The organism is Massilia sp. LXY-5 (assembly GCF_059801075.1).
Map to the genome: position 1 here is coordinate 115344 of NZ_JBNNEH010000001.1, position 113872 is coordinate 229215.

At 64.4% G+C, this 113872-nt stretch carries 106 protein-coding genes and 1 riboswitch (2 of these 107 only partly in view); of the genes, 56 read left to right on the top strand and 50 right to left on the bottom strand.

Annotated elements, in window-relative coordinates:
- Together recQ and ACI48I_RS00495 are read right to left on the bottom strand one after the other, a co-directional pair.
- A protein-coding gene (gene recQ / locus ACI48I_RS00490) for a DNA helicase RecQ (RefSeq protein WP_193688141.1) crosses the window boundary here: on the bottom strand, window positions 1-1288 show its 5' portion. 536 nt of this gene lie to the left of the window's left edge; the window shows 1288 of its 1824 coding nt (coding positions 1-1288); it begins with the start codon at window positions 1286-1288; its stop codon lies beyond the left edge, outside the window.
- Between the two features lie 15 nt (window positions 1289-1303).
- A complete protein-coding gene (locus ACI48I_RS00495; protein WP_193688142.1) occupies window positions 1304-2152 on the bottom strand; it encodes an undecaprenyl-diphosphate phosphatase in 849 nt (282 codons plus the stop codon).
- A gap of 304 nt (window positions 2153-2456) precedes the next feature.
- On the opposite strand from ACI48I_RS00495, the gene ACI48I_RS00500 reads away from it, so the two are divergent.
- Entirely contained in the window at window positions 2457-2864 is a 408-nt protein-coding gene (locus tag ACI48I_RS00500) for a hypothetical protein (protein ID WP_193688892.1), read from the top strand.
- Between the two features lie 9 nt (window positions 2865-2873).
- Here ACI48I_RS00500 and ACI48I_RS00505 read toward each other — a convergent pair whose 3' ends face one another.
- Window positions 2874-3131, bottom strand: coding sequence for a YkgJ family cysteine cluster protein (locus ACI48I_RS00505; protein ID WP_498573035.1), 258 nt, complete (start codon window positions 3129-3131; stop codon window positions 2874-2876).
- 133 nt (window positions 3132-3264) lie between these two features.
- Here ACI48I_RS00505 and ACI48I_RS00510 point away from each other — a divergent pair, with 133 nt between their 5' ends.
- The 4 genes from ACI48I_RS00510 (at window position 3265) to ACI48I_RS00525 (ending at window position 6466) form a co-directional block, all read left to right on the top strand.
- Window positions 3265-3927, top strand: a complete 663-nt coding sequence (locus tag ACI48I_RS00510; protein ID WP_498573036.1) for a TetR/AcrR family transcriptional regulator — start codon at window positions 3265-3267, stop codon at window positions 3925-3927.
- 179 nt (window positions 3928-4106) lie between these two features.
- Complete coding sequence (locus tag ACI48I_RS00515; RefSeq protein WP_498573037.1) at window positions 4107-4760, top strand: protein-L-isoaspartate O-methyltransferase family protein; 654 nt, start codon at window positions 4107-4109, stop codon at window positions 4758-4760.
- A gap of 10 nt (window positions 4761-4770) precedes the next feature.
- Window positions 4771-5094 carry a rhodanese-like domain-containing protein gene (locus ACI48I_RS00520; RefSeq protein WP_193688146.1) on the top strand — a complete coding sequence of 108 codons (324 nt, stop codon included), beginning with the start codon at window positions 4771-4773 and terminating at the stop codon, window positions 5092-5094.
- Window positions 5095-5134: 40 nt separating this feature from the next.
- Complete coding sequence (locus ACI48I_RS00525) at window positions 5135-6466, top strand: TolC family outer membrane protein (protein WP_498573038.1); 1332 nt, start codon at window positions 5135-5137, stop codon at window positions 6464-6466.
- Window positions 6467-6550: 84 nt separating this feature from the next.
- Here ACI48I_RS00525 and ribB read toward each other — a convergent pair whose 3' ends face one another.
- From ribB to ACI48I_RS00545, 4 genes are all read right to left on the bottom strand, one after another.
- Complete coding sequence (ribB, locus tag ACI48I_RS00530; RefSeq protein WP_498573039.1) at window positions 6551-7195, bottom strand: 3,4-dihydroxy-2-butanone-4-phosphate synthase; 645 nt, start codon at window positions 7193-7195, stop codon at window positions 6551-6553.
- A 110-nt stretch (window positions 7196-7305) separates the two neighbouring features.
- Window positions 7306-7456, bottom strand: a riboswitch (FMN riboswitch).
- Window positions 7457-7518: 62 nt separating this feature from the next.
- Window positions 7519-7932, bottom strand: a complete 414-nt coding sequence (gloA, locus tag ACI48I_RS00535) for a lactoylglutathione lyase (protein ID WP_193688149.1) — start codon at window positions 7930-7932, stop codon at window positions 7519-7521.
- A 135-nt stretch (window positions 7933-8067) separates the two neighbouring features.
- Window positions 8068-8499: an OsmC family protein gene (locus tag ACI48I_RS00540; RefSeq protein WP_193688150.1), complete on the bottom strand. Its 432-nt coding sequence runs from the start codon at window positions 8497-8499 to the stop codon at window positions 8068-8070.
- Window positions 8496-8825, bottom strand: a complete 330-nt coding sequence (locus ACI48I_RS00545; RefSeq protein WP_193688151.1) for a serine hydrolase family protein — start codon at window positions 8823-8825, stop codon at window positions 8496-8498. Before ACI48I_RS00545 ends, ACI48I_RS00540 begins: the two co-directional genes overlap by 4 nt.
- 131 nt (window positions 8826-8956) lie before the next feature.
- Here ACI48I_RS00545 and ACI48I_RS00550 point away from each other — a divergent pair, with 131 nt between their 5' ends.
- The 3 genes from ACI48I_RS00550 to recN all read left to right on the top strand — a co-directional run bounded on the left by ACI48I_RS00550 (window position 8957) and on the right by recN (window position 12662).
- Complete coding sequence (locus tag ACI48I_RS00550) at window positions 8957-9937, top strand: DUF3667 domain-containing protein (RefSeq protein WP_498573040.1); 981 nt, start codon at window positions 8957-8959, stop codon at window positions 9935-9937.
- A 129-nt stretch (window positions 9938-10066) separates the two neighbouring features.
- Window positions 10067-10969 carry an NAD kinase gene (locus tag ACI48I_RS00555; protein ID WP_193688153.1) on the top strand — a complete coding sequence of 301 codons (903 nt, stop codon included), beginning with the start codon at window positions 10067-10069 and terminating at the stop codon, window positions 10967-10969.
- Between the two features lie 28 nt (window positions 10970-10997).
- Window positions 10998-12662: a DNA repair protein RecN gene (gene recN / locus ACI48I_RS00560; protein ID WP_193688154.1), complete on the top strand. Its 1665-nt coding sequence runs from the start codon at window positions 10998-11000 to the stop codon at window positions 12660-12662.
- 37 nt (window positions 12663-12699) lie between these two features.
- Here recN and ACI48I_RS00565 read toward each other — a convergent pair whose 3' ends face one another.
- Window positions 12700-14196 carry a tyrosinase family protein gene (locus tag ACI48I_RS00565; RefSeq protein ID WP_227496658.1) on the bottom strand — a complete coding sequence of 499 codons (1497 nt, stop codon included), beginning with the start codon at window positions 14194-14196 and terminating at the stop codon, window positions 12700-12702.
- Between the two features lie 178 nt (window positions 14197-14374).
- Window positions 14375-16231, bottom strand: a complete 1857-nt coding sequence (locus ACI48I_RS00570; protein ID WP_193688155.1) for an ABC transporter ATP-binding protein/permease — start codon at window positions 16229-16231, stop codon at window positions 14375-14377.
- 183 nt (window positions 16232-16414) lie between these two features.
- On the opposite strand from ACI48I_RS00570, the gene ACI48I_RS00575 reads away from it, so the two are divergent.
- The 7 genes from ACI48I_RS00575 to ACI48I_RS00605 all read left to right on the top strand — a co-directional run bounded on the left by ACI48I_RS00575 (window position 16415) and on the right by ACI48I_RS00605 (window position 23585).
- Window positions 16415-16843, top strand: coding sequence for an organic hydroperoxide resistance protein (locus tag ACI48I_RS00575; protein WP_193688156.1), 429 nt, complete (start codon window positions 16415-16417; stop codon window positions 16841-16843).
- A 116-nt stretch (window positions 16844-16959) separates the two neighbouring features.
- Window positions 16960-18063 carry a ferrochelatase gene (hemH, locus tag ACI48I_RS00580; RefSeq protein WP_498573041.1) on the top strand — a complete coding sequence of 368 codons (1104 nt, stop codon included), beginning with the start codon at window positions 16960-16962 and terminating at the stop codon, window positions 18061-18063.
- 479 nt (window positions 18064-18542) lie between these two features.
- Entirely contained in the window at window positions 18543-19109 is a 567-nt protein-coding gene (grpE, locus tag ACI48I_RS00585; RefSeq protein ID WP_193688158.1) for a nucleotide exchange factor GrpE, read from the top strand.
- Window positions 19110-19208: 99 nt separating this feature from the next.
- Window positions 19209-21152 carry a molecular chaperone DnaK gene (dnaK, locus tag ACI48I_RS00590; RefSeq protein WP_193688159.1) on the top strand — a complete coding sequence of 648 codons (1944 nt, stop codon included), beginning with the start codon at window positions 19209-19211 and terminating at the stop codon, window positions 21150-21152.
- A 97-nt stretch (window positions 21153-21249) separates the two neighbouring features.
- Window positions 21250-22380 (top strand): molecular chaperone DnaJ, encoded by a 1131-nt coding sequence (dnaJ, locus tag ACI48I_RS00595; RefSeq protein ID WP_193688160.1) that lies wholly within the window; start codon window positions 21250-21252, stop codon window positions 22378-22380.
- A gap of 147 nt (window positions 22381-22527) precedes the next feature.
- Complete coding sequence (gene can, locus ACI48I_RS00600; RefSeq protein ID WP_193688161.1) at window positions 22528-23205, top strand: carbonate dehydratase; 678 nt, start codon at window positions 22528-22530, stop codon at window positions 23203-23205.
- Window positions 23202-23585 (top strand): nucleotide pyrophosphohydrolase, encoded by a 384-nt coding sequence (locus ACI48I_RS00605; protein ID WP_193688162.1) that lies wholly within the window; start codon window positions 23202-23204, stop codon window positions 23583-23585. Before can ends, ACI48I_RS00605 begins: the two co-directional genes overlap by 4 nt.
- 39 nt (window positions 23586-23624) lie before the next feature.
- Here the strand turns inward: ACI48I_RS00605 and ACI48I_RS00610 are convergent, their stop codons facing one another.
- The 6 genes from ACI48I_RS00610 to ACI48I_RS00635 all read right to left on the bottom strand — a co-directional run bounded on the left by ACI48I_RS00610 (window position 23625) and on the right by ACI48I_RS00635 (window position 30181).
- Complete coding sequence (locus ACI48I_RS00610; protein ID WP_498573042.1) at window positions 23625-25343, bottom strand: carboxylesterase/lipase family protein; 1719 nt, start codon at window positions 25341-25343, stop codon at window positions 23625-23627.
- A 168-nt stretch (window positions 25344-25511) separates the two neighbouring features.
- Window positions 25512-27131, bottom strand: a complete 1620-nt coding sequence (locus ACI48I_RS00615; protein ID WP_498573043.1) for a methyl-accepting chemotaxis protein — start codon at window positions 27129-27131, stop codon at window positions 25512-25514.
- A 249-nt stretch (window positions 27132-27380) separates the two neighbouring features.
- On the bottom strand, window positions 27381-27716 hold the full coding sequence (locus tag ACI48I_RS00620; protein ID WP_193688164.1) for a hypothetical protein: 336 nt from the start codon (window positions 27714-27716) through the stop codon (window positions 27381-27383).
- Window positions 27717-29171 carry an NADP-dependent succinate-semialdehyde dehydrogenase gene (gene gabD / locus ACI48I_RS00625; protein ID WP_193688165.1) on the bottom strand — a complete coding sequence of 485 codons (1455 nt, stop codon included), beginning with the start codon at window positions 29169-29171 and terminating at the stop codon, window positions 27717-27719.
- Between the two features lie 75 nt (window positions 29172-29246).
- Complete coding sequence (uraH, locus tag ACI48I_RS00630; protein WP_498573044.1) at window positions 29247-29660, bottom strand: hydroxyisourate hydrolase; 414 nt, start codon at window positions 29658-29660, stop codon at window positions 29247-29249.
- Window positions 29661-29686: 26 nt separating this feature from the next.
- Entirely contained in the window at window positions 29687-30181 is a 495-nt protein-coding gene (locus ACI48I_RS00635) for a GlcG/HbpS family heme-binding protein (protein WP_498573045.1), read from the bottom strand.
- 117 nt (window positions 30182-30298) lie between these two features.
- Between ACI48I_RS00635 and ACI48I_RS00640 the strand changes: the two genes are divergently transcribed.
- From ACI48I_RS00640 to ACI48I_RS00660, 5 genes are all read left to right on the top strand, one after another.
- Window positions 30299-30985, top strand: a complete 687-nt coding sequence (locus tag ACI48I_RS00640) for a heavy metal response regulator transcription factor (RefSeq protein WP_498573046.1) — start codon at window positions 30299-30301, stop codon at window positions 30983-30985.
- Complete coding sequence (locus tag ACI48I_RS00645; protein WP_498573047.1) at window positions 30982-32352, top strand: heavy metal sensor histidine kinase; 1371 nt, start codon at window positions 30982-30984, stop codon at window positions 32350-32352. The genes ACI48I_RS00640 and ACI48I_RS00645 overlap by 4 nt, the downstream gene beginning before the upstream one ends.
- Before the next feature lie 205 nt (window positions 32353-32557).
- Entirely contained in the window at window positions 32558-33316 is a 759-nt protein-coding gene (locus ACI48I_RS00650) for a gamma-glutamyl-gamma-aminobutyrate hydrolase family protein (RefSeq protein WP_193688170.1), read from the top strand.
- A 125-nt stretch (window positions 33317-33441) separates the two neighbouring features.
- A complete protein-coding gene (locus ACI48I_RS00655; RefSeq protein WP_193688895.1) occupies window positions 33442-34812 on the top strand; it encodes a glutamine synthetase family protein in 1371 nt (456 codons plus the stop codon).
- A gap of 35 nt (window positions 34813-34847) precedes the next feature.
- Complete coding sequence (locus ACI48I_RS00660; protein WP_193688171.1) at window positions 34848-36296, top strand: aspartate aminotransferase family protein; 1449 nt, start codon at window positions 34848-34850, stop codon at window positions 36294-36296.
- Window positions 36297-36374: 78 nt separating this feature from the next.
- Here the strand turns inward: ACI48I_RS00660 and ACI48I_RS00665 are convergent, their stop codons facing one another.
- Window positions 36375-37835 carry a high affinity choline transporter 1 gene (locus ACI48I_RS00665; RefSeq protein ID WP_498573048.1) on the bottom strand — a complete coding sequence of 487 codons (1461 nt, stop codon included), beginning with the start codon at window positions 37833-37835 and terminating at the stop codon, window positions 36375-36377.
- A 132-nt stretch (window positions 37836-37967) separates the two neighbouring features.
- On the opposite strand from ACI48I_RS00665, the gene ACI48I_RS00670 reads away from it, so the two are divergent.
- Together ACI48I_RS00670 and ACI48I_RS00675 are read left to right on the top strand one after the other, a co-directional pair.
- Window positions 37968-39455 (top strand): aldehyde dehydrogenase, encoded by a 1488-nt coding sequence (locus ACI48I_RS00670; protein WP_498573049.1) that lies wholly within the window; start codon window positions 37968-37970, stop codon window positions 39453-39455.
- A gap of 70 nt (window positions 39456-39525) precedes the next feature.
- Complete coding sequence (locus ACI48I_RS00675; RefSeq protein WP_498573050.1) at window positions 39526-40875, top strand: glutamine synthetase family protein; 1350 nt, start codon at window positions 39526-39528, stop codon at window positions 40873-40875.
- A gap of 113 nt (window positions 40876-40988) precedes the next feature.
- On the opposite strand, the gene thpR is transcribed toward ACI48I_RS00675, so the two are convergent.
- The 7 genes from thpR to hda form a co-directional block, all read right to left on the bottom strand.
- A complete protein-coding gene (gene thpR / locus ACI48I_RS00680; protein ID WP_193688174.1) occupies window positions 40989-41513 on the bottom strand; it encodes an RNA 2',3'-cyclic phosphodiesterase in 525 nt (174 codons plus the stop codon).
- 8 nt (window positions 41514-41521) lie between these two features.
- Complete coding sequence (gene panB / locus ACI48I_RS00685) at window positions 41522-42379, bottom strand: 3-methyl-2-oxobutanoate hydroxymethyltransferase (protein ID WP_498573051.1); 858 nt, start codon at window positions 42377-42379, stop codon at window positions 41522-41524.
- A 77-nt stretch (window positions 42380-42456) separates the two neighbouring features.
- Entirely contained in the window at window positions 42457-42804 is a 348-nt protein-coding gene (locus ACI48I_RS00690; protein WP_193688176.1) for a DMT family protein, read from the bottom strand.
- A gap of 1 nt (window position 42805) precedes the next feature.
- Complete coding sequence (gene folK, locus ACI48I_RS00695) at window positions 42806-43279, bottom strand: 2-amino-4-hydroxy-6-hydroxymethyldihydropteridine diphosphokinase (RefSeq protein ID WP_193688177.1); 474 nt, start codon at window positions 43277-43279, stop codon at window positions 42806-42808.
- A complete protein-coding gene (gene pcnB / locus ACI48I_RS00700) occupies window positions 43276-44688 on the bottom strand; it encodes a polynucleotide adenylyltransferase PcnB (protein ID WP_498573052.1) in 1413 nt (470 codons plus the stop codon). Before pcnB ends, folK begins: the two co-directional genes overlap by 4 nt.
- Window positions 44681-45355, bottom strand: a complete 675-nt coding sequence (locus tag ACI48I_RS00705; RefSeq protein ID WP_193688179.1) for a histidinol-phosphatase — start codon at window positions 45353-45355, stop codon at window positions 44681-44683. Before ACI48I_RS00705 ends, pcnB begins: the two co-directional genes overlap by 8 nt.
- Entirely contained in the window at window positions 45352-46062 is a 711-nt protein-coding gene (gene hda / locus ACI48I_RS00710; RefSeq protein ID WP_193688180.1) for a DnaA regulatory inactivator Hda, read from the bottom strand. The genes ACI48I_RS00705 and hda overlap by 4 nt, the downstream gene beginning before the upstream one ends.
- A gap of 305 nt (window positions 46063-46367) precedes the next feature.
- Between hda and purM the strand changes: the two genes are divergently transcribed.
- Window positions 46368-47411, top strand: a complete 1044-nt coding sequence (gene purM, locus ACI48I_RS00715; protein ID WP_193688181.1) for a phosphoribosylformylglycinamidine cyclo-ligase — start codon at window positions 46368-46370, stop codon at window positions 47409-47411.
- 60 nt (window positions 47412-47471) lie between these two features.
- Here purM and ACI48I_RS00720 read toward each other — a convergent pair whose 3' ends face one another.
- The 6 genes from ACI48I_RS00720 to ACI48I_RS00745 form a co-directional block, all read right to left on the bottom strand.
- Window positions 47472-48686 (bottom strand): 6-phosphofructokinase, encoded by a 1215-nt coding sequence (locus ACI48I_RS00720; protein ID WP_498573053.1) that lies wholly within the window; start codon window positions 48684-48686, stop codon window positions 47472-47474.
- 53 nt (window positions 48687-48739) lie between these two features.
- Window positions 48740-50770: an alpha/beta hydrolase family protein gene (locus ACI48I_RS00725; protein ID WP_498573054.1), complete on the bottom strand. Its 2031-nt coding sequence runs from the start codon at window positions 50768-50770 to the stop codon at window positions 48740-48742.
- Between the two features lie 95 nt (window positions 50771-50865).
- A complete protein-coding gene (locus ACI48I_RS00730) occupies window positions 50866-52914 on the bottom strand; it encodes a sodium:solute symporter family protein (RefSeq protein ID WP_498573055.1) in 2049 nt (682 codons plus the stop codon).
- The gene (locus ACI48I_RS00735) at window positions 52911-53249 is read right to left on the bottom strand and encodes a DUF4212 domain-containing protein (RefSeq protein ID WP_498573056.1); all 339 of its coding nucleotides are present in this window, start codon (window positions 53247-53249) and stop codon (window positions 52911-52913) included. Before ACI48I_RS00735 ends, ACI48I_RS00730 begins: the two co-directional genes overlap by 4 nt.
- Window positions 53239-54786, bottom strand: a complete 1548-nt coding sequence (locus ACI48I_RS00740) for a sensor histidine kinase (RefSeq protein WP_498573057.1) — start codon at window positions 54784-54786, stop codon at window positions 53239-53241. The genes ACI48I_RS00735 and ACI48I_RS00740 overlap by 11 nt, the downstream gene beginning before the upstream one ends.
- Window positions 54783-55493, bottom strand: coding sequence for a response regulator transcription factor (locus ACI48I_RS00745; RefSeq protein ID WP_193688186.1), 711 nt, complete (start codon window positions 55491-55493; stop codon window positions 54783-54785). Before ACI48I_RS00745 ends, ACI48I_RS00740 begins: the two co-directional genes overlap by 4 nt.
- Window positions 55494-55683: 190 nt before the next feature.
- Here ACI48I_RS00745 and recA point away from each other — a divergent pair, with 190 nt between their 5' ends.
- From recA to ACI48I_RS00785, 8 genes are all read left to right on the top strand, one after another.
- Window positions 55684-56766 carry a recombinase RecA gene (recA, locus tag ACI48I_RS00750; protein ID WP_193688187.1) on the top strand — a complete coding sequence of 361 codons (1083 nt, stop codon included), beginning with the start codon at window positions 55684-55686 and terminating at the stop codon, window positions 56764-56766.
- A 46-nt stretch (window positions 56767-56812) separates the two neighbouring features.
- On the top strand, window positions 56813-57271 hold the full coding sequence (gene recX / locus ACI48I_RS00755) for a recombination regulator RecX (RefSeq protein ID WP_193688188.1): 459 nt from the start codon (window positions 56813-56815) through the stop codon (window positions 57269-57271).
- A gap of 174 nt (window positions 57272-57445) precedes the next feature.
- On the top strand, window positions 57446-57805 hold the full coding sequence (locus tag ACI48I_RS00760) for a hypothetical protein (protein WP_498573058.1): 360 nt from the start codon (window positions 57446-57448) through the stop codon (window positions 57803-57805).
- A gap of 244 nt (window positions 57806-58049) precedes the next feature.
- Window positions 58050-58613: a DUF2889 domain-containing protein gene (locus ACI48I_RS00765; RefSeq protein ID WP_193688190.1), complete on the top strand. Its 564-nt coding sequence runs from the start codon at window positions 58050-58052 to the stop codon at window positions 58611-58613.
- Between the two features lie 61 nt (window positions 58614-58674).
- A complete protein-coding gene (gene sucC / locus ACI48I_RS00770) occupies window positions 58675-59844 on the top strand; it encodes an ADP-forming succinate--CoA ligase subunit beta (RefSeq protein ID WP_193688191.1) in 1170 nt (389 codons plus the stop codon).
- Between the two features lie 17 nt (window positions 59845-59861).
- Entirely contained in the window at window positions 59862-60743 is an 882-nt protein-coding gene (gene sucD / locus ACI48I_RS00775) for a succinate--CoA ligase subunit alpha (RefSeq protein WP_193688192.1), read from the top strand.
- Between the two features lie 260 nt (window positions 60744-61003).
- Window positions 61004-61438, top strand: a complete 435-nt coding sequence (locus tag ACI48I_RS00780) for a pilin (protein WP_498573059.1) — start codon at window positions 61004-61006, stop codon at window positions 61436-61438.
- 122 nt (window positions 61439-61560) lie between these two features.
- Window positions 61561-62016, top strand: a complete 456-nt coding sequence (locus tag ACI48I_RS00785; protein ID WP_498573060.1) for a pilin — start codon at window positions 61561-61563, stop codon at window positions 62014-62016.
- 55 nt (window positions 62017-62071) lie between these two features.
- Here the strand turns inward: ACI48I_RS00785 and ACI48I_RS00790 are convergent, their stop codons facing one another.
- Both ACI48I_RS00790 and ACI48I_RS00795 read right to left on the bottom strand, forming a co-directional pair.
- Entirely contained in the window at window positions 62072-62782 is a 711-nt protein-coding gene (locus ACI48I_RS00790; RefSeq protein ID WP_193688193.1) for a flagellar brake protein, read from the bottom strand.
- Between the two features lie 142 nt (window positions 62783-62924).
- Entirely contained in the window at window positions 62925-64976 is a 2052-nt protein-coding gene (locus ACI48I_RS00795; RefSeq protein WP_498573061.1) for a S9 family peptidase, read from the bottom strand.
- Between the two features lie 188 nt (window positions 64977-65164).
- Here ACI48I_RS00795 and ACI48I_RS00800 point away from each other — a divergent pair, with 188 nt between their 5' ends.
- A complete protein-coding gene (locus ACI48I_RS00800; protein WP_498573062.1) occupies window positions 65165-65497 on the top strand; it encodes a hypothetical protein in 333 nt (110 codons plus the stop codon).
- 29 nt (window positions 65498-65526) lie between these two features.
- Here the strand turns inward: ACI48I_RS00800 and moaC are convergent, their stop codons facing one another.
- Window positions 65527-66045 (bottom strand): cyclic pyranopterin monophosphate synthase MoaC, encoded by a 519-nt coding sequence (gene moaC, locus ACI48I_RS00805; protein ID WP_498573063.1) that lies wholly within the window; start codon window positions 66043-66045, stop codon window positions 65527-65529.
- Window positions 66046-66130: 85 nt separating this feature from the next.
- Here moaC and ACI48I_RS00810 point away from each other — a divergent pair, with 85 nt between their 5' ends.
- A complete protein-coding gene (locus ACI48I_RS00810; protein ID WP_498573064.1) occupies window positions 66131-67714 on the top strand; it encodes a M48 family metalloprotease in 1584 nt (527 codons plus the stop codon).
- An 8-nt stretch (window positions 67715-67722) separates the two neighbouring features.
- On the opposite strand, the gene ACI48I_RS00815 is transcribed toward ACI48I_RS00810, so the two are convergent.
- The 4 genes from ACI48I_RS00815 to ACI48I_RS00830 are packed head-to-tail and all read right to left on the bottom strand — an operon-like array spanning window position 67723 to window position 69765.
- Window positions 67723-67941, bottom strand: a complete 219-nt coding sequence (locus ACI48I_RS00815) for a DUF7661 family protein (RefSeq protein ID WP_193688197.1) — start codon at window positions 67939-67941, stop codon at window positions 67723-67725.
- On the bottom strand, window positions 67938-68537 hold the full coding sequence (locus tag ACI48I_RS00820) for a DUF2946 family protein (protein ID WP_498573065.1): 600 nt from the start codon (window positions 68535-68537) through the stop codon (window positions 67938-67940). Before ACI48I_RS00820 ends, ACI48I_RS00815 begins: the two co-directional genes overlap by 4 nt.
- Window positions 68530-69549, bottom strand: coding sequence for a YheT family hydrolase (locus ACI48I_RS00825; protein ID WP_498573066.1), 1020 nt, complete (start codon window positions 69547-69549; stop codon window positions 68530-68532). The genes ACI48I_RS00820 and ACI48I_RS00825 overlap by 8 nt, the downstream gene beginning before the upstream one ends.
- A gap of 21 nt (window positions 69550-69570) precedes the next feature.
- The gene (locus tag ACI48I_RS00830) at window positions 69571-69765 is read right to left on the bottom strand and encodes a zinc-finger domain-containing protein (RefSeq protein WP_193688200.1); all 195 of its coding nucleotides are present in this window, start codon (window positions 69763-69765) and stop codon (window positions 69571-69573) included.
- Between the two features lie 197 nt (window positions 69766-69962).
- Here ACI48I_RS00830 and ACI48I_RS00835 point away from each other — a divergent pair, with 197 nt between their 5' ends.
- The 11 genes from ACI48I_RS00835 (at window position 69963) to ACI48I_RS00885 (ending at window position 81069) form a co-directional block, all read left to right on the top strand.
- Entirely contained in the window at window positions 69963-70712 is a 750-nt protein-coding gene (locus ACI48I_RS00835) for an AzlC family ABC transporter permease (RefSeq protein WP_193688201.1), read from the top strand.
- Window positions 70705-71049, top strand: coding sequence for an AzlD domain-containing protein (locus ACI48I_RS00840; RefSeq protein WP_193688202.1), 345 nt, complete (start codon window positions 70705-70707; stop codon window positions 71047-71049). Before ACI48I_RS00835 ends, ACI48I_RS00840 begins: the two co-directional genes overlap by 8 nt.
- A 50-nt stretch (window positions 71050-71099) precedes the next feature.
- A complete protein-coding gene (locus ACI48I_RS00845) occupies window positions 71100-72305 on the top strand; it encodes a phosphoglycerate kinase (protein ID WP_498573067.1) in 1206 nt (401 codons plus the stop codon).
- A 46-nt stretch (window positions 72306-72351) separates the two neighbouring features.
- Window positions 72352-73806 (top strand): pyruvate kinase, encoded by a 1455-nt coding sequence (pyk, locus tag ACI48I_RS00850; RefSeq protein ID WP_193688203.1) that lies wholly within the window; start codon window positions 72352-72354, stop codon window positions 73804-73806.
- A gap of 57 nt (window positions 73807-73863) precedes the next feature.
- Window positions 73864-74928 (top strand): class II fructose-bisphosphate aldolase, encoded by a 1065-nt coding sequence (fba, locus tag ACI48I_RS00855; RefSeq protein ID WP_193688204.1) that lies wholly within the window; start codon window positions 73864-73866, stop codon window positions 74926-74928.
- A 97-nt stretch (window positions 74929-75025) separates the two neighbouring features.
- The gene (locus ACI48I_RS00860) at window positions 75026-75922 is read left to right on the top strand and encodes a phosphoribosylaminoimidazolesuccinocarboxamide synthase (protein ID WP_193688205.1); all 897 of its coding nucleotides are present in this window, start codon (window positions 75026-75028) and stop codon (window positions 75920-75922) included.
- Between the two features lies 1 nt (window position 75923).
- The gene (gene purE, locus ACI48I_RS00865; protein WP_193688206.1) at window positions 75924-76421 is read left to right on the top strand and encodes a 5-(carboxyamino)imidazole ribonucleotide mutase; all 498 of its coding nucleotides are present in this window, start codon (window positions 75924-75926) and stop codon (window positions 76419-76421) included.
- A 20-nt stretch (window positions 76422-76441) separates the two neighbouring features.
- Window positions 76442-77641: a 5-(carboxyamino)imidazole ribonucleotide synthase gene (locus tag ACI48I_RS00870; RefSeq protein ID WP_498573068.1), complete on the top strand. Its 1200-nt coding sequence runs from the start codon at window positions 76442-76444 to the stop codon at window positions 77639-77641.
- Window positions 77638-78669 carry an L-threonylcarbamoyladenylate synthase gene (locus tag ACI48I_RS00875; protein ID WP_193688208.1) on the top strand — a complete coding sequence of 344 codons (1032 nt, stop codon included), beginning with the start codon at window positions 77638-77640 and terminating at the stop codon, window positions 78667-78669. Before ACI48I_RS00870 ends, ACI48I_RS00875 begins: the two co-directional genes overlap by 4 nt.
- Before the next feature lie 285 nt (window positions 78670-78954).
- A complete protein-coding gene (locus tag ACI48I_RS00880; RefSeq protein ID WP_193688209.1) occupies window positions 78955-80310 on the top strand; it encodes an SGNH/GDSL hydrolase family protein in 1356 nt (451 codons plus the stop codon).
- Window positions 80311-80385: 75 nt separating this feature from the next.
- Window positions 80386-81069 (top strand): OmpW/AlkL family protein, encoded by a 684-nt coding sequence (locus tag ACI48I_RS00885; protein ID WP_307727398.1) that lies wholly within the window; start codon window positions 80386-80388, stop codon window positions 81067-81069.
- Window positions 81070-81154: 85 nt separating this feature from the next.
- Here ACI48I_RS00885 and ACI48I_RS00890 read toward each other — a convergent pair whose 3' ends face one another.
- The 3 genes from ACI48I_RS00890 to ACI48I_RS00900 form a co-directional block, all read right to left on the bottom strand.
- Window positions 81155-83266, bottom strand: coding sequence for a putative bifunctional diguanylate cyclase/phosphodiesterase (locus ACI48I_RS00890; RefSeq protein ID WP_227496663.1), 2112 nt, complete (start codon window positions 83264-83266; stop codon window positions 81155-81157).
- A 191-nt stretch (window positions 83267-83457) separates the two neighbouring features.
- Window positions 83458-84633: an acyl-CoA dehydrogenase gene (locus ACI48I_RS00895; protein ID WP_193685624.1), complete on the bottom strand. Its 1176-nt coding sequence runs from the start codon at window positions 84631-84633 to the stop codon at window positions 83458-83460.
- Window positions 84634-84775: 142 nt separating this feature from the next.
- Window positions 84776-85288 carry a flavin reductase family protein gene (locus ACI48I_RS00900; protein ID WP_498573069.1) on the bottom strand — a complete coding sequence of 171 codons (513 nt, stop codon included), beginning with the start codon at window positions 85286-85288 and terminating at the stop codon, window positions 84776-84778.
- A gap of 160 nt (window positions 85289-85448) precedes the next feature.
- Between ACI48I_RS00900 and msrA the strand changes: the two genes are divergently transcribed.
- A complete protein-coding gene (msrA, locus tag ACI48I_RS00905) occupies window positions 85449-85988 on the top strand; it encodes a peptide-methionine (S)-S-oxide reductase MsrA (RefSeq protein ID WP_193688211.1) in 540 nt (179 codons plus the stop codon).
- A 47-nt stretch (window positions 85989-86035) separates the two neighbouring features.
- Here the strand turns inward: msrA and ACI48I_RS00910 are convergent, their stop codons facing one another.
- Complete coding sequence (locus ACI48I_RS00910) at window positions 86036-87238, bottom strand: class I SAM-dependent methyltransferase (RefSeq protein ID WP_193688212.1); 1203 nt, start codon at window positions 87236-87238, stop codon at window positions 86036-86038.
- A gap of 89 nt (window positions 87239-87327) precedes the next feature.
- Complete coding sequence (gene pdxH, locus ACI48I_RS00915; RefSeq protein ID WP_193688213.1) at window positions 87328-88527, bottom strand: pyridoxamine 5'-phosphate oxidase; 1200 nt, start codon at window positions 88525-88527, stop codon at window positions 87328-87330.
- Window positions 88528-88615: 88 nt separating this feature from the next.
- Between pdxH and tcdA the strand changes: the two genes are divergently transcribed.
- The 3 genes from tcdA (at window position 88616) to cysK (ending at window position 91165) form a co-directional block, all read left to right on the top strand.
- Window positions 88616-89485 carry a tRNA cyclic N6-threonylcarbamoyladenosine(37) synthase TcdA gene (gene tcdA / locus ACI48I_RS00920; RefSeq protein WP_498573070.1) on the top strand — a complete coding sequence of 290 codons (870 nt, stop codon included), beginning with the start codon at window positions 88616-88618 and terminating at the stop codon, window positions 89483-89485.
- 75 nt (window positions 89486-89560) lie between these two features.
- Window positions 89561-90205 carry an FKBP-type peptidyl-prolyl cis-trans isomerase gene (locus tag ACI48I_RS00925; protein WP_307727399.1) on the top strand — a complete coding sequence of 215 codons (645 nt, stop codon included), beginning with the start codon at window positions 89561-89563 and terminating at the stop codon, window positions 90203-90205.
- A 30-nt stretch (window positions 90206-90235) separates the two neighbouring features.
- Window positions 90236-91165: a cysteine synthase A gene (gene cysK, locus ACI48I_RS00930; RefSeq protein WP_193688215.1), complete on the top strand. Its 930-nt coding sequence runs from the start codon at window positions 90236-90238 to the stop codon at window positions 91163-91165.
- A gap of 39 nt (window positions 91166-91204) precedes the next feature.
- Here cysK and ACI48I_RS00935 read toward each other — a convergent pair whose 3' ends face one another.
- Entirely contained in the window at window positions 91205-92131 is a 927-nt protein-coding gene (locus ACI48I_RS00935) for a cation diffusion facilitator family transporter (RefSeq protein ID WP_498573071.1), read from the bottom strand.
- Entirely contained in the window at window positions 92128-92445 is a 318-nt protein-coding gene (locus ACI48I_RS00940; protein WP_407943886.1) for an ArsR/SmtB family transcription factor, read from the bottom strand. The genes ACI48I_RS00935 and ACI48I_RS00940 overlap by 4 nt, the downstream gene beginning before the upstream one ends.
- A 374-nt stretch (window positions 92446-92819) precedes the next feature.
- Here ACI48I_RS00940 and glf point away from each other — a divergent pair, with 374 nt between their 5' ends.
- Window positions 92820-93974 carry a UDP-galactopyranose mutase gene (gene glf, locus ACI48I_RS00945; protein ID WP_193688218.1) on the top strand — a complete coding sequence of 385 codons (1155 nt, stop codon included), beginning with the start codon at window positions 92820-92822 and terminating at the stop codon, window positions 93972-93974.
- Between the two features lie 170 nt (window positions 93975-94144).
- Here glf and ACI48I_RS00950 read toward each other — a convergent pair whose 3' ends face one another.
- Genes ACI48I_RS00950 through ACI48I_RS00965 form a run of 4 tightly spaced genes read right to left on the bottom strand, consistent with a single transcriptional unit; the run spans window position 94145 to window position 99167 of the window.
- On the bottom strand, window positions 94145-94816 hold the full coding sequence (locus ACI48I_RS00950) for a class I SAM-dependent methyltransferase (RefSeq protein ID WP_498573072.1): 672 nt from the start codon (window positions 94814-94816) through the stop codon (window positions 94145-94147).
- Window positions 94817-94830: 14 nt separating this feature from the next.
- Complete coding sequence (locus ACI48I_RS00955; protein WP_227496664.1) at window positions 94831-97671, bottom strand: M16 family metallopeptidase; 2841 nt, start codon at window positions 97669-97671, stop codon at window positions 94831-94833.
- A 46-nt stretch (window positions 97672-97717) separates the two neighbouring features.
- Window positions 97718-98671 carry a metallophosphoesterase family protein gene (locus ACI48I_RS00960; protein ID WP_498573073.1) on the bottom strand — a complete coding sequence of 318 codons (954 nt, stop codon included), beginning with the start codon at window positions 98669-98671 and terminating at the stop codon, window positions 97718-97720.
- Window positions 98672-98684: 13 nt separating this feature from the next.
- Window positions 98685-99167 carry a CinA family protein gene (locus ACI48I_RS00965; protein ID WP_498573074.1) on the bottom strand — a complete coding sequence of 161 codons (483 nt, stop codon included), beginning with the start codon at window positions 99165-99167 and terminating at the stop codon, window positions 98685-98687.
- A gap of 332 nt (window positions 99168-99499) precedes the next feature.
- Between ACI48I_RS00965 and ACI48I_RS00970 the strand changes: the two genes are divergently transcribed.
- Genes ACI48I_RS00970 through ACI48I_RS00980 form a run of 3 tightly spaced genes read left to right on the top strand, consistent with a single transcriptional unit; the run spans window position 99500 to window position 104627 of the window.
- Window positions 99500-100045 (top strand): TOL_0243 family YfiR-like periplasmic protein, encoded by a 546-nt coding sequence (locus tag ACI48I_RS00970; RefSeq protein WP_498573075.1) that lies wholly within the window; start codon window positions 99500-99502, stop codon window positions 100043-100045.
- Window positions 100042-102066, top strand: coding sequence for a sensor histidine kinase, YfiR-like protein-associated (locus tag ACI48I_RS00975; protein ID WP_498573076.1), 2025 nt, complete (start codon window positions 100042-100044; stop codon window positions 102064-102066). Before ACI48I_RS00970 ends, ACI48I_RS00975 begins: the two co-directional genes overlap by 4 nt.
- Window positions 102063-104627, top strand: coding sequence for an EAL domain-containing protein (locus tag ACI48I_RS00980; RefSeq protein WP_498573077.1), 2565 nt, complete (start codon window positions 102063-102065; stop codon window positions 104625-104627). The genes ACI48I_RS00975 and ACI48I_RS00980 overlap by 4 nt, the downstream gene beginning before the upstream one ends.
- 38 nt (window positions 104628-104665) lie before the next feature.
- On the opposite strand, the gene thiL is transcribed toward ACI48I_RS00980, so the two are convergent.
- Window positions 104666-105634, bottom strand: a complete 969-nt coding sequence (gene thiL / locus ACI48I_RS00985) for a thiamine-phosphate kinase (protein ID WP_193688225.1) — start codon at window positions 105632-105634, stop codon at window positions 104666-104668.
- A gap of 316 nt (window positions 105635-105950) precedes the next feature.
- Between thiL and ACI48I_RS00990 the strand changes: the two genes are divergently transcribed.
- The 4 genes from ACI48I_RS00990 to ACI48I_RS01005 all read left to right on the top strand — a co-directional run bounded on the left by ACI48I_RS00990 (window position 105951) and on the right by ACI48I_RS01005 (window position 111803).
- On the top strand, window positions 105951-108263 hold the full coding sequence (locus tag ACI48I_RS00990; protein ID WP_193688226.1) for an NADP-dependent malic enzyme: 2313 nt from the start codon (window positions 105951-105953) through the stop codon (window positions 108261-108263).
- 285 nt (window positions 108264-108548) lie between these two features.
- Window positions 108549-109595, top strand: coding sequence for a GDP-mannose 4,6-dehydratase (gene gmd / locus ACI48I_RS00995; RefSeq protein WP_193688227.1), 1047 nt, complete (start codon window positions 108549-108551; stop codon window positions 109593-109595).
- 1 nt (window position 109596) lies between these two features.
- Window positions 109597-110547 (top strand): GDP-mannose 4,6-dehydratase, encoded by a 951-nt coding sequence (locus ACI48I_RS01000; protein ID WP_498573078.1) that lies wholly within the window; start codon window positions 109597-109599, stop codon window positions 110545-110547.
- An 83-nt stretch (window positions 110548-110630) separates the two neighbouring features.
- The gene (locus ACI48I_RS01005) at window positions 110631-111803 is read left to right on the top strand and encodes a glycosyltransferase family 4 protein (protein ID WP_498573079.1); all 1173 of its coding nucleotides are present in this window, start codon (window positions 110631-110633) and stop codon (window positions 111801-111803) included.
- Here ACI48I_RS01005 and ACI48I_RS01010 read toward each other — a convergent pair.
- Together ACI48I_RS01010 and ACI48I_RS01015 are read right to left on the bottom strand one after the other, a co-directional pair.
- Window positions 111800-112795 (bottom strand): response regulator, encoded by a 996-nt coding sequence (locus ACI48I_RS01010; protein ID WP_193688230.1) that lies wholly within the window; start codon window positions 112793-112795, stop codon window positions 111800-111802. The genes ACI48I_RS01005 and ACI48I_RS01010 overlap by 4 nt on opposite strands.
- A gap of 31 nt (window positions 112796-112826) precedes the next feature.
- Window positions 112827-113872, bottom strand: the final stretch of a protein-coding gene (locus ACI48I_RS01015) for an MHYT domain-containing protein (RefSeq protein WP_498573080.1). It continues 2317 nt past the right edge of the window; the window shows 1046 of its 3363 coding nt (coding positions 2318-3363); its start codon lies beyond the right edge, outside the window; it ends in the stop codon at window positions 112827-112829.

Below are 113872 nucleotides of genomic sequence, written 5' to 3' on the forward strand. Positions count from 1 at the left end.
CGGCGGCGAAGCGCTGGTCGACCCGGTAAATGGTCGAGAGCAGCTTTTGCACCGGCACGGTCGCATCGAAACTCACAGGCGGGATCAGGCAGGTGTCGCAATTGCCGCATGGCCCCGAGGCTTCGCCGAAATAGTCGAGCAGGCGCATGCGCCGGCAGGACAAGGTTTCGCACAGCCCCAGCATGGCGTCGAGCTTCACCCCCAGCACACGTTTGAACGTTTCGTCGGCTTCGGATTCGTCGATCATCCGGCGCTGCAGCACCACGTCCTGCAAACCGTAGGCCATCCAGGCGCTGGCCGGCATGCCGTCGCGGCCGGCGCGGCCCGTTTCCTGGTAATAGCCCTCGATACTTTTCGGCAGGTCCAGGTGGCAGACGAAACGCACGTCCGGCTTGTCGATGCCCATGCCGAAGGCGATCGTCGCCACCATCACGATGTTTTCTTCGCGCAGGAACCTGGCCTGGTTCTCGGCGCGTTTGGCGTACTCCATGCCGGCGTGATAGGCCATCGCGCGGATGCCGTTTTCATTGAGGAAGTCCGCCGTCTCCTCGACCTTTTTGCGCGACAGGCAATACACGATGCCCGAGTCGCCCGGATGCTCGGTGGTAATGAAATCGAGCAGCTGCTTGCGCCCGGTGGTCTTTTCGACGATCGAATAACGGATGTTGGGGCGGTCGAAGGACGAGACGAATTTACGGGCGTCGTCGAGCTGCAGGCGATGCGCGATCTCGTCGCGCGTCTGCTGGTCGGCCGTGGCCGTGAGCGCGATGCGCGGCACGTCCGGGAAACGCTCGTGCAGGATCGACAGGCGGATGTATTCCGGCCGGAAATCGTGGCCCCATTGCGAGACGCAGTGCGCCTCGTCGATCGCGAACAGGGAGATGCGCGAATCCTCGAACAGGTCGAGGCAACGCTGGGTCATCAGGCGCTCGGGCGCGACGTAGACGAGGTCGATCTCTCCGGTGCGCACCAGGCGTTCGATGCGCAGGGTTTCCTCGAAGGTTTGCGTCGAATTTAAAAAGGCGGCGCGGACGCCGACCTCTTCCAGCGCATCGACCTGGTCCTGCATCAGCGCAATCAGCGGCGAGATGACGACGCCGACCCCTTCGCGCAGCAGCGCGGGGATCTGGTAGCACAGCGACTTGCCGCCGCCGGTCGGCATCAGGACCAGGGCGTCGCCGCCGCTGGCGACGTGATTGACGATGTCGGCCTGCTGCCCGCGGAAGGCGGGATAACCGAAGACGGTTTGCAGCAGATGAAGCGCGCGCGCTTCCAGTTCGGTGGTCATGGGGTTGCCTTCAGCTTATTCCGCCCAGTTCACCAGCCCGTAATGCGCGGTGACGAGGACGATCACGCCGAACACAATACGGTACCAGGCGAAGATCGTGAAGTCGTGCGAGCTGATGTAGCGCAGAAGCCAGCGCACGCACAGGAAAGCCGACACGAATGCGGCCAGGCCGCCGATGCCGAACATCGGCAAATCCGCCATCGACAGCAGCGCGCGTTCCTTGTAGACCGAATACACGGTGGCCGCCAGCAGCGTGGGAATGGCAAGGAAGAACGAGAACTCGGTGGCCGCCTTGCGCGACAGGCCGAACAGCATGCCGCCGATGATGGTCGCGCCCGAACGGCTGGTGCCCGGGATCAGGGCAAAGGCCTGGGCGCAGCCGACTTTCAATGCATCCAGGACCGTCATCTCGTCGACCGTTTCGATGCGCGAAGCATGCGGCATGCCTTGCTGCTTCTGGCCTTTCGGACGGCGCTCGACCCACAGGATCACCAGGCCGCCGATGATGAAGGCGAGGGCCACCGGCACCGGCTTGAACAGCTCGGCCTTGATCGCCTTGGCAAACACGAGGCCGAGCACGGCGGCCGGCAGGAAGGCGACGACCAGGTTGATGACGAATTTCTGCTGGCGGCGCTCGGTAAACATTCCACTCAGCACGCGCGCGATGCGCTCGCGGTACTCCCAGATCACGGCCAGCATGGCACCGGCCTGGATCGCGATCTCGAATACCTTGACTTTCTCGCCGGTAAAATCGAGCAAGCTGCCCGCCAGGATCAGGTGGCCGGTGGAGGAAATCGGCAGGAATTCGGTAAAGCCCTCGACCAGGCCCATGATGATTGCCTTGATGGCGAGAAGGATGTCCATGTGTGCTTCAGTTAGTAGTGGAAGAGTAGGGGGATGGCGGAACTGCGAGCGTGTGAAAAAATCCTCCATGGCCGCGTTGCATCGTTTCGCCGTACTAGCGTACTGTCTTCAACGATGCGCCTTGCCCTGGAGGCACCCGCAAAGCGGGTGTCGATTTAATTTTTCGCGCGCTCTGCGCGGGGTCGAAGCTTACCACGACCGGGGGTGCTGCCGTTGAGCCGGCTTGCACGATATCGGCGCGAACTGCGTCACGGCGCCGGATCACGTGCTAGACTGGATTCATGATTCACTCTGCCGTACGACGATGAGTATTGTTGCAATCCTGGTCTTGCTGGCGGTTGCATGGTCCGCCCTTGCCATCGGACAGATCCCCAATCCTTTCCGTGCACGCACTTCCCAGGCCCGCTTGTGGCGCCGCGCCTTTCCTTCGGCCTCCAAGCGCCAGATCGGTGAATTCCTCTCCCTGTTTGCCGACGCCTTTTCCTTCCGCGCTATTGAAACCCAGAAGTTCCGTCCCGACGACCAGTTGCTGGGCGTGTATCGTGCCCTGAATCCTGCGAAATGGATTCCGGAATCGAAGGAAGTCGAGCGCCTGGCGAAGGAGTTGCGCAAGCGCTACGGCATCGCGCTGGCCGACATCTGGGACGATCGCATGACCCTGGGCGCGCTGTTTGCCCATGTGCAGCAAAAGAAGCGCAGCGTCGGTCACTGAGCCGCAGCCTTAGTCCGGTGCCGTGGCCCGCTCCAAGGCGTCGAGCCAGACCATCGCCTGCGCGCGGCTCTCTCCGCACATTTCCATCGAAGGCTGCAGGCCGCCGCAAAACGCAGGCCGCTCCGGCTTGCCAAATACGCGGCAACGATTCTCCTCGTCCAATTGCACGCAGCGTACGCCAGCCGGCTTGCCGTTGGGCATGCCAGGAATCGGACTGGTGATCGAAGGGGCGGTGCAGCAGGCACCGCAATGGTCGCGGCAATTCATGGGCGAGGCGAAGAGAATGAACCGCACAGTATATAACGCTGCGTCCCGGCATGGTAGAGAACGAACCCTGCTTGACTACCCCCGAGCCCGGGTCTATATTCGATGACTTAATACTAAGTTGTCGGACAGAAGCATGGAATGCCCCTTTGACACCAAGCCGCGCTGGGAGCGCCGCAAGGATGCTCGTCCGCAAGAGTTGCTGGCGGCTGCGATCGACCTGTTCGTCGAGCGCGGCTTCGCGTCGACCCGCCTGGAAGACGTCGCGCGCCGCGCCGGTGTCTCGAAAGGCACCTTGTACCTGTATTTCGAGAACAAGGAAGAGCTGTTCAAGGCAGTGGTGCGCACCAGCATCGTGCCCGTCATCGGCGAGGCCGAGTCCTCGGTCGCCGAGTTCGAGGGCCACAGCGCCGACCTGCTGCGCAAGGTGATGATGGACTGGTGGGAGCGGATCGGCGCGAATAAGGTGTCGGGGATCGTCAAGCTCGTCACCGCCGAGGCGGGTAATTTCCCGGAACTGGCCAAGTTCTACCAGGATGAAGTGATCAACCGCGGTACGCGCATGATTTCGAGCATGCTCGAGCGCGGCGTCAAGCGCGGCGAGTTCCGCCAGGTGAATATTACCCAGATGACCCAGGTGCTGATCGCGCCGATGCTGATGCTCGTCACCTGGAAGCATTCGATCGGTCCCTGCGAGCGCGGCGACCTCGAGCCCCAGGCCTTTCTGGCCACCTTCCTCGACATGGCCCTGCACGGGCTGTTGCCGGCCTGCGCCACGGCCGAGCCGACGGCTGCGTGACGGCCGAGATCGGCCGGCGCCGGATTCCCGGCGTTCACCCCCCTCAAACTGCAGACTGTCGCAATTTTGCGCGATCTGTTTTTCATACCGATAAGATGTGCGTCCAGAGAGCATTTCACACGCTTCGAGGCAGTTCAACGATAAAATATCGGATTATTTCTCATCCACAGAGTATCAAGATGAATATCGAACAAGCCCGCTTTAACATGATCGAACAGCAGATCCGCCCATGGAATGTGCTGGACCAGGACGTGCTCGACCTGCTGCATGTGGTCAAGCGCGAACAGTTCGTGCCCCAGGCCTACCAGAACCTGGCCTTTGCCGACGTGGAAATCCCGCTGCCGGGCGGAGAAGCGATGTTCAATCCGAAGATCGAAGCGCGCATCCTGCAGGAACTGAACCTCAAAAAGCACGAGAACGTGCTGGAAGTCGGCGCCGGCTCGGGCTACATGGCCGCCCTGATGGCCCATCAGGCGCGTCACGTCACCACCGTCGAGATCTCGCCGGAAATCAAGGCCCTGGCTGAGCAGAACATCGCGAAAGCCGGCATCCCGAACGTGAGCGTGGTCGAGGGCAACGGCGCCAACGGCTGGGAAAAGGATGCACCCTACGACGTGATCGTCATCTCGGGCGCCCTCGACAACCTGCCGGAAACCTTCCTGAAACAATTAAAAGTCGGTGGCCGCATCGCCGCCATCGTCGGCCAGGCGCCGGCCATGCAATGCGTGCTGGTGACGCGCGTCTCGGAAGCAGCCTACGACACGGTCACTCTGTTCGAGACCAACGTCAAGCCGCTGTCGGGCGCGCCGGCCGTGTCGCGCTTCACGTTCTGAGGACGGGACAATGCAACACATGACCGCGCCGGAGCTGGCGCAACGCCTGGCGGATGAGTCCAAGCCGCGTCCGCTCCTGCTCGACGTGCGCGAGAACTGGGAATTCGAGACCTGCCATATTGCAGGCTCGACCCAGATCCCGATGCACCTGGTCCCGATCCGCGCCGGCGAATTGCCGGACGATCAGGACATCATCTGCATCTGCCACCACGGTGCGCGCAGCATGCAGGTGGCTGCTTTCCTCGAACGCAACGGGTTCGAGAACGTAACGAATTTGACGGGCGGAATACACGCCTGGGCCGTGCAGGTCGATCCGGCGATGCCGACATATTGATCTGCTTTCCAAACCTTTGATGACTCCGACGGAGACCGCAATGCAGAAACCCCTCATCGCCGTGCTGCTGGCCAGCGCTTTCGTGTCGCTCAATGCGCACGCGATCGACCTGATCCAGGTGTACCAGCAGGCCCTGGCCAATGACGCCACCTTCGCCAGTGCGCGCGCTTCGCTCGCAGTCGGGCGCGAGCGCGTTCCCCAGGGGCGGGCGGGGCTGCTGCCGACGGTCGGTTTGTCGGGTTCCTACGGCAAGAACGACAGCGATGTCTCCCAGTTCAACCCGGCGCAGAACGCTTTTATTGCCGGCGGCTCGAACCTGCGCACCAACCAGTACACGCTGGCGCTGAGCCAGCCGCTGTTCCGCTGGGACCGCTGGCAGACCTATGAGCAGAGCAAGCTGGCGCAGGCGATTTCCGAAGCCCAGTTCGCGCAAGCCCAGCAAGACCTGATCACCCGCGTGGCGCAGGCCTATTTCGATGTGCTGTCGGCCCAGGACACGCTGGAATCGACGCGCGCCCAGAAAAGCGCCGTGACCGAACAGCTGGCCTCGGCCAAGCGCAACTTCGAGGTCGGCACGCAAACCATCACCGACACCCACGAAGCGCAGGCGGCGTATGACCTGGTGGTGGCGCAGGAGTTCGCCGCCGTGAACGACCTGGACAACAAGCGCAGCGCGCTGCAGGCGATCATCGGTACCGATCCGGGCACGCTGGCGCCGCTGCAGCCGGGCGTCACGCTGGCGCCGCCGCAGCCGGCCACGGCCGACCAGTGGATCTCCTCGGCCGAGACCCAGAACTACGGCGTGACCGCCGCCCAACTGGCGGTCGAGTCGGCCAGGCGCGATATCTCGAAGAGCCGCGCCGGCCACCTGCCGACGCTGGACCTGGTGGCCAGCTCGTCGCGCAGCGACGTCAGCGGCCGCAGCGCGGGCTCGGGCGACACCCGCAACAACGCCATCGGCGTGCAGTGGACGGTGCCGATCTTCAGCGGTTTTGCGGTAACCAGCCGCGTGCGCGAAACGATCGCGCTCGAAGACAAGGCGAGGAACGACCTCGAGACGACCCGCCGCAACGCCGCCCTGCAGGCGCGCCAGGCTTTCCTGGGCGTGAACAGCGGTCTGGCGCAAGTCAAGGCCTTGCAGGCAGCCGAAGTGTCGAGCCAGTCGGCGCTCGAATCGAACAAGCTGGGCTACCAGGTCGGCGTGCGCATCAACATCGACGTCCTGAACGCGCAACGCCAGCTGTACTCGACCCGCACCGACCTGGCGCGCGCCCGCTACAACACGATCCTGAACGGCCTGCGCCTGAAATCCGCCTCGGGCTCGCTGCGCGAAGCGGACCTGGTGCCGGTGAACAACCTGCTGCAAAAGTAAGTCGCATGGACTTGCATCCCGATCCTCGGATGCAAACAAATACGGCGCCTGTGTGGCGCCGTATTTCATTGTGGGATGCCCAACTCAGGCCTGTTGGTTGCGCCAGGCGATCAGTTCGGCAATCGTGAGGATCGGGAAGCCGCGTTCCTCGGCAAAGCGTTCGATGTCTGCGCCGCGCATCATCGTGCCGTCCGGGTTCATCAGCTCGCAGAGGACGGCGGCCGGCTGCAGGCCCGCCATGGTGGCGAGGTCGACGGAGCCCTCGGTGTGGCCTGCGCGCGCCAGCACGCCGCCCGGGGTGGCGCGCAGCGGGAACATGTGGCCGGGACTGACCAGGTGTTCCGGTCTGGCGTCCGGCGCAATCGCGGCGCGCACCGTGGTCACGCGGTCCTGGGCCGAGACGCCGGTCGTGACGCCGTCGCGCGCCTCGATCGAGATCGTAAACGGCGTGCCATAGCGGCTGCCGTTGTCGAGCGCCATGGGCGGCAGTGCCAATGAACGCACCTTGTCGGCCGACAGGCAGAGGCAGACGATGCCGCTGCATTCGCGGATCATCAGGGCCATTGTTTCGACCGTCAGTTTTTCGGCGGCGACGATCAGGTCCGCTTCGTTTTCGCGGTCGAAGTCGTCGAGCAGGATGACGGGGATCCCCGCCCGGGTCGCGGCCAGCGCTGCTTCGATGCGGCCGTCCAGGTCAGGACTGTAGAGAGTGTGAGTGTTGACTAACATGTGAAACGCTCCTCGCGGTCAGTTGGCGAAAAACGCATCAGGGCAAGCGAAGGCACGCATGGAACACGGCAGCCGGCCATCAGGCAGGCTTGTGCTCCAAGCGCAATAACGCACATCTTCTTTCATCCGGACTATGACCGTCGGCTCTGGCATCAGACCAGATCTGCTGACCCTGCACTCGGGAGAGAACAGGCGCTCGCGGGCTCGACCGTTGCCGGTCCTACCGCCGGTGGGGAATTGCACCCCGCCCCGAAGACGTATTTGTTGCCTGGGAATCAGGCGAGGTGATTGTAGCAGCATCAAGTCGATGCCGCGTGGGCAGCTTAGTTGTTCAGGCCGCCTGGAACCCCGTCATCCTTGCGCTGGATGAATTCGATCTTGTAACCATCCGGATCGGTGACGAAGGCGATCACGGTCGAGCCGCCCTTGACCGGGCCCGGTTCGCGCGTGATGTTGCCGCCGGCGGCGCGCACGGCATCGCAGGTGGCGTAGATGTCTTCGGCCGAGATCGCGATGTGGCCGTAGGCGGTGCCCATGTCGTAGCTGTCGGTACCGTAGTTGTAGGTCAGCTCGAGCTCGGCGTGCTCGGGGTTGCTGCCGTAGCCGAGGAAGGCGAGTTTATATTTGTATTCGGGGTTGTCGCTGGTGCGCAGCAATTTCATGCCGAGGACCTTGGTGTAGAAGTCGATCGAACGTTCGAGGTTGCCGACGCGGAGCATGGTGTGCAGGAAGCGCATGGTTGTTCTTTCTTGATGAAACGGAAAGGGGAATTTTATGCGGTCGTGGGGAATCTTGCTGAGGGCGCTGCGGACGTGGAGAGAACGCGTGGGCGGGAAGACCCGCCCACCCTACAACTGACGCTCCAGTAAAACTTAGTTTTCCAGGCGCGAACTCAAGGTGATCTCGGCATTGAGCAGCTTCGACACCGGGCAGTTTTCCTTGGCGGTCTGGGCTGCCTTGTCGAAGGCTTCCTGGCTGGCGCCCGGGATCTTCGCGACCAGGTCGAGGTGGACGGCCGTGATCGAAAAACCGCCTTCGACCTTTTCCATCGACACCGTCGCCGTGGTGCGCAGTTCCTGGGCCGTCATGCCGGCTTGTCCCAGCTGGCCGGACAGGGCCATGGTGAAACAGCCCGCGTGGGCGGCGCCGATCAGTTCTTCGGGATTGGTGCCGGGACCGTCCTCGAAGCGGGTATTGAAACCGTACTGCGCATCTTTTAACACTCCGCTACCGGTCGAGACGGCGCCCTTGCCGTCCTTTAAACCGCCGCTCCAGACGGCACTGCCGTTACGCTTGATGGTCATGATTTCTGTCCTTGTTCGTTGCTGGGACGCGGAACGGGCCGCGCCGTATCGTGATCGCGCATCGATTCATGGCGATCGGGTTGCGGATTGGCCTGGCCGGTGGCGCCGGCCTTGGGTTCGACCGCTTCGCTGATGCCCGGCGTATTGCGCAGGTCGGTATCGACGAGACCCTGCGCCAGGTCTTCGGCGGCCTGCTTCATGATGCCGCGCGGTTCCTGGTCCTGGCCGTCGGGCGATTCGTCGCGCTCGTGCGGCTGGCGTTTGACGCCGTCGTTTTCGATCTTCGCATCGGTATTGACGAAGCGATCTTTGGTTTCGATAACCATGGGGTTCTCCTCTGCTGACTCTTGCATGAATCCTAACGCGTCGTATCGTGCGCAGTCGCGCAATTGGATGATGCTTTTTTGCAATTAAATAGTTACCATTGCACTATTCGCAATCCTCGCCCGGAATCGCCGTGAAACACGACCTCCAGTTAGACCATGCCATCCACTGCCCGAATTGCGGCACCTCGATTGCCGGGGCTTTCTGTCAGGGATGCGGCCAGCCGGCGCATCTGCACGTGCCGAGTGCGCGAGAATTCCTGCACGAATTCATCGCGCACTATGTGGCGCTGGAAGGCAAACTGTGGAAATCGGTGGCGCTGCTGCTGTTCCGGCCGGGCCGTTTGACGCGCGATTACATCGAGGGCAAGCGGGTGCGCTATGTCGAGCCGCTGCGCCTGTACCTGACGTTCAGCATCATCTTCTTCGCGATTTTCAAACTCAGCGGCAACCACTTCGGCAATGGCGTGACGCAAGCGCCTGCCGAGCAGCGCGTCGGAGCGTCGGCCCCGGCCAGTCCCGGCGCGGCCAAGGGCAAGACGGCCGTGCTGGTGCCGAAGGACGACGACCTCGACGAGGCAGCGACCGCCGCGGGCAAGAAAGAAAAAAAGAAGCACGCCAGCCTGATCGAACTCGATGACGGCGACGATCGATGGGTGCAAAAGAAGGCGGCGGCGATCCACCCCGCGCTCGGCAAGAAGGTCGAGCATTTCAGCAGCCTGGCGCCCGAGCAGCGCAATGCCTCGATGCAGCGCTCCTTCTCCAGCTACGCGCCGTACGCGATCTTCGCGCTGATGCCGGTCTTTGCGGCGCTGCTGAAACTGCTGTACCTCGGCTCGGGAAGGCGCTATGGCGAGCACCTGCTGTTTGCCCTGCACACGAACGCGTTCGCCTTCCTCATGCTCAGCCTGCTGCTGGTGCTGCCGGATGCCATTCCCTTGCTCGGCACCGGATTGATGGTGTGGCTGGTGTTCTACCTGCCGACCGCCATGCGCAAGGTGTACGGGGGCGGGCGCGCCATGACCGCGCTGCGCTGGATCGTGCTGATGACCATGCATCTTTTCTGCATCGTGCTCGCGATGGTGGGTGCCGCCGCGCTGGCCGTGATCGCCTGATCTTGCGGTATTCGGCCTACCGCATCTATACTGTTCATCTGTACAGTATTTGATGCGCGGCCGGGTGGCAGCGGCCGGGATTATCGGTTAATCTCCAGCGTGTTCGCCCATCCATCGCCGAGAGACCCTATGCCCCTTACACCCGAATCGCAGTCGACTATCGCGCTGGTGGTGCGGCAGAACACGGCCGGCATCGAAGAACCTGTGGCGAGCGTGGTCGCCTTCCTGCAGAAAGCCGGGCACCGGGTCGTGTTCGAACTCGACACGGCCGCGCACCTGGGCATGCCGGGCATCGAATCGATGACGGTCCCCGAGATCGGCGAGCAGGCGCAGCTGGCCATCGTCATGGGCGGCGACGGCACCATGCTCGGCATCGCGCGCCAGCTCGCCAAATACGATCTCGCCCTGATCGGCATCAACCTCGGCCGCCTCGGTTTTATTACCGACATTCCGGTCGAGCGCATGCTGCCGGCGCTGGGCGAAATCCTGCAGGGCAAGGCGACGGCCGAGAAGCGCACGCTGCTGGAAGGGCGCGTGATGCGCGGCGGCGAGATGATCTTTTGCGGCGTGGCCGTCAACGACGTCGTCGTGGCGCGCGGCAGCGGCGCCGGCATGGCGGAATTGCGGGTCACGGTCGACGGCCATTTCATGTACAACCAGCGTTCGGACGGCTTGATCGTCTCGACGCCGACCGGCTCCACGGCCTACGCGCTGTCGGCCGGCGGCCCGCTGCTGCACCCGAGCCTGCAGGGCATCGTGCTGGTGCCGATCGCACCGCACGCGCTGTCGAACCGGCCGATCGCCATTCCCGACACCAGCGAGATCGTGGTCGAGATCGTCAGCGGGCGCGACATCTCGGTGAATTTCGACATGCAGACCTTCGCCAGCCTGCAGCACGGCGACGAAATTTTCATTTCGCGTTCCCCGAACACGATCACCTTCCTGCACCCGGAAGGCTGGAGCTACTACCACACGCTGCGCGAAAAGCTGCACTGGCACGAATACCCGTCGAATGACGGAAAACTCAAATAATCCAGAAACCCGGGAGACTCCTTTTTTCATGCTGCGCACACTGACCATCCGCGACTTCGTCATCGTCGACGCCATCGAACTCGAATTCGCCCGCGGTTTCTCGGTTTTCACGGGCGAGACCGGTGCCGGCAAATCGATCCTGATCGATGCCCTGCAGCTGGCCCTGGGCGGGCGCGGCGACGCCAGCATGGTGCGCGAAGGCGCGGCCAAGGCCGACATCAGCGCCGACTTTGCGCTGACCGAGGCGGCCACCAGCTGGCTCGACCAGAACGAGTTCGCCTGCGAGGAGGGCGGGGCGCTGCTGCGCCGCGTGATCGACAACGCCGGCCGCTCGAAAGCGTATATCAACGGCATCGCGGCCACCGCGAGCCAGCTGCGCGAACTGGGGGAAATGCTGGTCGACATTCACGGCCAGCATGCGCACCAGAGCCTGTTGAAAGCCGACGCCCAGCGCGCACTGCTCGACAACCAGATCGCCGTGCGCGACCCCGCAGCTGCGGCCGAGGCCCAGGAAGTCGCCGTCGCCTGGCGTGCCTGGCGCGCGTTGTCGCGCCAGCGCGAGGAATACGAAACAAACGCGAAGAACGTATTGATCGAGCGCGAGCGCCTCGAATGGCAGGTGAGCGAACTCGATAAACTGGCGCCGAAAGCCGGCGAGTGGCTCGAGATCACCAACGAGCACAGCCGCCTGTCGCACGCCGCCAGCCTGATCGAGGGCGCGCAGGAAGCGCTGGCCGCGATCTCCGAATCCGACCACCCGATCCTGTCGCAGCTGTCCTCCCTGAATACCAAGCTCGGTAAGCTGGTGGACGTCGATGCCGAGTTGCAGACCGTGCTCGACTGCATGGAGCCGGCCCGTATCCAGCTGCAGGAAGCGGTGTATGCGCTGAACAGTTATATCGACAAGGTTGAGCTCGACCCTGCGCGCCTGCGCGAAGTCGACGCCCGCATGGATGCCCTGCACAGCGCTGCGCGCAAATACCACGTCACGCCGGAAGAGCTGCACGAAGAACACGCCACCTTGTCCGCCAAGCTGCGCCAGCTGGCCGACGCCAGCGACATGGAAGGATTGAAACGCCAGGAAGCGAAAGCGGAAGCGGCCTACCGCAAGGTCGCCGAGCGCTTGTCTGCACGGCGCGTCAAAGCCGCCCGCGCCCTGAGCGAGCAGGTGACGAATGCGATGCAGGAACTGAGCATGGGCGGCGGGCGTTTCGAAGTCGGCCTGAACGCCGGCGAGCCAGGCGCGCATGGCCTCGAGGTCGTCGAATTCCTGGTCGCCGGCCACGCCGGCGTCGTGCCGCGTCCGCTGGCCAAGGTGGCGTCGGGCGGCGAACTGGCGCGGATCTCGCTGGCGATTTCCGTCATCACCTCGAACGCGACCACGACGCCGACCCTGATCTTCGACGAGGTCGACAGCGGCATCGGCGGCGGCGTCGCCGAAGTGGTCGGGCGCCTGTTGAAACGCCTGGGCCAGGAGCGGCAAGTGCTCTGCGTGACGCACCTGCCGCAGGTGGCGAGCCAGGCCAACCAGCACTTCCAGGTGGCGAAGGGCACGACCGGCGAAGGCCGTACCGTCTCGCGCATCGAAGTGCTGAACAACCGCGCGCGCGTGGAAGAAGTGGCGCGCATGCTGGGCGGGATCGAGATCACGGAGACGACGCGCAAGCATGCGCGCGAGTTGCTGGCGTCCTGAGCACAGGGCGGCAGGCTGTGCGGCGTCTGCCTTGACCTTATTTATATCCGCTCGTCATCCCCTGCAGGAGCGGCAGCTGGACGGGCTCGATTTCGTACGCCAAATCGACACGGGCTTCGGCCACGTTGATCGTCTGGCCTGCCGGCGGATTGTCGCCGTCGACGCGTATCCAGGAGATCGAGAGCGTCGAAAAGTCCTTGATCTCCTGCTGCAATAACAGACCGACCAGGTCGAATTCGAGCCGGCCCGGGCCATGGTGGGACACCGCCGCGATCTGGAAGGCCCCCAGGGTGCCAAGGAAGGATTTGTTATACGCAGTCTTCGAATCGACGACGTCCGGCATGTTCAGGTAGAGCGCATAGTAATAGCCGCCCAGGCGTCCCGGATCGCTCATCCGCGCGCTGTCGACCACGAATTTGACCGACCCCACCCGTCCCCCGCCCGCGCCCTCGTGTCCCATCCGCCGCGATGCAATGATGGCCGCAATTTCGGCCGCGTCTTTCTGATTGAAGCTCAGGCTGGCGGTATAGGACTGTTCGTCGAAGCTGACCTGGGCGGCGCCGCCCAGCGAGCGCCGGCTCGTCGAGATCTGGCGCGGCGGCGCCGGCGTAAACCGCTTGGAGGGCGGCCGTTGATTGGACGGCACTTGCGGCGCCGCCAGTTTCATGGCCTGGGCAGTTTGGGCCGCCCCAGGACGCGGCGGCAGCGCGGTCGGCAGCGTGTTGTCGGCGTAATCATAGCCGAGCCAGCCGGGATGATAGGTTTTCCAGCGTTCGACGCTCAGGCCGGACGCGTACACGTTGGTTCCAGCCCAGTAGGGGCTGCTGTTGGTGGACGAATAGGGCCACGCGGTTGGTGGAATGCCTTTGCCGTCGGGGAGGGCCCAGGCGTGCGTCAAGCGGTCGATATTCGCGTGATGCAGATAAAAGATCGGATCGAAGGGCGATTGCATGGTGGCCATGACGCCGCCAATGAGGTTGTGCACGGGATTATGGGGCGCGTTCTCCATCCGCACCTCGAACGCATCCGTCGTCCCGCGCTGGAAATTGAAAACCTCCGGCCCAAACGGCCATAAGGTCAGCGCATTGTAGACATTGACGCCGGCGCGCTGGACATACAGCGGATTGCTGGGCGCCGGATCGGTGAATTCGGCCGGCAAGGTCGGGTAGGAATAGTAATCCCAATAGGGCAGGTCCAGCGTCGGATCGCCCGAGGACAGTCGAAGCTGCTGCTCGAAACAATACAGATATCCGCGGTGCCAGGAAATGAAATACGGCACATCGTGCGGGCAATATGTCTGGTGGACGTTGACCCAATAATGCAGCGAGCCGGGATCGGCAGGATTGGTATTCCGACGCATGGCGGAAATCGCATTCAGGAAGGACTGGTACTGGCTGGTTTGCTTGAACTGCTGCCACTCGAGGCGGACGCGCGCGCCGGCCCAGGCAAAGGCGAGATCGGGAATGCCCTGGATGGCAACGGCTCCTAAAATTCCCTTCATCAACTGCCTACGGTGCTGATCCGCGCGTTTCATATGGTTTCCTTTGAGTTAGCAACTTATGAAAGATGGTTAGCTCAAGTGTAGGAGAACGCGCGCGTGCCGCTAGCGGGCACGACCATGAAGCTTAATCAGGCTCAATGCCCAGTCTGTTTATTATTGCTCCTTATTACTTGTTTTCCGGCCATTAACGGAATGCGCACGGGTATGCCCGCTACCCCGCGACTGCCACCTTGGGGGCTGGCCGCAGCGGCTGCAGGTCGCTACCGTTGCCGGGCACGGCGGTAACCGGCTCATCGAATTGATAACCGTCCGCCGCATGCAGCTCCCATGCGCCTTCACCCGTCAGGTGCAGCACGTGGGTGTGGTGGCGCAGCACGGCGGCGCGGTGGGCGATGCTGATCAGGGTGGTTCCACTGTCGCGCAGGCGTCCGTAGAGCGAGGCTTCGTTGGCACTGTCGAGCGCGCTGGTCGCTTCGTCGAGGATGACGATGCCCGGCTGGTGCACCAGCACGCGCGCAAATGCCAGGCGCTGCTGCTCGCCGACCGACAGCAGCTTTTCCCAGTCCTGCACGGCGTCCAGACCGCCCACGCGTTCGGCCAGGCGCGGCAGGTGAACCTGCTCCAGGATCGCCAGCAACTGCTCGTCGCTCAGGGATGAATGCGCGCTCGGGTAGATGAGCTGGCTGCGCAGGGTGCCCGACTGCAGATAGGGCTGCTGGGGCAGGAAGAAGAAATCTTCCAGCGGCGGATGGTGAATGGTGCCGCTGCCCGTATGCCACAAGCCTGCAATCGCCCGCAGCAGCGAGCTCTTGCCGCAGCCGCTGTCGCCGGTGATGAGCAGGGCGTCGCCCGGCTGCAAGGCCAGGCTCAGCTCCTTGATGAGCACCCGTTCGGATTGCGGCGGGTGCAGCGTCACGGCTTCCAGCGCAAGGTGCGGCCCCGGACGCCGACCGATGCGTGGATGCGTGTCGACGGTACCGGCCTGCGGCTCCGCATTCGGCAATACCAGCTTCGACAGGGCCTGCAGGCGATCGATGCCCGCCACGAAGCGGCTCAGGCTCTCGAAGTTATCGACAATCACGCCCACGGCACCGAGCACGGCCGTAAACGCGCCGGCCGCCTGGATCGCGCGGCCTACTTCGAGTTCGCCCGACAGCACGCCGTTGGCCAGGATCACGCTCGGCAGCACCAGGGTCAATTGGCTGAAACTGCGCTGAAACAGGTTGAGGGAACGCTGCCGTTTAATTAACCTGGCAAAATTGTTGATCACTTTGTCGAGCTTGCTGTCGATATGGACACGCTCCTGGGCTTCGCCGCGGTAGAAGGCGATCGATTCGGCATTTTCGCGCAGGCGCATCAGGCTGAAGCGGAAATCCGCCTCGCGCCGCAGCTGCCAGAAATTCAGGTGGATCAGCGGGGTGCCGAATACCCAGAGGGCGATGACAGTGCCCGCCAGCGCGTACACCGCGAGCACGCCGACCAGCAAATGCGAAATCGACCACAGCACGGTGCTGAAGGCGACCAGCTGCATGAGCGAGCCCAGGAAGATCAGCAGGAAGTTGATCGAGCGCCCAGTAAACGTGTTGACGTCTTCGCTGATACGCTGGTCCGGGTTGTCGATGGCGTTGTCGGCACCGAGCTCGTAGTATTTGCGCCCGCTCAGGTAGCCGTCCAGGAAACGGCCGGTGAGCCAGCGCCGCCACTGGTTGGCGAACAGGTCGCGCATGTAATAGTAAAAGGCATACACCGGTACCGCAATGGCCAGCACGAACAGGCAGGCGCGCACCGAAGTCCAGAAGCGGTCGCCGTTCTTGGCGGCCAGCGCCGAGGTCATTTCGCCGGCCTGGTTGTTCAACATGACGGCCAGCTTGGTCTCGACGAGCATCAACACGATCAGGAGGATCAGCAGGCTCCAGGCCTTCTTTTTTTGATCCTCCAGCCAATACGGCTTGGCGACGTTGACGAATTGTTTCCATGCAGCGAGAGATAGGGGCGCGGCGCGCTGGCGCTTGGGCGGGGCCGCCGGCTCATCGGTGGCGGGTTTGGTGCTGGAGGTGGGCGTGTTCATGGTCGTGTAAATGCGGTAATCGGCAAGTCATGTCTGCCCGAGTGACATCGCAGCATACGGCGGGGAATGAAACCGTTCCGTGCGAAAACGGACATAGCGCGGACATGGCCGCTCGTTCAGGCGGGCGCGCTGCAAGGAAGCCATCTGCCACAATCTGTTTCCAACCCAACCACGGAGGAACGCATGAGCATCGACAAAGTCCTGTACCGCGCCAAGGCCACCTCGCAGGGCGGCCGCGAAGGCACGTCCCGCAGCGATAACGGCGTGCTGGACGTTAAACTGACGACGCCGAAAGAGCTGGGCGGCAATGGCGCCACCGGCACCAATCCCGAGCAATTGTTTGCCGCCGGCTATTCGGCCTGCTTCCTGGGCGCGCTGAAATTCGTCGCCGGCCAGCAGAAGGTGAAATTGCCGGAAGACTTGACGGTCACCGGCGAAGTCGGCATCGGCCAGATCCCGACCGGCTTCGGCATCGAAGTCGATCTCACCGTCCACGGTCCCGGCATGGAGCAGGGCCAGCTGCAGGATCTGGTCGACAAGGCCCACATCGTCTGCCCGTATTCGAATGCCACGCGCAACAACATCGACGTGCGCCTGAAGGTGACGACCTGAAGCTGAGCGTCCACGACATTGCCGAACGGCTGGCTTAGCTCGCCGTTCGTAAATATCCGCTCGAGGCTGCAATCGGCCCCCATATAATGGAGGCCCCTGCCGCCTCCCGTTTGCTCATGCCCTTCAGAAAAGAACCAGCCCACACCCACGGCACCGTTTCCCGCAGCGCGATTGTCCTCGTCAACCTCGGCACGCCCGATGCGCCGACCCGGCCGGCCGTGAAACGCTATTTGCGGCAATTCCTGTCCGATCCGCGGGTGGTGGAAATTCCACGCCTGGTGTGGTGGTGCATCCTGAACCTGATCATCCTGCCCTTCCGTTCCGGCGCGTCGGCCAGGAAATACCAGACGATCTGGACCCGCGACGGTTCGCCCCTGAAGGTACACACGCAAAAGCAGGCGGCTGCCCTGGCCGCGGCCCTGGAAGACCGTGGCCACGAGGGCGTGCAGGTGCGCATGGCGATGCGCTACGGTTCGCCTGCGCTGCCCGAGGTGCTGGACGAACTCAAGGCGGACGGTTGCGACCGCATCGTGATCCTGCCGGCCTACCCACAGTATTCCGGCACGACCACCGCTTCGATCTGGGATGCCGTTTTTGCCCATTACAAGGATGTGCGCAACGTGCCCGAACTGCGCCTGGTGAAGCACTACCACGACCACGACGGCTATATCGACGCCCTGCACGACACGGTACTCGCGCACTGGGACACGCATGGCCGCGGCCAGAAACTGGTGATGAGTTTTCACGGCGTGCCCAGGCGCACCCTGATGCTGGGCGATCCGTATTACTGCGAATGCCAGAAGACGGCGAGATTGCTGGCCGCGCGCCTGCGCCTGGCGCCCGACGATTACGTCGTCACCTTCCAGTCGCGTTTCGGCAAGGCCGAGTGGCTGCAGCCCTACACGGCGCCGACCGTGGCCGAGCTCGCGCGCCAGGGCGTGCAGCGGGTGGACGTGATCTGTCCGGGTTTTACCAGCGATTGCCTGGAAACCCTGGAAGAGATCGCGATGGAAGTGAAGCACGAGTTCGAGGCGGCCGGCGGCAAGGACTTTCACTACATCCCTTGCCTGAACGAGTCGCCGACCTGGATTGTCGGCATGGCCGAAATCGCCGAACAGCACCTGATCGGCTGGCCCACGATGATGAGCCCGTCCCAGCGCGACGCCGAGCGGCGCGATGCCGAACGCGGGCGCGAAAACGCATTGCGGCTGGGGGCATAAAAGCGCTTGCGTGGGTGCCTGCACCCCTGCGTCAGTTCTGAATTTACCGATCCCCACCGGGCGGACAACAGTCCCCCGGACTATTGTCCCCCGCCCAGCCTCCCGGTCAGCTTCATTGACCTGCTAAAATGGCATGTTTTGACGGCGTGCCCTACACCCCGGCGTAGCAAATGCACGCTACCGCAAGCGCGGTGTAGACCACGACGGCGCTGCTGATCAACTGCAATCTCATGATGGCTCCCTTGGCCCTGGTTCTTGTTCTCGTCGCGCTGGAACGCGCGTTACGAGCATGGTAGAACTGTCGGCCCCGGAAAGAATCAGCTCATCGGTAAATGTTGTAACAAATGTTGTCAGACTTTCTGGTGGCGTCTGTTCAATACCCCTTGAATTTGTAGGAGATCACCCCATATGCGGCGCTGTACGTGGAGCAGTATCCGTCCAATTGTTCAGCCAAGTATTTGATTTCAGGAGTGTTTTCGATGCAAGATCAAGAAAATCCAGAGGTGATTCCCCAGCCGGAGGGCGAAGGCGCTCCCGCTGCCCCGGCAGCTGCCCCCCAGGCAGCCGCCGCCCCAGCCAACGGCGAACCCGGCCTCGAAGAACAGCTGAGCGCCACCGAAGCCAAGCTGGCTGAAATGCACGACGCGTTCATGCGTGCCAAGGCCGACGCCGAGAACATCCGCCGCCGCGCCCAGGAAGACGTGAGCAAGGCCCACAAATTCGCCATCGAAAGTTTTGCAGAGGCCATGGTGCCGGTGCGCGACAGCCTCGAAATGGCCTTGAAGGTCGAAGCGCCGACGGTCGAATCGATCAAGGAAGGCGTCGAGATGACGCTCAAGCAGCTCACCAGCGCCTTCGAGAAGAACCGCCTGGTCGAAGTCATGCCGCAACAAGGCGACAAGCTCGATCCGAACAAGCACCAGGCCGTGGCCGTGGTGCCGGCCGACCAGGAAGCCAACACCGTGGTCAGCGTTTTGCAGAAGGGTTACATGATCGCCGACCGCCTGTTGCGACCGGCCATCGTGACCGCAGCGGCACCGAAATAAGAAAAATTTAAGTGTGCTGATCGGCAAAACCCTTGAAAGCACGCAGTTTTTCCCAATATTCCAAAACATCCGAAACTTAGCATCTAAAGGAAAATAATCATGGGCAGAATCATCGGTATCGACCTGGGCACCACCAACTCGTGCGTTGCGATCATGGAAAACGGCCAGCCTAAGGTCATCGAAAACGCCGAAGGCGCACGTACCACGCCGTCGATCATCGCTTACCAGGAAGATGGCGAGATCCTCGTCGGCGCACCTGCGAAACGCCAGGCGGTCACCAATCCAAAGAACACCCTGTTCGCCGTCAAGCGCCTGATCGGCCGCAAGTACGACGAAAAGGAAGTCCAGAAAGACATCGGCCTGATGCCGTACCAGATCGTCAAGGCCGACAACGGCGACGCCTGGATCAGCGTGCGCGACAAGAAGCTGGCGGCACAGCAGGTGTCGGCTGAAATCCTGCGCAAGATGAAGAAGACCGCCGAAGACTACCTCGGCGAAGAAGTCACCGAAGCGGTCATCACCGTGCCGGCCTACTTCAACGACTCGCAGCGCCAGGCAACCAAGGATGCCGGCCGTATCGCGGGCCTGGACGTCAAGCGCATCATCAACGAGCCGACCGCGGCGGCGCTGGCTTTCGGCCTGGACAAGACCGAAAAGGGCGACCGCAAGATCGCCGTGTATGACCTCGGCGGCGGCACCTTCGACGTCTCGATCATCGAGATCGCGGACGTGGAAGGCGAGAAGCAGTTCGAAGTGCTGTCGACCAACGGCGACACCTTCCTCGGCGGCGAAGACTTCGACCAGCGCATCATCGATTACATCATCGACGAATTCAAGAAGATCAACGGGCTCGACCTGTCGAAAGACGCGATCGCCCTGCAGCGCATCAAGGCCTCGGCCGAGCGCGCGAAGATCGAACTGTCGTCGTCGCAGCAGACCGAAATCAACGAGCCGTACATCGCCATGGCGAACGGCGCGCCGGTCCACCTGAACCTGAAAATGACCCGCGCCAAGCTGGAGTCCCTGGTCGAGGAACTGATCGCGAAAACCATCGAGCCATGCCGCATCGCCATCAAGGATGCCGGCGTCAAGGTCACCGATATCGACGACATCATCCTGGTCGGCGGCATGACCCGCATGCCGAAGGTGCAGGAAAAAGTGAAGGAATTCTTCGGCAAGGATCCACGCAAGGACGTGAACCCGGACGAAGCCGTCGCCGTCGGCGCCGCGATCCAGGGTTCGGTCCTGTCGGGCGAGCGCAAGGACTTGCTGCTGCTGGACGTGACCCCGCTGTCGCTGGGTATCGAAACCCTGGGCGGCGTGATGACCAAGATGATCCACAAGAACACCACGATTCCGACCAAGTTCTCGCAGGTGTTCTCGACCGCCGACGACAACCAGCCAGCGGTCACCATCAAGGTGTATCAGGGCGAGCGTGAAATCGCGGCCGGCAACAAGGGCCTGGGCGAATTCAATCTCGAGGGCATCCCGCCGGCAGCACGCGGCACCCCACAGATCGAAGTGACCTTCGACATCGACGCCAACGGCATCCTGCACGTCGGCGCGAAAGACAAGGCCACCGGCAAGGAAAACAAGATCACCATCAAGGCGAACTCGGGCCTGACCGAGGACGAAATCCAGAAGATGGTGAAGGACGCCGAGCTGAACGCCGAAGAAGACAAGAAGGTCAAGGAACTGGCCGAGTCGCGCAACCAGGCCGATGCGCTGGTGCACTCGACCCGCAAGTCGCTGACCGAATACGGCGACAAGCTGGAAGCGGGCGAGAAGGAAAAGATCGAGGCAGCCATTACCGACCTCGAAGGCTCGATCAAGTCCGGCGACAAGGCCGACATCGACAACAAGACCGCGGCCCTCACGACCGCTGCGCAGAAGCTGGGCGAGAAGATGTACGCCGACATGCAGGCGCAGCAGGCAGGCGGCGCGGGCGCCGAAGGTGGCGCACAGCAGGGCGGCGCGGAATCGTCGGCCCAGGCTGACGATGTCGTCGACGCCGATTTTAAAGAAGTGAAAGACGCGAAGTAATTTTCAGCGCGTAATACGGCCGAGCCGACGACCTATGGTTGGAGGCTCGGTTTTTTTGCTCAGACAGTTCGTTCAGTAGACAACAGCAAGGTGCCAAATGGCAAAGCGTGATTTTTACGAGATCCTTGGGGTCGCAAAAGGTGCTTCGGAAGAAGAGATCAAGAAGTCGTATCGCAAGCTGGCGATGAAATATCATCCGGACCGCAACCCTGACAACAAGGAAGCGGAGGAAAAGTTCAAGGAGGTCAAAGAGGCCTACGAGATGCTGACCAATCCGGAAAAACGCGAGGCCTATGACCGTTACGGTCACGCCGGCGTCGACCCGAACATGGGTGGCGGCGGAGGCGGCTTTGGCGCAGGCGGTTTCGGCGATGCCTTTGGCGATATCTTCGGCGACATCTTCGGCGGCGGCGGCCGCGGCCGCAGTGCGGGTGGTCCCCAGGTGTATCGGGGTGCCGACCTGCGTTACAACCTCGAAATCACGCTGGAACAGGCGGCCAACGGCTTCGACACGACCATCCGCGTGCCGAGCTGGGACAAGTGCGACACCTGCCACGGCAGCGGCGCCAAGCCGGGCACGCAGCCGGTCACCTGCACCACCTGCGCCGGCCACGGCCAGGTGCGCATGCAGCAGGGCTTCTTCAGCATCCAGCAGACCTGCCCGAAGTGCCACGGCAGCGGCAAGATGATCCCGGAACCCTGCCCATCGTGCAGCGGCGCCGGACGCATCAAGCGCAACAAGACGCTGGAAGTCAAGATTCCGGCCGGTATCGACAACGGCATGCGCATCCGCTCGACCGGCAACGGCGAACCGGGCACGAATGGCGGTCCGTCGGGCGACCTGTACGTCGAGATCCACATCAAGCCGCACGCCGTGTTCCAGCGCGAAGGCGACGACCTGCATTGCGAAATGCCGATCTCGTTCACCAAGGCAGCCATCGGCGGCGAAATCGAAGTGCCGACGCTCACCGGTAAAGTCTCGTTCACGGTGCCGGAAGGCACGCAGACGGGTAAAACCTTCCGTTTGAAGGGCAAGGGCATCAAGGGCGTGCGTTCCGGCTATGCGGGCGACCTGTTCTGCCACATGGTGGTCGAGACCCCTGTGAAACTCACCGACAAGCAGAAGGACCTGCTGCGCGAGTTCGACCGCCTGACCAACGAGGGCGGTGCCAAGCACAGCCCGCAAAGCAAGGGCTGGATGGACAAGGTCAAAGATTTCTTCGAGTAAGACCTTTCATGAAACCGCTGAGTGGCGCGAGCCCTCAGCGGTTTTTTTTGCGCCTGACCGTTTTTCGTGTTGCGTTTACAATACGCAAAGCTCACCAAATATCACAGAAGGGCGCGTCCTGCGCCTTTTCTTCAGCAGGAGAATTCAATGGCGAAAACACCGACCGGCCTGACGGCCGCCGACCTGTTCGAACGCAACCGCGACTGGGCCGCTTCACGGGTCGAAGAGGATCCTAATTTCTTTAAAGACCTCGCTTCCCAGCAAGCCCCGGAATACCTGTGGATCGGCTGTTCGGACAGCCGCGTCCCCGCCAACGAACTGGTCGGTATGGCGCCGGGCGAGCTGTTTGTCCACCGCAATATCGCCAACGTGGTCGTGCATTCGGACCTGAACTGCCTCTCCGTGCTGCAGTTCGCGGTCGACGTCCTGAAGGTCAAGCACATCATCATCTGCGGCCATTATGGCTGCGGGGGCGTGCATGCGGCGCTCACCAATACCCGCGTCGGACTGGCCGACAACTGGCTCGGCCACGTGCGCGACGTGCGCGAAAAGCACGGCAAATACCTGGGCAACGTGGCCGGCGTCTCGGCGACGAACCGCCTGGTCGAGCTGAATGTGGCCGAACAGGTGATGAACGTGGCGCAGACGACGATCGTGCGCGATGCCTGGGAACGCGGCCAGCCGCTGACCATCCACAGCTGGGTGTATGGCGTGCATGACGGCCTGCTGCGCGACCTCGGCATCACGGTCAGCAGCTTCGAGGAGATCGCCCCGAAACTTGCCGTCGTGCTGGACGGCTACCTCGATCGCGGCGAGGACCTGTGAGTGCCGGGGAGGGGCAGGGCAAGGTTGGCGACCTGGCCCGCCTGCGCGAACTGGTGCGCGTGTTCGTCAACGAGCGCGACTGGGACCAGTTCCACACGCCGAAGAATTTGGCGTCGGCGCTGTCGGTCGAGGCGGCCGAGCTGCTCGAGCATTTTCAATGGCTGCAGCATGGCCGGCTCGAGGAACTCGGAGAAGGCAAGCTGGCCGAGGTGCGCCACGAGATGGCCGACGTACTGGTCTACCTCGTGCGTCTGGCGGATAAACTCGATGTCGACCTGATGGCGGCCGTCGAGGAAAAGATGGTCCTCAACCGCGCCAAATACCCGGCCGATAAAGTGCGCGGCGACGCGCGCAAGTACCACGAGTACAAGGACGCATAGGGGTGGGCGAGGCCAATGGCCTCGCCCACACTACGGCGATCAGAAGGTGACGATCCTCCCCCACGCAGTCGTACACTGGTGATCCGCATCGAAGGTGCTCAAGGCCTTCACACCGCCGCCGGATGCCACATCCAGCCCCAGTACCTTGTCCGGCCCCGTGAACGCCGGCCACTCCGCCGGTACCGTCCCGCCGCCGTTCGGATTCCCCGTCTTCGCAAAATTGGTCCAGTAACGCGTCATCGCGGTTTGCAGTTCGCGGCGCTCGGCATTGCCCAAGTCTCCCAGGTTGTACAGGTACTGCAAATCATAGGAGTGCGCGGCGCCCTGCGGGAAGCTCAGGTAATACTGGCCGTTGGCGACGCCGACCGTGGGCAGCGCGGTCTGGTCGCGGAACTCGTACATCCAGACCGGCGAACCCTGCGCGGCGATGCGCTGCGAGGTGCGCAGTGCCGGGCAGGAGAAGCCGAGGTCGGTCGCCAGGCTCGAGGCCGCCAGGCTCGGCTGGGTTGCCGGATTGCTGCCGTAATTGGCCAGCGGATAAAAATTGGCGATGATGTCGTTCACGTTGATGCCGGTTCCCGCGGTCAGGCCGGCGATCGTCGGGGCATAGCCTGCGGCCGGCAGCGAGAAACTGGTGTTGGCCGGATCGAAGTTCGAGGCCGCCGCCCGGCGCCCGGCTTCGTTGATGGCGATGTACAGCGCGTATTCGTTTTCATTGGTGCCGTTGACAAGCGGCACCTTGATGTTCTCTCCGGCGGCGAAGGTCGCTTTCACCGACTTCGTCAGCACCTTGCCGTCCACCGAGGGCACCATGATCGGTAAGGCCGTGCTGATCGCGTTGGCGAGATAGGTACGAATGACCGGATCCGGCAAACTGCGCAAACAGGCTGCCGTCACCGCGCCTGCCTCGCAGTTGATGCCGCCGACACCCGCCGTCTTCGCCGCAGTGATCGCCGTGTCGGCGATGGCTGCGCTGGCCGCGCCCATCTGCGCCGCGCTCAGCTGGCGGTCGTTGCCGTAGTTGCCGCTCTGGATCATAGCCTTGTTGAACAGGCCCTTCGAGCCAGGCGAGGCGAGGTGGGTCATCACGCTGAAGCCGCCGGCCGATTCGCCGAAGACGGTGACGTTGTTCTTGTCGCCTGCGAACTGGACGATATTGTCCTGCACCCACCTCAAGGCCGCCTGCTGGTCCATGATGCCGTAGTTGCCGGCGGCGCCGTCCTGTACCAGGGCCGGATGCGCGAGGAACCCCATGGCGCCGAGGCGGTAGGCGACGTTCACGACGATGACGCCCTTGGTCACGAGGGGAGAAGGGTCGGCATACACCGAGGTGCCGCCGGTATTGAAGGCGCCGCCGTGCAGGTTGACCATCACCGGGAACGGGCCGGTGCCGGTCGGCGCGTGCACGTCCAGGTAGAGGCAGTCTTCGCTGTCGCCGGCGAGCCGGAACGGGCTGGCGCTGGTCTGCAGGCAGGGCGCCGCCGATCTGGTGGCGGCCAGCGCCGTGCTCCATTTCGCCGGGGCCGCGGGCGGCATCCAGCGCAAATTGCCGACTGGCGGTGCGGCGAAGGGGATCGCGAAATAGCTGCGCATGCCGAGGCGGTCCACCGCCCGGACCTGGCCGCCGGCCGTTTCCACGACATCCGTGGCGCTGGTCGGGGGCGAATAGTTATCGCTACAGGCGCCAAGCAACAGGACGACGCCCGATGCAAGCAAGAACTTCATACGCTGGGGGTAGGGCGATGCATTCTTTTCCACTGCGTGTCTCCTTTTGTCGTTGGCTTCTTCTGGGCGACATGATCGGATGGGGAGTGGGCAAGTGGATCGGTGTCCCGATTTGATCATGTGCAATTGATCATAGCGGGTAATTGAACAGTGCGGCGGGAATGCGCGCACCTACCACTGGTACATGCGCGTGCGAAAGTGTCAGGCCAGGGCGGCGCGCGCCACAGGTGCTGAAGCCTGCTGGTGGGCGCCACGCTGGCTCCTGGCCCCCTGGCCGGCGTCGGTGAGCGTAAAGGTGCCGACCAGCTCGCCGAGCTCGGTCGCCTGGCTGCGCAGGGTCTGGCTGGCGGCCGCTGCTTCCTCGACCAACGCGGCGTTCTGTTGCGTGACCGTGTCCATCTGGCCGATCGCCTGGTTGATCTGGGCAATACCCGACTCCTGCTCATCGGTGGCGAGCGCGATGTCGCGCATGATGGCATTGACCCGGTTCACGCTCGCGACGATGTCTTCCATCGTATTGCCAGCTTTACCGACCAGTGTGGTACCGGCGGCGACATCGCGTGCCGAGGTTTCGATCAGGTCCTTGATCTCGTGCGCCGCGCTGGCCGAGCGTTGCGCCAGGTTGCGCACTTCGCTGGCCACGACGGCAAAGCCGCGTCCCTGTTCGCCGGCGCGCGCCGCTTCGACGGCCGCGTTCAGGGCCAGGATGTTGGTCTGGAACGCAATCCCGTTGATGACGCCGATGATGTCGGTAATTTTCCCGGCCGATGCGCTGATCGAGTCCATCGTTTCCACCACCTGCGCCACCACCGCGCCGCCTTGCGCCGCCACGCTCGATGCCGTGCTGGCCAGCTGGTCGGCCTGGCGGGCGTTGTCGGCATTGTGCTTGACGGTCGCGGTGAGTTCTTCCATCGACGAGGCGGTTTCCTCGAGCGAGCCCGCCTGCTGCTCGGTGCGCGCGGACAGGTCCTCGTTGCCCTTGGCGATCTCGTCGGAACCGATGACGATCGCACTGCTGCTGTCGCGCACTGCGCTGACGATGCGGAAGAGGTCGCCGTTCATCTTGTAGAGCGCGGCCAGCAGTTGCCCGGTCTCGTCGCGCGAGCATGGTTCCGAGTAGTTGCTCAGGCGCCCCGCCGACACATCGGCCGCCACCGCCGTGGCGCGCTGCAGCGGCCGGGTGATCGAACGGGTGACGAGCACGGTGCAGGCCAGCGCCAGCGCGAGCGCGGCGCTGCACATGCCGGCCAACAGGATTTGTCCGTTCTTGCTGTCCTGCGCGAGCTCCGCGCCGAGCGCGGCCGCCTTCTCGCGCTGGTGCTTGCCCAGCAGCTCGATGCTCGCGCCATAGGCGTCGCGTGCCGCATTCAGGTCCGCCATGCCGGCCTTGACCGCCGCGTTGTCGCCGGCGGCCTTTGCCTTCAGCAGCGACTTGCGCACGTCGCTGTAGCGCTGGCGCTTCTCTTGCGTGCCGGCCAGGATCGCCTTGCCTGAATCGCTGACCACCAGGCGCTGGAGTTGCTCCTGGATGAGGGATACGCGCTCGCTCGTCGCGCGTATTTTCTCCTCGGTGTCTTTCTGCAGTGCCGGGTTGTCGCTGAACAGTACCAGGGCGGTACGGGCGGCATTGAGTTCGGTGGCGTCGTGCCATTCCGTCACCAGGCGCTCCTTGACGAGGGCGTCGTTCATGATGAGGTCGGTGGAAGCGCTGAATTCGCGCAGCAGCCAGGAGCCCACGGCGGTGAGCAGGATCATCAGGAGCAGCAGGAGGCCGAAGCCCGCCCCGAGACGGGTACCGATTTTCGAATCAGACAATTTCATTTTAGACGTTGTAGTAGTTTAACTAGACGGACGCGCGTGCTGACGCCAACGCCGCTTGTGGCGGCGCCGTCCTTGACTTCACCAGCGAGGGGCTTGGCTTGCGAGAGTGGCCCGGTCAAGGTCCAGGTAAGGACGCTGTAACCGATAGGCACATTGTAGTAGGACTACACCTACATGCGTAGACAAATTGTATTGACATGTGGAAATACTGCAACGCAGTATCAAACGCCAGCGTAGCCAGTGCTGGCGCTAGCCTCGCTCCCACCCCGGCAAGGTGTCCGTGCGGATGCCGAGTATGCCCATCAGTACCTCCAGCTCCCTGGCGAGCTGCTCCCGCGCGCCTGTTTCGGCCACCCGCCCCAGCGTCTTGCGCGACTGCTGGATGACCCAGAACCTGGTGGGATGTGCCTCCAGCCCGGCCAGCAGCGCGTCCACGAGTTCATCGAGCACGGCCGACAGCTGCGCTGCGACGACGGGATCGTCACCGAACTTCGCCCGCGCCCGGTACGCGCGCAAGGCATCGAGCACCCGCGGCACGATGAACAGGGGCGCGTCGATGGCATCGGCCGAGGGGGCGCGTATCACTCAGACGCCGCCCATGCAGATATATTTCATCACCAGGTAGTCGTCCATGCCATGGACCGAACCCTCGCGTCCCAGGCCCGACTGCTTGACGCCGCCGAAGGGCGCGACTTCGGTCGAGATCAAGCCGGTATTGACGCCGACCATGCCGGTCTCGATCTGCTCGGCCACGCGCCAGACGCGGCCGATGTCGCGCGAATAGAAATACGAAGCGAGGCCGAACTCGGTGTCGTTCGCCATCGCGATCACTTCGTCTTCAGTGCTGAAACGGAACAGGGGCGCCAGCGGCCCGAAGGTTTCTTCGCGCGCTAGCGCCATGTTCGAGGTGACGTCGGCCAGCACGGTCGGCTGGAAGAAGCTGTGACCGAGTTCGTGGCGCTTGCCGCCCAGTAGCAGGCGCGCGCCTTTCGACAGGGCGTCGGCGATGTGCTGCTCGACTTTCACGACGGCTTTTTCTTCGATCAGCGGCCCCTGGTTGACGCCGGCCTCGACGCCGTTGCCCACCTTCAGCTTGCCGACGGCCGCGACCAGTTTCTGCGCGAATTCCTCGTAGACGCCGTCCTGCACATAAATCCGGTTGGCGCAGACGCAGGTCTGGCCGGCATTCCGGTATTTGGAGGCGATCGCCCCTTCGACGGCGGCGTCGATGTCGGCGTCGTCGAACACGATGAAGGAGGCATTGCCGCCCAGTTCCAGCGAAATCTTCTTGATCGTCGGCGCGCATTGTTCCATCAGCAGGCGGCCGACGGCGGTCGAACCCGTGAAGCTGAGCTTGCGGACCAGTGGATTGCTCGTCATTTCGCCGCCGATCGCTTTCGAGTCGCCGATCACGACGCTGAACACGCCTTTCGGGACCCCGGCGCGCTCGGCCAATACGGCAAGCGCGAGCGCGGAATACGGCGTTAATTCCGCAGGTTTTAGGACGATTGGGCAGCCGGCGGCCAGTGCCGGGCCAACCTTGCGGGTGATCATCGCGGCCGGGAAATTCCATGGGGTAATCGCTGCGCAGACGCCGATCGGCTCTTTCGTCACCACGATGCGGCGGTCGGGCCAGGGCGATTGCAGGGTTTCACCGGCGACACGTTTCGCTTCTTCGCCGAACCATTCGAAGAAGGAGGCGGCATACGCGACTTCTCCCTTTGCCTCGGCCAGCGGTTTGCCCTGCTCGGCCGTCATCAGGAGCGCCAGGTCGTCGGCATTCTCCAGCATCAAATCACTCCACCTGCGCAGCACCAGGCTGCGCTCGCGCGCGGTCTTCTTGCGCCAGGCCGGCCAGGCGGCCGCGGCGGCGTCGATCGCGCGCCGGGTTTCCTGCGCGCCCATGTGCGGCACCGTGCCCAGTTTTTCTCCGGTCGCCGGATTGATCACGTCGACCGTGGCGGCTTCATTGGCGTCGCACCATTGTCCGTCGATATAGGCTTGCTGGCGCAAGAGCGCCGGGTCTTTCAGAGTCAGCATGGGATCCTCTTAAGTTTCAGACAAGTTCTCACATGGTAGACCTTTTCGAGCGCACCCGCCGCGCCATGCAGGCGCTCAATTCCCCCGGTAGGTCGAGTAGCCGTAAGGGCTCAGCAGCAGGGGGATGTGATAGTGCTGGGTCGTATCTGCCACCTTGAATTCGATCGGGATCTGCTCGAAAAAGGTCGGCTGGCGCAGGCGTGCATAGTGTTCGCCGGTCTTGAATACGATACGGTAGGCGCCGCTTGCCAGCGCCCTGCCGGCCGGGTAGAGCGCGCGCACGCGGCCTTGCGCGTCGGTGACGGCGCTGCCGAGGGCGCGCCACTCGCCCTTGTTCTGCTGCTCGAGCGTGACTGCCACGCCCGGGGTCGGCTGGCCGCTTTGCAGGTCGAGGATGTGGACGCTGAGCGGGTTGTCGGCGGCAAGGGCGTGCAGGCAGGAGCTCAGCAGCGCGGCGGCGAGGAACGAACGGCGAATGGTGGTGTGCATGGGTAATTCCTTTGTGCTTGGGTTGTTCAGGGAGCGCGCGGGCGCTCGAATGCGGGCGCGGCGGCCAGGGCCGCGACGGCGCAGGCATGGTCGTTGACGGCGCCGCCGCCGCCGGCCACGCCGATGGCGCCGACGACGGCGCCATCGCTGCGCAGCGGAACGCCGCCGCCGAGCAGCAGCAGCTCGGGGAGGTTCGCCAGGTTGCGCGCGTCGGGATCAAGGGCGGCATTGCGGGCCAGGTCGAGCGTGGCGTTCCTGGTCGACAGCGCGGTATAGGCCTTGCGCCTGCTGGCCTCCGTATTGTGCGGGCCGACACCGTCGCCGCGCTGCACGGCGACCAGGTTGCCGCCGCGGTCGACGACGGACACAACGACGGTCCGGCCCTGCGCGCGGCAGGCGGCAATCGCCGCGGCGGCGACACGGTTGGCCGCATCGAGCGACAAGTCGGGCAGTTGCGGCAGGCCGGCCGCGGCCGTATTGGCCAGCAAGGCGGCGCCCAGCGCCAGGGCAGGCTTGATCATGGGTACTCCTCGATAAATGAAGCCGCTACTCTACGCAGGGCCGGGCGACGCCAGCCTGACGCCCAGATGACAATCCCGTCATGTTGGAAGCGGCCTGCGCGGCTTAGAATGGCCGCCATGCACATCCTCATCATCGAAGACGAGCCCAAGACCGGCGACTACCTGCAGCGCGGCCTGCGCGAGTCGGGTTTCACGGCCAGCCTTGCGCGCAACGGGCGCGACGGCCTGCATCTGGCCAATGAGGAAGAGGTCGATCTCGTCGTGCTCGACGTCATGCTGCCGCGCATGGACGGGTGGGAAGTGCTGGCGGCCTTGCGTGCGCATGAGGCAACGGCGCGGCTGCCGGTCTTGTTCCTGACGGCGCGCGACGAGGTGCGGGACCGTGTCAAAGGGCTGGAACTGGGCGCCGACGACTATCTGGTGAAACCCTTCGCTTTCGTCGAGCTGGTGGCGCGCATCCGCACCCTGCTGCGGCGTGCGCCGCTGCGCGAGGACGATCTGCTGTGTATCGGCGACATGGAGATCGACGTTGTCGCACGCAAGGTCCGGCGCCAGGGTCAACCAGTGCTGCTGACCGCCCAGGAATTCAACTTGCTCCATTTGCTGGCGCGGCGCCAGGGCCAGGTGCTGTCGCGTTCCCTGATCGCCTCGGCCGTGTGGGACATCAACTTCGACAGCGACACCAACGTCATCGACGCCGCCGTGCGGCGCCTGCGCCGCAAGCTCGACGATCCCTTCGATCTGAAACTGATCCATACCCGGCGCGGCATGGGCTATGTCTGCGAAGCGGAGCCGCAAACATGAAGGGTTCGCTGACCCTGCGCGTCACGCTTGCCTTTGTCCTGATCGTGGCAGCCAGCGCGGCGGGGCTGGGCCTCTACCTGTACCACGCCTTCGTTGGCGAAATCGCGCGCCGCGACGACATCGCCCTGCTCGGCAAGCTGCGCCAGGTCCAGCAGCTGCTCGGCAGCCCGGGCGCCCAGTCCTTGCTGCGCGAGCGTCCGCAATATTTTCGGGACACGATGAGCGGGCAGGAAAATTCGCTGGTGCGCATCCTCGATGCCGACGGACAGGTGCTGCTCGACATCAATTCGCCGGGCGAACGCTATCCGCAGCCGCCCGCCGCTGATGGGGCGGGATACCCGCCGATCCTGGCCTGGACCAGCCGCGCCGGCGCGCCGGGCCAGGTCGTCTCCGGCACGGCGCGCCTGGGCGGACAGCAGCCGGTACGGATTACGGTGGCGCGGGTGTATGCCGACCGCACTGCCATGTTCGCGCGCTACCGCCGCCAGATCGTGCTGGCCTGCGCCCTCGCGGCGCTGCTGGCGGGCGGGCTGGCGGCCTTGCTGCTGGTACGCGGTTTGCGGCCCCTGCGTGCGATCGCCGCCCATGCAGCCCTGGTGCGGCCGGGCCGGCTCGACAGCCAGCTCGAGAGCGCGAACGCGCCGCGTGAACTGCGGCCCCTGATCGACGCCCTGAACGCCATGCTGGTCCGTCTGCACGACGGCTACACCCGCCTGTCAGGTTTTTCCGCCGACCTGGCGCACGAGTTCCGCACCCCGGTCAACAACCTGCTGGGGCAGACCCAGGTGGCGCTGGCGCAGCGGCGCAGCCCGGACCACTACGAGGACCTGCTGGCCTCGAACGTGGAAGAGCTGGAACGCCTGTCGCGCATGGTCGACAGCATGCTGTTCCTGGCGCGCGCCCAACAGGAAGACGTGGTGCCGGTGCGCGAGAACCTGGCAGTCGAGGACGAGTACGCCCGGATGGTCGAATTCTTCGAAGGCATGGCCGAGGAGCGCGGCATCGTGCTGGACTGCGCCGGCAGCGGGACCGTGCGGGCCGATCCGCAGTTGCTGCGCCGCGCGCTGGCCAACCTGCTGTCGAATGCGATCCGCCACGCCTGCCCCGGCAGCACCGTCACGCTGGCGGCCGCGACTGTCGCCGGCGCAACCGAACTGTCGGTCACGAACCGGGGCGATCCGATCGCCGCGCACGACCTGCCGCACCTGTTCGAGCGCTTTTACAGGGCCGACGCGTCGCGCAGCGCAGGCGCCGGTTCCACCGGGCTCGGATTGTCGATCGTCAGCGCCATCATGACCCTCCATGGTGGCCGGGCGGAAGTGCGTCCCGGGCCCGGCCTGACGCGCTTTGTCCTGCTGTTTCCCTGACCCGGGCGCCACCGACGAGGCAGCCGTGTTGGCATCCTTCTCCAGTTAACGTTATCCTTTTATTATGAAACCGCAGATTTATTAGCAGATCGGCACGATACGTGCGCGTTATATACGCTGTGTTTGATCTGGATTAATGGCTACTCGCGCTCGGACCAGATTGCTCGTATGATGGTCTCAGTGCGCTCACGACAAGGTAGAAACCATGCGCCCCATCGTAATCGTTCCAGCATGCACGCGTGACTTCGGCGAACACCCGTACCACGCGGCCCAGCACAAGTATGTCGACGCCATCGTCCTCGGCGCCGACTGCGCGCCCATGATCCTTCCCTCCCTCGGCAAGGACCTGGACCTGGAGACAATGCTGCAACTGTGCGATGGCATCATGCTCACCGGTTCGGCCTCGAACGTCCACCCCAGCTATTACTCGGAAGAAGTGCTCGACCCGTCGCTGCCGCAAGATCCGGCGCGCGACGAAACGACCTTGCCCCTGATCCGGGCGGCTGTCGGACGGGGCATTCCGATCATCGCGATCTGCCGCGGTTTCCAGGAGATGAACGTGGCCCTCGGGGGCTCGCTGCACCAGGCGGTGCAGCTGGTGGAAGGTAAATTCGACCACCGCGAAAACCCCGAACTCGGCATGGATGAACAATACGGCGACGCCCACAAGATTCAGTTGACCCCGGGCGGCATGCTGCACGCGATCGTCGGCGCCGACGAAATTCCCGTCAATTCGCTGCACGGGCAGGGCGTCAACGAACTGGCGCCGGGACTGGTGATCGAGGCCAGGGCCGAAGACGGTCTGGTGGAGGCGTTCTCGGTCGGCGCCGCGCCCGGTTTTACGCTGGCGGTGCAATGGCACCCCGAGTGGCGCATCACGCACAATCCGTATTCCATGAAGATGTTCGGCGCCTTCGGCCAGGCTTGCCGCGACTACCGCGCCAGGAAACAGGGGCGCCCATGACCGCCGCCACGCACTCGGAAATGCGGTGGGTGGCGCGCGCCGTCCCCTAGTTTGCCTCGTTCTCTCCCGCACGTGCAGGGCGCCCTGTTGCGCCCCTGCGACCACTGAACAACAGAGAGGCAATGATGGCAATCCGCGAGAATTTTTCCTATACCGACATGGACGAGTGGCTCAATGCCAAGCGCGTCACCGAAATCGAATGCCTGGTCCCCGACCTGACCGGCGTTGCCCGCGGCAAGATCCTGCCCCGGATTAAATTTACCGAAGAGCGAGGCATGCGCCTGCCGGAAGCCGTGCTCGGCATGACCGTGACCGGCAATTCCCCGATCGGCGACGACGCCTACGACCGCGCCATTTCCAGCACCGACCGCGACATGATCCTGAAGGCGGACCCGACCACCATCACGATGGTGCCCTGGGCCGTCGATCCGACCGCGCAGGTGATCCACGACTGTTATTTTGCCGACGGCAGCCTGGTCGACTTCGCTCCGCGCTCGGTGCTGCGCCGGGTGTTGAAACTGTATGCGGAGAAGGGCTGGACGCCGCTGGTCGCGCCCGAGCTCGAGTTTTATTTGACGGCGAAGAACATCGACCCGGACTTGCCGCTGGCCGCGCCGATCGGCCGCAGCGGCCGCGCCGAGACCAGCCGCCAGGTCTACAGCATCGACGCCGTCAACGAATTCGATCCGCTGTTCGAGGACATCTACGATTACTGCGACCTGATGAACCTCGACGTCGACACCCTGATCCACGAGATCGGCGCCGGCCAGATGGAAATCAATTTCCAGCACGGCGATCCGCTCGGCCTGGCCGACAAGGTGTTTTACTTTAAGCGCACGCTGAGGGAAGCGGCATTGAAACACGACATGTACGCCACCTTCATGGCCAAGCCGATGGCCGGGGAACCGGGTTCGGCGATGCACGTGCACCAGAGCGTGGTCGACGCCAAAACCGGGCGCAACATCTTCAGCGACGCCGACGGCAATGCATCGAAACTGTTCTACCAGTACATCGGCGGCCTGCAGCGCTATATGCCTTCGGCCATGGCGATCGTCGCGCCTTACGTCAACTCGTATCGCCGCATCGTGCGCCACACGGCCGCGCCGATCAACCTGCAATGGGGCATCGACAACCGCACGGTCGGCTTCCGCGTGCCGGTCTCGGGCGCACAGGACCGCCGCATCGAAAACCGCATCATCGGCGCCGACGCCAATCCGTATCTGGCGCTGGCGGTGACGCTGGCCTGCGGCTACCTCGGCATGGTCGACGCGCTCGAGCCGACCCCGATCGTCGAGGGCAGCGCCTACAAAATGCCAGTCGAACTGCCGCAGGGCTTGCCGGAAGCGCTGCAGCATGTGCGCGGCGAGGCGCGCCTGCGCGAAGTGCTGGGCGACCGTTTTATCGACGTGTACTCCGCGATCAAGGAACTCGAGCACCAGGAGTTCATGACCGTGATCAGCCCGTGGGAGCGCGAACACCTGTTATTGCACGTATGACCAACTAGGGATCTACAACCAAAAGAGGTGCCATCATGGCAACCGACGAAACGGCGGTGCTTGCCGCCAGCATCACTTCCTTGAACGCTTCCACCGCGGAAGCGTTCGACACGCGCGCCATCCAGGAACTCGATGCCGCGCACTTCCTGCACCCCTTCACCGACCACGCGGCGCTACGCGACAAGGGCGTGCGCGTGATGGTGCGCGGGCAGGGCGTCCACTTGTGGGATTCCGAAGGGCAGCAGCTGATCGACGGCATGTCGGGCCTGTGGTGCGTCAACGTCGGCTATGGCCGCACCTCGATCTCGCAGGCGGTCTACCGGCAGATGGAAACGCTGCCCTTCTATAACAGCTTTTTTAATACGACCAATGTGCCGGCGGTGCAACTGGCGGCGGAACTGGTGGCGCTGGCGCCGCCGCAGTTCAGCCACGTGTTCTTCACCGGCTCCGGCTCGGAAGCGAACGACACGATCGTGCGCATGGTGCGGCGCTACTGGGACATCCTCGGCCAGAGCGAGCGCCAGGTCGTCATCAGCCGCCAGAATGCCTATCACGGCAGCACGATGGCCGGCGCCTCGCTGGGCGGCATGGCGGGCATGCATGCCCAGGGCGGCCTGCCGATTCCCGGCATCCGCCACATCGGCCAGCCGAACTATGCCGAACACGGGCATGGGCTGAGCGAAAACGCGTTTGGTCTCGTGGCGGCAGGCTGGCTGGAAGACGAAATCCTGGCCGTCGGAGCGGACAAGGTCGCCGCCTTCATCGGCGAGCCGGTGCAGGGCGCGGGCGGGGTCATCATCCCGCCGCCGACCTACTGGCCGGAAGTGCAGCGCATCTGCGACAAGTACGGCATCCTGCTCGTCGCCGACGAGGTCATCTGCGGCTTCGGGCGGCTCGGCGCCTGGTTCGGTTCCGAACTGATGGGAATGCGGCCCGACCTGATCAGCTTTGCCAAGGGCGTGACTTCGGGCTATGTGCCGCTCGGGGGCGTATTGGTCGGTAAACGCGTGGCGCACGCGCTGGTCGAGAAGGGCGGCGATTTCAACCACGGTTTTACGTATTCCGGCCATCCCGTGGCCTGCGCCGCGGCGCTGGAAAACCTGCGCATCCTGCGCGAAGAGCGTTTGATTGAAAAGGTGGCGCTGGAAACCGGGCCGCATTTAAAAGCGGCGTTCACCGAGCTGGCGACGCATCCGCTGGTCGGTCACGCCGAGAGTTGCGGCATGGTGGCGGGGTTGAACCTGGTGCGCGCGAAAGGTACATCGGTGCACGACTGCGTCCGCTTCGATCCTGCGCTGCATGTGGGGATGGTATGCCGCGGGCACATGTTTGACAACGGCGTCATCATGCGCGCGGTGGGCGACCGGATGATCGTGGCGCCGCCGCTGGTGATGACGAAAACGGAGATCGACGAGATGGCGGCGCGGATCCGGGATTGCCTGGATTTGACGCTGGCCGATGTGCGCAGCCGTGGCTGGATGTGATCGCGCATGGTGGGCACGGGGTGCCCACCCTACGTCCTAACGATGATCACAGGTCCGCATGGGCACGGCGTGCCCAGCCTACACGCTCACGCCGATCGTCTTCGATTTTTCCGTCCGGTTCTTGAGCACCTGCGGCGCCAGCGAACCGGCGAACATGCCCGCAAACGCCGCCAACAAGCCGGCCAGCTGTCCCGGGAAATGCTCGCCCAGCGAGGAAATCTGCGGGAAGAACAGAATCCACACGAACAGCCCGGCACCGATCGAGAAGATCGCGCCCTGGGTCGTCGCCCGCTTCCAGTACAGGCCCATGACCAGCGGCACAAAGGCGGCGACCAGGGTGACCTGGTAGGCCGACGACACCAGTTCATAGATCGACGTACCCTCCATCGCGATCGCGTAGGCCAGCACCAGCGCCGCGAAGACGACGATGGTCATGCGCATGGCGAACAGTTGCTGCTTGTCGTTCATGCCCGGACGCAGGTTTTTCAGGATGTTTTCCGTAAAACTGGTCGACGGCGCCAGCAGGGTGGCCGACGAGGTGCTCTTGATGGCCGACAGCAGGGCGCCGAAGAACAGGATCTGCATGATCAGCGGCATCTTGGTCATCACGAAGGTCGGCAGCAGGCGCTGGTAGTCGTTCTTGGCGATGTCCATGGCGTTGTCGCCCATCACGACCACGGCGGCGGCGACGATGAACATCGGCACGAAGCCGAACAGGATGTAGCTGGCGCCGCCGATCACGGCGCCGGTGCGCGCGGTGGGCGCATCCTTGGCCGACATGACGCGCTGGAACACGTCCTGCTGCGGGATGCTGCCGAACATCATCGTGATGGCCGCGCCGAAGAAGAAAATGATGTCGGTAAAAGTCGGCTCCGGCCACAGGCGCCACAAATCCGCATGCTGGGCCATGTCGAACACGCGGCCGGCGCCGCCGGCCAGGTCCGCCGCGAAGAAGGCGATGATCGACATGCCGATCACCAGCACGATCATCTGGATGAAATCGGTCAATGCCACGGCCAGGAAACCGCCGACCACGACATAGATCAGCACCGCCAGGGTGCCGATCACCATGCCGGCGGCAGGCGCCATCGCGCCGTTGGTCAGCACCGAGAATACCAGGCCGAGTGCCGTGATCTGGGCCGCGACCCAGCCGAGGTAACTGAGGATGATGGCGACCGAGCAAAAGATTTCGATGCCCTTGCCGTAGCGCTCGCGGTAGTAGTCGCCGATCGTCAGCAAATTGAGTTTATACAGCTTGGTCGCGAAAAAGAGACCCACCAGGATCAGGCAGGTGCCGGCGCCGAACGGGTCCTCGATGACTGCATTCAGGCCGCCCTGCACGAATTTCGCCGGCACACCCATCACGGTTTCGGCGCCGAACCAGGTGGCGAAGGTCGTCGTAATCACCATGATCAAAGGCAGGCTGCGCCCGGCAACCGCGAAGTCACTGGTATTCTTGATGCGCGTACCCGCCCACACTCCCAGCGCCAGCGTGCCCAGCAGGTAGAGCACGACACAGGTAATCAAGGTGTAGTTCATGGCAGTCACAGCTCCGGGGGAGTGAAAAATGTTCGGGCGGAAAATCGGCGATTATAGCGGCAGAACTTCGCCGCAGGATGGAGTCTGGTCCCTTTTTCGACGTGTTTTACTCACTTTGGAAGGAACGCTGGCATGTCCACAACACCTTGGCACGACCGCGCCGCCGCCCTGCGGATCGACGCCCGCGCATTCATCGATGGCGAACGCGTCGACGCCCGCTCTGGTGCGCGTTTCGATTGTCTCTCTCCGGTCGACGGCCGCAAGCTGGCCGAAGCCGCGCGCTGCGGCGGCGAAGATGTCGACGCGGCGGTAGCCAGCGCCCGTGCCGCCTTCGAGGACCGGCGCTGGGCGGGCAAGGCGCCAGCCGAGCGCAAGAAAATCCTGGTCCGCTTCGCCGACCTGATGTTGACCAATCGCGACGAGCTGGCGCTGCTCGAAACCCTGGATATGGGCAAGCCGATCCGCTACAGCCGCAGCGTCGACGTCCAGGCCGCGCAGAATTGCATCCGCTGGTATGGCGAAGCGATCGACAAACTCTACGACCAGGTCGCGCCCACCGCCGACAGCAGCCTGGCCCTGATCACGCGCGAACCGGTCGGCGTCGTCGCCGCCATCATCCCCTGGAATTATCCGATGCTGATGGCGGCCTGGAAGATCGGCCCGGCGCTGGCCGCCGGCAACAGCCTGATATTAAAACCCTCGGAAAAGGCGCCCTTGAGTGCGCTGCGCCTGGCCGAGCTGGCGCTCGAGGCCGGCGTGCCGGCGGGCGTCTTCAATGTCCTGCCCGGATTCGGCGACGAAGCAGGCCGCGCCCTCGGCCTGCACATGGACGTCGACTGCATCGCCTTTACCGGGTCCACCCGCACCGGCAAGCAGATCGTGCAAATGGCAGGCCAGTCGAACCTGAAACGCGCCTGGACCGAACTGGGCGGCAAGTCGGCGAACATCGTCTGCGCCGATTGCCCGGACCTGGATGCGGCCGTGTCCGCCGCCATCGGTTCCATCTATTTTAATCAGGGAGAAAGCTGCAACGCACCTTCCCGCCTGTTCGTCGACGCCTCGATCAAGGATGCCTTCCTCGATAAAGCATTAACAATGATCCCGGACTTCGCGCCCGGCGACCCGCTCGACGAAGCCACCGTGATGGGCGCGATCGTCGACCCGATCCAGATGAAAACCGTGCTCGGCTATATCGAGGCCGGCAAAGCGGAGGGGGCGCGCCTGCTGGCCGGCGGCAAGGCGGCGCGCGTGGAGAGCGGCGGCCTGTACGTCGAGCCGACCCTGTTCGACGGCGTCGACGCAAGCATGCGCATCGCGCGCGAGGAAATCTTCGGGCCGGTACTGTCGGTGCTGTCGTTTACGAGCCTCGACGACGCGGTGCGGCAGGCGAATGCCACGCCCTATGGCCTGGCGGCGGCGGTCTGGACGACGGACATCAGTAAAGCGATCCGCACGGCACGGGCACTGCGGGCCGGTACCGTGCACGTGAACCAGTACGACAGCGACGACATCACGGTCCCCTTCGGTGGCTATAAACAATCCGGCAACGGCCGCGACAAGTCGCTGCACGCCTTCGATAAATATACGGAGCTGAAGACGACCTGGATCCAGGTCGGGTAGGACGGCAGGGGCGGCGCTCCCTCCTGCGCCGCCGTGCTACATTGGCCGGCCTGGAATGCCGGGAGCCGAGATGAGCGCTGCAGTGCCCGATGCCATGCGCGATTTCCTGCGCGAGCACAACATCCACGAAGTCGAGTGCGTCATCGCCGACATGACCGGGATTGCACGCGGCAAGATCCTGCCGAAGGATTTGTTCCTGGACGGCGAACACATGCGCCTGCCGAAGAGCGTCCTGCTCAATACCGTCAATGGCGAGCAGCCGAACAATTTACCGTATGTCGGCGCCACCGATCCCGACATGGTCTGCGTGCCCGATGCGGCGACGATGCGGGTCGTGCCCTGGGCCTCGGAATCGGTGGCGCTGGTGATCCACGACTGCATGAATTTCGATGGCTCTCCCGTCGAACTCGCGCCCCGTTCGGTGCTGCGCCGCGTGCTCGGCCTGTATGCAGAGCGCGGCTGGAAGCCGGTGGTGGCGCCGGAAATGGAGTTTTATCTCGTTGCCAGGAATGTCGACCCGCACGTGCCGCTGATGCCGCCGATGGGGAGAAGCGGCATGACCGAACTCGGCCGCCAATCCTATTCGATCGACGCCGTCAACGATTTCGACCCCTTCTTCCTGGAACTCTCGAGCTTCTGTAAAACCCATGCGCTGGGCGTGGAGACCCTGATCCACGAGGCGGGGGCTGGGCAGATGGAAATCAATTTTGCCCATGGGGATGCGCTCGAGCTGGCCGACCGCGTCTTCCTGTTCAAGCGCGCCGTGCGGGAGACGGCGCTGCGCCATGGCATCTTCGCCACCTTCATGGCGAAACCGATGGAGACCGAGCCCGGCAGCGCGATGCACGTGCACCAGAGCGTGGTCGATGCACGCAGCGGAGAGAATATTTTTACGGCAGCCGATGGCGGACCGAGTCCGCTGTTCTTCCATTTTATCGGGGGCCTGGAGCGCTATGTGCCGTCGGCGCTGCTGATGTTCGCGCCGCACGTGAACTCCTACCGGCGCCTGTCGCGCTTCCAGTCGGCGCCGACCAACGTGCGCTGGGGCTACGACAACCGTACCTGCGGCATCCGCGTGCCCAATTCCACGCCGGAAAACCGGCGCGTCGAAAACCGGGTGCCGGGCGTCGACGTGAACCCCTATCTGGCGATGGCGGCCACCCTCAGCTGCGGCTACCTCGGCATGGTGGACGGCGTCGCGCCATCCGAACCGACCGACGACAGTGCCGAGCACATCCACGACGACCTGCCGCGCAACCTGGAGGATGCAATCCTGCGCATGCGCCAGTGCCCGCCGCTGTCGAACATGCTGGGAGACTTGTTCGTGCAGGCGTTTTGCGAAGTGAAAGAGCTGGAATTCGCGACGTTTAGCCGCGTGATCAGCTCGTGGGAGCGCGAGCATCTGATGCTGCTGGTGTGAAGCGTGGGCCGTAGGATGGCACTCGTGCCCACGCGGTGATACCTGACGGCGAGATCATTGAGCACGAAATCGGAGCCTGTCAGTATCACCGCGTGGGCGGAGCCCACCCTACGTTACGCAGCGGTTCCGTATTGCTGAATCACCGTATAGCCGCCGCCATTGCCGGGCTTCGATTCGACCAATGCATAGCCGTCGATCTTCCAGACCAGCGGCTCGGTCTCCGGCGGCACGACCACATTGTTGGCACGCCGCGCCAGCGTCACGTGCGGGCGATAGGTGCGCGCTTCCGGCTGCAAGCCGAGCGCGACCAGGGCAGACGATAAATTCGCATGCAGTTCGAGCAGCTCGGGCGGCTCCTCGTGCGGTTCCAGCACGGCCACGCCATGTGCCCACAGTTTCGGCACGCCGATCGACAGCGTGAACGGGGTAAATGGCACCGCAAACCCGCGCTGCAGCTCCGGCACCCGCTCGCTCGGCAATTCGCCCAGGAAGTGCAGTGTCATGTGCAGTTTGTCCGTATGCACCGGGCTGGCGCCGCGCGGCCAGTCCCAGGCGTCACGCCGTTCACGCAGCGCGTGACGGATCGCGGGATCTGGCCACAGCGCCAGGAACAGGCGGGTGCTCGGGACGCCGTCCATGTTTTACATTAAAAGCAGTGTTCCGGCGCCGGGAAGCTGCCGTCCTTCACGCCGGACACGTAGGCGCGCACGGCGCCTTCGATGCTGGTCTGGCCTTCCATGAAGTTCTTCACGAAACGCGCCTTGTGGCCTGGAAACACACCCAGCATGTCGTGCATGACCAGCACCTGGCCCGAGCAGTCGGGGCCGGCGCCGATGCCGATCGTCGGCACCTGCAGCAATTCCGTCGTCGCCTTGCCCAGCGCTGCCGGCACGGCCTCCAACAGCACGATCGCCGCGCCCGCCGCCTGCAGGGCCAGCGCATCGTTTTTCAGGCGCTCGGCGCCTTCATCGGTCTTGCCCTGCACCTTGAAACCGCCCAGCTGATGGACGAATTGCGGGGTCAGGCCGATGTGGGCGCACACGGGGATGCCGCGCTCGGCCAGGAAACGGACCGTGTCGGCCAGCCAGGCGCCGCCTTCGATCTTGACCATCTGGGCGCCGGCGCGCATCAGCGCGGCCGAGCTTTCCAGGGCCGCTTCCGGGGTGGCGTAGCTGGCGAAGGGGAGGTCGGCCAGGATCAGCGCGTTCTTGTTGCCGCGCGCGACCGAGGCCGTGTGGTAGACCATGTCGGCAAGGGTCACCGGCAGCGTCGAGGAATGGCCGGCGCAGACCATGCCGAGCGAGTCGCCGATCAGGAGGATGTCGACGCCGCAGCGGTCCATCAGCGAGGCAAAGCTGGCGTCGTAGCAGGTCAGCATGGCGATCTTGGTGCCGGCCGCGCGCATTGCCTGCAGCGCCGGGATGGTGACGGCCTTGGCGACGGGTTTAGCCGGGGCCGGCGCGTCGCCGCCCGTCATTTCCTTGCCCTGCAAATAAGCGCTCATGGTGATCCTTTTGAAAACAATTAATTCGACGGCGTAGTGTAATCCGCCGGAAAAAAACCTGCCGGAGCAGCTGCTTTTTAGCTACGGAAGATGAAATAGACGGCGCCGACCAGGCAGAGTGCGGCCCAGATGTAGTCGAGCTTGAACGGCTGGTCCATATAAAACATGGCGAAGGGGACGAACACGCTCAGCGTGATCGCTTCCTGCATGATCTTCAATTGGGCCAGGCTGTACTGGGTGGCGCCGATGCGATTCGCCGGCACCTGCAGCAGGTATTCGAACAGGGCGATGCCCCAGCTGATCAGGGCGGCGATATACCAGGCGCGGTTGTTCAGGCTTTTCAGGTGCCCGTACCAGGCGAAGGTCATGAAGACGTTCGACAGCGCGAGCAGGCCCGCGGTTTGGAAGAAGACAGGAATTTGCATGTTAGTCGAGGCGGACGATGGCCTGGTCGGCCACGCCCGGCAGATAATCGGCTGCGCGTCCGCGGCCGGGGATGAGGGTGTCGGGCGCAATTTCCAGCAGCGGCGCCAGCACGAAGGCGCGCTCGTGCAGGCGCGGGTGCGGTACTGTCAGGGCCGGGGTGGCGATGACCTGGTCGCCATATAACAGCAGATCGAGGTCGAGGGTGCGTGGCGCATTGCGATACGGCCGTTCGCGGCCGTGGTCGGTTTCGATGGCGTGCAGCGTCGCCAGCAGCGCGTGGGCGTCGAGGCTTGTTTCGATGACGGCCACGGCGTTGATGTAATCGTCGCCCGAGGAATCGATCGGCGCCGTGCGCCACAGGCTGGAAGAGGCCACCAGCCGGCAGCCGGATTGGCGCTCCAGGCGCGCCAGGGCGTCCACGACATTGCCGCGCGCATCGCCCAGGTTGGCGCCGATGCCGATGAAAGCGATCATTCCCGGATGTTGCTCACGGTCGGTGCGGAGTCGCTGGAGCCCGCGTTCGATCCCCCACCTGCATCGGCACCTTCACTGCTGCGGTTGCGCGGCCCACGGCGCGGCGCGCGCTTCTTCTTTTCGCCGGCGACGGGCGCCGGACGGTTGGCCTGGGTGACCAGGCGCTCGCGTTCGCCCGCTTCGGCCTCGTAGAAGGCGGTCCACCACTCGCCGATTTCCATCTCCAGCTCGCCCGACTCGCAGCGCAGCAGCAGGAAGTCGTAACCGGCGCGGAAGCGCGGATTCTCGAGCAATTTGTACGGCGCCTTGCCGGTGCGGCGTTCGAAGCGCGGCTGCATGGCCCAGATGTCGCGCATGTCGGTGGCGATGCGGCGCTGCAGGGCGAGATTGTCCGTTTGCGTTTCCAGCACGTCGTCGGCGGCCAGGTGCAGGGCCGGGATCGGCGCCTCACCGGCAGCCCGATACGCCGTCCATTTTTCGAGCACCTGGTGCCACAACAGCGAGGCGAACAGGAAGCCCGGCGACACGCCCTTGCCGGCTTTGACACGCGAATCCGTGGATTCGAGCGCAAGCGTCACGAACTTCATGCCGATCGGCTGCTCCAGCACCACGTCGAGCAGGGGCAGCAGGCCGTGGTGCAGGCCGGCCGAACGCAGTTCCTTCAGGCAGGCCAGCGCGTGGCCCGACAGCAGCAACTTCAGCATTTCGTCGAACACGCGCGCGGCGGGCACGTTGTCGATCAGGGGCGCCATCACCGGGATTGGCGCGCGCGTGGTCGGCTCGATCGTAAAACCGAGCTTGGCCGCGAAGCGCACCACGCGCAGCATGCGCACCGGGTCTTCGCGGTAGCGCGCTTCCGGCATGCCGATGATGCGCAGGGTTTTTTCGCGGATGTCGGCAATGCCGCCGTGGTAGTCCAGCACGCTTTGCGTGGCCGGATCGTAGTACATCGCGTTGATGGTGAAATCGCGGCGCGCGGCGTCCTCGTGCTGCGGTCCGAAATTGTTGTCGCGCAGGACGCGACCGTGCTCGTCCTTCGGCGCGTTGTTGCTGCCGTTGCCGCGGAAGGTCGTCACTTCCAGCAGCTCCTGGCCGAACATCACGTGCACGATCTGGAAGCGGCGGCCGATGATGAAGGCGCGGCGGAACAATTTTTTCACCTGTTCCGGCGTGGCGTCGGTGGCGATATCGAAATCTTTCGGTTTCACGCCCAGCAGCAGGTCGCGCACGGCGCCGCCGACGACAAAGGCTTTGAAACCGGCTTCCTGCAGGGTCTGCGTGAGCCGGATCGCGTTCGGCGACACGAGTTTTAAATCGATACCGTGTTCTTCCGGCCCGAGGACGACTGGTTCGGTGGGGTCGCGCTCGTCTTTCACGCCAAGGATTTTACGAATGAATTTTTTAATCATTGAAGAGATGGAGTAAAGGCCAGCCTTGGGCGTGTGCGTGGCTGGCGAGCGCGGCGCTCGGGTTGGTCGCGACCGGGTGGGAGACGATCGACAGCAGCGGAATGTCGTTGTGCGAATCGCTGTAGAAATGGCTGCTCTCGAAGCTGTCGAACGGACGGCCGAGACGCTCCAGCCAGGCGTGCATGTGGGTGATCTTGCCCGGCCCCGAGGTCGGCGTGCCGGCCAGTTTCCCGGTCAGCCGGCCGTCGGCATCGCGTTCCGGCATCGCCGCGATGTGGTGCTCGACGCCGAACAGCTTTGCGATCGGCGCCGTGATGGTGTGGTTGGTGGCGGTGATGATCGCCACCAGGTCGCCGGCCTCCTGGTGGCGCCTGACCAGCGCCAGCGCCTGCGGCTGGATCGCCGGTTCGATCACCTCGCGCATGTACCGCGCGTGCATGGCCGCCAGTTCGTCGGGCGCGAAACCGGCCAGGGTGCCGAGGGCGAATTCGAGGTATTCGACCGGGTCGAGCACGCCGGCCTGGTATTGCGCGAAAAATTCATCGTTGCGGCGCGCATAGGCGGCCGCGTCGACGGCCCCGATGCGCACCAAAAACTGGCCCCACTCGTAGTCCGAGTCGATCGGCAGCAAGGTGTGGTCGAGGTCAAACAGGGCAAGCTTGTTCATTGTTTAGTATCCGACTGCGTGGAGTCCGGCTGCGCAGCATCGGCCGGCGGATGTGAGAGCAGCAGGTCGCGCAGCAGGGGCAGCGTGACCGGGCGCTGGGTCTCGAGCGAGTACTGGTCGAGGGCGTCCAGCATCGTCGCCAGCGAGCGCATGTCGCGCTTGAAGTGAGACAGCAAATAGGGTAACACGCTGGCCGACAGGGTCAGGCCGCGCGCCTCGGCCGCCTGCGTCAGGGCGGCGATCTTCTGGTCGTCGGACAAACCGTGGATCAGGTAGATCAGTCCCCAGCCCATGCGCGTTCTCAGATCTTCGCGTACCGGCAGCACGGCCGGCGGCACCGGGCCGGTCGAGACCATGTAGGCGCCGTGTTCGCGGATCTGGTTGAACAGGGCGAACGCGTCGATCTGGGCGGCCGGGCCGAGGCGGTCGCAATCGTCCAGCAGGTACAGGGAAATGTCGGGCGAGTAGACAAAGTCGGCGGCCGGGGCGCTCGCTGCGATGTAGCGCGAGTTCGGGGTGCTCGCCAGCGCCTGCAGCAGGTGGGTCTTGCCGGCGCCTGTATCACCCCACAGGTAGGCGAAATGCTCGCGCGATGCACGCTGCGCGAACTGGTGCATCAAGTGCGCCAGTTCGGCATTTTCCCCGACCTGGAAGGTATCGAGGCTGTGCGCCGGCTCGGCGCCTAAATCGAGCACCAGCTGCTTCATGGCGATCGTCTCATCCTGGTTGTGTCATACGCATGCGGCATTATAGAAGCTGCCGGGCTGACAATGGAAACGCCGGCGTGGCGTGCTGCGCAGGGGCGGGCCTGGACGCTTCGTGCGGCTGCCTTCGGGAGCGCCGGCGCAAGGCGTGGCGGACTGTGCTCCAGATGGCGGGAAGAGGGCATGTTTTTCTTGTTATCTCGGTTTGGCGGGTAGGCCGGGCTGTTTTGTTAAAATAGCGAATTGACCGGAATCAGTGGTTGATCCCGTCCTCGCCTTCTATTTTACCGCCTCCGCTGCCAAATACCATGAGCCAACCATCTAATGTTTCTCTCTCCTACCGCGACGCAGGTGTCGATATCGATGCCGGCGACGCTCTGGTCGAAGCGATCAAGCCGTTTGCCAAGCGCACCATGCGGGAAGGCGTGCTCGGCGGCATCGGCGGTTTCGGCGGGCTGTTCGAGATCAGCAAGAAGTTCAAGGAGCCGGTCCTGGTCTCGGGTACCGACGGCGTCGGCACCAAGCTGAAACTCGCATTCGAGCTGAACCGCCACGACACGGTCGGCATCGACCTGGTCGCCATGAGCGTCAACGACATCCTGGTGCAGGGCGCGGAACCGCTGTTCTTCCTCGACTATTTCGCCTGCGGCAAGCTGGACGTGGCGACCGCGACCGCGGTAGTCAAGGGCATCGCCGAAGGCTGCGAACAGTCCGGCTGCGCGCTGCTCGGCGGCGAGACCGCCGAAATGCCGGGCATGTACCCGGACGGCGAATACGACCTGGCCGGCTTCGCGGTCGGCGCGGTGGAAAAATCGCAGATCATTGACGGCAGCAAGATCACCCCGGGCGACGTGGTGCTGGGCCTGGCCTCGTCGGGCATCCACTCCAACGGCTATTCGCTGGTGCGCAAGATCATCGCGGTGGCCAAGCCGGACCTGGAAGCCGATTTCCATGGGCGCAAGCTGTCGGACGTGCTGATGGCGCCGACCCGCCTCTACGTCAAACCGCTGCTGGCGCTGATGGCGTCGATGGAAGTGAAGGGCCTGGTCCACATCACCGGCGGCGGCCTGGTCGAAAACATCCCGCGCGTGCTGCAGGACAATCTGACGGCCGTGCTCGATGGCAAATCGTGGACCATGCCGCCGCTGTTCCAGTGGCTGCAGCAGCACGGCGGCGTGGCGGATGCCGAAATGCACCGCGTGTTCAATTGCGGCATCGGCATGACGGTCATCGTCTCGAAAGAGAATGCGGACGCGGCCATGGCCCAGCTGCAGGCAGCCGGCGAGACCGTCTATCGGATCGGCGAGATCCGTGCCCGCGAAGAGGGGCAGGCGCAGACCGTGGTGCTGTAAGCGTTTGTATGCTCCAAGGAAAAGGCGCCCGCAGGCGCCTTTTTTGTTGCTGCACCATATTTAACGTGCCAGGATCTTGTCGACCCTTGCCCCGCGCAAGCGGAACGCGTCCGGCATGCCGGAGCCGAGCAGGGGCCGCAAATAAAGCCGGAAGGCATCGGTCACATCGGTACCGCTCTCACTGATGAATTCGTCTTCCATGGTGCGCGTCTTGCCGGCAACCTGGTCCAGCGGCAATAACTCGTAGTCGACCGAATAAAAGCCCGTGCGGCGGATGACGACCGAGCCATCGGCGTTTCCCCACATCGCGAACTGCACCGCCTTTTCGCCGACCTCTCTCGCCTCGCGCTGGTCGACGTCGGACACACAGCCGATGAAGGAGCGCTGCAGGTAGCCAAAGGTATCGCCGCGTACGCGCTTGATGCCGAGCCTGCTCTTGATTTCCTCGCACAGCAGGTCGGCCAGCGCGCCGGTGCCGGACAGCTGCACGTTGCCGTGGGCATCCTTTTCGATTTCCTTGGCCAGCAAGGTGACGATCGGCTCGCCGGCGGCGTCATGTACCCCCTCGGAGACGGCGATCACGCAGCGCCCGTAGCGCTCGTAGGCCGCCTTGACGTCGGCCAGGAAGCGCTCCAGCTCGAACACGCGTTCGGGCAGGTAAATCAGGTGCGGGCCGTCGTCGGGAAATTTTTTACCCAGGGCAGAGGCGGCGGTGAGAAAACCCGCATGGCGGCCCATCACGACGCCGACGTAGACGCCGGGTAATGCCGCATTGTCGAGATTGGCGCCGGCAAAGGCCTGGGCGACGAAGCGTGCCGCCGAGGGAAATCCGGGCGTGTGGTCGTTGCCGACCAGGTCGTTGTCGATGGTTTTCGGGATGTGGATCGAGCGCAACGGGTAGCCGGCGGCACGCGCCTGCTCGCTGACGATGCGCACCGTGTCGGCCGAGTCATTGCCGCCGATGTAGAAAAAATGTTCAATCTCGTGCGCGCGCAGGACGTCGAAGATGCGCGTGCAATAGGCGGTGTCGGGCTTGTCGCGGGTCGAGCCGAGCGCGGAGGAGGGCGTGGCCGCCACCAGTTCCAGGTTGTGGCTGGTTTCCTGGGTGAGGTCGAGGAAGTCCTCATTGACGATGCCGCGCACGCCGTGCAGGGCACCGTAGATGCGCGTCACGTTGCGAAAGCGGCGCGCCTCCAGGGTCACGCCGACCATCGACTGGTTGATGACGGCGGTCGGACCGCCTCCTTGTGCAACGAGGATCTTGCCTGACGACATATACACCTCCTTGATCAAAGCGACGGATGACCTCCCGCCAGATTACTACTGAATCACTGTTGCGTCGCCCCCGAGCCGATGTTCTTGTCCAGGAATTTCTCGACCCGGCTCCAGAAATCGATGCTGTTTTTCGGCAGATAAAAGCCGTGGCCCTCGGCCGGGTATTCGATCCACTCGACGTTCGGGTTGTTGCGTTTGACGGCCGCGTAGAACTTGGTGCCATGGTCGATCGGTACGCGCAGGTCAGCGCCGCCATAGGCCAGCAGCAGCGGCGCCTTGATGCGCGCCGCCTGTTCGATCGGCGAGGTCGCCTTCAGCTGCGCCGCGTCCTTGACCTGGTCGCCGATCAGTTCCGGCATGCCATAGCGCTTCCATTCGTCGGACATGTCGCTGCGGTGGTTGGCGCTGCTGTACATCAGGTTGATGTCGGTGACGCCGACCCAGTCGACGCCGCATTTATAGAGGTCGGGGTCGTTCACCAGGCCCATCAGGGTGGCATAGCCCCCGTAGCTGGCGCCGGCGATGCAGATGCGCTTCGGATCGGCAACCCCTTTTTCGATGGCCCAGCGCACGCCGTCGGCGAGGTCGTTCTGCATGGCCAGTCCCCATTGCTTGAAGCCGGCCTGGTAGTGGGCGGCGCCGAAGCCGGTGGTGCCGCGGAAGGAGGGCTCGAGCACGGCATAGCCGCGCGAGGCGAGGAACTGCGATTCCGGATTCCAGCCCCAGGTGCTGCCGCGCACCCAGGGGCCGCCATGCACCAGTACCACCAGCGGCAGCTTGGCCTGCGTGCTGCCTGGCGGCATGGTCAGCAGCGCCGGAATGTCGAGACCGTCGCGCGCCTTGTAGCTCAGCGCCTGCTGGCGGCCCATCTGTTTCGGGTCGATGCCGGGATGGGTGTCGCCGACCTTGTTGAGCAGCTTGGTATCGCGGTTGAACAGATAATAGGTCGACGGAATGGCATCGGAATAAGCACGTACCAGCAGCCACGGCGTCTGCGCATGCTGGGGCGGCGCGCCGAGCAGGTTGATCGTGGCCGGCAGCAGCTTGTCCACGGTTTCCTGCGCTGCCTTCATGGCCGGGTCGAACCATTCGGTCGAAGTGGCGTCGGTGGTGAACTGCATGCCCAGCACCTTGTCGCGGCTGGTGATGATCCTGCCGGAGAAATCATAGCCTTTGGTGCTCACCAGCGGTTCCGCGCTGAGCTGGCCGGTGGCGAGATCGAGCGTGTACACGGCGCTGGTGTCGCGGCCGCGGCGCGTGCTGACATACAGTTTGCCGTCCGGACCGAAGGCGAGGGGCGTGATGCTGTTCTCGGCGTCGCCGTACGCTTTATAACTGGTCAGCTTGCGCCATTCTTTCGTTGCCGGGTCGAGATAATGGATGGACACCATGTCCTCCTTGATGCCGACCGCAATCCGCGGCTCGCCCTTGTGGTCGAGCATCCAGCTGGTGACGTCTTCCTTCGGACGGCTCACTTCCTGCACTTGGCCGGTGACCGTGTTCAGGCGCAGCAGGCCGGTGCGCGCCGTGCGGTAGTCGGTTTTGAACGCCAGGTCGCGCACATAGACATAGTCGGAATCCTGGGAGCCGCGCCCGGACAGCATGAAGGTATGCCAGGGCAGCAGGCGAGGACCGGTGCGTTGTCCCGTGCGCTGGCCGGTCCGCACGTCGCCGGTCTCGGCCAGCTGTACCAGGTTGCTGCCGTCGCGGTTGACGGCAAACAGGCCCGGCGCATAGTCGTCGTCGCCCTCGGCAACCTTCTTGTCGCCCACGTTGAAGAGCAGGCGCTCGTTGTTCACCCATTGGAAGCTGCCGATGTCGGCATCGTTGTACGAGGCCACGATCTTGCCGGTATTGGTCTGCAGGTCGACCACGACCAGATAGTCGCGCTGCCCCGGTGCACTGCCGCGCGCGGCAATCGCGCGACCATCCGGCGACAGCAGCCCGCCATTGAAGGCGGGACTGTTGAAGAAACGTTCGATCGGCGGCAGGGCGGGTGCGGCCTGGGCCTCGATAACGGGAGCGGCCCACAGCGACAGCGCGAGCAGGCCGGCGTGGAAAAGGGGGGTGCGAACGAATGACATGCTGGGATTTCCTGGTCGAGAGAAAGGGAGCAGTTATTTCTCAAGAATAACATTTATGCATGTCAAAAAGCTATGCCCTGTGGATATTTATTCCCCTATTCCGGTGCCCGAATGTGGTCGACCAGTGCATCGCTCGAGCGTGCCGGTGCCGGGCTCAGGAGACTGGCGATCACGACCGCGGCCAGGCCGGCCGGGACGCCAAAGATACCGGCCGACATCGGCGCGATGTCGAACCAGGCCGCGTCCAGCCGGCCGCCCAGGATCGGGTGCACCCGCAGCATGTAATACAGGCAGACCATGAAGCCCACCACCATCCCGGCGATGGCGCCCACATGGTTGGCGCGCTTCCAGAACACGCCCAGCACCAGCGCCGGGAACAGGGCCGAGGCCGCCAGCGAAAAGGCGGCGCCGACCAACGACAGGATGTCGGCCGGCTTTTGCGAGGCGGCATAGGCTGCAATGAAAGCCACCGCCAGCAGCAGCAGTTTCGAGATCGTCACCCGCTTCTGGGTCGAGGCGCCGGGATCGACGATCTTGTAATAGATGTCGTGCGAGAGCGCGTTCGAGATGGCCAGCAGCAGGCCGTCTGCCGTGGACAGGGCAGCGGCCAGCCCGCCGGCCGCCACCAGGCCCGAGATCACATACGGCAGGCCGCCGATCTCGGGCGTGGCCAGGACCAGCACGTCGCCGTCGATCGCGATTTCCGCCAGCTGCACCAGGCCGTCGCCGTTGATGTCAGTTACTTGAATCAGGGGATTGACCTTGTCGATATTTCCCCAGTACGAAATCCAGGTGGGCAGCGAACTGAAATCGCTGCCCACCAGGCTCGTATAGATGTCGTATTTCGCCAGGACCGCCAGCGCCGGGATGCTCAGGTAAATCAGGAGAATGAAGAACAGGGTCCAGAACACCGAAATCCTGGTTTCGTCCACCGAGGGCGTGGTGTACGAGCGCATCAGGATGTGGGGCAGGGCGGCGGTGCCGAACATCAGGCAGAACACGAGCGCCAGGAAATTGTTGCGGTGCGCATTCGATTCCGCTTCGGTGGCGCCGGGGAAGGGCATGGCATGCGGCTGGGGCGGCTGGGCCCGCGCCAGCAGGCGCGTGCGCTGTTCGCGCCACAGGGGCTCGGCGTCTTCCGCCGTCTTCGGGTAGGCGGCGAGGGCGCGCTCGGCGCTGCGCACGTCGGCCAGAGATACATTGCGCAGGCGCGCCGCGTCGAGCCTGCGCTGCGCCTCCACCTTGCCCTGTTCCCAGGAACCGGGTAATGCCGCCAGGCGTGCGGCGTAGGCGTCGGCCTGCTGCTGGAAGTGCGCCCTAACTTCGCGCTCGCGTGGGTCGGCCGCAAGCTGGGCTTCGCGCTGGGCCAGCTTCGGCAGCACCGAGCCGTAGGCCACTTGCGGCAAGGGATTGTCGGCGTGCTTCGCTGACAGCCACATGGTCGGGATCAGGAAGGCGACCAGGATGATGATGTACTGGGCCACCTGCGTCCAGGTAATGCCGCGCATGCCGCCGAGAAAAGAGCAGACCAGGATGCTGGCCAGGCCGAGGAAAATCCCGACCGAGAAATCGACGCCGGTGAAGCGCGAGGCGATCAGGCCGACGGCATAGATCTGCGCGACCACGTACACGAAGGAGACGATGATGGTGGCACCGACGGCGAGCGCGCGCACCGGCCCGCCGCGCCCGCCCGCGCCGCCGCCGTAGCGCACGGCGAGAAAGTCGGGGATCGTGTACTGGGCGAACTTGCGCAGATAGGGCGCGATCAGCAGCGCGACCAGGCAATAGCCGCCGGTCCAGCCCATGATGTAGGCGAGGGCGTCGAAGCCGGACAGATACAGGCCGCCCGCCAGGCTGATGAAGCTTGCCGCCGAGATCCAGTCGGCCGCGGTGGCCATGCCGTTGAACAGGGCCGGCACGCGGCGTCCGGCAACATAGTATTCGGTCACGTTCGAGGTGCGGCTGATGACGCCGATGGTGGCGTACAGCACGATCGTGGCGAACATGAACAGGTGGCCGATCCAGAGCCGCGGCATGCCCTCGTTTTCCAGCACCGTCAGGGCCAGCAGGAAGCCGGCGAAGCAGACGCAGAACCAGGCGTAGTAGCCGGACAGGCGCCGGAAGTAGCGCTTCTGGCCGCTCATCCGCCGACCCCGGCGCCGCCCTGCATGGCGCGCGCAAGATCGCGGTCGAAGCGGCGCATGCGCCAGGCGTAGACGCCGATGATCGCCAGGCACACCAGCGATGCCCCTTGCGCCGCCATGTAGAAGGAGAGCGGCCAGCCGAACAGGGTGACGCGTGCCAGTTCGCGGGCAAAATAAACGGTACAAAAACCGGTCGCCAGCCATAGCGCCATCAGGACGAAGGTCAAGCGGCGCGTGCGGCGCCAGTGGGCGGCGCGCGCGGCCAATAAACGGCGCTGGCGCTGCAGCTCAGGCTCGGACGAAGGCCCAGTCGAGGGCAAGGGTTCAGGCGGCATCGAAGTCGTCGTGGACAGGTGGCGGGAAGGTCAGCCGGAACAGGCTGCCCGGAAATTTGGCGGAGTGGCTGCGCGGATTATTGAAAATGTCGACCTCGGCGCCGTGCTGGCCGGCGATCTCGCGCACGATGGCCAGCCCCAGGCCGCTGCCGCTCGCGCTCGAGCCGAGGATGCGATAAAAACGCTCGAACACGTGGGCGCGCTCGTGCGGGGCGATGCCCGGGCCGGTGTCTTCGACTTCGAGCAGCGCCCGTTCGCCGTCGCGCCGCACCTGCACCGTGACGCTGCCGCCGGCAGGGGTGTAGCGCAGGGCGTTGTCGATCAGGTTCGACAGCAGTTCGCGCAGCATCAGGGCGTTGCCGGCGATGACCACGTCCTCGTCCTGCGCTTCGTAGCCGAGGTCGATGCGGTGCGCGAACGAGGCTTGCACCCAATCCTGCACCACGCCGCGCGCGAGGCCCGCCAGATTGATTTCATCGAAGGCGAGGCCGGCATGCGGCTGGTTTTCGGCGCGCGCCAGGGCGAGTAGCTGGTTCACCAGGCGCGTCGCCGACTCCGAACTTTTCGCCAGCTGTTCCAGCGAACGGTGGATCTCGTCCGGATCGAGCTGGCGCAAGGCGAGCTCGGACTGCATGCGCATGCCGGCCAGCGGCGTCTTCATCTGGTGCGCGGCGTCGGCAATGAAACGTTTCTGCATGTCGATGGTCTGCGACAGCCGCCCCAGCATGTCGTTGAGCGAGCCGACGAGGGGAGAAATTTCCTCGGGCACCTGGCGCGAATCGATGGGAGACAAATCGTCGGACGGACGCGCGCGGATGCGCTCCTGGAGCGCCGCCAGCGGAGACAGGCCGCGCGAGAGGGCGAACCAGACCAGGGCCAGGATGATCGGCAGGATGATGAACTGGGGCAGGATCACGCCCTTGATGATCTCGTTGGCGAGCAGGGCGCGCTTGTCCAGCGTTTCCGCCACCTGCACCAAGGCTTTACGGGGGAAAACGGGCGAGCTGCTGTCGGGCGGGGCGAGCGGGTCGAGGTTGATGTACAGGTAAGCCACGCGCAGCGGCGTGCCGTGCAGCGTGGCGCTCCGGAAGTGCACCGCGCCATCCTTGTCGCCATCGCCGTCGTTATCGTGACTGCGCGGGCGCGGCAGTTCGGCGTCGCCGTCGACGTGGCGTCCGGCGGCGTCGCTCACCTGGAAATACACGCTGTCGATGTCGTCGGCGCGCAGGATGTCGCGTGCGCTGCCCGGCAAACGGGTATTGATGACGCCGTTTTCTTCGCGCACCTGCTGGGCCAGCACCGTCACCCGGTCTTCGAGCGCATGATCGAAGGGTTGGTTCGCGATCGATTTCGCGACCAGGTAAGTGATCACTATGCTCATCGGCCACAGCAGCAGCAGGGGCGCCAGCATCCAGTCGAGGATCTCGCCGAACAGCGAATGCTGGATGTTTTCTTCGGGTTCGGGATTCGGCGGGACGTACAAAGGCTCGGGCAGCCCCGCATCGGGCTCGATCAGGCCGGCATCACGTTCGTTCACTTCGAATCGAGGGCGTGCTCGGCACCGGCACGGGCTGCGTCCGAATATTTTTCGAGGCAATAGCCCAGGCCGCGCACGGTGGCGATGCGCACGCCGCCGACCTCGATCTTCTTGCGCAGCCGGTGCACATAGACCTCGATCGCATTGTTCGACACCTCTTCGCCCCATTCGCACAGGTGGTCGACCAGCTGCTCCTTCGAGACCAGGCGCCCGGTGCGCGCCAGCAGGATTTCGAGCAGGCCCAGTTCGCGCGCGGAGAGGTCGAGCATCTGCTCGTTGATATACGCGCTGCGCCCGACCTGGTCGTAGACCAGCGGGCCGTGGCGGATCACGGTCGGGCCGCCGCCGGCGCCGCGCCGGGTGAGCGCGCGGACCCGCGCCTCCAGCTCCGACAAGGCGAAGGGCTTGGCCATGTAGTCGTCGGCGCCCAGATCGAGCCCCTCGACGCGCTGCTCGACCGAGTCGGCGGCCGTCAGGATCAGCACCGGCAGCAGGGAAGAGCGCGCGCGCAGCCGGCGCAGCACCTCCAGGCCCGACATTTTCGGGAGCCCGAGGTCGAGGATCAGCAGGTCGAATTCCTGGGTCGAGAGGGCGGTGTCGGCATCCTGGCCGTTGCGCACGTCGTCGATCGCATAACCGGACTGGCGCAGCGAGCGCGTCAGCCCGTCCGCAAGTACGCTATCATCTTCGGCAAGCAAAATTCGCATAAGATCACCCTGTTATCAATTAGACCTTCCGGCTGCTCCCATTGTGTTTGATTTGGCGCAACAATGCGAGTTTTCTTCCATTGTTGAGCGAAATCCTGCTTGCCAAAACCACTGGATTTTTATACAGTAGTGGCTATTGAAAAGCGTGAGGGTACCCACACCTTGGTACCTCCAAGACTGAGAGAAAATTATGGACGACAAAAAAGTAGTACACAACGCCTCCGAAAAAGGCAAGGCGCTGGCCGCCGCCCTCGCGCAAATCGAAAAGCAGTTCGGCAAGGGTTCGGTCATGCGCATGGACGCGAACACGCCGGTCGAAGAAGTGCAGACCGTCTCCACCGGCTCGCTGGGCCTGGACATCGCCCTGGGCGTCGGCGGCTTGCCGCGCGGCCGTATCGTGGAAATCTACGGTCCGGAATCGTCGGGTAAAACCACGCTGACCCTGCAGACCATCGCGCAGATGCAAAAGCTGGGTGGTACCTGCGCCTTCATCGACGCCGAGCACGCGCTCGACGTGGGTTATGCGCAGAAGCTGGGCATCAAGCTCGACGAGCTGCTGATCTCGCAGCCGGACACCGGCGAACAGGCCCTCGAAATCACCGACGCACTCGTGCGCTCGGGTTCGGTCGACCTGGTCGTCATCGACTCGGTGGCGGCACTGACCCCGCGCGCCGAGATCGAAGGCGACATGGGCGATTCGCTGCCGGGCCTGCAAGCCCGTCTGATGTCGCAGGCACTGCGCAAGCTGACCGCGTCGATCAACCGTACGAACACCCTGGTCATCTTCATTAACCAGATCCGTATGAAGATCGGCGTGATGTTCGGCAGCCCGGAAACCACGACCGGCGGTAACGCGCTGAAGTTCTACGCCTCCGTGCGCCTGGACATCCGCCGTACCGGTTCGATCAAGTCGGGTGACGAGGTGATCGGTAACGAAACCAAGGTCAAGGTCGTCAAGAACAAGATCGCGCCACCGTTCCGCGAAGCGCACTTCGACATCCTGTATGGAGAAGGCACTTCCCGCGAAGGCGAAATCCTCGATCTGGGCGCCGACAACAAGATCGTGGAGAAGTCCGGTTCCTGGTACAGCTATAACGGCGAACGTATCGGCCAGGGCAAGGACAACGCCCGTCAGTTCTTGAAAGACCGCCCGGCACTGGCGCGCGAAATCGAGAACAAGGTGCGTGCGGCCCTGGGTGTGCGCGAACTGCCGCCGCCTGTCGGTGGCGACGCCGAAGACAAGGCGCCGAAGTTGAAGGCCGTGTCGGAGTAATCGGTCGGGGCCGCAGCTGTGGCCCCATCCGGTCTGCTGTATCGCCATGCGCCAACCAGTACTGAGTCTGAAAGCCCGAGCCCTGCGCTTCCTCTCCATGAGGGAGCACAGCCGGCTCGAGCTCAAGCGCAAACTGGCGCGCCATGCGGAGGAGGGCGACGACATCGACGCCCTCCTCGATTTTCTGGAAAAGAACAACTGGCTGTCGCAGGAGCGTTTTGCTGAATCCTTGATTCATCGAAAAGCTTCCCGCTTCGGCAACAGCCGTGTGATGGCCGAGCTGCAAAGCCATGGCGTCAACGGAGAAGCGCTGGCCGAACTGAAGTCCGGCCTGGCCGAGAGCGAGACCGCGCGTGCGGTCGAGGTCTGGCAACGCAAGTTCGGCACCGTCGCGCAAGACGCGGCCGAGCGCAGCAAGCAGATGCGGTTTTTAATGGCGCGCGGTTTTTCGAGCGGCGCCGTGCGCACCGCCCTGAAAGGGGCACCCGAGGACGACGAGTTTTAAGTAGCGCCGGCATCGCCTCGTTGCGACTGTCCCGCAGTCTTGTCTGCACCCCAAATCGGCTCGATCCATTCCCAGGCGCCAGCGTGGAGCGCCATCCGGCGATATGCGCCCGCATATTCCTCAACCCCGGATGACGCTGCACGCTGGTTTTTGCTTGCCCTAAAAGTTGTCATCATGAAAACGCTACTCGTTCTCGCCCCACTGTTCGTATTGGCATCGTGCAGCCGTCAGCCCGTCGAGCCGACCGGGATCTATCGGCTCAGTACGCAGGAAAAAATGGTTGTGCTCGAGGTGCGCGCCAGTGGCGACTATATTCTCCAGATCGACCGCTCCGGCAGCATGACCGATGAAATCCGCGGGCGCTGGCAAGACGAGCGCGGCGCGGAGGTTGACGTCACCTTCCACGGCATAGTCTGGCACGGGAACACACCCGAGGCCGCCGCCGGTTTCTGGGCGGTCGCCTTCGAGCGGGATGGCGGCATTTGCCTCGACGGCAAAGAACTGCTGTGCTTCACGAAGGATGCCGCGGCCTGAGCTGGCAAATCCATTGTCGGGTAGCCAACGCCAAACATTGGCAAGCTTGCCACCTTTCCCAGCTGCCTACCCTTGACGGGTCGTCAAGGCGTCATGTTGCAGTGCAACCCGCTCCCATCCTGTGCTAAACTTTCACGGTTTAAGCAGCGCCGCATGAGCGGTTGTTGCCGCAGAAGCTGCGGTAACGTGCATCAGCACACCGGCTGCCCCACTGATTGCCGATCAACCGGCACGTTTGTTTTCTATGCCTCTGTCACCTCCCGCCCCGCGCTCCCTGCGGCATACACGCGCCATCACGGTCGAAGCGTACGCGCGCGACGATGGCTTGTGGGATCTTGACGCGCGTATCCGCGACATCAAGGCGCAAGACATCGTCCTCGCTTCCGGCAAGCGCCCGGCCGGCACGGCCGTGCACGACCTGAGCCTGCGCATCACCATCAACCGCGACCTCGAGATCGTCGATGCCGAAGCCGCATCCGACTCGGTGCCGTATCCCGGTTACTGCGACGTCATCGGCCCCGCTTACAAGAAGCTGGTCGGGCTGTCGCTCGTTAAACATTTCCGGTTGCACCTGAAAGACCGCCTCTCGGGCGTGCTCGGCTGCACCCACCTGACCGAACTGGCGCAGGTTTTGCCCACCGCGGCAATCCAGGCCTTCGCCGATGACGAGTTCGAGACACGCAACGCCGCCAAGGATGGCGAGGCTGCGCGTCCGTACGAAATCGACCGCTGCCACGCGCTGCGCGCCGACGGCCCCGCTGTGGCAAAGTATTACCCGCGCTGGGTAATCAAGGCCGTACAGGGTTGAGACCGATGTCGAAGTACTTCAATAAACCATCTAAATCAGTAACAGAAGAAGGGAAGCCAGCATGAAAATCCATGAGTATCAGGGCAAAGAAATCCTCCGAAAGTTCGGAGTGACGGTTCCGCGCGGCATTCCGTGCATGTCGGTCGAAGAGGCCGTCAAGGCAGCTGAAGAGCTGGGCGGCCCGGTCTGGGTCGTCAAGGCCCAGATCCATGCTGGCGGCCGTGGTAAAGGCGGCGGCGTGAAGGTTGCCAAGTCGCTCGAGCAGGTCAAGGAATACGCAGAACAGATCATGGGCATGCAGCTCGTGACCCACCAGACCGGCCCTGAAGGCCAGAAGGTGCGCCGCCTGCTGATCGAAGAAGGCGCCGACATCAAGAAGGAACTGTACGTGTCGATGGTCACCGACCGCGTGACCCAGAAGGTCGTGCTGATGGCCTCGTCGGAAGGCGGCATGGACATCGAAGAAGTCGCGCACAGCAATCCTGAAAAAATCCACTCGATCGCGATCGACCCGGCCGTCGGCCTGACCGACGCCGAAGCCGACGAGATCTCGACCAAGATCGGCATTCCTGCCGAATCGCTGGCCGAAGCACGCCAGAACCTGAAGGGCCTGTACCAGGCTTACTGGGACACCGATTCGTCGCTGGCCGAAATCAACCCGCTGATCCTGACCGGCGACGGTAAAGTCATCGCCCTGGACGCGAAGTTCAACTTCGACGCCAACGCCCTGTTCCGCCAGCCGGAAATCATGGCTTACCGCGATCTGGACGAAGAAGATCCAGCCGAAGTCGAAGCATCGAAGTTCGACCTCGCCTACATCTCGCTCGACGGCAACATCGGCTGCCTGGTGAACGGCGCCGGCCTGGCCATGGCCACCATGGACACCATCAAGCTGTTCGGCGGCGAGCCGGCCAACTTCCTGGACGTGGGCGGCGGTGCGACGGCTGAGAAAGTCACCGAAGCATTCAAGATCATGCTGAAGAACCCAGGCCTGAAAGCCATCCTGGTCAACATCTTCGGCGGCATCATGCGTTGCGACGTCATCGCCGAAGGCGTGATCACCGCATCGAAGGCCGTCTCGCTGAAAGTGCCGCTCGTCGTGCGCATGAAGGGCACCAACGAAGACCTGGGCAAGAAGATGCTGGCCGACTCCGGTCTGCCGATCATCGCCGCCGATACGATGGAAGACGCAGCCAAGGCCGTCGTCGCCGCTGCAGCTGGTAACGCCTAATTCGAAGGAATAAACAAATGTCGATCCTGATCAACAAAGATACAAAAGTCATCACCCAGGGTATCACCGGCAAGACCGGTCAGTTCCATACCCGCATGTGCCGCGACTACGCGAACGGCAAAGCTGCCTTCGTCGCAGGCGTGAACCCGAAGAAAGCCGGCGAAGACTTCGAAGGCATCCCGATTTTCGCCAACGTCTCGGAAGCAAAAGCTGCCACCGGCGCCACCGTGTCGGTCATCTACGTGCCGCCGGCAGGCGCAGCCGCAGCAATCTGGGAAGCCGTTGAAGCCGACCTGGACCTGGCCATCTGCATCACCGAAGGCATCCCTGTCCGCGACATGATGGCTTTGAAAGACCGCATGGCCAAGGCCGGTTCGAAGACCCTGCTGCTGGGTCCTAACTGCCCAGGCCTGATCACCCCGGACGAAATCAAGATCGGCATCATGCCTGGTCACATCCACCGCAAGGGCCGCATCGGCGTCGTCTCGCGCTCGGGCACCCTGACCTATGAAGCAGTCGGCCAGCTGACCGCACTGGGTCTCGGTCAATCGTCGGCAGTCGGCATCGGCGGCGACCCGATCAACGGCCTGAAGCACATCGACATCATGAAGATGTTCAATGACGATCCTGATACCGACGCGGTCATCATGATCGGCGAAATCGGCGGTCCGGACGAAGCCAACGCCGCTCACTGGGTCAAGGACAACATGAAGAAGCCAGTGGTCGGCTTCATCGCCGGTGTCACCGCTCCTCCGGGCAAGCGCATGGGCCACGCCGGCGCGCTGATCTCGGGCGGCGCCGATACCGCGCAAGCCAAGCTGGACATCATGGAAGAGTGCGGCATCAAAGCCACCAAGAACCCGTCGGAAATGGCACGCCTGCTGAAGGCCATGCTGTAATCCCGGACAATTCTTGGTCTTGAAAGGAGCCTGCGGGCTCCTTTTTTTGTTTCCATATGGACAGAAAATGCACGGTGGGTGACAAAATTTGTCAGCCCAGGGTGGGTAGGTGACAAGTTTCGTCGCTTTAATTGCCGTGAAATTAAGGATTCCGGGGTGAAATGGGCTGGCACGGCACTTGCAATAGGTAATGCGTGGCACGAAGCAATACCGAATACCGAAGCACCCAACCCAATACAACTTACCCTTGGAGAACCACCATGAAATCGATGAAAATTGTTAAGAAAGCAGAAGCCGGCTTCACCCTGATCGAACTGATGATCGTTGTTGCCATCATCGGCATCCTGGCCGCTGTCGCCATCCCGAACTACCAGAACTACACCGCGAAATCGAAGTTCGCTGCTGCGCTGTCGGAAGTGTCGGCAGGTAAAGTGGGCTTTGATGCCAAGCTGAACGACGGTGAAGAAATCAAGACGGTGACCGATGTTGGCCTGTCGGATAAGGCAACTTCGAACTGCACTTTCGGCGTCTCGGCAACGACCCTGACCTGCGACATCATCGCCGGCCCAAGCTCGGTGGCTACGAAGAAAATCACCCTGACCCGCGACGCCACCAGCGGCGCATGGACCTGCGAAGCGAATGTCGAAGATAAACTGATCGGCAAAGGCACTTGCACCAGCAAAGTCGCACCGTAATACGTGAATTGACTAACGAAAACCCCGCTTCGGCGGGGTTTTTGTTTTGGCTGAGTTGCCTCAATCGTGCAGCGTGGAGCACGGTTATCGTTCCGGACTGCTCAACTGACCGGAGGATCACCGTGACATGCATAAAAGTTGTTAGGAAGACCGAAGCCGGCTTCACCCTCGTCGAACTGATGATCGTCGTTGCGATCATCGGCATCCTGGCGACGCTTGCCATCCCGGCCTACCAGGACTATGTGGCAAGGTCGAAATTCGGCGTTGCGCTGGCTGAAGTGTCCGCAGGTAAAGTCGGCATCGACACCAGGCTGAACGACGGCGAGACCGTCAGCAAGCCGGAAGAAGTCGGCCTGGCCGCAGCCGACAAGCCCACCGCCAATTGCAAGTTCGGGGCAGCGGCCGACCCCGACGCCGCCAGCCTGACCTGCCAGATCGTCGCCGGCCCGGTCGGCGTCAAGGACCAGACCATCACCCTCACGCGCGACAAGGACACCGGCGCCTGGAGCTGCAGCGCCGCCACCGTCCCCCAGAAGCTGATCGGCCGCGAAGCCGTCTGCAAGGGCAAGGCCGCCTGATTCCCTAAAAAAGAAACCCCGCCGGAGCGGGGTTTCTTGCATGCTGTGAACGGCCTCAGACGATCTTCTGCCTGTCCGCCAGCAGTGCTTCGTAGGTCATGTTCTGCAACAGTGTGTAATGCGTCGGATCGAGATCGATGAACTGCATCCCATACGTAAACAGGTCCGAGTCGTCGGCCGCCTTGGTGACGTTGACGTTACGAATCGCCGCGCGTGCGGAAATCCGCACTTCCTGGTCGTCGGGCGGCGCCTTCAGGGAAAACTGCAGCGCGATCTGCTCTTCGTCGGCCGGCAGGCGGCTAGGGGAGACGACCAGCGCGCCGCTGACCGACAGGTTCAGGATCGTGCAGGCCAGCAGCCCGCCATGGGTGCCGCTGCCGCTGATCGCGGCGGGCAGGTCGACCTTGACCCGCATCGCCGTGCGCAGGCTCGTTCCCTGCACCGTGGTCGGGAAGGACACATGGACATAGAACAGGGGCCGTGCAAACACGCGCTCGACCGTGCAGGCGAAGGAGCATACCTTGACGCCCGAGAACACCCGGATCGTCAGGCGCTCGCCTTCGGCCAGCGCGATCGGTGCACCATTTTCCATCGGAATCTTGAGGATGATGTACTCATCCTTGATATAGCCGATCAGGCTCGAGAAATGCTGGACCGGCTTGACGCGGCGATGCGTGATGAGCTGCAGGCGTGTGCCGACCTGGAGATTCATGGTCTCGAAATCGACATCCTGGGGTTTGAGCTCGTTCGCCTGTCCGGCCTGCATGCTGTTCGTTCTGAAATGGCGGGCCGGCGGCCCTGCAAGGGCAGCATGATACCACTTCAATTAATGACCAAAAGCAAGTACTTTAGCGATTGTCGTAAAAAAACCCGCGATCAGGCGGGTTTTGTGGGTCAAATCCTGGACATCACGGTTTCAAGTGCTGGTCCAGCCAGCCGATGACCGTGTGGTGCCAGAGCAGCGAATTCGCCGGTTTCAGCACCCAATGGTTTTCGTCCGGGAAGACCAGCAGCTTGCTGTCGATGCCACGGCGCTGCAAGGCGGTGAAGGTGGACAGGCCCTGGGCGGTCGGAATGCGGAAGTCGAGGTCGCCCTGGATCACGAGCATCGGCGTCTTCCACTTGTTTACGTGGAGCACCGGGTTGAAACGCTCGTGCTGCTGCGGTACGGCGAAATAGGCGCCGCCGTTTTCCCAGTCGGTGAACCATTGCTCTTCGGTCGAATAGGCCATGCCGCGCGTGTCGAATACGCCGTCGTGGTTGACGATGCATTTAAAACCATCGAACCAGTTACCTTCGATCCAGTTCATCATGTAGCCGCCGTAGGAAGCGCCCAGTGCGCAACTGCGCCCGCGGTCCAGCCACGGGAATTTCTTGACGGCCGCCTCGAGGCCCTTTTGCAGGTCGACCAGGGGTGCGCCGCCCCAGTCTCCGCTGATCGCATCGGTGAACTTCTGGCCGTAGCCGGTCGAGCCATGGAAATCGATGAAGACCGTGGCATACCCCGCGCCGGCATAGACCTGCGGGTTCCAGCGGTAGCTCCAGGCGTTGCCGAAACTGCCTTGTGGACCGCCGTGCACCAGGAAGGCGATCGGATATTTTGCGCCCGGTACCGCATTCCACGGTTTCATGACGTGGCCGTAAACGGTATCGCCGTTCGCGCCCTTGAACGAGAACTGTTCGAAGTCGCCGAAGCGCACGTCGGCCAGCTTGTCGGCATTGTTGCTGGTCAGCTGACGCGGTGTGCCGCCCGCCAGGGCCGTCGCGTACAGCTGGGCCGGCGAAGCCAGCGTGGCCTGGGTATAGGCAATCGTGTCGCGGCGCATGTCGAAGCCGCCGATCGAGCCCTTGTCGGTCAAGGCGGACACCTTGCCGCTGGCGACATCGATCGCGAACAGGCGATGCTGGCCGACGTCTTCTGCATCGACGACAAGCGACTTGCCGTCCGCGCTCCACTGCAGGGTGCCGGGGGAGCGATCCCATTTGTCCGCGAGCTTGCGCTTCTGGCCGCTGGCGACGTCCATCAGCATGATCTGGAAGCGGTCGGCCTCGAAGCCGGGACGCGCCATGGCGAGCCAGGCGAGGGTGCGGCCGTCCGGCGAGAACACGCCTTTGGTATCCCAGGCGGGATTGGCGGCCGTCAGGTTGCGCGGCTTGTCTCCGCCGGCGGCCGGCACGCTGTAGAGGTCGAAGTTGGTCGACCAGGCTTCGGTCTTGCCGGCAATGCGGGCCGAGAAGACGATCGTCTTGCCGTCCGGGCTGAAGTGGTACTCCTCGCGGTCGCCAAACGGTTTCGAGGGGACGTCGCCATCGAGCGAGCCCGACAGGCTGACCGGCGCCGCGCTCACGCGCCCGCTGGCATCGATCGGCGCCGAGAACAGCACGGCGTTGCGGCCATCGGCCCAGGTGTCCCAGTGGCGCACGAACAGCCGGTCGTAGACGCGGCCGCTTGCCTTGTTCTTCGCCTGGGCATCCATCCGGTCCCTGGTGCAGGCAAGGTCGGCGCAATCGCGGAACACGGCCATGCTCAAGGCAATGCGCTCGCCCGTAGGAGAAACGCGGAAATTGTCGACATCGAGCGGCAGGTTCGTCACCTGGGTCGGCTCGCCGCCGTTTGCAGGCTGGCGCCAGACCTGGGAGCTGCCCGAGCGGCTCGACAGGAAATAGACGGCATCGCCCGCCGGCGACCATTCGGGATCGAGACTGCTGCTGTCGTGATTGGTCAGCGCCTTGGGAGCGGCGCCGCCGCGCAGGTCGGCGATCCACAGGCTCGTCTGGCCCCGGTTCTTGCCGAGATCGGTGCGGCGGACGGTGTAGACGACGCGGCTGGCGTCCGGCGACACCGCCGGGCTGCCGACGCGTTCCAGGTTGACCAGGTCTTCCACCGTAAAGCCGCGCGGCGCAGCAAGGGCATTGGCGGCAGCCAATGCCGTCGCCAATACGAGTAAACGTAATTTCATTGCATCCTCTTCAATCGTGTCTCGGATTTTTTACGCGCGCGGTTGTGCCGCGGCAATTCAGCAATTTAACACGGCATGGGTAGTCAGAAGCCTGATGACAATTTGTTCAGCCAAGGAGTACACTCGATGGTGCGCTGCACAATCCGGCGCACCATCCGATTCCGGTCATTCACCAGGAGAACAGCATCATGATCACGATGAGCGCATTTCCGAACGCGGCATTCCCCACCATGCCGACCCCGTTTTTAGGACTCTGGTCGAATGTCGCCGGTTTGTACCGCGACACCATGCGAACCAATATGCAACAGATGATGTCGAGTTCAGCGGGCATTATCCAGGAGCATACCTTGCGTGCATTCATCACTGCATCGCAAGCCTGTGCCGACGCGCTGGCGAAGAACGCCATGTCGGTACAGCAGCAGTCGATGGAGCGCCTTGCCGATGCGAACGGCAAGGCAGTCGGCATGCTGGGCCACGCATTCACGCAGGCGTGGATGGGAAATGTGCAGCTGGCGAAATGAAGCCGTAATCGGGGCGGCGGGGCAGCTTGTTACAGCTCTGCCGTCCAGTCCCCGCTCTTGCCGCCATGCTTTTCCAGCACCCGCACGTTGGTCATGACCATCCCCCGGTCGACCGCCTTGCACATGTCGTAGATCGTCAATAGACCCACCTGCACGGCGGTCAGTGCTTCCATCTCGACCCCGGTCTTGCCGTGCAGTTCGACCTGGGCCCGGCAATGGACGCTGTTGTTGGCCGCATCGATCTCGAAATCGACGGCGACGCGGGTGATCGCCAGCGGATGGCACAGGGGAATCAGGTCGCTGGTGCGCTTGGCGCCCATGATGGCGGCGATGCGGGCGATGCCGAGCACGTCGCCCTTTTTTGCGGTGCCGGACTGGATCAGCTGCAAGGTTTCCGGCTGCATGCGGATGGTGCCGGCGGCAACAGCGACGCGATGGGTCTCGTTCTTGGCGCCGACGTCGACCATGTGGGCCTGGCCGGCGGCGTCGAAGTGCGTCAACTCGTGGGGCAGCTGGCCTGCGCCTGGCCTTGGATCGGATACGGTCATGGTGTGTCGGTATGCTTGGGTAAGAAAGTGTTTCAGGGCGCGGCAAGGCGCCTGCGGATGGGGTTATCATAGCATCGTGAAATCGATGACTCCTCCTGCGCTGCCGTCCCTGCGTCCCCGCTGGCGCCGGTCGGTGGCCGCCTTGTTCATGGCGGCCGCGGCCGGGTTCGTGCCTGCGGTGGCGCCGGCTCAGTCGTTCAGCACGTCCCAGAGCGCCGCGCGCCTGCCGACCCTCGGCGACGCCGCACGCGAAGATTTATCGCCCATCGTCGAGCGCAAGCTGGGCGAAGCCATCATGCGCGAGATCCGGCGCGACCGCGATTACCTCGACGACGATGCCATCGCCGAATACCTGAACAATTTCGGCGGCGCCCTGGTCGACGCCGCGCCCGGTGCGCGCGGCGAAACGAATGCAGATTTTTATTTCTTCCCGCTGCGCGACGGCTCGATCAATGCCTTTGCCCTGCCGGGCGGTTTTATTGGCATCCACTCGGGCCTGCTGCTCGCGGCCCAGACCGAGTCGGAACTGGCCTCCGTCGTATCGCACGAGATCGGCCACGTGTCGCAGCGCCACATCGCGCGCATGCTCGGCCAGCAGCGCCAGGATGCACTGCTGCCGATCGCGGCGCTGATCCTGGCGGCGCTGGCGGCCAAGGCCAGTCCCGATGCCGCCATGGGCGTGATGATGGGCGGCCAGGGCCTGGCGGTGCAGCGGCAGCTGAACTTCAGCCGCGACGCCGAGCGCGAGGCCGACCGTGTCGGCTTCCAGATCATGAGCGCCGGCGGCTACGACACCTCGGGCATGGTGGCCTTCTTCAAACGCCTTCAGAGCGTGAGCAAGGTGTATGGAGAAATTCCTGCCTTCCTCAGCAGCCACCCGCTGACGAGCGAGCGGATCGTCGACATCCAGGCGCGCATCAAGGAAACGCCGTACCGGCAGCGCCCCGACCCGATCGAGTTTTATATCGCCAAGGCCCGTGCCCGGGTGCTGCAGGATATGAGTACCACCGGGCGCCGCGACACGCGCACCGCTTTCCAGACGCAACTGGCCCAGCAGCACCGCCAGCAGCAGGCGGCGGCGCAATACGGCTTGTCCTTCCTGGCGCTGAAGGAGAGCGACCTGGCCGGCGCGCGCAGCTGGTACGACAAGGCGCGTGCGACCCTCAAGCCGAAGGAGGGGACCTTCTCGGCGGCGCCCGCCAGCGACGGCGGCGCCTTGTTTGCCGTGCTCGATCTGGAAATCAAGCTCGCGCCCGGACAGCCGAAAGAGGTTGCCCAGCAAGCCCTGAAGGATGCCGAAGAGGCGACGAACCGCTTCCCCCTGTCGCGCGCCCTGGCGCGCCAGTACGCCGATGCGATGATCAATGCCGGCAAGTTTGAGGATGCGACGCGCTACCTGCGCGAGCAGGTGCGGCAGTACCGCGAGGACGCCAAGCTGTACGACCTGCTGGCGAAAGCGTATTCGAAGCAGGGCAAGATCGCGCTGCAGCACATGGCGCTGGCCGAATCCTATGTGCTGGCCGGTGCGCTGCCCGCAGCGGTCGACCAGCTCAATAATGCGCGCAAGGCAAGCGATGTGTCCTTCTATGACCAGTCCGTGATCGACGCCCGCGAGCGCGAGATCAAGAAGCGCCAGAAAGAGGAAAAGGAAGACGAGAAGGAGCGGTAAATCGTCGTTCAGGCCAGCCGTTCGACCGTGCCGTGTTTCGGCGTCGCGTTCTCGTGGAACAAGTCGGCCAGGTATTCTCCAAGTTCGTGTTCAGCGACGTCGGCCGGCACGATGAAATCGGCCGCGCGGCGCTTGCCGTCGGTGCCAGGATAGAACGCCTGCCATTCGCCGGCAGTGCGCGCGACGACGATCAGCGTGCCGAACACATTGAAGTGGTGAGCGTTCATTCCTGGGCCGGTGGCGCCGGCGTGCGCACGAATCCAAAACGTTCGGGCAGGGTGTCGCGCTCGATGCGTTCGACCGGCACCGCCTGCCCGCGCCAGCGCAGGATCAATGCGCCCGCGCCGTCGTCGAGCCAGCGCAGCAGCGCTTCGTCGCCGGGCGCCTGGCCGTTCAGTTCCAGCGCTTCGAACAATTGCGCCACGTCGCGGTCGTCGACCTGGGCGACGATTGCCCCCGCCTGCACGATCGCCACGCCGACTTCCGTCAGGTACAGGCGCTCGATGCTTGCAAGCGGCGCGCCGGTCTGCAGCACCAATCCTTGCGCCGGATCGGTGCGCGCAACATACGGCGTCGCTTCCAGGTTCACGTAGACGCGCTGCGGGCCGTTCTGGAAATACCAGCGCCCGGCGTCGTCATGCGCGTAGTTGCGGTTGATGAAGCCGACCAGCGTGGCGTTGTTCAGCTTGTCGCCGGCTGAATCGGCCTGTTGCGCGGCCTCGTCGCGCATGCGCCAGTTGCCGCGCGCATCGAGCGCGAGCCAGCCGTAGCAGTGCGGCACGTTCGGCCACTTGGCCATTGCCTGTTTTACGATGTCATCCATGCACGCCAGCTTCGCACAGTTCGGCGCCGGTCGGCGCGCCGCAGGTTCCCCCGGTCGCGTCGAAGAAGGACAGAATGCGCTGCGGCAGCCAGTCGATCCGGCCCGGGAAGGGGCCGGTGGGGAAGCCGACATGGCCGCCTTCCTTCGGATACTCGAGCGTCACCGCGCGCGCGGCGCTAGTCGGCAAATGTTCGCCGGGCAGGAAGGGATCGTTGCGGGCGTTGAGCACCAGGGTCGGCACGGTGATGTCGTGCAGCACGTGGCGCGCGCTGGCGCGGTGCCAGTAATCGTCGGTATCGCGGTAACCGTGCAGCGGGGCGGTGACGACGTTGTCAAAAGCGTAGAGGTCGCGCGCGGCCAGCAGGGCCTGGCGGTCGAACAGGCCTGGAAATTGTTCGAGCTTGGCGAGGCACTTGGGTTTCAGGGTCTGCAGGAACATGCGCGTATACAGCATATTGAAACCGGAAGACAGGGCTTCGCCGCCGCGCGCCAGGTCGAGCGGGGCGGAAATGGCGGCGGCGGCCGTGACGAACCCCGCCTTGCTGCCCGATTCGCCGAGCCAGCGCAGCAGCGCATTGCCGCCGAGCGAGACGCCGGCGGCGTACAAAGCTCCGCTGGTGCGCGCCCGCAGACGGGCCATGATCCAGTCGATTTCGAGCGAGTCGCCCGAGTGATAGAAACGCGCCGTGCGGTTCGGTTCGCCCGAGCAGCCGCGGAAATGGGGTACTGCGCCCGACCAGCCGCGCGCTTGCAGTGCCGCCATCAGGCCGCGCGCGTAATGGCTGTCCGAGGAGCCTTCCAGCCCGTGGAACAGCACGACCAGCGGCTTGTCCGGTTCGCCGTCCACGAAATCGACGTCGACGAAATCCTCGCCCAGGGTCGGATGGTGGACTTCCCAGCGCTCGCGCCGATAGGCGAGCCCATGGGCGAGCGGTGGTTTACCGACGAGCGTGGCGGGGTAGATGGTTTGCAGGTGGCCGCCGGGCAGCCACCGTGGAGCGCGGTAAGTCATGGCGGTGCGCCGCCGACCGGATCAGTGGTGTTTGAAAGCCACGCCCGGGGCCAGGCGGTAGCGGGTGCCGCAGTAGGGGCACTTGGCTTCGCCGTCATGGTCGAAGTCGAGGAAGACGCGCGGGTGCGACGACCACAGCGGCATGGCCGGGTTCGGGCAGTGGGCCGGGAGATCCTTGGCCTCGAGTTCCACCACAGGCATCGTCTTGTCAGTCATTACTATTCTCCGTCACGCAAAGTTGGGCAAAGACAGGATTTTAACGGATTCAGGCGACGGTTCGGAATGATCGGTAGAATGGCGGATTGATCACGGATGGGCACAGCCCACCCGACAACATCTCGCCCTCGTTTCATGCCGCTCAGTCCTCGCTCTGCTCACGTATTCCACTTATCGAATTGTTGCAGGAAGGCGACATGAACGCGCCCGATCCTGTCTCGCACAGCGCTGCCGTCGTCGAGCGCCATGATCCCGCACTCTGGCGCGAAGGGCTGCGCACGGGTGTGCCGAGCCTGTTCGGCATCGGCGCCTGGGGCCTGGTGGTCGGCATTGCGATGGTCAAGACGGGACTGACCGCGCTGCAAGCCACCGGTATGACACTGCTCGTGTTCGCCGGTTCCGCCCAACTCGCCTCATTGCCCCTGATCCTGGCGCATGCGCCGATCTGGGTGATTTTCGCTACCGCCCTGGTCGTGAACCTGCGCTTCGTGATCTTTTCCGCCTTGCTGGCCCCCCATTTCACGCATTTGCCCTGGCGCCAGCGCCTGCTGTACGGGTATATCGCCGGCGACTTGACGGTCGCCATGTTCCTGCAGCGCTTCCCGACGGCGGCGCCGGTGCCGGGCAAGCTGTCCTATTTAAAAGGGCTGGTGTTCCCGAACTGGGCGGCCTGGCAGATCGGTTCGCTGACCGGCATCTTCCTCGGCAGTGCCATCCCGACCGAGTGGGGCCTGGGCTTTGCCGGCACCCTGGCGATCCTGTGCATCACGGTGCCCCTGGTCGTCAACCGGCCGGCCCTGTGCGGGGTGCTGGTGGCCGGCCCGGTAGCCGTGCTGGCGAATGGGTTTCCCTATAAATTGGGCCTGCTGGCCGCCGTGTTCGCCGGCATGCTGGCTGCGATGACGGCGGAAAGCATCCTGGAGAAACGAAAGGCGCGTCATGGCTGAGTGGGAAATCTGGGCGGTCATCGTCGTGCTGGCGCTGTCGACGGCCATTACCCGCAGCGGCTTCTGGCTGATCGGGCACCGGGTGACGCTGCCGCCGCGGGTGCAGGACATGCTGCGCTATGCGCCAGCCTGCGCGCTGGCGGCCATCATCGCGCCCGACCTCGTGCTCGGCAGCGGCGGTCAGGTCCATCTCGGACTGAGCAATCCAAAACTGCTGGCTGGTATTGCCGCGCTCGGCTTTTATGTGTGGCGGAAGAACATGTTGCAGACCATCGTGTTCGGCATGTTGGTGTTCACACTGTTGCGAATCCTGCACGTGTTTGGTGCTTCTGCATAAGGGCCGTGGGGTAGAATATCGTTTTTTCACTATCTCACTGTTGAGCCGACATGGACGCCGTTCTCAGTTTCACCCGCTTGCAAGACCTGATCGATCGCGACGCGCTGAAAAACAAGCGCGTTTTCATCCGTGCCGACCTGAATGTGCCGCAGGATGACAACGGCAATATCACCGAAGACACGCGCATCCGCGCCTCCGTCCCCGGCATCCAGGCTGCCGTAAAAGCCGGCGCCGCCGTCATGGTGACTTCCCACCTGGGCCGTCCAACCGAGGGCGAATTCAAGCCGGAAGACACGCTGGCGCCGGTCGCCCAGCGCCTCTCCGAACTGCTCGGCCAGCCGGTGGAACTGAAACAGAATTGGGTCGATGGCGTCGATGTCGCGCCGGGACAGGTTGTGCTGCTGGAAAACTGCCGCGTCAACAAGGGTGAAAAGAAGAACAGCGACGAGCTGGCCCAGAAGATGGCGAAACTCTGCGACGTCTACGTGAACGATGCCTTCGGCACCGCCCACCGCGCCGAAGCGACCACCCACGGCATCGCGAAATTCGCACCGGTGGTGTGCGCCGGCCCGCTGCTGGCCGCCGAACTCGACGCGCTTGGTAAAGCCCTGGGCCAGCCGGCCCGTCCGTTGTTGGCGATCGTCGCCGGCTCGAAAGTGTCGAGCAAGCTCTCGATCCTGCAAAGCCTGGCCGGCAAAGTGGACAACCTGATCGTCGGCGGCGGCATCGCCAACACCTTCATGAAGGCCATCGGCCTGAACATCGGCAAGTCGCTCGTCGAAAACGACCTGGTGGGCGAAGCGAAGCAGATCATCGAGATGATGAGCGCGCGCGGCGCCTCGGTGCCGATTCCCGTGGACGTGGTCTGTGCGAAAGAGTTCTCGCCGACCGCCGCTGCGACCGTGAAGGACGTGGCCGATGTCGGCGACGACGACATGATCCTCGACATCGGCCCGAAGACGGCGACGATGCTGGCGGAACAGGTTGCCAAGGCTGGTACCATCGTCTGGAACGGTCCGGTCGGCGTGTTCGAATTCGACCAGTTCGCCGAAGGCACGAAGACCCTGGCCATGGCGATTGCGGATTCGAAAGGCTTCTCGATTGCCGGCGGTGGCGACACCCTGGCGGCAATCGCCAAATACAACATCGGCGACAAGATCGGCTATATCTCCACCGGCGGCGGTGCCTTCCTCGAGTTCCTCGAAGGCAAGACCCTGCCTGCGGTCGAGATCCTCCTGCAGCGCAGCGCGCAGTAATGTCGGCGCAGCCCAGGCTGCGCTTTGTTTTTTAAAAGGACAGCTCATGTACCGTGGCACCAAGATCGTCGCTACCATCGGACCGGCCTCGACCGACTTCGACATCCTCGTCAAAATGATCCGCGCCGGCGTCGACGTCGTGCGCCTGAACTTCTCGCACGGCAAGGCGCAAGACCACATCGACCGCGCCGCGCTGGTACGCCGCGCGGCGGCCGAATGCGGTCGCGAAGTGGCGATCATGGCCGACATGCAGGGGCCGAAGATCCGCGTCGGCAAGTTTGAGAACGGCAAGATCGAACTGGCCAACGGCGACAAGTTCGTGCTCGACGCGAAATGGGGAGAGAACGGCGAGCTGGGCAACCAGGAACGCGTCGGCCTCGACTACAAGGCGCTGCCGCGCGACGTGAAGCCGGGCGACAAGCTGCTGCTCAACGACGGCCTGATCGTGCTGGTCGTCGACAAGGTCGTCGGCCACGAGATCTGCACCACCGTCAAGGTCGGCGGCGAGCTGTCCAACAACAAGGGCATCAACCGCCAGGGCGGCGGCCTGACCGCGCCGGCGCTGACCGCCAAGGACATGGAAGACATCAAGACCGCGATGAGCTTCCAGGCCGACTATCTGGCGATCTCCTTCCCGAAGAGCGCGACCGATATGGAAATGGCGCGCCAGCTGGCGAACATCGCCGGCGAACCCTATCACCACAAGCCGCTGATGATCGCCAAGATCGAGCGCGCCGAAGCGATTCCCGTGCTGCAGGAAATCCTCGACGCCTCCGACGGCATCATGGTCGCGCGCGGCGACCTCGCGGTCGAGGTGGGCAATGCCGCGGTGCCGGCGCTGCAAAAGCGCATGATTCGCATGGCGCGTGCCTCGAACAAATTGGCGATCACCGCGACCCAGATGATGGAGTCGATGATCGTCAACGCCGTACCGACCCGCGCCGAAGTGTCGGACGTGGCGAATGCCGTGCTGGACGGCACCGACGCCGTGATGACCTCGGCCGAAACGGCATCGGGCAAGTACCCGATCGAGACCGTCGAGATGATGGCCGCCGTCTGCGCCGAAGCGGAACAATCCGAATACAACAAGCAGGACGCCGACTTCCTGAACGTGACGTTTACGCGCATCGACCAATCGATTGCCTACGCCACCTTGTTCACCGCCCATCACCTGGAAGTGAAAGCGATCGTCGCCCTGACCGAGTCGGGTTCGACCGCCCTGTGGATGAGCCGTCACAGCATCGATACCCCGATTTTCGCCCTGACCCCGTCACAAACGACGCAGCGCAAAGCTTCGCTGTACCGGAACGTGCAAGCTTTCTACTTGCAGCAGGAAGGCGGCAGCCACGCCGTGCTGCGCAAGGCGGAAGAGCTCCTGATGAGCGAGGGCATGGTCAAGAAGGGCGACACCATCGTCGTGACCTGGGGTTCGCCGATGGGCGAAGCCGGCGGCACCAACGCCCTCAAGATCGTGCGCGTGGGCGACACTTATAAAGATTAAATGGCGGCTTCCTTGTCGAAGTTCGTATACTGATTTCTTATTGTTTGGAGTACTACCATGGCACTCGTATCCCTGCGTCAACTGCTGGACCATGCTGCTGAAAACGGCTATGGCCTGCCGGCGTTCAACGTCAACAACCTGGAACAGGTGCAGGCCATCATGGCCGCGGCCGACGCCACCAACAGTCCGGTCATCATGCAGGCTTCGGCCGGCGCCCGCAAATATGCCGGCGAAGCTTTCCTGCGCCACCTGATCGACGCCGCCGTCGAAGCCTACCCGCACATCCCGGTCGTCATGCACCAGGACCACGGCCAGTCGCCGGCAGTCTGCATGGCTGCGATCCGTTCGGGCTTCAGTTCCGTGATGATGGACGGCTCGCTGGAAGCCGACGGCAAGAGCGTCGCCTCCTACGACTACAACGTCGAAGTCTCGCGCGAAGTCGTGAAATTCGCGCACTCGATCGGCGTGACCGTCGAAGCGGAACTGGGCGTGCTCGGTTCGCTGGAAACGATGAAGGGCGACAAGGAAGACGGCCATGGCGCCGACGGCACCATGACCCGCGAGCAGCTGCTGACCGACGTCGCGCAAGCGGCCGACTTCGTGGCGAAAACCCAGTGCGACGCGCTGGCGATCGCCATCGGCACCTCGCACGGCGCCTACAAATTTACCCGCAAGCCGACCGGCGACATCCTCGCGATCGACCGCATCAAGGAAATCCACGCACGCATCCCGAACACCCACCTGGTGATGCACGGTTCGTCGTCGGTGCCGCAGGAGCTGCTGGCGATCATCCGCGAATTCGGCGGCGACATGAAGGAAACCTACGGTGTCCCGGTCGAAGAGATCCAGGAAGGCATCAAGCACGGCGTTCGCAAGATCAACATCGACACCGACATCCGCCTGGCGATGACGGCCGCGATCCGCAAATACATGTTCCAGAACCCGTCGAAGTTCGACCCGCGCGACTATTTGAAGCCTGCGCGCGAAGCGGCGACCGAGATCTGCAAGGCGCGTTACCTCTCCTTCGGCTGCGAAGGCCAGGCGTCGAAGATCAAGCCGATCCCGCTGGAAAAAATGGCCGAGCGCTACAAGGCCGGCGAGCTCGCGCAAGTCGTCAAATAATCAAGACCGTGTAACGGGCTGCTGCGGCAGCCCGTGTTTCTTAACGGCGCGCCCTTTTCATCGGTCTCGCCGAGTCCGTTTCTCTGATACTCCTCCCATGAACAGCCTCTATAAAACCACGATCAAGTCCCTGCCACTGCTGGGCGTCGGCAAAGTGCGCGACAACTACGCCGTTGGCGACGACAAGATCCTGATCGTCACCACCGACCGCCTGTCCGCCTTCGACGTCGTCATGAACGAGCCGATCCCGGGCAAGGGCATGGTGCTGAACCAGATGAGCGATTTCTGGTTCGACAAGCTCGGCCACATCGTGCCGAATCACCTGACCGGCATTGCTCCGGAAAGCGTCGTGGCGCCTGACGAAGTCGAGCAGGTGCGCGGCCGTGCGGTCGTTGCCAAGCGTCTCAAACCGATCCTGGTCGAGGCGGTCGTGCGCGGCTACATCATCGGTTCCGGCTGGAAGGACTATCAGCAAAGCGGTTCCATCTGCGGCATCGAACTGCCGCAGGGCTTGCGCCAGGCCGAGAAGCTGCCGCAGCCGATCTTTACGCCGGCCGCGAAAGCCGACCTCGGCGAGCACGACGAGAACATCTCGTTCGCCGACATGGAAAGCCGCATCGGTCCTGAACTGGCCGCCAAAATGCGCGACGTCTCGATCGCCTTGTACACGGCGGCATCGGAATACGCGGCCACGCGCGGCATCATCATCGCCGACACCAAATTCGAATTCGGCCTCGACGACAACGGCGTGATGCACCTGATGGACGAAGTGCTGACGGCCGACTCGTCGCGCTTCTGGCCTGCCGACTCCTACGCGCCGGGCATGTCGCCGCCGTCTTTCGATAAACAGTTCGTGCGCGACTACCTCGAAACGCTGACCGAGTGGAAGAAGACCCCGCCGGCCCCGCCGCTGCCGCAGGACGTGATCGATAAAACCCAGGCCAAGTACTTCGAAGCCATCGAACGCCTGACCGGCGAAAAGCTGAAGGCCTGAGATGAGTAATGAAGTGAAACCTTTGGTCGGCGTCGTGATGGGTTCCTCGTCCGACTGGGACGTGATGAAGAACGCGGTAGACATACTGAAACAGTTCGGCGTGCCCTTCGAGGCGCAGGTGATTTCGGCGCACCGCATGCCGGACGAGATGTTTAGCTATGCCGAGACCGCCCGTGCGCGCGGCCTGCGCGCGATCATCGCCGGCGCCGGGGGCGCGGCCCACCTGCCGGGCATGATTGCCGCCAAAACCATCGTGCCGGTGCTCGGCGTGCCGGTGCCGTCCAAATACCTGCGTGGCGAGGATTCGCTGCTGTCGATCGTGCAGATGCCGAAAGGCGTGCCGGTGGCGACCTTTGCCATCGGCGAAGCCGGCGCCGCAAATGCCGCGCTGACGGCGGTCGCGCTGCTGGCCGCGAATGACGATGCCCTGGCTGCGCAGCTGGAACAGTTCCGCCTGGACCAGACCGCCGTCGCCAAGGCGATGACCTTGCCCGTGTGATGGCGCAGTGAGTAAAAACCATGAGTAACAAGAGTCAATCGCAGGGAGGCGCCTTCCTGCCCAGCGCCAATCCGCCCACCTGGCTCGGCGTGATGGGCGGCGGCCAGCTCGGCCGCATGTTCGCCCACGCCGCCCAGGCCATGGGTTTTAAAGTCGCCGTGCTGGAACCGGCCGCGCATTGCCCTGCTGGCGAGGTTGCCGAGCGCCTGATCAATGCCGATTACACCGACAGTATCGCCCTCGGCCAGTTGTCCGCCCTCTGCGCGGCCGTGACGACCGAGTTCGAGAACGTCCCGGCCGACAGCATGAACCTGCTGGCGCACGGCAGTTTTGTTGCGCCAGCCGGCAGCTGCGTCTCGATCGCCCAGGACCGGGTGCTGGAGAAACGGTTCTTCGTCGAATGCGCGCCGCTGTCCGGCGTGATGCCGGCGCCGCACAAGGTGATCGCCTCCAATGACGACATCGACGCCATCGACGATGCGCTGCTGCCGGGCATCCTGAAAACGGTGCGCATGGGCTATGACGGCAAGGGACAAGTGCGCGTCAAAACCCGCGAGGACGTGCGCGCGGCCTTCGCGGCCATGAACGGTGTGACCTGCCTGCTCGAGAAAATGCTGCCGCTGGCCTATGAGGTGTCGGTGCTGACGGCGCGCGGTGCGGACGGGCAATCGGTCGTCTATCCGATCGCCGAGAACGTGCACCGCGACGGCATCCTGTTCACGACCACCGTGCCGGGACCGAATGTGACGGCCGAGTGCGCGCAACGCGCCCAGGATGCGGCGCGCGCCATCGTCGCCCAGCTCGGCTATGTCGGCGTGCTGTGCATTGAGTTCTTCGTGCTGGAGGACGGCTCGCTGGTCGTCAACGAAATGGCCCCGCGTCCGCACAACAGCGGGCACTACACGATCGACGCCTGCGTCACCAGCCAGTTCGCCCAGCAGGTGCGGGCGATGGCGAAGCTGCCGCTGGGCGATGTCCGCCAGCATTCGCCCGCCGTCATGCTCAACATCCTGGGCGATGTCTGGTTCGAGGGCGACCAGGTGCGCGAACCCGCCTGGGACCGCGTGCTGGCGCTGCCGGGCGCCTTCTTGCACCTGTACGGCAAGGACGATCCGCGCCGCGGCCGCAAGATGGGCCACGTGACCTTCGTCGCGCCAACCCTGGCCGAGGCCTCGGCGCAATTGCTGGCTGCCTGCGCCATCCTGGGGATCGCACCGTGAGCCTGCAGGAACTTGATCCGGCCGCCATCGAGGCGGCCGCGCGTGCGCTCGAGGCGGGGCAACTCGTGGCTTTCCCGACCGAGACCGTCTACGGCCTCGGCGCGGACGCCGAGAATCCGGCGGCGGTCGCCGCCATCTACGCCGCCAAGGGCCGCCCGCAGGACCACCCTGTGATCGTGCACCTGGCGCCGGAAGCGGAGATGGCGCACTGGGCCTGTGACATCCCGCCCGAGGCGCATGCCCTGGCGAACGCCTTCTGGCCTGGTCCGCTGACGATGATTTTAAAGCGCGCGCCGAACATTCCGGACGCGGTCAGCGGCGGCCAGGATACGGTCGGGCTGCGCTGCCCCTCGCATCCGGTGGCGATCGCCTTGTTGCGCGCTTTCAAGGGCGGGCAGGGCGGCGTCGCGGCGCCGTCCGCCAATAAATTCGGCCACGTCAGCCCCACGCTCGCAGAACACGTGCGCGACGAATTCGGCGCCGACGGGTCGGTCGCGATGGTGCTCGACGGCGGCGCCTCGCAGGTCGGCATCGAATCGACCATCGTCGATTTATCCCGCCTGGCCACCCACGGTCCGGTGCTGCTGCGTCCGGGCCATGTGAGCGCGGAGGCAATCGCCGCTGTGATCGACCAGCTGCCTGCCGCGCCGGACGTCGCCGCGCCGCGCGCCTCGGGCACGCTGGAGTCGCATTACGCGCCGCACACGCCGGTGGCGATGCAGGATACCGTGACGCTGGTGCAAACCCTGGGGCAGATGGAAGAAGCGGGCCGCAAGCTCGCCCTGATCCATTATTCCGACCTCTGGACGGCGCACGCCGCCATCCGCCTGCCGGCCACCCCGGAAGGCTTTGCGCACGCCCTTTATGCGGCGCTGCGCGCGATGGACGGGCAGGGCGCCGACCTGATCCTGGTCGAGGCGCCGCCGCAAGACGGCGCCTGGCTCGGCGTCAACGACCGCCTGCGCCGCGCTGCGCACGGCTCGACCGGAATCGTGCACGGCCTGCTCAACCGCGACGCAGGCGTATAACAAAGGCAAGCCGGGGCAATGCTTGCCTCGGTTCGCCATGCGATTGGCATATTCGTTCTCTATAACGTTGCATTCCTGCCTCTGCTTACCTTTTGAGATATTGCTCTTGGCAATGCTTGTTATAATCGGCGCACCCTGCCGGGCTTCTGCCTTGTCGGCTTTGGTTGACGCCATGACAATCAAAATTTCTATACAAGCGGAAAGAACACTGGCATATTAGTTCGGGATGCGAATAGCACGAGCGTTCGTTTCACAGAAAAATATCTTATCCTCTTAGGAGACACAATGCGTCAAATGAATTTCGCGCTCGCGCTGCTGACTGCAGCTGCGCTGGCTGCATGCGGCGGCACCGGCAGCAGTGGTGGCGATCAGACCCATGCGGTCAAGTTCACCCAGCAGGTGACCTTCGGCGACAGCCTGTCGGACGTCGGCAGCTACAACGTGGGCGCAGTCAACGTCGCTGGTGGCGGCAAGTTCACCATCAACGGTGACAACACCAGCACGAACCCTGTCCTGACCGGCAAGAACTGGACCGAAGTGCTGGCCGCGGAACTGCGCCTGCCGGCGCCTTGCGCCGCCCAGACCGGCCTGCAGGGCACCGACAGCACCGATCCGGCGCTCGACTTCAACGTGCCGATCGTCAACAACGCGAATTGCTTCAACTACGCACAGGGCGGCGCCCGCGTGACCAACCCGATCGGCCCTGGCAACCGCGCCGTCAAGCCGGAACTGGGCGAGATGACCCTGCCGGTGGTGAGCCAGGTCGCGAACCACCTGGCTAAAACCGGCGGCAAGTTCAGCGGCACCGAACTGGTCACCATCATGGCCGGCGGTAACGACGTCCTGATGCAGCTGGGCGGGCTGAGCGCAGGCGCCACCGCTGCCGGCACCGCTGCCGGCCAGAAGGCGTTCCCGACCCTGCTGATCGGCGGACTGGTCGCCATCGTGCCGGCTGCAAATCAGGCTAGCGCGCAGGCAAGCATCGGCCTGGCCGTCCAGACCACGGCAGCCGCCGGCGGTACCCAGACGCAAATCGCCGGCGCTGCAGCACTCGCCGCGATCCAGCTCGGCGCCGATCCTGCAGCCGCGCAAGCCGCCGCCGCCAAAGCCGGTACCGACGCGCAGGCAGCCGGTGCCAAGGCCGGTGCCGACTACGCCGCCGCGCAAGGTCCGCTGCTCGTTGCCGAACTGGGCAAGGCCGGCGCCGAACTGGCTGCACTGGTGAAGACGCAAATCGTCGCCAAGGGCGCGAACTACGTGGTCGTCAACAACCTGCCGGACGTCGCCAGTACCCCGTCGGGCAAGGCACAGTCGGCATCGACCCAGCAACTGATCGGCGCGATGGTCGATGCCTTCAACGCACAGTTGAAGGCCGGTCTGGGCAACGATCCGAAAATCGCCTACGTCGACCTGTATTCGATCAGCAAGGACCAGGTAGTCAACCCGGCCATCTACGGGCTGACCAACACCGCGCAGAAGGCCTGCACGACCGAATCGTCGCTGACCTGCACCGCCAAGACCCTGTCTGGTCCGGACGTAAGCCACTACATGTTCGCCGACGACATCCACCCGACTCCGTACGAGTACTGGCTGGTCACGCGCTATGTCCTGAAGGATATGGCTGTCAAAGGCTGGCTGTAATCATCAAAGAAAAAGCCTGGTTGCACTGCCTGTCCGCAGGCCGGTGCAACCGGTCGTAAAAAGAACTCAGGAGAAATGATGAAAGTACGTTTCAATAGCGTCGCCAAGACGCTAATCGCAGCCGCCGCGCTGGCATGCGCCGCGAGCGCTTCGGCCCAGTCGGCCGGCCAGTGGACCGCCAAGTTCGGCTTCAACCAGCTGACCCCGAAAGTCGAGAGCGGCGATATCTCGGCACCGGCCCTGCCGTTCACCAAGGGCGATGTCTCGCGCGACATCCAGCCGGTGATCGGCATTGCCTATGGCATCACCGACAACATCTCGCTCGAAACCGCGCTCGGCACGCCGTACAAGCACAGGATCCTCGGCGCCGGTTCGATCGCCGGTACCGGCGAGCTGGGTACGGTCGAGGCACTGCCGCCGACCGTGTTCGCGCAGTACCGCTTCTTCTCCCCGAACGCGACCTTCCGTCCGTTCGTCGGCATTGGCGCCACCTATGCCTACTTCATGAAGGAACGCGGTTCGGGCAAGCTGACGGCGCTCACCAATCCGGGCGGCGCACCGACGACCTTCAACATCGACAACAAGTTCACCTATACCGGCCAGCTCGGCGTGGCGATGAACTTCAACGAGCGCTGGTTCGCCGACGTGACCGTCAACAAGAGCCGCCTGCGCACCGACGTGCACTTCTCGACCGGCCAGAACCAGCACATGAAGCTGGACCCGGTCGCCGTGCTGCTGGCCGTCGGCTACAAGTTTTAATATACGTTTTAATTCGCGGCCGTTACGGCGCAATGAAAAACCGGCAGGGCGCAAGCCCGGCCGGTTTTTTTCGTTTTATCGAATGCTAATGCAGCGTCGCTGCGTAGCGCGCGAAATGCTCGCCACTGAGGGCGCGTTCGTATAAATATCCCTGGTAGACGAAGCAGCCGGCCTGGGACAGCCATTCGCGCTGGCCCTGGGTTTCCACGCCTTCGGCGATCACCTGCAGGCCCAGGCTGCCGCCGAGGGCAATGATCGAGCGCACGATCGAGGCGTCGTTGCGATCGGTCAGCACGTCTCGCATGAAGGAATAATCGATTTTCAGCTGGTCCAGCGGCAGTTTGCGCAGGTAGGCCAGCGACGAGTAGCCGGTGCCGAAGTCGTCGAGCGAGAAGGTGATGCCGAGGCGGCGCAGGGTTTCCATGGTCTCGACCGTGTGTGCGAAATCGGTCACGACCAGGGTTTCGGTCAGCTCGAATTTCAGGCCGTGCGGATCGACGCCGGTGGCGGCCAGGATTTCCTGGGTCATGGCGACGAAATCGGGCTCGACGAACTGGCGCGCACTCACGTTCACCGACAGCGACAGGTGCCGGGTGGCGGGATTCCTCTGCCACGAGGCCAGCTCGAGGCAGGCAGTGCCCAGCACCCAGCGCCCGATGTCGACGATCAGGCTGGTCTCTTCGGCCTGCTTGATGAATTCGGTCGGATACAGGATCTCGCCGTTCGGCAGGCGCCAGCGCAGGAGCGCCTCGGCGCCGATCACGCGGCTGTCGCCGTCGAGTTGCGGCTGGTAGTTCAGCATGAATTCATGGTTGCGCAAGGCGCGCCGCAGCCCGCTTTCGAGCTCGGAGCGGGCGGTCCACTTGGCCTGCATGTCGGGATCGAAGAAGCGGAAGGTGTTGCGGCCTGCGGCCTTGGCCTGGTACATGGCGGTGTCGGCCTGCTTCAGGGCCGACTCCACCGTGTCGAGGGCGCCGCTGATCATCGTCACGCCGATGCTGGTCGACACCGAATACATGAAGTCGGCGAGCTGGAAGGGCGCGCGCATGGCGGCGACGACCTTGGCGGCCACGGTCTCGGCATGGTGCGCCGCTGTTTCGATCGATTCCTCATCCGGCTGGACCAGGATCACGAACTCGTCGCCGCCGAGGCGCGCCACCATGTCGGCCTCGCGCACGCTGTGCTCGAGGCGGCGGGCAACCGCCTGCAGCAGCATGTCGCCGGCCGCGTGGCCGTGGGTATCGTTGAGGGTCTTGAAATTGTCGAGGTCGAGGAACATCAGGGCGCCGACCTTGCGCGAGCGCGCACTGCCGAGCAGGGCGCGGCGCAGGTGATCGAGCAGGCTGGCGCGGTTCGGCAGGTCGGTCAAGGCGTCGAAATAGGCGAGGCGGTGGATGCGCGCCTCGTTGCTCTTGCGCTCGCTGATGTCGGTGCTCATGACCAGGATCTTTTGCGGGATGCCCGAGGCCGGATCGGCCGGCACAACGGTCCAGCGCGTGTCGGCATGCAGGGGACTGCCGTCGCGCCGGTGCTGGTGCAGTTCGCCCACCCACTCGCCTTCGTCGAGCGCGGTTTTATACGCTTCGCTGTAGGCCGCGTGGTCGTCGCACAGCAGGTCGGACATGCGCTGGCCCTCGGCTTCCCTCGCATCCCAGCCGTAGAGCCGTTCGGCGCCCTTGTTCCAGTAGGTGATGCGCGAACTCATGTCCATCACGAAGATCGCATCGCGTGCCTTGTCCAGCAGCGAGGCCTGTTCCAGCGCCAGCAGGTCGGCGCGCCGCAAGACCGTGATGTCGGCAATGAAACCCTCGAGCGCTTCCACGTTGCCCTGCTCGTCGAACACGGCCGCTCCCTGTTCCCAGGCCCAGCGCAGCTTGCCGGCGGCGGTGGTGATGCGGTAGCTCAGCTGGAAGGGACGGCGTTCGCGGATCGCCGCATTGGTGTCGTCGGACACCTTCGCGCGGTCGTCGGGATGGATCAGGCTGGCATACGACATCGCATCCTCGCCGGTGAAGGCGGAAGCCGGATAGCCGGTCAGCTTTTCGATGCCCGCACTCAGGAAGATCATGGTCCAGCTGCTGTCGTTCAGGCAGCGATACACCACCCCGGGCAAGTTGCTCAACAATAGATCGAGCGACAGGGCGGAGGCGTCCTGGGAATGCAAATTGGTCGAGACTGTGTGGCCAGATGGGGGCATGTTCCGCGCGCTTGAGGTAGGTGGAACACTAGCAGGGCGATGCTTGATCTAGCACACATGGTAACGCGAAACTTGCGTCGATTCGTTACCGTATTGGCTCATTCTTTGATCTGTTGTCAAAAAGATACGAACTCGGATGCGCTGTTGCCCGGCTTGGGTAGCAGGCCGGGCAACAGCTGGGAAAAGGCTGCTTAAAAGGCGGCGATGCCGGTCTGTGCGCGGCCCAGGATCAGCGCGTGGATGTCGTGCGTCCCCTCATAGGTGTTCACGACTTCCAGGTTGACCATGTGGCGGATGATGCCGAACTCGTCCGAGATACCGTTACCGCCCAGCATGTCGCGTGCCGTACGGGCGATGTCCAGCGATTTACCGCAGGAGTTACGCTTCATCATCGAGGTGATCTCGACCGCGGCCGTGCCCTCGTCCTTCATCCGGCCCAGGCGCAGGCAGCCCTGCAGGCCGAGGGTGATCTCGGTCTGCATGTCGGCCAGTTTCTTTTGCACCAGCTGGTTCGCCGCCAGCGGCTTGCCGAACTGGTGACGATCGAGGGTGTACTGGCGCGCCGTGTGCCAGCAGGCCTCGGCGGCGCCGAGCGCGCCCCAGGCGATGCCGTAACGCGCCGAGTTCAGGCAGGTAAACGGACCCTTCAGGCCGCGCACGTCCGGGAAGGCGTTTTCTTCCGGGCAGAACACGTTGTCCATGACGATCTCGCCGGTGACCGACGCGCGCAGGCCGAACTTGCCGTGGATGGCTGGGGCGGATAACCCTTTCCAGTCCTTTTCGAGCACGAAGCCCCGGATGGCGCCTTCGTCATCCTTGGCCCAGACGACGAACACGTCGGCGACCGGCGAGTTGGTGATCCACATCTTGCTGCCGGTGAGCGAATAGCCGCCCTCGACCTTGCGGGCACGGGTCACCATCGAGCCTGGATCGGAGCCGTGGTTCGGCTCGGTCAAACCGAAGCAGCCGATCCATTCGCCGGTCGCCAGTTTCGGCAGGTATTTCTGTTTGGTTGCCTCGTTGCCGAATTCATGGATCGGCACCATCACCAGGGACGATTGCACGCTCATCATCGAGCGGTAGCCCGAGTCGACGCGCTCGACTTCGCGCGCGATCAGGCCGTAGGCGACATAGTTCAGGCCGGGGCCGCCGTATTGCTCGGGAATGGTCGGGCCGAGCAGGCCCAGTTCTCCCATCTCGCGGAAGATGGAATTGTCCATGCGCTCGTGGCGGAAGGCCTCGAGGATGCGCGGCTGCAGCTTGTCCTGGCAATAGGAAGCGGCGGCGTCGCGGATCATGCGCTCGTCGTCGGTGAGCTGGCTGTTCAGGAGGAGGGGATCGTCCCAGTGGAAGGCGGCTTTGGTCATGATGGTCCTGGTCTCGTTCTTGTTGGAGGCGAAAGCGCGCAAGCTTGCCGCGCCGGGCCAGGCCATTATAGGAAGGAGATGCAGGGCCATCTTTTCAAACTGCGACAGCCATTTTCATAATTGTCGTGAGGCAGACGACGATTCAGGCCGGGCCGGTCGTGCCGAAGCGCCCGCCATGAAATAGCAGTCCCGCCTGCGGCTGCACGTCGCATTCCTCGACTTCGCCGACGAAGATCACGTGGTCGCCTTCCGGATAGCGGCTGCGGTTATGGCATTCGAACCAGGCTGCCGCGCCCTTTAAAATCGGCAGGCCGGTACGCGAGAGTTCGTAGTCGATGCCGTCGAAGGGATCGGTCTCGGTGCGGCGCGAAAAGCGCATGGCCAGGTCTTGCTGGCCCGCCGCCAGGATGTTGATGACGTAATGCGAGTTGCCGCTGAAGACGGGCAGGCTGTTCGCGCCCGCGCCCAGGCTCCACAGCACGAGCGGCGGATCGAGCGAGACCGAATTGAACGAACTGGCGGTCAGGCCGCGGAAGCTGCCGTCGGCAAGCCGCGTCGTGATCACGGTCACGCCGGTGGCGAATTGCGACAGTGCCTGGCGAAAATGCGCCGAGTCGAAACCGCGCGCGATGGCGCGGGGAGAGCGTGTGTTCATTGGTACCTTGGAAAGTTCCCGCTCATTATGCCACCGCCGCCCGCGGGCCGGCGCCACGGGGCGCATCTCGTCCGCTGTCATGCCCGCTGGCGCGCCTGCATGAAGTGCCGCTTTGCGTTAGCATCGGGGCATCGATACAACGACAATGGCGAGGCATGCAATGAGCGAGCAAGGGCGGCACGAGGTGGCAATTCTGGGCGGCGGCTGTTTCTGGTGCGTCGAGGCCGTGTACCTCGAGGTGCGCGGCGTCACGAAAGTCGAATCGGGCTACATGGGCGGCCATGTCGTCAATCCGACCTACGAACAGGTCTGCGGCGCCGGCACCGGACACGCCGAGGTGGTACGGCTCGAATTCGATCCGTCGGTCATCAGCTACCGCGACATCCTGCAGATCTTCTTCACCATCCACGATCCGACGACCCAGGACCGCCAGGGCAACGACGTCGGCCCGCAATACCGTTCCGTGATCTTCTTCGAGAACCCGGAGCAGGAAGCGACCGCGCGCCAGGTGATCGCGGAGATGGCGGCGGTCTGGGACGCGCCGATCGTGACCCAGTTGGTGCCGAGCGAGACCTGGTACAAGGCCGAGGAGTATCACCAGAATTACTATGCCCAGCATCCGATGCAGGGGTATTGCGCCTTTGTCGTGGCGCCGAAGGTGGCGAAGTTCCGCAAGACGTTTACGCACTGGATGAAGTAGGGCCCGCTAGCAGTCCGCGTGGGCACGGAGTGCCCACCCTACGAAACCTACGGATACATATATCGTCTCGACCAGGGAATATGGCCCGGGTCTTCCCCCGCCTTACCCCCCACGATCTGATACAGGCTGATCCAGTCGTGGGCAAACGCGTAGGCGCAGCCGGCAAGATACACGTGCCAGATGCGCAGGTGCTTCGCATCCGTCAGCTGGCCGATCGCATCGAAGCGGCTCTCGAAATTCTCGGTCCATAGCGCGCAGGTGCGCGCGTAGTGGCGGCGCAGGTTTTCGACGTCGCGCACTTCCAGGCCTCCCTGTTGCATCGCCTTCACCACGGCCGACAGGTGCGCCAGCTCGCCCTGCGGGAACACATATTGGTCGATGAATTCGCCGCCGCCATAGGGCGTGGCGCGGCCGGCGACGTCGGTGGTGGTGATCCCGTGGTTCATCACGACGCCGCCCGGCGCCAGCAAACCCTGGATCTTCTCGAAATAGGCCGGCAAATGCTGCACGCCGACGTGCTCGAACATGCCGACGCTGGTGATGCGGTCGAACTGGCCGTCAAGGTCGCGGTAGTCCTGCAGGCGGATCTCGACCTGGCTCTCGAGCCCGGCCTGCGCCACCCGTTCGCGCGCCAGGGCCGCCTGGTTTTCCGAGAGGGTGATGCCGACGCAGCGCGCGCCGAAGGCCTGCGCCGCCCGGATCGCCAGCGCACCCCAGCCGCAGCCGATGTCGAGCAGGCTCTGGCCCGGGCGCAGGTCGATCTTGCGCAGGATGTGGTCGATCTTTTTCAGTTGCGCACTGGCCAGGTCCTCGTCGCCGTTCTCGAAATAGGCGCAGGAATACACCATGTTCGGGTCGAGCCAGGCGGCGTAGAAATCGTTGGAGACGTCGTAGTGGTAGCGGATTGCCTCGGCATCCTTCTGGCGCGTGTGCGGCGACAGCAGGCGCAGCGGATTGGCCCGGCGCGCGGGCTTGCCGCTCGAGGCCGCCAGTTCGCTGCCGATGCGGATCATGTCGGCGGCGCGTCCGCGGATTTCGAGCTCGCCTTCGACATAGGCGGCCCCGAGCTTGTACAGGCTGGGGGAGAGCAGGTAGCGCAGGCTCGACGGCCTGGGGACGCGGATGGTGACGCGCGGGGGATCGGGCGAGAGGTCGAACTGCTCGCCGTTCCACAATTCCACGCGCAAGGGGAGCGACAGTTTGCTGCGCACGCCTGTACTCCAGGCGCTGAGCTTCATTTCCGTGAACATGGTTTCCTCCGGCGGTGGCGCGCCGGCCGCACAGCGCCGACGCCGGACCCGTCGCGGCAGGAAGTGTCGATGTCCGCCGAAACAGGTCCTTACGGTTGCAAACGCTGCCGCGCCCAGCTTCCGTCTTCCTGCCGCTCGTAGACGATGCGGTCATGGAAACGCGAGCGGCGCCCTTGCCAGAACTCGATGCGCTCGGGCACCAGGCGGAAGCCGCCCCAATTGGACGGCCGCGCCGGCGCGTCGCCCGCTGTCGCGGCGACCGCTTCGTAGTTCCGTTCCAGGGCCGCACGGTTATCGATCGGCGCGCTCTGCTGGGAGGCGATCGCCGACAGGCGGCTCTTCAACGGCCTGCTGTGGAAATACTTGTCGCTCTCTTCGGCCGAGGTCGTTTCGACCCGGCCCTCGATGCGAACCTGGCGTTCAAGTTCGCTCCAGAAGAATAGCAGTGCTGCATAAGGATTGGCGCGCAATTCCTGAGCTTTCCGGCTGTCATAATTGGTGTACCAGGTGAAGCCGCGCTCGTCGAACTGTTTCACCAGTACGATGCGCGAACTCGGCCGGCCGCTGGCGTCGACCGTCGCCACGTTCATCGCATTCGGCTCGTTGACTTGCGCTTTCAAGGCCTGCTCGAACCAGCGCGTGAATTGCAGCATCGGGTCCTCGAGGACCTCGTCCTCGTTCAGGCTGGCCTGGCCGTAATCCTTGCGCAAGCCGGCGACGGCGTCGCCGATCGCGGGCGCGGGCGTGGCCGGCTCCTGCCTGACTCCGCGCCGGCGCTGCATCGCCGCGCCCAGCTGCGCCATCTGCGCGGGCGAGAACAGGCGCAGCGCCATCGGCGCCATCGTGCTTTCCTCGCGCTCCATGTGGGAGGTGTAGCGCTGCACGAAGCGTTGCACGCTTGAGCTCGACAGCACGCTGGCGCTGCCATCGGCGATCGCCGTCAGCTGCTCGTGCAGGTCTTGCCAGAGCGCGTCCATCTCCTTGTGGTCCTGCAGGATGACCGGCGCCAGCGCCTGCAAGGTCGCCGCGTCTTCCCCTTGCGCCACCGCGCGCAGCATCGGAATCAGGTCCTGTTCTTCGTCGTCATGGTGCAGGTGCGCGGCCTTGTCGAAATACTTCAGCACGGCGCCGGCGGCCTGGCGCGCGGCGTCGTCGGCGCCGTGCTCGGGCAGGTGCGACAGGAGCCGTTCGAGCGTACTCAACTGCTTGCGGATGCGGCCGTGGCAATGCTTGAGCACGGCGATCGGCTGGTCGAAACCGGGTGCGGTGTCAGGAAGGAAATCGTTCATGTGCGTATTTTTGACAGAGGGAAGTTTTTTGATTGACAGAGCGATATTTTAGTGCGGACGCGAAAGACCGGTCCGGTAAAATGTCCGGATGAACTCGATCGACACCTCTTTCACCCAAACGCCGCACGGCGATGACATCGACTTTGCGCGCCGCTTCGGCGGCGTTGGCCGCCTCTACGGCGAGCGTGCACTGGAACGTTTTAAAACGGCGCACGTTTGCGTGATCGGCGTCGGCGGCGTCGGCTCCTGGATCGTCGAGGCGCTGGCGAGGAGCGCCGTCGGCCAGCTGACCCTGATCGACCTCGACAACGTGGCCGAATCGAACATCAACCGCCAGATCCAGGCTTTAACGGACACCATCGGCCAGCCGAAGATCGAGGCCTTGCGCGACCGCATTGCCCAGATCAATCCGTTCTGCAAGGTGAACCTGGTCGAGGATTTCATCGAGCCCGACAACATCGAAGAGATGATCGGCGGCAAGCGTTTTGATTACGTCGTCGACGCCATCGACAGCGTCAAGGCCAAGGCCGCCCTGATCGCGTTTTGCCGCGAGCACGCCATTCCCCTGCTGACCAGCGGCGGCGCCGGCGGCCAGCTCGACCCGACCAAAATCGAGGTGCGCGACCTGGCCCGCACCGAGCAGGAACCGCTGCTGAAAAAAGTGCGCAAGGTCCTGCGCGCGCAGTACGGTTTCTCGCGCGGCGAAAAGCAGAAATACCATATCGATGCCGTGTTCTCGATGGAGCCGCTGCGCTACCCGGAGGCGGATGATGCCTGCGAGATCGAGTCCAGCATTACGGGACTCAATTGCGCCGGCTTCGGATCGAGCATGGTGGTCACCGCCAGCTTCGGCATGATCGCGGCGGCCCACATCCTGCGCAAGATGGCCGAGGCGGCCGCGCACGCGGATGCCGGGGACGACGCGACGGCCACGCAGGCGGAGCTCGCCGGCGCCTGAGTCGCCGCTGTGCATCCCGGTCCGGGCTTGCTATCATGGGATATCGCTTGAAATCCTGTCATTGAAAGAGCCCTCATGATGCGTCGTACCACTTTATTGGCCGTGCTGCTCGCGGCCGCTGCCGCCGCTAACGCCCAGCAGGGCAACCCGGCTGCCGTCACCCCGGCAAATGCACCCGCCAATCCTGCCGCGGCCGACCAGGCCGCCGCAACCGTGCGCCAGCAGGGCGTGCAAAGCGCTGCCGACCAGGCCGCCGCCACCTCGCAGCAGGCCGCCGGCCAGGCTGCCGCCCCCACCGACGCCGGCGCTGCCGCCCAGGCCGCCGCTGCCGCACAGGCGGCGCAGCCGGTGCCGCCGGCTCCCACGGGTCCCCAGCTCGAGATCGTCGACCGCGTGGTCGGCAAGGGCCGCGAAGCCAGCCTTGGTAGTACGGTGCGCGTCAACTACACCGGCTGGTTCCACAAGCCCTTGTCGAGCACGGGCCGCGGCAAGAAATTCGACTCCTCGCTCGACGCCGGCCGCGACCCGCTCGAGTTCCGCCTCGGCGCCGGCCAGGTCATCAAGGGCTGGGAGCAGGGCGTGGCCGGCATGAAGGTCGGCGGCAAGCGCACCCTGATCATTCCAAGCCAGCTGGCCTACGGCAAGCGCGGCGCGCCGGGCGGCATGATCCCGCCAGACACGGACCTGATTTTCGATGTGGAACTGCTCGGCGTAAAGTAAATCCAAAACACTGTCACGGGAGAACGGCAAATGCGTATCGCTAACGATGTCACTGAACTGATCGGCAACACCCCTCTCGTCAGGATCCGCAAGCTGTCGACCGGCGGCGCCGAGATCCTTGCCAAGCTCGAGTTCTACAATCCCGCGCACAGCGTCAAGGACCGCATCGGCCTGGCGATGATCGAGGCGGCGGAAAAGGCCGGCAAGATCGGGCCCGACACCGTCGTCGTCGAGCCCACCAGCGGCAACACGGGGATTGCGCTGGCCATGGTCTGTGCCGCGCGCGGCTACCGCTGCAAGCTGGTCATGCCCGAAACCATGAGCAACGAGCGGCGCATGCTGCTGCGTGCCTATGGCGCCGAACTCGTGCTCACGCCAGGCTCCGAGGGCATGCTGGGCGCGATCCGCCGCGCCGAGGAAATCGTCGCCGCCGATCCGCGCGCCTTCATGCCGCAACAATTCAACAACCCGGCCAACCCGGAAGTCCACCGCCGCACGACGGCCGAAGAAATCTGGCGCGACACCGACGGCAAAGTCGACATCCTGGTGGCCGGCATCGGCACCGGCGGCACCATCACCGGCGTCGGCGAGGTGATCAAGGAACGCAAGCCCGGCTTCCAGGTGGTGGCCGTCGAACCGGAAGCCTCGCCGATCCTGTCGAAAGGCACCAAGGGCCCGCACCCGATCCAGGGCATCGGCGCCGGCTTCGTGCCGGAAGTGTTGAACACCAGGATCTACGACGAGGTCATCGCCGTCAGCAACGACAATGCCTTCGAGACGGCCCGCGCGGCCGCCCGCGAAGAGGGGCTGTTGGTCGGGATTTCGTCCGGCGCCGCCTTGTGGGCGGCGATGCAGGTGGCGCAGCGGCCGGAGAATGCGGGAAAAATGATCGTGACGATCATCCCATCCTTCGGCGAGCGGTATCTGAGTACCGCACTGTTCGCCAATCTGGCTGGCTGATTACGGGAGTGGTGGGCACGCCGTGCCCACCCTTCAATGTTACGCCACCAGCGCGCAGCGATGCTGCGAGGTGCCTTCCTCGACCTGCAGCGTGCAGTGCCCGATCGAGAAATCGTGGTGCAGTTTGGCCACGATCGCATCGATCGCCGCGTCGCCCGGGTAACCGCCCGGCATCACCAGGTGGGCGGTCAGCGCCGTCTCGGTCGTGCTCATCGCCCAGATGTGCAGGTCGTGCACGCCCGACACACCGGGCTGGTGCGCAAGGAAGCGCCCGATCGCCGCCGCATCGACCTTGTCCGGCACGGCCGCCATCACCAGGCGCAGCGACTCGCGCAGCAGCGACCAAGTGCCGTACACGATCACCAGCACGATGACCAGGCTGACGGCCGGGTCGAGCCAGGTCCAGCCGGTGCCCATGATGACCAGGCCCGACACCACCACCCCCAGCGAAATGGCCGCGTCGGCCGCCATGTGCAGGTAGGCGCCGCGGATGTTCAGGTCGCCTTTGCTGCCGGCCATGAAGAGCCAGGCCGAAAAGCCGTTGATGGCCACGCCGATGGCCGCCACCACCGACACCGTCATGCCCGCGACGGGCGCGGGCGCCGTGAAGCGGTGCAGGGCTTCCCAGGCAATCGCGCCGCAGGCCAGCAGCAGCAGGACGGCATTGCCGAGCGCGGCCAGGATCGAGGAGCTGCGCAGGCCATAGGTATAGCGCGCGCTCGGCGCGCGTTTCGCCAGCACCGCCGCGCCCCAGGCCAGTACCAGTCCCAGCACGTCCGACAGGTTGTGGCCGGCGTCGGCCATCAGCGCCGTCGAGTTGGCGATGAAGCCGTAGACGAACTCGATCGCGACGAACAGCGAATTGACGCCGATCGCCAGCGCGAAGGCACGCCCGTGGCCGGCTACCGGCGCGTGGTGGTGATGGTGGCCATGCGAATGGCCGTGATCGTGATGGTCGTGATTCATGTGTCCAGTCCGTTGATGGGTTCGGCGATGTGCTCGAACATGGTGGCAAGCAGGGTGCTGATGTGGGCGTCGGCGGCGGCATAGAACACCTGCTTGCCCTGGCGCTCGGCCTTGAGGATGCGCGCCGCGCGCAGCAGGCGCAGGTGGTGGCTGACGAGCGAACTCGACAACGCAAGCGTGGCGGCAATGTCGCCGACGGAGGTCGGCTGCGTCAGGCAGGCCAGCACGATACGCAGGCGGGTCGCATCGCCCAGCAGGTGGAACAGGTCCGCCAGCTGGTCGATCGCATCGTTGGGATTGTCGAGTTTGTTCATCAGCAACATGTGAATAGTTGTTCACATGTTAGATCAAGACTGGACATTCGGCAAGTCAAACCAGCGGAAGCGGGGCGTAGGGGCTACTCGCATAGATTTTTTCTTGTCGGAAAAGTACTACAGGCACCCTCCCAATCGAACGGGGGCTAAAGCAAAGCGCGGCATATAATTGTCGGTGTATTAATAAATGGAACGGCTGGTGCGTGCAAAGCGTGCAACAAAAATAGCTCTTACGCTGGGCACCTCCTCTTCGAGGCACCGTTTTTGTCCGTCGTTCGTGGTTAACACGGAAATACACACTAGCGGCGCCGGTCCGGTCAGCAGGTGGATCGCGCCTCAGGACAACATCAATCAACAGTTAGGGATATAGACACATGAACAAGAAAATCGCCATTGTCGGCGCTGGATTTTCCGGAGCTGTGATTGCCAACCAGCTTGCCCAGGCAGGTTACACCGTCGAAGTGTTCGAATCGCGCTCCCACGTCGCAGGTAACTGCCACTCCGAACGGGATGCGGAAACGGGCGTCATGCTGCACGTCTACGGTCCGCACATTTTCCACACCGACAACGAGCGCGCCTGGGAATTCGTGAACCGCTACGCCGAGTTCAAGCCCTACGTCAACCGCGTCAAGGCCATCACCAAGGGCCAGGTGTTCACGCTGCCGATCAACCTGCTGACGATCAACCAGTTCTTCAATAAAACCATGGGACCGGCCGAAGCGGAAGAATTCCTCGCTTCGCTGGGCGACAAGTCGATCGAAAACCCGACCACCTTCGAAGAGCAGGCGCTGCGCTTCGTCGGCCGCGAGCTGTACGAGGCCTTCTTCAAGACCTATACGGTCAAGCAGTGGGGCCTGGAGCCGAGCGAACTGCCGGCCAGCATCCTGAAACGCCTGCCGGTCCGTTTCAACTACGACGACAATTACTTCAGCCACAAATACCAGGGAATGCCGGCCGAAGGGTATACCGCGCTGGTCGAGAACATCATCAATGTGCCGGGCGTGACCGTGCACCTGAACACCCGCTTCGACCCGGACCTGAAATCGGAATACGAACACGTCTTCTACAGCGGCCCGATCGACGCCTGGTTCAAGCACGCCGAAGGCCGCCTGCCGTACCGCACGCTCGACTTCGAAACCTTCCGCGCCACTGGCGACTACCAGGGCAACGCGGTCATCAACTACTGCGACAACGAAAAGCCGTATACGCGCATCACCGAACATAAACACTTCTCGCCGTGGGAAAAGCACGAGAAGACGATCTGCTACAAGGAATACAGCCGCCAGTGCGAAGAGAAGGACATCCCGTATTACCCGATCCGCCTGGCGCGCGACAAGCAGCAGCTCGAGCTGTACGTGAACCTGGCGAAGAAGGAGCCGAACGTGACTTTCGTCGGCCGCCTGGGCACCTACCGTTACCTGGACATGGACGTCACGATCAATGAGGCGCTGATCACGGCGGATAAATTCCTGGATGCGGCGCGCGACAAGGCCAAAATGCCCGCGTTCGTGATCGATCCGCTGGCCTGATCGTCGTTGAGGTAACGTAGGGTGGGCTCTCGAGCCCACGCGCTTGTGCGGATGCGTTGGCATAACGCATCCGTAGGCCGTTAACGCTTGCGAGGAAATTTGCAGGTTCGCATAGAGCGTACCGCGTGGGCTCGGAGAGCCCACCCTACGGTGCGCCGGCAGTCGGGTAGTTAACCCGGCAGTTGTCCCATTAATATGAGCGACACCGGTTTCCCGGTCTCCGGGTGCACCGGTTCGCGCAGGCTGGTGAGGCGCAGGCCGCTGTCGAGGAACAAGGTCACCCAGCTTTCCAGCGTGCGGAAATACCAGGGCGGGGGATCGGTGAAATCGGTGCTGAAGCCGGCCCAGCTGCCTGCGCGCCAGCCGTCGGCATAGGGCGCGTCGCCGCAGGAGGCCAGCGGGTGCACGGTCTGCACGATCAGGGTGCCGCCGGGCCGCAGGTAACTCGGCGCGGCGCGCAGCAAACCGGCCGTCGACTCTTTCCCGATCAGCGAGAAATTGCAGATGGCGACATCGGCCGCCAGTTGCAGTTTGCCCGCCGCGATCTCCTCGTACGACATCACCTGAAAAACGCCGCCGCTGCTGCCCGCTGCCCGCGCCGCGTCGACCAGGCCGGCAATCGCGTCGACGCCGACCATGTTTACTTCCGGCAGGGCACGTACCAGCCAGCCTTCGCCGCAGCCGAGATCGACACCGGTCTGCGGCGCGCAGGAGCGCACGGCGTCGACGATGGCCGCGTCGGTCACCAGCGCGCGGCTGGCGATTTCCCGGCCACGCACGGCGGCTACCCACGGGTCGCTGTTGCGCGACCAGGATTCCACGATTTTTTCGTCGCTCAGCATGCTCGTCCCCTCGCTCATTGGCGCAGTTGTCCCTCACTATCGCGCACCTCGACCGGCCCCAGTTTCAATTTGTCCAGCTGCGGCCCGATCTTCTTGCGTTCGCCCACGGCGACCACCATCAGGCGCTGCGGATCGAGATAGCGTTTGGCGGCCGCCTGTACGTCGGCCGCGGTGACGCCCGCCAGGCGCGCCGGCAGCTGGCTGTAGTAATCGAGCGGCAGGTCGAACACGAAGGTTTCGGCCAGGCTGGCGCCGATATCGCTGTTGGTCTCGAAATGATTCGGCAGCGACAGCAGCTGCGCATTGCGTGCGCCGGCCAGTTCCTGCGCATCGAGTGGCTGCTCGACCATCGCCTGCGCTTCCTTGAGTAATTCGTTCACCGAGGCGCCCGTGACGTTCGCGCGCACGCTGCCGGCGATGATGAAGGGGCCCGGCGTGCGGTCGTACCTGAAACCCGAGTAGACGCCATAGGTATATCCCTTGTCTTCGCGCAGGTTCTGGTTGATGCGGCTCGTGAACAGGCCGCCGAAGGCCGCGTTCATGACTTCCAGCGCCGGGAACTGGGCCGTCTTGCGATCGGCGCCGAGCATCGTCAGGCGCAGCGCCGTCTGGCCCGCGCCCGGCTGGTCGACCAGCACCACGCGCGCGTTCGTTGTGACCGGGGTGCCGGGCACGAGCGGCGGCACCGGGGCGCTCTTCCAGCCGAGGAAATGGGCTTCGGCCAGGGCCTTGAGTTCGGCGCGCGAGATGTCGCCCGAGACCACCAGCGCCGCATTGCCCGGCACGTAGTGGCGGCGCCAGAAACCCTCCAGGTCTTCGCGCGTCACGGCGCGGATCGCCGGCTCCGTGCCCAGCTGGCCGTAACCGTAAGGGTGGCGCGGGCCGTACAGGGCGCCGGCGGCGGCCAGCGCGGCGATGAGTTCGGGGTCGTCGCGCTGCTGCATCAAATCGCCCAGGCGGCTGGCGCGCTGGCGCTCGACTTCGGCGGTCGGGAAGGCGGGGTGCAGCACGACGTCGGCCAGCACGGCCAAGGCCGCGCCGAAGTTGGCGCGCAGCGACAGCAGCGAAACCGTCGACGCCGCCGTGCTGCTGCCGGTATCCATGAAGGCGCCCAGTTGCGCGATCTCGTCGGCGATGCGCGGCGCGCTGCGCGTCGCCGTGCCCTCCGTCAGCATCTGCGCCGTGAAGCTCGACAGGCCCGGCAGGGCCGCGGGATTGGCGTCCGACCCACTGCGCACCACCAGGTCGGCCGACACCAGCGGCAGCGCCGGATTGTAGTGGTGGATGACAGTTAAACCATTGGGCAGCTTGAAACTCTCGCCCTGCGGCAGGTTCATGCGCGGCGCCGGCCCGGCCTTCGGCATTTGCGCGCGCCAGGCCTCGGCTTCGTTGATGCCGCCCGGTCCCGCCTTGTTGCTGCGCGCCTTGGGCGGCTTCGGTGCCGGCGGGTCGGGCGGCAGATCCGGGATGCCGGGCACGCCGGCCACCACCACGCGCGACTTGCGTTGCAGCCAGGTGCGCGCGGCGCGCTGGACGTCGGCAGCGGTGATCTTGCGCAGCTGGGCCACGTCCTGGGCCAGGTAGCCGGGGTCGCCCGTGTACTGGTTATAGTGATTCAATTGGTCGGCCAGGCCATCGCCGCCCAGTTTTTCCAGCGAGCTGACGATCGCCGTCTCGATCTGGTTGCGGGCACGCGCCACCTCCTGTTCCGTCGGCCCCTGGTCGCGCAGGGCGGCGAGTTCGGCGTCGATCGCTTCCTCGATCTCGGCCGGGGTGTGGCCGGCACGCGCCGTGACTTCGATCAGGAAGGTCGAGGCCAGCGCGCGCGAATCCTGGTCGGCGTCGACGTCCTGCGCGATCTGGCGACCGTAGACCAGGGATTTATACAGACGGCTCGATTTGCCGCCAGCCAGGATCTGCGCGGCAACCGCCAGTTCGGCGTCGCCCGGCTGGTAGGCAGGGGGCGTCAACCAGCCCATGTAGACGCGTGGCAGTTCGACGCGGTCCGGCACCACCAGCCGGCGCTCGCTCGTGATCGGCGGCGTGACGACGTTCGGACGCACCACGGCCGGCCCGCGCCGCAGGCTGCCGAAATATTTCGCCACCAGGGCGCGCGTCCTGACCTTGTCGATGTCGCCGGCGATCACGATGCTGGCGTTGTTCGGGCCATAGTAACGGGTGAAGAACTCGCGCACGTCTTCCAGCCTGGCGTTCTGGATGTCGGTGTGCGAGCCGATCACCGAGGCCCGGTACGGGTGCTCCTCCGGGAACAGCGCGTGGTTCAGCGCTTCCTCGACGATGCCGTAGGGTTCGTTTTCGACCGTGTCGCGCCGCTCGTTGCGCACCACGTCCTGCTGGTTGGTCAGCGACTTCTGGTCGAGCACGTCGAGCAGGTAGCCCATGCGGTCGGCATGCACCCAGAGGGCCAGTTCGAGCTGGTTCGAAGGGACCGTATCGTAGTAATTGGTGCGGTCGTAGTCGGTGCTGCCGTTGCTGTCGCTGGCGCCGGCGCCTTCCATCAGGCGGTCGGCCATGCCGCGCGGCAGGTGCTTACTGCCCGCGAACATCATGTGCTCGAACAGGTGGGCAAAACCGGTGAGGCCGGGCGCCTCGTTGGCCGGGCCGACGTGGTACCAGACGTTGACCGCGACCAGGGGCAGGCGCTTGTCCTCGACCAGGATCACCTGCAGGCCGTTCGGCAGGGTGTATTTGTCGAAGGCGATGTTCGGGATGCCGGGCAGCTGGGTGTGCGGCGGCGTGCCCGCGGCGGCGGCGCCACCCCCGCCTTCTTCGGCGCCGGCGCCGTTCAGGGCGGCCATCAGCAGCGATGCGGCAAACAAGGGGCGGGTTTTCATGTGGTGCTCCAGAAGAATAAGGTCAGGCTGATGAATCAATGGCAGCTCAGTGGCAAACGCCGCTACCGTGGTCCGGCGGCGAGGCATTCGGTAACTGAGGTGGGGTCGCTTCCAGGAATTCCCAGTCGTAGCGACCCGCATGCAGGCGCAGGCGCAGGACGCCGTTGCGGCTGGCGTCGCGGGTTTCGCTGTGCGCGAGCGGCATCAGGAAGGGCGTCGGATAGGCGCCGCCGGTGCCGACCACGAACTGGCGCAGGCCGCGGGGATCCAGGCGGCCTTCCGCATCCTGCGGCGCGAAGCGCTCGTAATCGTGGTCGTGGCCGGATAACACCAGTTCCGCGCCGGCTCCCTGCAGCAGCGCCCAGGCCGCGCGCATGGTCGCCACGCTGCCGTGGCCGCCCGAACTGTACAGGGGATGGTGCCAGAATGCCAGCGTGCAGGGCGGCGTGCCGGCGCCGGCGGCGCTGGCCTTGTCCTGTGCCAGTTCCGCCTTCAGCCAGGCCAGTTGCCTGGCCTGCGCAGCGCCCGCCAGGTTGCTGTCGAGCGAATAGATGCGCCAGCTGCCGAGGCGCAGGCTGTAATAGCCGCGCCCGGCGCGCGCGCCGAAATAGGCAAAGTAGGGCGCCGCGCCCTGCATGTGGTATTCGTGGTTGCCGGGGGCGGGCCAGGTGCGCTCCTTGAAGCGGCCCCAGGTGGGACCGTAGCAGTTGGCGAATTCGGCCGCCGTGCCGTGCGGGTAGGTGTGGTCGCCCAGGGTCAGCACGACCGCGTCCGGGTCCGCCGCCAGGCCGGCCGCGACCACGGCGGCGGTATCGAACGCACCCGACCAGCGCGGGTCGGGGTGGGTGCAGCGGGCGATATCGCCGACGGCGTACACGGTCTGGACCTCGGACTCGGTTTGAATGCCGGTAGCGGATACGGTGTCTGCCGCACAGCCGCCAAGCGCGCAGGCGAGCAGCAGCGCGGCGCCCTGCGCCGCCGCCGGCCGGCGTCGCCTCACTATGCGCGCCGTCCTATTCAATAAAGCGCAGCAGGCCGCGCAGCGCATGCGCCACGGTCTGCTCGCGCACGGCTGCGCGGTCGCCCTGGAACACGAGGCGCTCCGTATGCGTCGTGTCGCCGCGCGCCCAGCCGAAGCAGACGGTGCCGACCGGCTTGCCCGGCACCGCGCCGGTCGGGCCGGCGATGCCGGTGGTCGAGAGGGCGACGTCGGCGTTGCTGTTGGCCAGCGCGCCTTCGGCCATCGCGCCGGCCACTTCCTCGCTGACCGACCCGAACTGGGCAATCAGCGCCGCCGAGACCTCGAGCAGCTCGGTTTTCGAGGCATTCGAATAGGTCACGAACCCGCATTCGAACCAGCCGGTCGAGCCGGCGATCTCGGTGACGGCCTGCGACACGCCGCCGCCGGTGCAGGATTCGGCCGTGGCCAGCACCAGGCGCCTGGCCTGCAGCGCCATGCCCACTTTCGTTGCAAGATCGATCAAATCGTTCGTCACGTGCAGCTCCTTCAGGTAGCGCCGGGCTCGGCCGGCGGCGGCGACAGCGGGTGGTCGCGCGTGAGTTCATTCTAGCGCGCCGCAGCCCGGGCCGGTGTGGCAAACTTGCATGGATGCTGACGTCCGCTACGCAAACGCGACGGGAGCGGATACAGTAGATCAGAGATCGATCCAACGATAGATCCAAACAGGAAATGTCCCGTGCGACACGAAGACAACCCGGTTTGCTATCCTGCATCGCGGCGACTTTCGCCGCGTTTCTTTTTTCCAACATACCTTTTTATGCCGCATGCATTATTCACGTGCTGCCGGGTAGGGCCGGTTCCATCGTGATGGCCTTCGCCGTCCGGGCCGTGCGCTCGGCACACCCGTTCCTGTTCGCCCTGTGGCTGCTCGCCGGCGCGGCAGCGGCGCAGCCGGCGCGCCTCGAAGTCCAGGTGAAGGCCGCCTATCTGTACAAATTCACCGGTTTCGTCGACTGGCCCGGCAGCGCCTTTGTCCGCCCCGACAGCCCGCTCGTGATCGGCGTGGCCGGCAACGACGAACTGGCGGCCCAGCTCGAGCAGGTGATTGCCGGGCGCAGCGCCGGCAGCCATCCGCTGGCGGTGCGGCGCCTGCGCCGCGGCGATTCGCCGGCCGGACTGCATGTGCTGTACATCGCCGGCCCGGAGCGCTGGCACGAGCTGCTGGCCAGTGCGCGCGGCCTGCCGCTGCTCACCGTGGGCGACGGCGCCGAGGTGCCAGGCAACATGATCCGCTTTCTCGTCATCGACGAACACCTGCGCTTCGAAGTGGCGCTTGGCCAGGTGGCGCCGAGCGGGCTCAAAATCAGCGCGCGCCTGCTGGCCGCGGCCGTGCGCGTGACGGGGGCTTCGTGAACCGGCGCTCCTCGATCCGCAAAAAACTGGTGGTGGTCGTGATGGCCACCACCTTCGCCGCGCTGCTGGTGTCGGTCGGCCTGATCATCGGCTACGACCTGCGCAACTACCAGCGCTCCCTGATCAACGACTTGTCGACCCAGGCCGAACTGGTCGGCCACATGACCTCGGCCGCGCTGGCCTTCGACGACCCGCGCCTGGCGGGCGAGAATCTCGCCTTGCTGCGCACCCGGCCGATCGTCGGCGCGGCCGCCATCTACGACGAGCACGGACGCCTGTTCGCCTCGTATGCGGCGCCCGGCGCGCCGGGCGCCTTCCCGCCGCGTCCGGAAGCGCCGGGGGCGCGCAGCGAGGGCCGGCACGTGATGCTGTTCCGCCCGATCGTGGAAAATGGCGAAACCGTCGGCACCGTCTGGCTGCGCGCCGAGAACCGGATGCTGGCGCGCACGCTCGACTACCTGGCGATCGCCCTCGGGGTGATGCTGCTGGCGATGGGCACGGCCTACCTGCTGATGCGGCGCATGGGCCGCGTCATCACGGCGCCGATCGTGGCCGTCACCGAAATCGCGCGCGACGTCGTCGCCACGCGCGACTATTCGCGGCGTGCACCGCGCATCGGCAACGACGAGGCGGCGGAACTGGCCGACTCGTTCAACGCGATGCTCACCGAGATCGAGCAGCGCACGCGCGAACTGGAAAACTCGAACGGAGAAATCGTGCGCGAGGCCCAGGAGCGCTCGCGCGCGCAGCAGGAAATCATGCGCCTGAACGAGCAGCTCGAACACCGCGTCGACGAACGTACGCTGCAGCTGGCGCTGGCCAATGCCGAACTGGCGAACGCCATCGACGAGGCGCACAACGCCAACCAGGCGAAATCCGCTTTTCTTTCCTCGATGAGCCATGAGCTGCGCACGCCGCTCAACGCGATCCTCGGCTTCGCGCAGATACTGACCTCCGCATCGCTGCCGACCACCGACACGCAGAAGAAGGAATTCGCGAACCACATCCTGAAGTCGGGGCGGCACCTGCTCACCCTGATCAACGAGATCCTCGACCTGGCGAAAGTCGAATCGGGCACGATTACCCTGTCGATGGAACCGGTGGCGCTCGGCGAGATCCTCGGCGAGTGCCAGACCATGATCGAACCGCTGGCGGCGGCGCGCGGCATCCGCGTGCTGTTCCCGCAGCAGGTGAACGCCGTGCTGCTGGCCGACCGCACGCGCCTGAAACAGGTGCTGCTCAACCTGCTGTCGAACGCGATCAAGTACAACCGCGACGCCGGCGCCGTGGTGCTCGACTGCCAGCAGGCGAGCCCCGGGCGCATGCGCATTTCGGTGCAGGACACCGGCATGGGCCTGCGCCCCGACCAGGTCGACAGCCTGTTCCAGCCATTCAACCGCCTCGGCCAGGAAGCAGGCGCCCAGGAAGGAACCGGCATCGGCCTGGTGGTCACTCGCCGTCTCGTCGAGCTGATGAACGGCACCATCGAGGTCACCAGCAGCCCGAACGTCGGCAGCGTGTTCACGATCGAGCTGGGCACCACCGCGCCGCTGGCTTCGCAGGCCAGCGCCCTCGCTGCGGTCGAGGCCGCGCCGGCTGCAGGCGGCGACGGTGTGCCGCAGCTGGTGCTGTATGTCGAGGACAATCCGGCCAACCTGAAACTGGTCGAGGAGATCGTGCGCTTCCGGCCCGACCTGCGCCTGCTGGCCGCTGGCGATGGACCGGGCGGCCTGGCGCTGGCGCGCGCGCATCATCCCGACATCATCCTGATGGACCTGAACCTGCCCGGCATGAGCGGTCTCGAAGTGCTGGCGCAACTCCAGCGCGAGCCGGCGACGAAAGACATCCCGGTGATCGCGCTGACGGCGAACGCGATGACGCGCGACATCGAACGCGGCATGGCGGCCGGCTTCTTCCGCTATCTCACCAAGCCGATCGACATCGACAAGTTCAACGAAGCGATCGACCTCACGCTGGCGCACCTGCGCGCAGGCAGGGCAACAGGAGGAACGGCATCGTGATCACGCCCGCCGAAGTGCGCCGCGCGCGCGTGCTGATCGTCGACGACCAGCCGGTCAATGTGCAGCTGCTGGAATACCTGTTAAAAACCACCGGCTACGAGAATGTCCACAGCACCAGCGACCCGCGCCAGGTGGTGTCGCTGCACCTGAAATACCGCTTCGACCTGATCATCCTGGATTTGCACATGCCGCACATGGACGGCTTCCAGGTGATGGAGGCGTTAAAACCGCTGGAAAGCGAATCCTGGCTGCCGGTGCTGGTGGTGACGGCCGAACCGGACAAGAAGCTGGCGGCGCTGGAAGCCGGCGCGCGCGACTTCATCGGCAAACCGCTCGACACGGTCGAGGTGATGACGCGCATCCGCAACCTGCTGGAAGTACGCCTGATGCACCGCGAGTCGCGCGAATACGGCGCGTGCCTGGAGCGAACGGTGCGCGAGCGGACCGCGGCGCTGGGGCGCTTTCGCAGCGCGATGGATGCCACCACCGACGGCATCTTCCTGATCGACGCGGCCAGCCTGGCGTTGGTCGACGTCAGCGACGGCGCCTGCCGCATGCTCGGCTTCTCGCGTGAGGCGCTGCTGCGCATCGACCCGGTGGCGCTGGGACTGACCACCAGGGCCCAGCTCGAGCGCCACCTGGCCACCAACGGCGCGGCGCACGAGACCGACATCAACGAGACCGAACTGCTGCGCGCCGGCGGAGAAGGCGCGGTGCCGGTCGAGATCAGCTGGCAGTGGCAGGAGGCCGGTTCGAGCAAGCTGCTGATCGCGGTGGCGCGCGACATCAGCGAGCGCCTCCAGGCGCAGCAGCGCCTGAAGCACCTGGCCAGCTTCGACGGCCTCACCGGCCTGCCCAACCGCACCCTGTTCTTCCAGAACCTACGCGAAGCGATCGAGCTGGCGCAGGATAAGGCCTGGCGCGTGGCGGTGCTGTTCATCACGCTCGACCGTTTTAAAATCGTCAACGATTCGCTGGGTCCGGCGCTGGGCGACGAGCTGCTGCGCCAGTTCAGCGACCGCCTGGTGCGCGTGCGCGAACAGCGTGGCGCGGTCGGGCGCCTCGGCGGCGACGAGTTCGCCGTCATCCTCAGCATGACGCGCGAGCAGCAGGGAGAGGCGGCGCACGTCGCCAACGAAATCCGCGAATCGCTGCGCGCGCCCTTCGACCTGAACGGCCAGCATGCCGTGCTCACCGCCAGCATCGGCATCGCCATGTATCCGGATGACGCGGTCGAGCCGGAGACCCTGGTGAAATATGCCGATACGGCGATGGTGCGCGCCAAGGAAGCGGGGCGCGACGGCTACCGCTTCTTCACGGCCGGGATGAATGTGCAGGTCCTGGCCCGGCTCGACCTCGAGCTGGCGCTGCGCAGCGCGCTCGAGGGAGAACAGTTCGTGCTGCATTACCAGCCGAAGCTGGAGCTCAGTACGGGGCGCGTGTGCGGGGTCGAGGCGCTGCTGCGCTGGCACCGGCCCGGCCACGGCCTGGTGTATCCGGCCGAATTCGTGCCGGTGCTGGAAGAAACCGGGATGGTGGTGCGCATCGGCGAGTGGATCATCGACGAGGCCTGCCGCCAGATCGCCGAGTGGCAGGAGGAGGGCGTGCGCGAGCTGCGCGTGGCAGTCAACGTATCGAGCCGCCAGTTCGTCGAGGGAGACCTGGAGGGCGTGGTGCGCGCGGCGCTCGAACGCCACGGCATCGAGCCCGGACTGCTGGAGCTCGAGCTGACCGAAAGCGCGCTGATGACGAATGCCGAGCGCACCATCGAGGTGCTGGAACGATTGAAGGCGCTGGGCATCCGGATCGCGATCGACGACTTCGGCACCGGCTACTCGAGCCTGGCCTATCTGAAACGCTTCCCGATCGATAAACTGAAAATCGATATCGCGTTCGTGCGCGACATCGTCACCAATCCTGACGACGCCGCGATTGCGCTGGCCATCATCAGCATGGCGCACAGCCTGCACATGCAGGTGATCGCCGAGGGTGTCGAGACGCGCGCCCAGATGGCCTACCTGCGGCGCCACCGCTGCGACGAGATCCAGGGTTTTCATTTTTCGCGCGCGCTGCCGGCCGCCCAGCTGGCCCAACTGGTGCGCAAGAACCGCGAGACGCCGGACCGGCCCACCGCCGACGACAGCAACGTCCAGACCATCCTGGTGGTCGACGACGACGTCGATACGCTCACCGCGCTGCACCGCCTGTTCCGCCGCGATAACTACCGGGTGCTGACGGCGTCGACGCCGACCGAGGCCTTCGAGCTGCTGGCGCTGTACCGGGTGCAGGTCGTGATGTGCGACCAGCGCATGCCGGTCATGAGCGGCACCGAGTTCCTGAGCAAGGTAAAGGAGATGTATCCGGACACGATGCGGATCATCCTGTCCGGTTACACGGGCATCAACACCGTGCTCGAATCGATCAACCGCGGGTCGATCTACAAGTTTTATACGAAGCCGTGGAACGATGCGGAGTTGCGCGATAACGTGCGGCTGGCGTTCCGGCATTACTGGATGGAACACGGGCCCTACGATGACCGCAAGGTGCCCAGGACGGGGTGAGCGGCGTCAGCACGCGGCGCATGCGGTACGAGGCCGGATCATTGCCCGCTGAAGTGATCCCACCCCTGCACATCCATCTCCAGCGATTTACCGGCCGCGTCCACCAATCGTAAACCCGGCTGGGCATCGATGGTGCCGACGCGCGTCACCGGCGTACCGGCGGCCGCCGCCGTCGCGATCACGGCCTCGCGCTGGCTGGCCGGGGCTGTAAAACATAGTTCGTAATCGTCGCCGCCGGCCAGCGTAAACCGGCGCCGCAGCGCCAGCGACTGCCCGGCCAGCGCCGGTCCGGCGGGCAGTGCGTCGACATCGAGCGTGGCGCCGACCCGCGACGCTTCGAGGATGTGCCCGAGGTCGCCAATCAATCCGTCGGAAATGTCGAGCGCCGCGTGCGCGATCGGTACCACCGCCAGCGCGCGCCCGAGCTCGATGCGCGGCGTCGGCTGGTGCATGCGCAGGGCGGCGTGGGCCAGGGCCTCGCCATCGAGCGCGATTTCCTTCCAGTAGCCGGCCAGCGCCAGGCGCGCGTCGCCCAGGGTGCCCGAGATCCAGATGTCGTGCCCGGCGCGCGCGGCGTCGCGGCGCAGCGCGTGGCCGGGGGCGATTTCGCCGAACACGGTGATGCAGATCGCCAGCGGGCCGCGTGTGGTATCGCCGCCGATCAGTTCGCAGTCGTGCTGGTCGGCCAGCGCGAACATCCCGCTCGAGAAGGCTTCGAGCCATTCGGGATCTGCGCCGGGCAGCGACAGGGCAAGGGTAAAGCCGACGGGCTTCGCGCCCATCGCCGCCAGGTCGGACAGGTTCACGGCCAGGCATTTATGGCCGAGCATGCGCGGGTCGGCGCCGGCAAAGAAATGGCGGCCTTCGATCAGGAGGTCGGTCGAGACCGCAGTCTGCATGCCGGGCGTCGGGGCCAGCAGGGCGCAGTCGTCGCCGATGCCGAGGACGGCGTGGCCACTACGGGCGCGGCGGAAGTAACGTTTGATGAGGTCGAATTCGGAGAGCATGGGGGCAATTCTACCGCCCGCAGGCAGCACGGGGCGTGCAAGCCCGCTACCCCAAGCGAAGCGTAGCCTGGGCTCCCGAGCCCAGGACTCGGTGCAAGCATCATGTTTGCTTATGATGCACCCCCTTGTCGTAGCCTGGGCTCCCGAGCCCAGGACTCGATGCACGCATCATGTTTGCTTATGATGCACCCCCCTTGCATTAGCAAAACTTGTAGAATCACCAACGTGGAAAATACGTAGCCAATTGATAGCCGAATGAAAGAGTCAGTCTGATAAAATTGGAGGTTCCCCTCTAAGTTCAGGAAGGCTGCATAGCATGGATTCGTCATCGGACAAAAAAGAAGAACTGCGCCAACAACTGCGGGCTGCAGCGCTCGAATACCACCAGTTCCCCCGTCCGGGCAAGATCTCGGTGACCCCGATCAAGGGCCTGCTGAACCAGCGCGACCTGGCCCTGGCCTATTCGCCGGGCGTGGCGGCGCCTTGCGAAGAGATCGTCAAGGACCCGCTGGCGTCGTACAAATACACGTCGCGCGGCAACCTGGTGGCCGTGATCTCGAACGGCACCGCCGTGCTCGGCCTGGGTAACATCGGCCCGCTGGCTTCCAAGCCGGTGATGGAAGGCAAGGGCGTTCTGTTCAAGAAGTTTGCCGCGATCGACGTCTTCGACATCGAGATCGCCGAGAACGATCCCGACAAGCTGGTCGACATCATCGCTTCGCTCGAGCCGACCTTCGGGGGCGTGAACCTGGAAGACATCAAGGCGCCCGAGTGCTTCTACATCGAGCGCAAACTGCGCGAGCGGATGAAGATCCCGGTCTTCCATGACGACCAGCACGGCACCGCGATCATCGTCGGCGCCGCCATCCTGAACGGCCTGAAGGTCGTCAACAAGGACATCAAGAACTGCAAGCTGGTCGTCTCCGGCGCCGGCGCCGCGGCCCTGGCCTGCCTCGACCTGATCGTCGACCTCGGCTTCCCGATCGAAAACATTTTTGTCACCGACCTGGCCGGCGTCGTCTACAAGGGCCGCGTCGAGCTGATGGACCCGGACAAGGAGCGCTTCGCGCAGGATACCGCGCACCGCACCCTGACCGACATCATGCCCGACGCCGACATCTTCCTCGGCCTGTCGGCCGGCGGCGTCCTGAAGCCGGAAATGGTCGCGAAGATGGCGCCGAACCCGATCATCCTGGCGCTGGCCAACCCGAATCCGGAGATCCTGCCGGAAGACGCAAAGGCCGTGCGCAGCGATGTGATCATCGCCACCGGCCGTTCGGACTACCCGAACCAGGTCAACAACGTCCTGTGCTTCCCGTACATCTTCCGCGGCGCCCTCGATTGCGGCGCGACGACGATCACGCGCGAAATGGAAATCGCGGTCGTGCACGCGATCGCCGACCTGGCGCATGCCGAGCAGTCGGACGTGGTCGCCTCGACCTACGGCATCAACAACCTGTCCTTCGGCCCGGAATACCTGATCCCGATGCCGTTCGACCCGCGTTTGCTGACCCATATCGCGCCGGCGGTGGCCAAGGCCGCGATGGACGGCGGCGTCGCTGCCCGCCCGATCGCCGACCTGGCCGCCTACGCCGAAAGCCTGCAGCAGATCGTGTACCGCAGCGGCTCGTTCATGAAGCCGCTGTTCCAGGTCGCCAAGAGCGCCCCGCTCGAGCTCAAGCGCATCGTCTACGCCGAAGGCGAGGACGAGCGCGTGCTGCGCGCGGTGCAGGTGGTGGTCGACGAGCGGCTGGCGCGCCCGATCCTGGTCGGCCGCCCGGCCGTGCTCGAGCAGCGCATCCAGAAGTTCGGCCTGCGCCTGAAGCTGGGCGAGCATTTCGACGTCATCAACCCCGACTTCGACGAGCGTTACCGCGACTACTGGCAGACTTACCACCAGATGGTGATGCGCAAGGGTGTGACCGCGGACATGGCCAAGCTGGCGATGCGCCGCCGCCATACGCTGATCGGCGCGATGATGATCCACAAGGGCGACGCCGACGGCATGATCTGCGGCACCTACGGCACCACCTGGACCCACCTCGACTTCATCGAGAAGGTGCTGGGCAAGCGCGCCGGCGCCAAGGTCTACGCGGCGATGAACTTCGTCATCACCGAAGAGCGCCAGCTGGCGATGGTCGACACCCACGTCAACGAGAACCCGACGGCGGAAGAGCTGGCCGAGATCACGATCATGGCGGCCGAGGAACTCGAGCGCTTCGGCATCACCCCGCGCGTGGCGCTGCTGTCGCATTCGAATTTCGGCACCTCGGACAGCGAGCCGGCGAAGAAGATGCGCACCGCGCTGGCGCTGGTGCAGCAGAAGGCGCCGAACCTGGAAGTCGACGGCGAGATGCACGGCGACGTGGCGCTCGATGCGAAGCTGCGTGCGAAGCTGATGCCGCAATCGACGCTCAAGGGCGACGCCAACCTGGTGGTCATGCCGGACATCGATTCGGCCAACATCGCCTACAACCTGCTCAAGACGGCGGCCGGCAACGGCATCGCGGTCGGCCCGGTCCTGCTCGGCTGCGCCAAACCGGTGCACATCCTGACCCCGTCGGCCACGGTGCGCCGCATCGTCAACATGACGGCGCTGTGCGTCGTCGATGCCGTGTCGAATCGCTGACCAGCCTGGACGATCCGGGCTGATAAAAGTTCAGCCCGGATTTAACAATTCGCTCATCCATTGAGTGGACTCACAGGCGAGCGTGCTCGCCTGTTTTTTTGGGCAGCGACACGTAACAATCCGTAAGCGCTCCCCAGACAAATAGCATTTCGATCAATAATGCCGGCCATGGGCGCCTGTTGTTATGGCGCCCCTGCATCCGTAACAGGCAAAGTCCTCTGTTACAATATGGGGTTGTCAGAAAAGTAGTTGCCACTTGCGGCACTCATCCGGAATTTTCATATCGTGCAGAAAACAACAAAAAGAGCCGTCATCACTGGTATTACTGGTCAGGACGGCGCCTATCTCGCGCAATTGCTGCTCGAGAAGGGTTATCACGTCACCGGTACCTTCCGCCGCGCCAGCTCGACCAATTTCTGGCGTATCGAGGAACTCGGCATTCAGGCGCATCCCAACCTGTCGCTGGTCGAATACGACCTGACCGACCTGGCATCGAGCCTGCGCCTGATACAGACCGCGCAACCGGATGAGGTCTACAACCTGGCGGCGCAAAGCTTCGTCGGCGTGTCCTTTGACCAGCCTTTGACCACTGCATCGATCACCGGCCTCGGCGCCGTCAACCTGCTCGAGGCGATTCGCCTGATCAATCCGAAGATCCGCTTCTACCAGGCGTCGACCTCGGAAATGTTCGGCAAGGTGCAGGCCATTCCGCAGGTCGAGGAAACCCCGTTCTACCCGCGCAGCCCGTACGGCGTGGCCAAGCTGTACGCGCACTGGATGACGATCAACTACCGCGAGAGCTACGGCATCTTCGGTTCCTCGGGCATCCTGTTCAACCACGAGTCGCCGCTGCGCGGCCGCGAGTTCGTCACCCGCAAGATCACCGATTCGGTCGCGAAGATCGTCCTGAACAAGCTCGACGTGCTCGAACTGGGCAACCTCGACGCCAAGCGCGACTGGGGCTTTGCCAAAGAGTACGTGGAAGGCATGTGGCGCATGTTGCAGGCCGACCAGCCTGACACCTACGTGCTGGCAACGAACCGTACCGAGACCGTGCGCGACTTCGTGACGATGGCCTTCAAGGCTGCCGGTATTACGCTCGAATTCCAGGGCAGCGGCGAAAACGAAACCGGCGTCTGCACCAAGAGCGGCAAGACCCTGGTGCGCATCTCGCCGAAGTTCTACCGCCCGGCGGAAGTCGAACTCCTGATCGGCGATCCGGCCAAGGCCAAGCGCGAGCTTGGCTGGGAACCGAAAACGACGCTCGAGGAGCTGTGCCAGATGATGGTCGACGCCGACCTGCGGCGCAACGAGCAGGGCTTTTCGTTCTGACATGAGCACCGTGCGCGATCCGCAGCCTGAGGCAGGCCCGCGCGAAGGCGAGGGCAAGCGTGCCCTGATCACCGGCCTGCGCGGCTTTACCGGCTATTATGTGGCACGCGAACTGGCGGCCGCCGGCTACCGCGTGTTCGGCACGGTCATGCCGGGCAACGATCTCGGCACCGACGTGCTGGCGGTCGACTTGTGCGACCGCGCGGCGGTCGGCGCCATGGTCGAGCAGGTACAACCGGACGTGGTCGTGCACCTGGCCGGGATCGCCTTTGTCGCCCACAGCGATGTCGAGCAGATCTACCGCGTCAACCTGGTCGGCACCCGCAACCTGCTCGAAGCGCTGGCGGCGCTGCGCCACAAGCCGTCGAGCGTGCTGCTGGCGTCCTCGGCCAACATCTACGGCAATGCCAGCGTGCCCGTCATCACCGAAGACGTCGCCGCGGCGCCGGCCAACGATTACGCCGTCAGCAAGCTGGCCATGGAATACATGGCGCGCCTGTGGATGGACAAACTACCCATCGTCATCGTGCGGCCCTTCAATTACACCGGCCAGGGGCAGGGCGACAACTTCCTGTTGCCGAAGATCGTCTCGCATTTCCGGCGCAAGGAAGCGCGCATCGAATTGGGCAACCTGGCCATTGCGCGCGATTTTTCCGACGTGCGCATGGTGGCGCGCAGCTACCGTAAATTGTTGGCCGCCGCGCCGGTGGGCGAGGCATTCAATGTGTGTTCCGGCCGCAGCCACTCGCTGGGCGAGGTAATCGATCTCATTTCCGACATCGCGGGCTACCGCATCGAGGTGCAAGTCAATCCCGCCTTTGTGCGCGCCAACGACGTCCTGACTCTGTCTGGGAGCAATGAAAAGCTGGCCGCCGTCATCGGGCCGCTCGAACCACCGCCGTTGGTGGACACCTTGCGCTGGATGGTCGAGGGCGTGCCCTCGACAGGCTGACCATGGACCGGCCGGCGTCAGGGAAAGCGCCGGGTCCGGTCTGCGCACCCCGACGCCGGGCCCGTCCTTTTTCGATCGTATCTATGCGCGTCCTTCATTTCTACAAGACCTACTACCCCGACAGCGTCGGCGGTATCGAGCAGGTCATCCGCCAGCTGTGCGTCGGCACCGGCCGCCTCGGCGTGACCAACACGGTGCTGTCGCTGTCGCGCGAGCAGAACCTGGTGCCGATCGCCTTCGAGGGGCACACCGTGCACCGCGTGCCGCTCGACTTCGAGCTCGCTTCGAATGCCTGCTCGGTGGCTTCCCTCGGCGCGCTGGCGCGCCTGGCGCGCGAAGCCGATGTCGTGCACTACCACTTCCCGTGGCCCTTCATGGACCTGGCCCACTTCCTGGCGCGCGTGAAGAAGCCGACCGTGGTCAGCTACCACTCCGACATCGTGCGCCAGAAGAAGCTGCTGCGCCTGTACCAGCCCCTGAAACAGCGCTTCCTGCGCAGTGTCGACGCGATCGTCGCCGCCTCGCCCGACTACATGGAATCGTCGCCGGTGCTGGGGCGCTACCGCGACAAGACCCGTGTCATCACCTACGGCCTGGACCGGGACACCTACCCGCAGCCAGATCCGCAGCGCCTGGCCCGGTGGCGCGAGCGCTTCGGTCCGAAGTTCTTCCTGTTCGTCGGCGTGCTGCGCTATTACAAGGGCCTGCACGTGCTGCTCGAGGCGGTGGCCGGGACGAACTATCCGGTGGTGATCGTCGGCGCCGGGCCCGAGGAAGCACGCCTGAAAGCCCAGGCACTGAGCCTTGGCCTGAACAATGTGACCTTCGTGGGCGCCGTCGACGAGGAAGACAAGGTGGCCTTGCTGACCCTGTGCTATGCGCTGGCCTTCCCCTCGCACCTGCGCTCGGAAGCCTTCGGCATCTCGCTGCTGGAAGGGGCGATGTACGGCAAGCCGATGATCTCGTGCGACATCGGCAGCGGCACCACCTATATCAACATCGACGGCGAGACGGGCCTGGTGACGCCGCCGGCCGACGCGCCGGCACTGCGCGCGGCCATGCGCACGCTGTGGGACAACCCGGATATGGCGCGCGAGATGGGCGCCCGTGCCGGCGAACGTTTCCAGAACGTGTTCACGGCCGAGCAGATGGCGACCAGCTACGCGGCGCTGTACCGCGAAGTGGTGGCCCGCCGCGCCGCCACGCCCGGGATGGTGACGCCGGGCGTCGCGCCCGGCGCCAAGACGGCGGATTAAACTTTCTCCGCCCAGCGCTCGCGCACGGTACGGATCGCCGGCAGCTGGGCCACGAACAGGTCGATCAGGGCCGGGTCGAAATGCTTGCCCTTCTGCTGCACCATGTGCTCGATCGCTTCCTCTTCGCTCCAGGCCCGCTTGTACGGGCGGACCGAGGTCAGCGCATCGAACACGTCGGCAATCGCCACGATGCGTCCCGTGAGCGGAATGGCGTCACCCACCAAGCCGTTCGGATAGCCGCTGCCGTCATATTTCTCATGGTGCGTCATCGCGATCTCGTGGGCCAGCTTCAGCATGCCGTCGCTGTGCTCGCCGATGATTTCGGCGCCGATGGCCGCGTGGCTCTGCATTACCTTCCATTCGTCGGCATCGAGCGGTCCCGCCTTTTGCAGGATGCGGTCGGGGATGCCGATCTTGCCGACGTCGTGCATCGGCGCCGCATGCAGTAAATCGTCCGCTTCCTGTTCCGTCATGCCGGCCGCCAGGCCCAGGATCTGCGAAAAATGGCTCATGCGGATCACGTGCAGGCCGGTCTCGTTGTCCTTGTACTCGGCCGCCAGGCCAAGGCGCTGGACGATCGCCAGGCGCGAGGCTTTCAGTTCTTCCATCCGCACCAGGGAGAGGTGGGTGCGCACGCGCGCGCGCACCACCGGCGGGCTGACCGGCTTGGTGATGTAGTCGACCGCGCCGGCCTCGAAACCCTCGAGTTCGTCGGCCGTGTCGGACAGGGCGGTCACGAAGATGACGGGAATCGGCGCCGTCAGCGGATTGGCCTTCAGGGCCGCGCAGACTTCATAGCCGCTCATCCCCGGCATCATCACGTCGAGCAGCACCAAATCCGGTTTTTCCTTGTTGGCCAGCTCCAGGGCGCGCGCGCCGTCCTTGGCGAACAGCAGGCGGTAGTGATCTTGCAGGATCTGGCGCAGCAACTGCAGGTTGCTCGCTTCGTCGTCGACCGCCAGGATCAGCGGCTTGTTACTGGTCATGCTCATTACATCGTTTCCTGTTGCTTTGGATTGTCGTTCAGGCGTCGTCGTGTTCAGCGAGCGCTTCCAGCGCGGCGTCGAGCTGCTGCTGGGCGAGGTCGAAGTCGAAGTCGGCCAGCGCCGCCTGGACTTGCGTGACGCGGGCGGCCACCGGATGGCCGGACAGCGCCGCAGCCAGGCCGGCCAGCGCGGCGTCGTCGAGCGCGCCGCGATTCAGGGCGTCGCGCAGCAGGCGGCCGGCGCGCAGGGCGCGCGGCAGGTCGACTGCGCTTTGCGGGGCGGCCGGCGCGTTGCTGGCGGCCGGGCGCTCGGCGCGGATCGCCAGGATCGCCGCGGCATGCGCCGCCTCGACCTTGGCCAGGGCTTCCGGCAGCAGTGCCACGCCGGCCAGCGCCTGGCCCTTTTCGCCTTCGGCCAGCTGTTCCAGCGCGGCCAGCGCATCGGCCAGCAATTCCAGGCCGATATTCGCGCCGACACCCCGCGCTTTATGCGCCAGCATGCGCAGCGACGGGTAGTCGGCGCTGGCCAGGAAGCCTTGCAGGAACTGCGGCAGCATCGCGTGCTGGCTGTGGAAGTGTTCCAGCGCTTCGCGCCAGGCGTCTTCCTTGCCGCCCCAGCGGTTCAGGCCGGCCACGCGGTTGAGCGCATGGCGTTCGAGGACCGGCGCCACTTCCGCATGCGGATTGCCGGAGCCGAGGCCGAGCACGCGCGCGATCTCGTGCGACAGCGTGACCCAGTCGACCGGCTTCGAAGCGAAACCGTCCATGCCGACCTGCACGCTGGCGCGGCGGTGTTCGGGCAGCACGCTGGCCGTCATCGCGATCACCGGCACCCGCGGGCGGCCGGTTGCCTGTTCCTGTTCGCGGATGCGGCGCGTGGCGGCGAGACCGTCGAGCACCGGCATCTGGAAGTCCATCAGCACCAGGTCGAATTCCTGGCGCCCGGCCAGGTCGACCACGGCGCCGCCGTCGGACACCGCCGTCATCGTATGGCCGCGGCGCGCGAGCAGCAATTGCAGCAGCTCGAGGTTCTGCGGCACGTCGTCGGCCGCCAGCACGCGCAGCGGCGGCAGGGCGGCGGCGG

Bases quoted from the DNA above. Each gene is read 5' to 3' on its own strand.
- ACI48I_RS00735 (WP_498573056.1), bottom strand. From the start codon at position 53,249: ATGCCGCCTGAACCCTTGCCCTCGACTGGGCCTTCGTCCGAGCCTGAG.
- ACI48I_RS00845 (WP_498573067.1), top strand. From the start codon at position 71,100: ATGGACGCCGTTCTCAGTTTCACCCGCTTGCAAGACCTGATCGATCGC.
- ACI48I_RS00925 (WP_307727399.1), top strand. From the start codon at position 89,561: ATGATGCGTCGTACCACTTTATTGGCCGTGCTGCTCGCGGCCGCTGCC.
- ACI48I_RS00890 (WP_227496663.1), bottom strand. From the start codon at position 83,266: ATGCCCCCATCTGGCCACACAGTCTCGACCAATTTGCATTCCCAGGAC.
- ACI48I_RS00870 (WP_498573068.1), top strand. From the start codon at position 76,442: ATGAGTAACAAGAGTCAATCGCAGGGAGGCGCCTTCCTGCCCAGCGCC.
- ACI48I_RS00670 (WP_498573049.1), top strand. From the start codon at position 37,968: ATGTCCACAACACCTTGGCACGACCGCGCCGCCGCCCTGCGGATCGAC.
- ACI48I_RS00515 (WP_498573037.1), top strand. From the start codon at position 4,107: ATGAATATCGAACAAGCCCGCTTTAACATGATCGAACAGCAGATCCGC.
- ACI48I_RS00880 (WP_193688209.1), top strand. From the start codon at position 78,955: ATGCGTCAAATGAATTTCGCGCTCGCGCTGCTGACTGCAGCTGCGCTG.
- thiL (WP_193688225.1), bottom strand. From the start codon at position 105,634: ATGCTCTCCGAATTCGACCTCATCAAACGTTACTTCCGCCGCGCCCGT.
- ACI48I_RS00705 (WP_193688179.1), bottom strand. From the start codon at position 45,355: ATGAACAAGCTTGCCCTGTTTGACCTCGACCACACCTTGCTGCCGATC.
- ACI48I_RS01010 (WP_193688230.1), bottom strand. From the start codon at position 112,795: ATGAGCATGACCAGTAACAAGCCGCTGATCCTGGCGGTCGACGACGAA.
- folK (WP_193688177.1), bottom strand. From the start codon at position 43,279: ATGATCGCTTTCATCGGCATCGGCGCCAACCTGGGCGATGCGCGCGGC.
- ACI48I_RS00955 (WP_227496664.1), bottom strand. From the start codon at position 97,671: ATGAAAACCCGCCCCTTGTTTGCCGCATCGCTGCTGATGGCCGCCCTG.
- sucC (WP_193688191.1), top strand. From the start codon at position 58,675: ATGAAAATCCATGAGTATCAGGGCAAAGAAATCCTCCGAAAGTTCGGA.
- ACI48I_RS00495 (WP_193688142.1), bottom strand. From the start codon at position 2,152: ATGGACATCCTTCTCGCCATCAAGGCAATCATCATGGGCCTGGTCGAG.
- moaC (WP_498573063.1), bottom strand. From the start codon at position 66,045: ATGACCGTATCCGATCCAAGGCCAGGCGCAGGCCAGCTGCCCCACGAG.
- ACI48I_RS00555 (WP_193688153.1), top strand. From the start codon at position 10,067: ATGCCCCTTACACCCGAATCGCAGTCGACTATCGCGCTGGTGGTGCGG.
- ACI48I_RS00725 (WP_498573054.1), bottom strand. From the start codon at position 50,770: ATGTCATTCGTTCGCACCCCCCTTTTCCACGCCGGCCTGCTCGCGCTG.
- dnaK (WP_193688159.1), top strand. From the start codon at position 19,209: ATGGGCAGAATCATCGGTATCGACCTGGGCACCACCAACTCGTGCGTT.
- fba (WP_193688204.1), top strand. From the start codon at position 73,864: ATGGCACTCGTATCCCTGCGTCAACTGCTGGACCATGCTGCTGAAAAC.
- pdxH (WP_193688213.1), bottom strand. From the start codon at position 88,527: ATGAACGATTTCCTTCCTGACACCGCACCCGGTTTCGACCAGCCGATC.
- msrA (WP_193688211.1), top strand. From the start codon at position 85,449: ATGAGCGAGCAAGGGCGGCACGAGGTGGCAATTCTGGGCGGCGGCTGT.
- ACI48I_RS00520 (WP_193688146.1), top strand. From the start codon at position 4,771: ATGCAACACATGACCGCGCCGGAGCTGGCGCAACGCCTGGCGGATGAG.
- ACI48I_RS00575 (WP_193688156.1), top strand. From the start codon at position 16,415: ATGAGCATCGACAAAGTCCTGTACCGCGCCAAGGCCACCTCGCAGGGC.
- ACI48I_RS00990 (WP_193688226.1), top strand. From the start codon at position 105,951: ATGGATTCGTCATCGGACAAAAAAGAAGAACTGCGCCAACAACTGCGG.
- ACI48I_RS00565 (WP_227496658.1), bottom strand. From the start codon at position 14,196: ATGAAACGCGCGGATCAGCACCGTAGGCAGTTGATGAAGGGAATTTTA.
- ACI48I_RS00745 (WP_193688186.1), bottom strand. From the start codon at position 55,493: ATGCGAATTTTGCTTGCCGAAGATGATAGCGTACTTGCGGACGGGCTG.
- uraH (WP_498573044.1), bottom strand. From the start codon at position 29,660: ATGCACACCACCATTCGCCGTTCGTTCCTCGCCGCCGCGCTGCTGAGC.
- ACI48I_RS00690 (WP_193688176.1), bottom strand. From the start codon at position 42,804: ATGCAAATTCCTGTCTTCTTCCAAACCGCGGGCCTGCTCGCGCTGTCG.
- ACI48I_RS00675 (WP_498573050.1), top strand. From the start codon at position 39,526: ATGAGCGCTGCAGTGCCCGATGCCATGCGCGATTTCCTGCGCGAGCAC.
- ACI48I_RS00885 (WP_307727398.1), top strand. From the start codon at position 80,386: ATGATGAAAGTACGTTTCAATAGCGTCGCCAAGACGCTAATCGCAGCC.
- thpR (WP_193688174.1), bottom strand. From the start codon at position 41,513: ATGGACGGCGTCCCGAGCACCCGCCTGTTCCTGGCGCTGTGGCCAGAT.
- pcnB (WP_498573052.1), bottom strand. From the start codon at position 44,688: ATGATTAAAAAATTCATTCGTAAAATCCTTGGCGTGAAAGACGAGCGC.
- ACI48I_RS00650 (WP_193688170.1), top strand. From the start codon at position 32,558: ATGCGCCCCATCGTAATCGTTCCAGCATGCACGCGTGACTTCGGCGAA.
- ACI48I_RS00665 (WP_498573048.1), bottom strand. From the start codon at position 37,835: ATGAACTACACCTTGATTACCTGTGTCGTGCTCTACCTGCTGGGCACG.
- ACI48I_RS00790 (WP_193688193.1), bottom strand. From the start codon at position 62,782: ATGCAGGCCGGACAGGCGAACGAGCTCAAACCCCAGGATGTCGATTTC.
- can (WP_193688161.1), top strand. From the start codon at position 22,528: ATGGCGAAAACACCGACCGGCCTGACGGCCGCCGACCTGTTCGAACGC.
- ACI48I_RS00640 (WP_498573046.1), top strand. From the start codon at position 30,299: ATGCACATCCTCATCATCGAAGACGAGCCCAAGACCGGCGACTACCTG.
- ACI48I_RS00815 (WP_193688197.1), bottom strand. From the start codon at position 67,941: ATGAACGCTCACCACTTCAATGTGTTCGGCACGCTGATCGTCGTCGCG.
- ACI48I_RS00645 (WP_498573047.1), top strand. From the start codon at position 30,982: ATGAAGGGTTCGCTGACCCTGCGCGTCACGCTTGCCTTTGTCCTGATC.
- ACI48I_RS00540 (WP_193688150.1), bottom strand. From the start codon at position 8,499: ATGACCATCAAGCGTAACGGCAGTGCCGTCTGGAGCGGCGGTTTAAAG.
- ACI48I_RS00970 (WP_498573075.1), top strand. From the start codon at position 99,500: ATGGCCTTCGCCGTCCGGGCCGTGCGCTCGGCACACCCGTTCCTGTTC.
- dnaJ (WP_193688160.1), top strand. From the start codon at position 21,250: ATGGCAAAGCGTGATTTTTACGAGATCCTTGGGGTCGCAAAAGGTGCT.
- ACI48I_RS00655 (WP_193688895.1), top strand. From the start codon at position 33,442: ATGGCAATCCGCGAGAATTTTTCCTATACCGACATGGACGAGTGGCTC.
- ACI48I_RS00760 (WP_498573058.1), top strand. From the start codon at position 57,446: ATGAAAACGCTACTCGTTCTCGCCCCACTGTTCGTATTGGCATCGTGC.
- ACI48I_RS00830 (WP_193688200.1), bottom strand. From the start codon at position 69,765: ATGACTGACAAGACGATGCCTGTGGTGGAACTCGAGGCCAAGGATCTC.
- ACI48I_RS00825 (WP_498573066.1), bottom strand. From the start codon at position 69,549: ATGACTTACCGCGCTCCACGGTGGCTGCCCGGCGGCCACCTGCAAACC.
- pyk (WP_193688203.1), top strand. From the start codon at position 72,352: ATGTACCGTGGCACCAAGATCGTCGCTACCATCGGACCGGCCTCGACC.
- ACI48I_RS00660 (WP_193688171.1), top strand. From the start codon at position 34,848: ATGGCAACCGACGAAACGGCGGTGCTTGCCGCCAGCATCACTTCCTTG.
- ACI48I_RS00800 (WP_498573062.1), top strand. From the start codon at position 65,165: ATGATCACGATGAGCGCATTTCCGAACGCGGCATTCCCCACCATGCCG.
- ACI48I_RS01005 (WP_498573079.1), top strand. From the start codon at position 110,631: ATGCGCGTCCTTCATTTCTACAAGACCTACTACCCCGACAGCGTCGGC.
- ribB (WP_498573039.1), bottom strand. From the start codon at position 7,195: ATGTTAGTCAACACTCACACTCTCTACAGTCCTGACCTGGACGGCCGC.
- ACI48I_RS00860 (WP_193688205.1), top strand. From the start codon at position 75,026: ATGAACAGCCTCTATAAAACCACGATCAAGTCCCTGCCACTGCTGGGC.
- ACI48I_RS00900 (WP_498573069.1), bottom strand. From the start codon at position 85,288: ATGAACACACGCTCTCCCCGCGCCATCGCGCGCGGTTTCGACTCGGCG.
- panB (WP_498573051.1), bottom strand. From the start codon at position 42,379: ATGAGCGCTTATTTGCAGGGCAAGGAAATGACGGGCGGCGACGCGCCG.
- ACI48I_RS00635 (WP_498573045.1), bottom strand. From the start codon at position 30,181: ATGATCAAGCCTGCCCTGGCGCTGGGCGCCGCCTTGCTGGCCAATACG.
- ACI48I_RS00615 (WP_498573043.1), bottom strand. From the start codon at position 27,131: ATGAAATTGTCTGATTCGAAAATCGGTACCCGTCTCGGGGCGGGCTTC.
- cysK (WP_193688215.1), top strand. From the start codon at position 90,236: ATGCGTATCGCTAACGATGTCACTGAACTGATCGGCAACACCCCTCTC.
- ACI48I_RS00500 (WP_193688892.1), top strand. From the start codon at position 2,457: ATGAGTATTGTTGCAATCCTGGTCTTGCTGGCGGTTGCATGGTCCGCC.
- ACI48I_RS00765 (WP_193688190.1), top strand. From the start codon at position 58,050: ATGCCTCTGTCACCTCCCGCCCCGCGCTCCCTGCGGCATACACGCGCC.
- ACI48I_RS00510 (WP_498573036.1), top strand. From the start codon at position 3,265: ATGGAATGCCCCTTTGACACCAAGCCGCGCTGGGAGCGCCGCAAGGAT.
- ACI48I_RS00545 (WP_193688151.1), bottom strand. From the start codon at position 8,825: ATGGTTATCGAAACCAAAGATCGCTTCGTCAATACCGATGCGAAGATC.
- ACI48I_RS00570 (WP_193688155.1), bottom strand. From the start codon at position 16,231: ATGAACACGCCCACCTCCAGCACCAAACCCGCCACCGATGAGCCGGCG.
- ACI48I_RS00835 (WP_193688201.1), top strand. From the start codon at position 69,963: ATGAACGCGCCCGATCCTGTCTCGCACAGCGCTGCCGTCGTCGAGCGC.
- ACI48I_RS00910 (WP_193688212.1), bottom strand. From the start codon at position 87,238: ATGTTCACGGAAATGAAGCTCAGCGCCTGGAGTACAGGCGTGCGCAGC.
- ACI48I_RS00820 (WP_498573065.1), bottom strand. From the start codon at position 68,537: ATGGATGACATCGTAAAACAGGCAATGGCCAAGTGGCCGAACGTGCCG.
- gabD (WP_193688165.1), bottom strand. From the start codon at position 29,171: ATGCTGACTCTGAAAGACCCGGCGCTCTTGCGCCAGCAAGCCTATATC.
- grpE (WP_193688158.1), top strand. From the start codon at position 18,543: ATGCAAGATCAAGAAAATCCAGAGGTGATTCCCCAGCCGGAGGGCGAA.
- ACI48I_RS01000 (WP_498573078.1), top strand. From the start codon at position 109,597: ATGAGCACCGTGCGCGATCCGCAGCCTGAGGCAGGCCCGCGCGAAGGC.
- ACI48I_RS00525 (WP_498573038.1), top strand. From the start codon at position 5,135: ATGCAGAAACCCCTCATCGCCGTGCTGCTGGCCAGCGCTTTCGTGTCG.
- recA (WP_193688187.1), top strand. From the start codon at position 55,684: ATGGACGACAAAAAAGTAGTACACAACGCCTCCGAAAAAGGCAAGGCG.
- recX (WP_193688188.1), top strand. From the start codon at position 56,813: ATGCGCCAACCAGTACTGAGTCTGAAAGCCCGAGCCCTGCGCTTCCTC.
- ACI48I_RS00940 (WP_407943886.1), bottom strand. From the start codon at position 92,445: ATGAACAAACTCGACAATCCCAACGATGCGATCGACCAGCTGGCGGAC.
- ACI48I_RS00935 (WP_498573071.1), bottom strand. From the start codon at position 92,131: ATGAATCACGACCATCACGATCACGGCCATTCGCATGGCCACCATCAC.
- tcdA (WP_498573070.1), top strand. From the start codon at position 88,616: ATGAACTCGATCGACACCTCTTTCACCCAAACGCCGCACGGCGATGAC.
- ACI48I_RS00505 (WP_498573035.1), bottom strand. From the start codon at position 3,131: ATGAATTGCCGCGACCATTGCGGTGCCTGCTGCACCGCCCCTTCGATC.
- ACI48I_RS00895 (WP_193685624.1), bottom strand. From the start codon at position 84,633: ATGACCAAAGCCGCCTTCCACTGGGACGATCCCCTCCTCCTGAACAGC.
- sucD (WP_193688192.1), top strand. From the start codon at position 59,862: ATGTCGATCCTGATCAACAAAGATACAAAAGTCATCACCCAGGGTATC.
- ACI48I_RS00780 (WP_498573059.1), top strand. From the start codon at position 61,004: ATGAAATCGATGAAAATTGTTAAGAAAGCAGAAGCCGGCTTCACCCTG.
- hda (WP_193688180.1), bottom strand. From the start codon at position 46,062: ATGAAGCAGCTGGTGCTCGATTTAGGCGCCGAGCCGGCGCACAGCCTC.
- ACI48I_RS00950 (WP_498573072.1), bottom strand. From the start codon at position 94,816: ATGCTGAGCGACGAAAAAATCGTGGAATCCTGGTCGCGCAACAGCGAC.
- ACI48I_RS00810 (WP_498573064.1), top strand. From the start codon at position 66,131: ATGACTCCTCCTGCGCTGCCGTCCCTGCGTCCCCGCTGGCGCCGGTCG.
- gloA (WP_193688149.1), bottom strand. From the start codon at position 7,932: ATGCGCTTCCTGCACACCATGCTCCGCGTCGGCAACCTCGAACGTTCG.
- ACI48I_RS00795 (WP_498573061.1), bottom strand. From the start codon at position 64,976: ATGAAATTACGTTTACTCGTATTGGCGACGGCATTGGCTGCCGCCAAT.
- purE (WP_193688206.1), top strand. From the start codon at position 75,924: ATGAGTAATGAAGTGAAACCTTTGGTCGGCGTCGTGATGGGTTCCTCG.
- glf (WP_193688218.1), top strand. From the start codon at position 92,820: ATGAACAAGAAAATCGCCATTGTCGGCGCTGGATTTTCCGGAGCTGTG.
- ACI48I_RS00720 (WP_498573053.1), bottom strand. From the start codon at position 48,686: ATGTCGTCAGGCAAGATCCTCGTTGCACAAGGAGGCGGTCCGACCGCC.
- purM (WP_193688181.1), top strand. From the start codon at position 46,368: ATGAGCCAACCATCTAATGTTTCTCTCTCCTACCGCGACGCAGGTGTC.
- ACI48I_RS00730 (WP_498573055.1), bottom strand. From the start codon at position 52,914: ATGAGCGGCCAGAAGCGCTACTTCCGGCGCCTGTCCGGCTACTACGCC.
- hemH (WP_498573041.1), top strand. From the start codon at position 16,960: ATGCCCTTCAGAAAAGAACCAGCCCACACCCACGGCACCGTTTCCCGC.
- ACI48I_RS00840 (WP_193688202.1), top strand. From the start codon at position 70,705: ATGGCTGAGTGGGAAATCTGGGCGGTCATCGTCGTGCTGGCGCTGTCG.
- recN (WP_193688154.1), top strand. From the start codon at position 10,998: ATGCTGCGCACACTGACCATCCGCGACTTCGTCATCGTCGACGCCATC.